General features: G+C 71.9%; 76 protein-coding genes, 3 tRNA genes, 1 other RNA gene and 1 pseudogene (1 of these 81 cut by a window edge). 49 read left to right on the top strand and 32 right to left on the bottom strand.

Features of this window, described 5'->3' with window-relative positions; all coding sequences use genetic code 11:
• The first annotated feature begins 40 nt into the window (after window positions 1-40).
• Window positions 41-295: a hypothetical protein gene (locus ACTFTM_RS31135; protein WP_449563842.1), complete on the top strand. Its 255-nt coding sequence runs from the start codon at window positions 41-43 to the stop codon at window positions 293-295.
• On the opposite strand, the gene ACTFTM_RS31130 is transcribed toward ACTFTM_RS31135, so the two are convergent.
• The gene (locus ACTFTM_RS31130) at window positions 268-2,097 is read right to left on the bottom strand and encodes a VanW family protein (protein WP_449563841.1); all 1,830 of its coding nucleotides are present in this window, start codon (window positions 2,095-2,097) and stop codon (window positions 268-270) included. The genes ACTFTM_RS31135 and ACTFTM_RS31130 overlap by 28 nt on opposite strands.
• A gap of 181 nt (window positions 2,098-2,278) precedes the next feature.
• Here ACTFTM_RS31130 and nudC point away from each other — a divergent pair, with 181 nt between their 5' ends.
• Window positions 2,279-3,196 carry an NAD(+) diphosphatase gene (gene nudC / locus ACTFTM_RS31125; RefSeq protein WP_449563840.1) on the top strand — a complete coding sequence of 306 codons (918 nt, stop codon included), beginning with the start codon at window positions 2,279-2,281 and terminating at the stop codon, window positions 3,194-3,196.
• Here the strand turns inward: nudC and ACTFTM_RS31120 are convergent.
• Entirely contained in the window at window positions 3,093-4,373 is a 1,281-nt protein-coding gene (locus tag ACTFTM_RS31120; protein WP_449563839.1) for a polysaccharide biosynthesis protein, read from the bottom strand. The genes nudC and ACTFTM_RS31120 overlap by 104 nt on opposite strands.
• A 229-nt stretch (window positions 4,374-4,602) precedes the next feature.
• On the opposite strand from ACTFTM_RS31120, the gene ACTFTM_RS31115 reads away from it, so the two are divergent.
• From ACTFTM_RS31115 to ACTFTM_RS31095, 5 genes and pseudogenes are all read left to right on the top strand, one after another.
• Window positions 4,603-6,327 (top strand): hypothetical protein, encoded by a 1,725-nt coding sequence (locus ACTFTM_RS31115; protein WP_449563838.1) that lies wholly within the window; start codon window positions 4,603-4,605, stop codon window positions 6,325-6,327.
• Complete coding sequence (locus ACTFTM_RS31110; RefSeq protein ID WP_449563837.1) at window positions 6,324-6,485, top strand: hypothetical protein; 162 nt, start codon at window positions 6,324-6,326, stop codon at window positions 6,483-6,485. Before ACTFTM_RS31115 ends, ACTFTM_RS31110 begins: the two co-directional genes overlap by 4 nt.
• A gap of 30 nt (window positions 6,486-6,515) precedes the next feature.
• On the top strand, window positions 6,516-7,325 hold the full coding sequence (locus ACTFTM_RS31105) for a glycosyltransferase (protein ID WP_449563836.1): 810 nt from the start codon (window positions 6,516-6,518) through the stop codon (window positions 7,323-7,325).
• On the top strand, window positions 7,322-8,773 hold the full coding sequence (locus ACTFTM_RS31100) for a glycosyltransferase family 4 protein (RefSeq protein WP_449563835.1): 1,452 nt from the start codon (window positions 7,322-7,324) through the stop codon (window positions 8,771-8,773). Before ACTFTM_RS31105 ends, ACTFTM_RS31100 begins: the two co-directional genes overlap by 4 nt.
• Window positions 8,767-11,979: pseudogene (locus ACTFTM_RS31095) on the top strand (DUF3367 domain-containing protein); the annotation flags it as partial. The gene ACTFTM_RS31100 and the pseudogene ACTFTM_RS31095, both read left to right, overlap by 7 nt.
• 807 nt (window positions 11,980-12,786) lie before the next feature.
• Here the strand turns inward: ACTFTM_RS31095 and ACTFTM_RS31090 are convergent.
• On the bottom strand, window positions 12,787-14,196 hold the full coding sequence (locus ACTFTM_RS31090; RefSeq protein WP_449566784.1) for an acyltransferase family protein: 1,410 nt from the start codon (window positions 14,194-14,196) through the stop codon (window positions 12,787-12,789).
• Between the two features lie 274 nt (window positions 14,197-14,470).
• Between ACTFTM_RS31090 and ACTFTM_RS31085 the strand changes: the two genes are divergently transcribed.
• The gene (locus ACTFTM_RS31085; RefSeq protein ID WP_449563834.1) at window positions 14,471-15,514 is read left to right on the top strand and encodes a DUF3068 domain-containing protein; all 1,044 of its coding nucleotides are present in this window, start codon (window positions 14,471-14,473) and stop codon (window positions 15,512-15,514) included.
• Between the two features lie 96 nt (window positions 15,515-15,610).
• Here the strand turns inward: ACTFTM_RS31085 and ACTFTM_RS31080 are convergent, their stop codons facing one another.
• Window positions 15,611-16,345 carry a class I SAM-dependent methyltransferase gene (locus tag ACTFTM_RS31080; protein WP_449563833.1) on the bottom strand — a complete coding sequence of 245 codons (735 nt, stop codon included), beginning with the start codon at window positions 16,343-16,345 and terminating at the stop codon, window positions 15,611-15,613.
• A 389-nt stretch (window positions 16,346-16,734) separates the two neighbouring features.
• Here ACTFTM_RS31080 and ACTFTM_RS31075 point away from each other — a divergent pair, with 389 nt between their 5' ends.
• Both ACTFTM_RS31075 and ACTFTM_RS31070 read left to right on the top strand, forming a co-directional pair.
• On the top strand, window positions 16,735-17,358 hold the full coding sequence (locus ACTFTM_RS31075; protein WP_449563832.1) for a DUF6230 family protein: 624 nt from the start codon (window positions 16,735-16,737) through the stop codon (window positions 17,356-17,358).
• A 76-nt stretch (window positions 17,359-17,434) separates the two neighbouring features.
• Window positions 17,435-18,925, top strand: coding sequence for a DUF6114 domain-containing protein (locus tag ACTFTM_RS31070; RefSeq protein ID WP_449563831.1), 1,491 nt, complete (start codon window positions 17,435-17,437; stop codon window positions 18,923-18,925).
• Window positions 18,926-19,062: 137 nt separating this feature from the next.
• Here ACTFTM_RS31070 and ACTFTM_RS31065 read toward each other — a convergent pair whose 3' ends face one another.
• On the bottom strand, window positions 19,063-20,733 hold the full coding sequence (locus ACTFTM_RS31065) for a DUF885 domain-containing protein (RefSeq protein ID WP_449563830.1): 1,671 nt from the start codon (window positions 20,731-20,733) through the stop codon (window positions 19,063-19,065).
• A gap of 107 nt (window positions 20,734-20,840) precedes the next feature.
• Here ACTFTM_RS31065 and ACTFTM_RS31060 point away from each other — a divergent pair, with 107 nt between their 5' ends.
• Window positions 20,841-21,821, top strand: coding sequence for a DMT family transporter (locus ACTFTM_RS31060; protein WP_449563829.1), 981 nt, complete (start codon window positions 20,841-20,843; stop codon window positions 21,819-21,821).
• A 17-nt stretch (window positions 21,822-21,838) separates the two neighbouring features.
• On the opposite strand, the gene ACTFTM_RS31055 is transcribed toward ACTFTM_RS31060, so the two are convergent.
• Entirely contained in the window at window positions 21,839-22,909 is a 1,071-nt protein-coding gene (locus ACTFTM_RS31055) for a PHP domain-containing protein (RefSeq protein ID WP_449563828.1), read from the bottom strand.
• 1 nt (window position 22,910) lies between these two features.
• Window positions 22,911-23,630: a M23 family metallopeptidase gene (locus ACTFTM_RS31050; protein WP_449566783.1), complete on the bottom strand. Its 720-nt coding sequence runs from the start codon at window positions 23,628-23,630 to the stop codon at window positions 22,911-22,913.
• A gap of 109 nt (window positions 23,631-23,739) precedes the next feature.
• On the opposite strand from ACTFTM_RS31050, the gene ACTFTM_RS31045 reads away from it, so the two are divergent.
• The 4 genes from ACTFTM_RS31045 to ACTFTM_RS31030 all read left to right on the top strand — a co-directional run bounded on the left by ACTFTM_RS31045 (window position 23,740) and on the right by ACTFTM_RS31030 (window position 25,637).
• Window positions 23,740-24,129: a hypothetical protein gene (locus ACTFTM_RS31045; protein ID WP_449563827.1), complete on the top strand. Its 390-nt coding sequence runs from the start codon at window positions 23,740-23,742 to the stop codon at window positions 24,127-24,129.
• A 112-nt stretch (window positions 24,130-24,241) separates the two neighbouring features.
• On the top strand, window positions 24,242-24,409 hold the full coding sequence (locus tag ACTFTM_RS31040; RefSeq protein ID WP_167626078.1) for a hypothetical protein: 168 nt from the start codon (window positions 24,242-24,244) through the stop codon (window positions 24,407-24,409).
• 117 nt (window positions 24,410-24,526) lie between these two features.
• Window positions 24,527-25,054 carry a tRNA adenosine deaminase-associated protein gene (locus ACTFTM_RS31035; protein ID WP_449563826.1) on the top strand — a complete coding sequence of 176 codons (528 nt, stop codon included), beginning with the start codon at window positions 24,527-24,529 and terminating at the stop codon, window positions 25,052-25,054.
• 64 nt (window positions 25,055-25,118) lie between these two features.
• Window positions 25,119-25,637: a nucleoside deaminase gene (locus tag ACTFTM_RS31030; RefSeq protein ID WP_449566782.1), complete on the top strand. Its 519-nt coding sequence runs from the start codon at window positions 25,119-25,121 to the stop codon at window positions 25,635-25,637.
• Between the two features lie 26 nt (window positions 25,638-25,663).
• Here the strand turns inward: ACTFTM_RS31030 and ACTFTM_RS31025 are convergent, their stop codons facing one another.
• Together ACTFTM_RS31025 and ACTFTM_RS31020 are read right to left on the bottom strand one after the other, a co-directional pair.
• Window positions 25,664-26,827, bottom strand: a complete 1,164-nt coding sequence (locus ACTFTM_RS31025; RefSeq protein ID WP_449563825.1) for a sensor histidine kinase — start codon at window positions 26,825-26,827, stop codon at window positions 25,664-25,666.
• On the bottom strand, window positions 26,824-27,480 hold the full coding sequence (locus ACTFTM_RS31020; protein WP_449563824.1) for a response regulator transcription factor: 657 nt from the start codon (window positions 27,478-27,480) through the stop codon (window positions 26,824-26,826). The genes ACTFTM_RS31025 and ACTFTM_RS31020 overlap by 4 nt, the downstream gene beginning before the upstream one ends.
• 132 nt (window positions 27,481-27,612) lie before the next feature.
• Here ACTFTM_RS31020 and ACTFTM_RS31015 point away from each other — a divergent pair, with 132 nt between their 5' ends.
• From ACTFTM_RS31015 to ACTFTM_RS31000, 4 genes are read left to right on the top strand one after another with little or no spacing between them, the layout of a single operon-like run.
• Complete coding sequence (locus tag ACTFTM_RS31015) at window positions 27,613-28,134, top strand: hypothetical protein (RefSeq protein ID WP_449563823.1); 522 nt, start codon at window positions 27,613-27,615, stop codon at window positions 28,132-28,134.
• Window positions 28,131-29,219, top strand: coding sequence for an efflux RND transporter periplasmic adaptor subunit (locus tag ACTFTM_RS31010; RefSeq protein WP_449563822.1), 1,089 nt, complete (start codon window positions 28,131-28,133; stop codon window positions 29,217-29,219). The genes ACTFTM_RS31015 and ACTFTM_RS31010 overlap by 4 nt, the downstream gene beginning before the upstream one ends.
• Window positions 29,220-29,227: 8 nt before the next feature.
• The gene (locus ACTFTM_RS31005; protein ID WP_449566781.1) at window positions 29,228-29,911 is read left to right on the top strand and encodes an ABC transporter ATP-binding protein; all 684 of its coding nucleotides are present in this window, start codon (window positions 29,228-29,230) and stop codon (window positions 29,909-29,911) included.
• A complete protein-coding gene (locus ACTFTM_RS31000) occupies window positions 29,911-31,116 on the top strand; it encodes an ABC transporter permease (protein ID WP_449563821.1) in 1,206 nt (401 codons plus the stop codon). The genes ACTFTM_RS31005 and ACTFTM_RS31000 overlap by 1 nt, the downstream gene beginning before the upstream one ends.
• 274 nt (window positions 31,117-31,390) lie before the next feature.
• On the opposite strand, the gene deoD is transcribed toward ACTFTM_RS31000, so the two are convergent.
• Window positions 31,391-32,098, bottom strand: a complete 708-nt coding sequence (gene deoD, locus ACTFTM_RS30995; RefSeq protein ID WP_334627940.1) for a purine-nucleoside phosphorylase — start codon at window positions 32,096-32,098, stop codon at window positions 31,391-31,393.
• 75 nt (window positions 32,099-32,173) lie between these two features.
• Here deoD and ACTFTM_RS30990 point away from each other — a divergent pair.
• Window positions 32,174-32,260: transfer RNA gene (locus tag ACTFTM_RS30990), tRNA-Ser, on the top strand.
• A gap of 58 nt (window positions 32,261-32,318) precedes the next feature.
• On the opposite strand, the gene ACTFTM_RS30985 is transcribed toward ACTFTM_RS30990, so the two are convergent.
• Complete coding sequence (locus tag ACTFTM_RS30985) at window positions 32,319-33,068, bottom strand: SDR family oxidoreductase (protein WP_449563820.1); 750 nt, start codon at window positions 33,066-33,068, stop codon at window positions 32,319-32,321.
• Window positions 33,069-33,201: 133 nt separating this feature from the next.
• Here ACTFTM_RS30985 and ACTFTM_RS30980 point away from each other — a divergent pair, with 133 nt between their 5' ends.
• Window positions 33,202-33,825 (top strand): TetR/AcrR family transcriptional regulator, encoded by a 624-nt coding sequence (locus ACTFTM_RS30980; RefSeq protein WP_449563819.1) that lies wholly within the window; start codon window positions 33,202-33,204, stop codon window positions 33,823-33,825.
• Between the two features lie 24 nt (window positions 33,826-33,849).
• Here ACTFTM_RS30980 and ACTFTM_RS30975 read toward each other — a convergent pair whose 3' ends face one another.
• The 4 genes from ACTFTM_RS30975 to ACTFTM_RS30960 all read right to left on the bottom strand — a co-directional run bounded on the left by ACTFTM_RS30975 (window position 33,850) and on the right by ACTFTM_RS30960 (window position 36,189).
• On the bottom strand, window positions 33,850-34,344 hold the full coding sequence (locus ACTFTM_RS30975) for a hypothetical protein (RefSeq protein ID WP_449566780.1): 495 nt from the start codon (window positions 34,342-34,344) through the stop codon (window positions 33,850-33,852).
• 92 nt (window positions 34,345-34,436) lie between these two features.
• Window positions 34,437-34,991, bottom strand: a complete 555-nt coding sequence (locus ACTFTM_RS30970) for a hypothetical protein (RefSeq protein ID WP_449566779.1) — start codon at window positions 34,989-34,991, stop codon at window positions 34,437-34,439.
• A gap of 248 nt (window positions 34,992-35,239) precedes the next feature.
• A complete protein-coding gene (locus tag ACTFTM_RS30965) occupies window positions 35,240-35,431 on the bottom strand; it encodes a DUF397 domain-containing protein (protein WP_449563818.1) in 192 nt (63 codons plus the stop codon).
• Window positions 35,422-36,189, bottom strand: coding sequence for a helix-turn-helix domain-containing protein (locus ACTFTM_RS30960; protein ID WP_449563817.1), 768 nt, complete (start codon window positions 36,187-36,189; stop codon window positions 35,422-35,424). Before ACTFTM_RS30960 ends, ACTFTM_RS30965 begins: the two co-directional genes overlap by 10 nt.
• Before the next feature lie 198 nt (window positions 36,190-36,387).
• Here ACTFTM_RS30960 and ACTFTM_RS30955 point away from each other — a divergent pair, with 198 nt between their 5' ends.
• Window positions 36,388-36,630: a flavin reductase gene (locus ACTFTM_RS30955; RefSeq protein WP_449563816.1), complete on the top strand. Its 243-nt coding sequence runs from the start codon at window positions 36,388-36,390 to the stop codon at window positions 36,628-36,630.
• Window positions 36,631-36,814: 184 nt separating this feature from the next.
• On the opposite strand, the gene ACTFTM_RS30950 is transcribed toward ACTFTM_RS30955, so the two are convergent.
• Both ACTFTM_RS30950 and ACTFTM_RS30945 read right to left on the bottom strand, forming a co-directional pair.
• Window positions 36,815-37,651: a class I SAM-dependent methyltransferase gene (locus tag ACTFTM_RS30950; RefSeq protein ID WP_449563815.1), complete on the bottom strand. Its 837-nt coding sequence runs from the start codon at window positions 37,649-37,651 to the stop codon at window positions 36,815-36,817.
• Window positions 37,652-37,727: 76 nt separating this feature from the next.
• Window positions 37,728-37,812, bottom strand: a tRNA-Ser gene (locus tag ACTFTM_RS30945).
• Between the two features lie 82 nt (window positions 37,813-37,894).
• Here ACTFTM_RS30945 and ffs point away from each other — a divergent pair.
• Together ffs and ACTFTM_RS30935 are read left to right on the top strand one after the other, a co-directional pair.
• Window positions 37,895-37,984: signal recognition particle sRNA small type (gene ffs, locus ACTFTM_RS30940), an RNA gene on the top strand.
• 180 nt (window positions 37,985-38,164) lie between these two features.
• Window positions 38,165-41,107, top strand: coding sequence for a DNA polymerase III subunit gamma and tau (locus ACTFTM_RS30935; protein ID WP_449563814.1), 2,943 nt, complete (start codon window positions 38,165-38,167; stop codon window positions 41,105-41,107).
• Here the strand turns inward: ACTFTM_RS30935 and ACTFTM_RS30930 are convergent.
• A complete protein-coding gene (locus tag ACTFTM_RS30930) occupies window positions 41,004-41,744 on the bottom strand; it encodes a DUF998 domain-containing protein (protein ID WP_449563813.1) in 741 nt (246 codons plus the stop codon). The two genes, ACTFTM_RS30935 and ACTFTM_RS30930, sit on opposite strands and share 104 nt — an antisense overlap.
• Window positions 41,745-41,866: 122 nt before the next feature.
• Between ACTFTM_RS30930 and ACTFTM_RS30925 the strand changes: the two genes are divergently transcribed.
• From ACTFTM_RS30925 to ACTFTM_RS30885, 9 genes are all read left to right on the top strand, one after another.
• Window positions 41,867-43,072: a hypothetical protein gene (locus tag ACTFTM_RS30925; protein WP_449563812.1), complete on the top strand. Its 1,206-nt coding sequence runs from the start codon at window positions 41,867-41,869 to the stop codon at window positions 43,070-43,072.
• Between the two features lie 156 nt (window positions 43,073-43,228).
• A complete protein-coding gene (locus ACTFTM_RS30920; protein WP_238433593.1) occupies window positions 43,229-43,537 on the top strand; it encodes a YbaB/EbfC family nucleoid-associated protein in 309 nt (102 codons plus the stop codon).
• 8 nt (window positions 43,538-43,545) lie between these two features.
• A complete protein-coding gene (gene recR, locus ACTFTM_RS30915) occupies window positions 43,546-44,139 on the top strand; it encodes a recombination mediator RecR (RefSeq protein WP_355052561.1) in 594 nt (197 codons plus the stop codon).
• 86 nt (window positions 44,140-44,225) lie between these two features.
• A complete protein-coding gene (locus ACTFTM_RS30910; protein ID WP_449563811.1) occupies window positions 44,226-44,669 on the top strand; it encodes a hypothetical protein in 444 nt (147 codons plus the stop codon).
• Between the two features lie 254 nt (window positions 44,670-44,923).
• Window positions 44,924-46,597, top strand: a complete 1,674-nt coding sequence (locus tag ACTFTM_RS30905) for an ABC transporter substrate-binding protein (RefSeq protein WP_449563810.1) — start codon at window positions 44,924-44,926, stop codon at window positions 46,595-46,597.
• A gap of 97 nt (window positions 46,598-46,694) precedes the next feature.
• Window positions 46,695-47,702 (top strand): ABC transporter permease, encoded by a 1,008-nt coding sequence (locus tag ACTFTM_RS30900; protein WP_449563809.1) that lies wholly within the window; start codon window positions 46,695-46,697, stop codon window positions 47,700-47,702.
• Window positions 47,699-48,712 carry an ABC transporter permease gene (locus tag ACTFTM_RS30895; RefSeq protein WP_449563808.1) on the top strand — a complete coding sequence of 338 codons (1,014 nt, stop codon included), beginning with the start codon at window positions 47,699-47,701 and terminating at the stop codon, window positions 48,710-48,712. The genes ACTFTM_RS30900 and ACTFTM_RS30895 overlap by 4 nt, the downstream gene beginning before the upstream one ends.
• 52 nt (window positions 48,713-48,764) lie before the next feature.
• Window positions 48,765-49,751: an ABC transporter ATP-binding protein gene (locus ACTFTM_RS30890; RefSeq protein WP_449563807.1), complete on the top strand. Its 987-nt coding sequence runs from the start codon at window positions 48,765-48,767 to the stop codon at window positions 49,749-49,751.
• Window positions 49,748-50,848: an ABC transporter ATP-binding protein gene (locus ACTFTM_RS30885; protein WP_449563806.1), complete on the top strand. Its 1,101-nt coding sequence runs from the start codon at window positions 49,748-49,750 to the stop codon at window positions 50,846-50,848. The genes ACTFTM_RS30890 and ACTFTM_RS30885 overlap by 4 nt, the downstream gene beginning before the upstream one ends.
• A 51-nt stretch (window positions 50,849-50,899) precedes the next feature.
• On the opposite strand, the gene ACTFTM_RS30880 is transcribed toward ACTFTM_RS30885, so the two are convergent.
• Both ACTFTM_RS30880 and ACTFTM_RS30875 read right to left on the bottom strand, forming a co-directional pair.
• Complete coding sequence (locus ACTFTM_RS30880; protein WP_449563805.1) at window positions 50,900-51,292, bottom strand: hypothetical protein; 393 nt, start codon at window positions 51,290-51,292, stop codon at window positions 50,900-50,902.
• The gene (locus ACTFTM_RS30875; RefSeq protein ID WP_449563804.1) at window positions 51,292-51,906 is read right to left on the bottom strand and encodes an HNH endonuclease family protein; all 615 of its coding nucleotides are present in this window, start codon (window positions 51,904-51,906) and stop codon (window positions 51,292-51,294) included. Before ACTFTM_RS30875 ends, ACTFTM_RS30880 begins: the two co-directional genes overlap by 1 nt.
• Before the next feature lie 137 nt (window positions 51,907-52,043).
• Between ACTFTM_RS30875 and ACTFTM_RS30870 the strand changes: the two genes are divergently transcribed.
• Window positions 52,044-53,558: an MFS transporter gene (locus tag ACTFTM_RS30870; protein WP_449563803.1), complete on the top strand. Its 1,515-nt coding sequence runs from the start codon at window positions 52,044-52,046 to the stop codon at window positions 53,556-53,558.
• 8 nt (window positions 53,559-53,566) lie between these two features.
• On the opposite strand, the gene leuA is transcribed toward ACTFTM_RS30870, so the two are convergent.
• Together leuA and ACTFTM_RS30860 are read right to left on the bottom strand one after the other, a co-directional pair.
• Window positions 53,567-55,318 (bottom strand): 2-isopropylmalate synthase, encoded by a 1,752-nt coding sequence (gene leuA, locus ACTFTM_RS30865; RefSeq protein ID WP_449563802.1) that lies wholly within the window; start codon window positions 55,316-55,318, stop codon window positions 53,567-53,569.
• A gap of 237 nt (window positions 55,319-55,555) precedes the next feature.
• Window positions 55,556-56,827: an MFS transporter gene (locus tag ACTFTM_RS30860; RefSeq protein WP_449563801.1), complete on the bottom strand. Its 1,272-nt coding sequence runs from the start codon at window positions 56,825-56,827 to the stop codon at window positions 55,556-55,558.
• Window positions 56,828-56,904: 77 nt separating this feature from the next.
• On the opposite strand from ACTFTM_RS30860, the gene ACTFTM_RS30855 reads away from it, so the two are divergent.
• On the top strand, window positions 56,905-57,891 hold the full coding sequence (locus ACTFTM_RS30855) for a MarR family transcriptional regulator (protein ID WP_449563800.1): 987 nt from the start codon (window positions 56,905-56,907) through the stop codon (window positions 57,889-57,891).
• Window positions 57,892-57,895: 4 nt separating this feature from the next.
• Here the strand turns inward: ACTFTM_RS30855 and ACTFTM_RS30850 are convergent, their stop codons facing one another.
• Complete coding sequence (locus ACTFTM_RS30850) at window positions 57,896-58,426, bottom strand: nitroreductase family protein (protein ID WP_449563799.1); 531 nt, start codon at window positions 58,424-58,426, stop codon at window positions 57,896-57,898.
• Between the two features lie 84 nt (window positions 58,427-58,510).
• On the bottom strand, window positions 58,511-59,299 hold the full coding sequence (locus tag ACTFTM_RS30845) for a hypothetical protein (protein ID WP_449563798.1): 789 nt from the start codon (window positions 59,297-59,299) through the stop codon (window positions 58,511-58,513).
• Window positions 59,300-59,567: 268 nt separating this feature from the next.
• Between ACTFTM_RS30845 and ACTFTM_RS30840 the strand changes: the two genes are divergently transcribed.
• Both ACTFTM_RS30840 and ACTFTM_RS30835 read left to right on the top strand, forming a co-directional pair.
• Window positions 59,568-60,833 (top strand): aspartate kinase, encoded by a 1,266-nt coding sequence (locus ACTFTM_RS30840; protein ID WP_234583260.1) that lies wholly within the window; start codon window positions 59,568-59,570, stop codon window positions 60,831-60,833.
• A 5-nt stretch (window positions 60,834-60,838) separates the two neighbouring features.
• Window positions 60,839-61,900 (top strand): aspartate-semialdehyde dehydrogenase, encoded by a 1,062-nt coding sequence (locus ACTFTM_RS30835; RefSeq protein ID WP_449563797.1) that lies wholly within the window; start codon window positions 60,839-60,841, stop codon window positions 61,898-61,900.
• Between the two features lie 176 nt (window positions 61,901-62,076).
• On the opposite strand, the gene ACTFTM_RS30830 is transcribed toward ACTFTM_RS30835, so the two are convergent.
• The gene (locus tag ACTFTM_RS30830; protein ID WP_449566778.1) at window positions 62,077-63,441 is read right to left on the bottom strand and encodes a diguanylate cyclase; all 1,365 of its coding nucleotides are present in this window, start codon (window positions 63,439-63,441) and stop codon (window positions 62,077-62,079) included.
• A 209-nt stretch (window positions 63,442-63,650) separates the two neighbouring features.
• On the opposite strand from ACTFTM_RS30830, the gene ACTFTM_RS30825 reads away from it, so the two are divergent.
• The 4 genes from ACTFTM_RS30825 to ACTFTM_RS30810 all read left to right on the top strand — a co-directional run bounded on the left by ACTFTM_RS30825 (window position 63,651) and on the right by ACTFTM_RS30810 (window position 67,832).
• Window positions 63,651-64,430, top strand: a complete 780-nt coding sequence (locus ACTFTM_RS30825) for a phosphodiesterase (protein WP_449563796.1) — start codon at window positions 63,651-63,653, stop codon at window positions 64,428-64,430.
• Window positions 64,431-64,440: 10 nt separating this feature from the next.
• Window positions 64,441-65,091 carry a histone deacetylase gene (locus tag ACTFTM_RS30820; protein WP_449563795.1) on the top strand — a complete coding sequence of 217 codons (651 nt, stop codon included), beginning with the start codon at window positions 64,441-64,443 and terminating at the stop codon, window positions 65,089-65,091.
• 311 nt (window positions 65,092-65,402) lie between these two features.
• Entirely contained in the window at window positions 65,403-65,858 is a 456-nt protein-coding gene (locus ACTFTM_RS30815) for a lamin tail domain-containing protein (RefSeq protein WP_449563794.1), read from the top strand.
• 267 nt (window positions 65,859-66,125) lie between these two features.
• Complete coding sequence (locus ACTFTM_RS30810; RefSeq protein ID WP_449563793.1) at window positions 66,126-67,832, top strand: bifunctional metallophosphatase/5'-nucleotidase; 1,707 nt, start codon at window positions 66,126-66,128, stop codon at window positions 67,830-67,832.
• Between the two features lie 454 nt (window positions 67,833-68,286).
• Here the strand turns inward: ACTFTM_RS30810 and ACTFTM_RS30805 are convergent, their stop codons facing one another.
• Window positions 68,287-69,570 (bottom strand): MFS transporter, encoded by a 1,284-nt coding sequence (locus ACTFTM_RS30805; protein WP_449563792.1) that lies wholly within the window; start codon window positions 69,568-69,570, stop codon window positions 68,287-68,289.
• Between the two features lie 119 nt (window positions 69,571-69,689).
• Here ACTFTM_RS30805 and ACTFTM_RS30800 point away from each other — a divergent pair, with 119 nt between their 5' ends.
• A complete protein-coding gene (locus tag ACTFTM_RS30800; RefSeq protein WP_449563791.1) occupies window positions 69,690-70,163 on the top strand; it encodes a hypothetical protein in 474 nt (157 codons plus the stop codon).
• Window positions 70,164-70,230: 67 nt separating this feature from the next.
• On the opposite strand, the gene ACTFTM_RS30795 is transcribed toward ACTFTM_RS30800, so the two are convergent.
• Window positions 70,231-70,307: transfer RNA gene (locus ACTFTM_RS30795), tRNA-Pro, on the bottom strand.
• Window positions 70,308-70,402: 95 nt separating this feature from the next.
• Window positions 70,403-71,296: a metallophosphoesterase gene (locus ACTFTM_RS30790; protein ID WP_449563790.1), complete on the bottom strand. Its 894-nt coding sequence runs from the start codon at window positions 71,294-71,296 to the stop codon at window positions 70,403-70,405.
• A gap of 25 nt (window positions 71,297-71,321) precedes the next feature.
• Between ACTFTM_RS30790 and ACTFTM_RS30785 the strand changes: the two genes are divergently transcribed.
• On the top strand, window positions 71,322-71,777 hold the full coding sequence (locus tag ACTFTM_RS30785; RefSeq protein WP_449563789.1) for a GatB/YqeY domain-containing protein: 456 nt from the start codon (window positions 71,322-71,324) through the stop codon (window positions 71,775-71,777).
• Between the two features lie 84 nt (window positions 71,778-71,861).
• On the opposite strand, the gene ACTFTM_RS30780 is transcribed toward ACTFTM_RS30785, so the two are convergent.
• Window positions 71,862-74,300 carry a penicillin-binding protein gene (locus tag ACTFTM_RS30780; protein ID WP_449563788.1) on the bottom strand — a complete coding sequence of 813 codons (2,439 nt, stop codon included), beginning with the start codon at window positions 74,298-74,300 and terminating at the stop codon, window positions 71,862-71,864.
• A 402-nt stretch (window positions 74,301-74,702) separates the two neighbouring features.
• Here ACTFTM_RS30780 and ACTFTM_RS30775 point away from each other — a divergent pair, with 402 nt between their 5' ends.
• Window positions 74,703-75,023, top strand: coding sequence for a WhiB family transcriptional regulator (locus ACTFTM_RS30775; protein WP_449563787.1), 321 nt, complete (start codon window positions 74,703-74,705; stop codon window positions 75,021-75,023).
• 6 nt (window positions 75,024-75,029) lie between these two features.
• On the opposite strand, the gene ACTFTM_RS30770 is transcribed toward ACTFTM_RS30775, so the two are convergent.
• From ACTFTM_RS30770 to ACTFTM_RS30760, 3 genes are read right to left on the bottom strand one after another with little or no spacing between them, the layout of a single operon-like run.
• Entirely contained in the window at window positions 75,030-76,181 is a 1,152-nt protein-coding gene (locus ACTFTM_RS30770) for an ArsA family ATPase (protein ID WP_449563786.1), read from the bottom strand.
• A 54-nt stretch (window positions 76,182-76,235) separates the two neighbouring features.
• Window positions 76,236-77,213: an ArsA-related P-loop ATPase gene (locus tag ACTFTM_RS30765; RefSeq protein WP_449563785.1), complete on the bottom strand. Its 978-nt coding sequence runs from the start codon at window positions 77,211-77,213 to the stop codon at window positions 76,236-76,238.
• Between the two features lie 26 nt (window positions 77,214-77,239).
• Window positions 77,240-77,821, bottom strand: a complete 582-nt coding sequence (locus ACTFTM_RS30760) for an Rv0361 family membrane protein (protein WP_449566777.1) — start codon at window positions 77,819-77,821, stop codon at window positions 77,240-77,242.
• Window positions 77,822-78,589: 768 nt separating this feature from the next.
• Between ACTFTM_RS30760 and ACTFTM_RS30755 the strand changes: the two genes are divergently transcribed.
• From ACTFTM_RS30755 to ACTFTM_RS30735, 5 genes are all read left to right on the top strand, one after another.
• Window positions 78,590-79,075, top strand: coding sequence for a hypothetical protein (locus tag ACTFTM_RS30755; RefSeq protein ID WP_449563784.1), 486 nt, complete (start codon window positions 78,590-78,592; stop codon window positions 79,073-79,075).
• Window positions 79,076-79,119: 44 nt separating this feature from the next.
• Complete coding sequence (locus ACTFTM_RS30750; protein WP_007466198.1) at window positions 79,120-79,275, top strand: DUF4177 domain-containing protein; 156 nt, start codon at window positions 79,120-79,122, stop codon at window positions 79,273-79,275.
• 55 nt (window positions 79,276-79,330) lie between these two features.
• Complete coding sequence (locus tag ACTFTM_RS30745) at window positions 79,331-79,792, top strand: RidA family protein (protein ID WP_449563783.1); 462 nt, start codon at window positions 79,331-79,333, stop codon at window positions 79,790-79,792.
• Between the two features lie 113 nt (window positions 79,793-79,905).
• Window positions 79,906-80,742, top strand: coding sequence for an MBL fold metallo-hydrolase (locus ACTFTM_RS30740; protein ID WP_449563782.1), 837 nt, complete (start codon window positions 79,906-79,908; stop codon window positions 80,740-80,742).
• On the top strand, window positions 80,739-82,887 hold the 5' portion of the coding sequence (locus ACTFTM_RS30735) for an adenylate/guanylate cyclase domain-containing protein (RefSeq protein ID WP_449563781.1). Its footprint extends 1,448 nt past the window's final position; only the first 2,149 of its 3,597 coding nucleotides appear in the window; the start codon lies at window positions 80,739-80,741; its stop codon lies beyond the right edge, outside the window. Before ACTFTM_RS30740 ends, ACTFTM_RS30735 begins: the two co-directional genes overlap by 4 nt.

The following is an 82,887-nucleotide window of genomic DNA, read 5'->3' as shown; positions in this document are numbered from 1 at the left end:
GGGATGTGCGGGGCCGGGGCTGCGGCTTAGGCTCGGCTCTGTGGGTGAGGTGCTGATCCTCTTCGTCTTCGGCTGTTGCGTGAGCGGCGTGTTGGCCGCGCTCTGGTGGCTGGGGGTGCGTGGTCGCCGCCGCGGTGTCGGTGGCGAGGTCATGGGGCCGTTCGAGGAGATGTGGCATCCGGCGGCGACCCGCTACCGCGCTGAGATCCGCGTCCAGGAGGAGCGGATGGCGCCAAGGGTGTCGGCCGACGACACCGACGGGCGGGCTCAGGAGGGCTTGGGGCCGCAGACGTAGCGTGGCTCGGCGTCGTAGCGCCAGGTGAACTTCTCCCGCTTGACCACCACGCCGCCCTTCTTGATGACCCGGAAGGCGTCCTGGGTGAAGCCGTTGATGCCGTTGCTGGGAATGCACGTCGGGCCGGGTTCGAGGTGGATGAGCTTCGGTGTGGTGATGTTGCGACGCGGGCCGTACTCCGTCTTGACGCTGTCGTAGATCTTCGTGCTCCAGATGGAGACGGTCACCGAACTCGACGTGTACGACGTGTCGATGAGCAGGCCGTACTCGGTGTTGTTGCGGAACTTGAAGTCCAGGTTCGGCCAGAAGATGGTCGACTCGATGACGGCCGGGTACCTGTCGAACCAGTACGAGTGCGGCTTGTGTTCCACGTCCTGGAGGCCGGCGTAGTACGTGGCGTTGAAGAGGGTGGTCGTGAACTGCGACGTGCCACCCCCGACCCCGGGCACCAGCTTGCCGTCCAGGATGACCGGCGCGTCCCGGTAGCCCTGGGCGTAACCCCGCTCGCCGGTGTGCCCGTTCAGGGAGAACGTCTTGCCCGGCAGCACCACCGTGCCGTCCACCTTCTTCGCGATGGTGGCGATGTTCTGGCTGCGCGGCGACGCCATCCCGCCGGTGAAGCGGGTGGTGAAGGTCGACACCCGTTGCTTGATGCCCAGACCGGCCAGCTTCTCCCTGGTCACCTCCGGCGGCGTCTCCTTCAGCTCACCGGTCACCTCGCGTCCGTCGGGCTTCGGCAGCACCGCCAACAGGTCCCGGCCCAGTGTGCCGGTGTCGAGCTGCTGCCCGGCACGCCCGTCGACGAGCTTGGGACGGCCGCCGGCGATGGTCATCGTCGCGTCCCTCGGGGGCACCTCGATCGCGTTCAGGTCGTCGCCGAGGGCCGTCCGCAGTCGCTTGACGTCCACCGCCGGGGTGAGCTTGCCGGCCTTGTCGGCGTTGAACCGCAGGCTCTTGGCGATGGCGGCCGGTGGCACCTGCACCGAGCCGCGGTCGGTGCGCAGGGTGACCGGCGCGGAGACGGCTGGCTTGGCCAGTTCCGCGACGAGGCGGTCGACCTCCTCGGCGGTGGTCGCCGGCTGGCTCTCGACCAGTGGCACGGTGACCGGGGTACCCGCCAGCCAGCCGGTCCGGACGGCGTCCGCCGAGCGCTGCGGGTCGAAGGTGAGGCCGGACGTGGGACGTACGACCTTGGGCCTGGTGCCCTGGTAGGTGATGGCTGGCATCGTCATCGGACGGACCAGGTCGCCGAGCGCCGTCCGCAGTGCCGCGTCGAGGCGGGCCGCGTCGAGGGTGACCACCGGTTCGACGGTACGGGAACCGACGAGCCGGCTGACCGGGTGCGCGTCGGCCTCGGCCGCTGCCGCAACCGTGGCCGCCACGTCGACCGCGAGCCCCACGTCGGCCGGGTCGATCTCGGCGGTCCGCTCCCCGGCCGTGATCCGCAGGGGCGCGGCGAGGGCCGCCGCCCGCCGTTCCAGTTCGGCACGCAACTTCCGGTCGGCCGCGTCGCGGCTCCGACCGCCCAGCTCGGCGCCGAGCACGCTGGTGCCCCGGGGCACGTCCCCGGCGTACGCCCAGGCTCCGGCACCCGCCGCGGCGGCGAGCACGCTGCCGGCGACGCCCGCCCCGAGCAGCATCCGTACGCGGCGGGGACGACGACCGCCGTTGTCCGCCTCGCCCGTCGCCGTCGCCGTCGCCGGTGTGGCACCGTCCGGCTCGTCGTCCGGCCAGGTGACCGCGGTGACCTGCACGGTGGGCCGGTCGTCGGCGGGTGGACGTTTGTCGCCGTACAGCGTCACTGCAACCTCGATCGCCAGGTGCCGCGGGAGGTCCCCCCTCCCGGAGGACACCACGGTAACCAATGCCCGGCCGTCCGCGCGGGCTGCGCCCGTCCGCTACCGCTACCGCGTGTCGCCCGGCGTGTCGCGGGAACGTGGGGCCGGTGCCCGCGCCGCGTCACGGCCGTGGCACGGTGGCGGGGTGGACGCTGCGGAGCGGGTTCTGGCGTACGGCGGCGGTTGGTTGGACCGGGCGGGCCCGTTACGGACCGACCCGGCCCGACTGGACGCGTTGCTGGCCGACCCGGCGACGGTGGTGCTGCCGCTGTGGCGGGACCGCTGCCTCGTCGACGGTGACGGCCCGGTCCGGCTGACGGCCGACCGCGCGTCGCTCGTCCGGTCGGCCGCCGGGGAGACCGTCTTCCTGGGGCTCGACGGAGACGTGGCGGTGTTCGCCGTGGACCTCTCCGAACTCGGTGAGCCCGCCGCCGTCGAGATGGCGGGGGCGGCACGGGCCGTCGACGTGCGGGCGCTGGTCGGACGACTCGACCCGGCCGGCGCGGCGACCCAGGCGTACGCGCGGGGGTTGCTGCACTGGCACCGGCAGCAGCGTTACTGCGGCGCGTGCGGTGCGGTGGCCGTCGCCGGTGGTGGCGGCCACGTGCGGACCTGTTCCGGCGCGGAGTGCGGCCGGTTGCTGTTCCCCCGCATCGAACCGGCGATCATCGTGCTGGTCGAGGCGCCCGGCTCGCCCGGGCGCTGCCTGCTGGCACGGCACGCGGGCGCGGCCGAGGACTCGTACTCGACGTTGGCGGGCTTCGTGGAGGTCGGCGAGAGCCTGGAGGACGCGGTCCGCCGGGAGATGTCCGAGGAGGCCGGGATCACCGTCACCGACGTGACGTACCAGGGATCGCAGGCGTGGCCGTTCCCCGCCGGGCTGATGGTGGGCTTCCGGGCCACGGCGACATCCGACGAGGTACGCGTGGACGGTGTGGAGCTGCTGGAGGCGCGCTGGTTCACGCGGGAGGAACTGCGGGAGCGGGTCGCGGCAGGTCGCCGGCTCGGTCGGGTGGACTCGATAGACCACCACCTGCTGAACGGGTGGTTGAAGGCAGACTGAGGATCATCACCAGGGCCGTCGCCGCGGCGGTGCCCAGGGCGCACCACATGATCCCCTGGAACGTGCGTGGGGCGACGACCATCGTCAGGACGGCCAGGACGGCGGCGGCGACCCACAGGGGCGCGGACGGCCAGCGTGCGCCGGCCGCGATCTTGGCGTTGACGGCCGCGAAGACCAGCGCGTAGAGCGCTCCGGTGGCGGCGAAGAACGGGGCGTACTCGCCCAGCGCGGCGTAGTTCTCGCCGCCCACCAGCCGGAACGCGAGGCCACCGGCCAAAGTCGAGGCGGCGACGAGCACGGCGCCGCAGGCGGCGACGATGGCGAGCACGGTGGTGCGGACGCGGTTGTCCCCGACGGCCAGGCGGGGTAGGGCGAGCACCACGATCACCTGCGGCGCCCAGAGGGCACCCTTGGTGAGCACGGTGCCCACGGCGTACGCGCCGGAGTCCGCCGGGGACAGCAGCTGCCGGGCGAAGATCAGATCGGCGTACGACACGGCGAGCATCGCCAGCGCCGCCGTGCCGGCGCTGGCCACCTGCCGGATCCGCAGCGCGCCACCGACGTCGCCGTCCGCGCCCGAGGCGGTACGGTGCGCCGGTCGGGCGATCCAGATCAGCGCGGGCAGCACGAGGTACGCGGTCACCATGCCCGCCACCAGAGTGTCGACGACGTCGGCGCCGAACACCAGCGCGACGATCATACCGCCGTACCGGCCGGCGGCGACGACGCCCATGGCCCACGCGAGACGCAGGAAGCGCTGTTCGCCCTGCAACTCGCCGAGCCATCGGGCGGCCAGGACGACCGCGACGGTGGTACCCGCGACCAGCGCCACGACCGTCAGCGACAGCCGGAGGGCGGTCATCATCAGCGGTGCCGCCACGACGACCGCGCCGGCGGAGACGGCGGTGGTGACGAGGGTGACCCGGTTCGTCGGGGTGCCCGGATGCCGGGCCCGGTGCACCGCGACCGCCATCTGCAGTCCCACACCGGCGACGCCGGCGATCGCGACGAGGGCCGCCACGGTCGCCAGGACGCTCAGACCCTCGGCCGCCAGGTGTCGGGCGCCGAGCATCGGGAGCAGGTAGGCCAGCCCGTTCGTCACCATGGCGGCACCGGCGACCGCCGCGCCCGCCGCGGAGAGGCGGCCCGCGCCGGGGCCGGCCGTCGTGTCTGTCATCGCGCCTCGTGAAGGTGTGGCCGGGGCCCGGTGTGGGCGCGCCGAGCTTGCCGTCGTCGTCGCGGAGTCGCCCGTCGACGTGTGAGGCAAGCTACCGTCCGCGCTCCCCCTGTGCCTAGAGTGCTGTCCGGAGCCCCGGGAGCGACATCGGGCCCGCTTCCCGTCCAGGTCTGTGGGGGTCCGTGTGCGCCGAGGATCACCGGGCTCCCGTCCGGCACTGTCGCGGGCCGTGGTCGTACTCCGTCGGTGGTGGCCGGAGACGGCGCTCGGCGTCGCGGTGGTCCTCGCGATCCTCGGGCCGGTGCTGGGCCGGGGCTACGTCCTGCGGTACGACCTGGTGTTCGTGCCGGACCCGCCGTTCGGCGCGATGGTCTGGGGCAACGGCGGGGAGTTGCCCCGTGCGGTGCCCAGCGAACTGCTCGCGGTGGGCCTCGCGCACCTGTTGCCGGCCGACGTGGCGGAGAAGGTCCTGCTCGCCGGCTGCCTGGTGCTGGCCAGTCTGGGCGCCGCCCGGCTGGCCCCGGTCAGCCACCCGCTGGCACGGATCGCGGCGGGGCTCGCGTACGTCTGGAACCCCTGGGTGTACGGGCGACTGCACCTCGGTCAGTGGGCGGTGGTCGCCGGGTACGCGGCGCTGCCGTGGGCGTACGCCTGGGTGCTCGGGGTGCTGCGACCGCCGGGCGGCATCGGACCGGGCCGGCGTGCCGCCGTCGCCGGTGGGGCGGCGGTGGTGCTGGGCGGTCCGGCGCTGGTGCTGGCGGCGGTGCTCTCCTGCGCGCCCGCGTTGGCCCTGGCACGGCGGTGGCGGGCATTGGTGGCGGGAGCGGCGACGCTCGCCGGTCTCACCGCGCCGTGGCTGGTGGCGCTGACGAACCGGGGCGCCGCGGTGGATCTGGACGAGCGGGGCGTCGCCGCCTTCGCCGTGCGCGCGGACACGCCACTGGGCGTGCTCGGCAGCGTCGCGACTCTCGGCGGTGTCTGGAGTCGGCACGCCGTCGCGGTCGGCCGGGACCGGTGGCCGGTGGCCCTGCTCGCGTTGGCCCTCGCCGCGGCGGCGCTCTGGGGGTACGCCCGGGCCCGTCGCCGTTGGCCGGCGGCGGCCTGGTGGGGACTGCTCGTCGGCGCTGGACTGGGCGTCCTCATCGCCCTGCTGCCCGCCTGGTCGGTGGGGGCGCACGCGATGGTCGCGCTGGTCGAGCACGTCCCGCTGGCCGGCGCGGTCCGGGACGGTACCCGGCTGCTCGCCCCGCTGGCCCTGGTGCAGGCGGTCGGCCTGGGCCTGGTGGTCGAGCGGCTGATGACGGCGGACCTCCGGTCGCTGGCCCCGCTGGCGATGGTCGCCCCGGTGCTGCTGCTGCCCGGCCTGGCCTGGGGACTGGGAGGCCAACTGGACACGGTGCGGTACCCGCCCGAGTGGTCGTCGGTGCGTGCGGTGGTGAACCGGGATCCGGCCGGGGGCGCGCTGGTCTCGCTGCCCTGGGCGTCGTTCCGCGCCTATGGCTGGGCGGGGCAGGTCCCGGTGCTCGATCCGGCGTCGCGCGCCTTTCGTCGACCGGTGATCGCCGACCAGGACGTGCTGGTCGGCCGGGAGCGCATTCGTGGAGAGAGCGCGACCTCGGACCGGGTGGCCGAGGTGCTGGCGGCGCCGGGCGATCCGGTGGCGGGGCTGCGCCGGCTGGGTGTGCGGTACGCGCTCATCCAGACCGACCAACCTGGTGCGGCCCAGGTCGAGGCCCGCTTCGGGGCCGCCGACGTGGTGCGCCGGGACGGGGCACTGATCCTGCTACGTCTGCCTGGTGCTGGTTCTTCCCGCTCGTCGGGGAGCGTCGGCATTGGTCCGGTGTTGGGGTATTCGGTACTCGGGGCCACCATGTTGATCGCCCTTTCGCACCCCGCCGCGAGACGTCGACGCATGTTACTGTGCGGTCACTTTTGTCGAAGGGACCGTCCATGAAGGCATCCTTCAATCCCCTCCTGATCGCGGTCGTCGCCGCGACGGTGGGTGCCGTGCTGGGCATTCTGGCCGTCTCGGTCGGGACGTCCACCATCACGAACAGCAACACCAAGCCTGCGAACGTGCAGGAATCCATCATCGTTTACGGCGATCGCTGACGGCCCGTCATGGAGGTCCTACCTCCTGACGTGTCGTCAGATGCGGTCGTCCTCGACGTCGTCGTGCCCGCGTACAACGAGGCGCTCCGGCTGCCCGACACCCTGATCCTGCTCCGGGCGGCGCTGGCCGACCTCGGTGTGCCCTGCCGGGTCACCGTGGTCGACAACGCGAGCACCGATGGAACCGCCGAGGTGGTGACCGGAGCGCCGAGCGGCCCGGTCCCCGTCCGGCTGCTCTGGTGCGCCGAACCGGGCAAGGGCTTCGCGGTACGTACCGGTGTGCTGGCGAGCGACGCGCGCTACGTCGGCTTCTGCGACGCGGACCTGGCCACCGCGCCGGACACGCTCGGGCAGGTGCTCAATCTCCTGACCGACGGCGTCGACGCGGTGGTCGGTTCGCGGGCGCACCCCGAGTCGGTGGTGCAGGAGCGGCACAGCCTGCTCCGGCGCTGGGGCGCGGTGGCGTTCCGTGCCGCCGTCCGGCAGGTGGTGCGCGGCGTGGGCGAGACCCAGTGCGGGTTCAAGTTCTTCCGCAACGACGTCGCGCGGCGGTCCTTCGCGCCGCTGCGTTGCGGCGGGTTCGCGTTCGACGTCGAGGTCCTGGGTCGTGCGGAACGGGCCGGAGCCCGGTTGGTGGAGATCCCGGTCAACTGGGTGGATGTACCCGGCTCACGCTTCTCACCGGCCCGCCACGGATGGCAGAGCTTCGTGGACGTCGCGAAGATCAGTTGGCGGCTGCGCCGTGCCGAGGTTCTACCCGCCATCCCGTTGCCGGTCGTCGCCCGGCAGGTCGGCAGCGAGGTGGCCGGTGGCGCCGCCACCGTGGGATTGCGGCCGTGAGTGTCGGCCACTCTCCGGTCGCCGCGACGCCCACCACCGAACCGGTGGTGGCCGGGCGGCGGATCGCGGTGCTCAACTGGAAGGACCCGTGGCATCCGGACGCCGGTGGCGCCGAGGTCTACGCCTGGCAGGTCGCCAGTGACCTGGTGACCGCCGGCGCGGAGGTCACCTTCGTCACCGCCCGTCCGGACGGACAGCCCGGCGCCGAGACCCGCGACGGCATCCGCATCGTCCGGCTGGGTGGGCGGTGGAGCATCTACCCCCGGGTGCTGGGCTGGCTCGCCCGACGTCGACGTCAGTTCGACGCCGTCGTGGACTGCCAGAACGGCATACCGTTCTTCAGCCCGGCGGTCCTGCCCTCGGACGTGCCGGTCGTCTGCGTGATCCACCACGTGCACGACCGTCAGTTCCGGCTCTACTTCGGTCCGGTCGTCGGTCGCTTCGGCGCGTGGCTGGAGGGCCCGGTCGCCCGACGGGTCTACCGCCGAGGGGTGACGCTCGCCGTCTCACCGTCGACGGCCACCGCCGTACGGGACCGGCTCCGCTGGCCCGGCCCGGTGGTGGTCGTACCCAACGGCGCGGACGCGTCGGCGTCACCCGTCGTTGACCCGGCCGCCCGCGACGCGCGACCCCGTGTCGTCTGCGTCGGCCGGGTGACCCGGCACAAGCGGGTCGACCTCGTGCTGGACGCCGTCGACCAGCTCCGGTCACGACGACCCGACCTGCGGCTGGACGTCGTCGGTGGCGGGCCGGACGTGGCCACGATCCGCCGGCAGGTCGTCGAGCGTGGGCTGACCGACGTCGTCACGGTGCACGGTCACCTGCCCTCCGCCGAGCGGGACGCGCTACTGGCCAGGGCGTGGTCGCACGTATCCGCTTCGTGGGGCGAGGGCTGGGGCCTCGTGGTGGTGGAGGCCGCCGCGGCCGGACTGCCCACGGTCGCCTTCGACGTCGACGGGCTGCGCGACGCCGTGCGCGCGGACCGGACCGGGTGGCTGGTCGAGGAGGGCGACGACCCCGCGGGCCGGCTGGCCGACGGCCTCGAACGGGCTTTGGACACCCTCGCCGTACCGGCCGGGGCCGAAGCGATGGCGGCGGAGTGTCGCCGGTGGAGCGACAGCTTCCGCTGGGCCGACACCGGCCGGCGGGTCCGGGCCGTCATCGGGGACCTGCTCGCGCCGCGCCGGGTGCCGTGGGCGGCGCGGAACGCCTCCCTGCTCATCCGGACGGACCAGCCGGAGAGCGTCCTCACCCACGTGTCGCCTCTCCTTCCGTACACCCGGCATGTCGTCGCCGACGAGCGTGGCCTGTGGATCGTCGTGCCCGCCGCCGATCCGGCGGCGGTCCGCCGGGTGCTCGTCGAGGCGGGCATCGCGCCCGAGCAGATCAGCGAGCGGGACGCCAGCGATGACGAACTGCTCACCGGAGTTCCGGTACGGCAGTGCTGACCGCCTGGTCGACCGCTCGCCGCGCCCCCGGCATACCGTCCGCGACGGTGTCCCTGGCGGTGTGGCGCCTGCGTGAGCTGCTGGTCTGCCTCGCGCTGATCGGCTTCTGCGTCACCCAGGAGCCCGGGCTCATCGTGCCGGACACGAAGCTGGACATGGCCCTGGATCCGGGTGGCTTCCTGACCCGGGCGACCCACCTCTGGACGGCGGACTGGCAGTTCGGCACGCTCCAGAACCAGGCCGTCGGCTACTTCTTCCCGATGGGCCCCTTCTTCCTCCTCGGCGATGCGGTGGGTCTACCGGCCTGGTTCGTCCAACGGCTCTGGATGGCGGCGCTGCTCTGCGTGGCCCTCACCGGAGTGGTGCGGCTGGCACGCGCCCTGAACCTGGGTGGGCCGGCGTCGCGTCTGGTGGCCGGCGCGGTGTTCGCCCTCTCGCCCCGCGCGCTGACCCTGGTCGGCACGGTCTCGCTGGAGCTGCTGCCGTACTGCGTCGCGCCGTGGGTGCTGCTGCCGCTGGTCAAGGGGGCGGCGGGCGGCTCGCTGCGGCGGGCCGCGGCGCTCAGTGGGCTGGCCGTGGTCTGCATGGGTGGGGCGAACGGCGCCGCCGCAGCCTGCGCCGTGCTGCCGGCGTTCCTCTACGTGGTGACCCGGGCGCCCGGCTGGCGACGGGTCCGGTTGCTGACCGCGTGGACGGTGGCGATGGTCGCGGCCACCTTCTGGTGGCTCGTCCCGCTGCTGCTCATGCAGCGCTACGGGTTCCCCTTCCTGCCGTACACCGAGACCGCGGCGGTCACCACGAGCGTGACGTCGCTCCCGGCAGCGGTGCGGGGCGCCACCCACTGGGTGGGTTACCTGGCCGTGGACGGGGTGCCCTGGTGGCGCTCCGGGTGGGTGCTCGTCACGACGTCGTGGATGGTCGTGCTCACCGGTCTGATCGCCTGCGTCGGTCTCGCCGGCCTGGCCCGCAGAGACCTGCCCGAGCGACGGTTCCTGCTGGTCAGCGCACTGGTCGGCCTGTTGACCCTGACCGCCGGCAACCTGTCGGACGGCGGCGCGGCCTTCGCCGCCACCGTGCGGGAGGTGCTCGACGGCCCGCTCGCGGCGCTGCGCAACCTGCACAAGTTCGACGTCGTGCTCCGTCTGCCACTGGCCCTGGCCACCGCGCACATGCTGGACACCGTCGGCCGGATCGAGGTCGTCCGCAGGTTCATCCGACCCACCAACATGGCACCCCGACGGGTGGCGCTGGGCATCACCGCCATCGCGCTCCTCGCCGTCGCCAGCGGCGCGGGCACCGCGGGCCTCCCGGCCGGCGGCGGTTTCTGGGCGCTGCCCCAACACTGGCGGCAGGCGACCTCCTGGCTCGACCGGCACGCGGGCCCGGGCACCACGCTGCTCGTGCCCGGCAGCAACTTCGCCGAGTACAACTGGGGGCGCCCGCTGGACGAACCCGTCCAACCCCTGCTGGACTCGCCGTGGGCGGTGCGGTCACTGGTGCCGGCCGGATCGGCGGGCAACGCCCGACTGCTCTCCGCGATCGACGAGCGGCTCGCCGCCGGAACCGCCTCCCCCGGACTGGCGGACGTGCTCGGTCGGCTCGGCGTGCGGTACCTGCTCGTCCGCAACGACCTTCGCCAGCCCGTCGGCGGCTTCGCCTGGCCGGTCCTCGTGCACCGCGCGCTGAACAGCGCCCCGGGGCTGTTCCGGGTCGCCGCGTTCGGCCCCGACAGCGGGGTACGACCGGACTTCGACGGGGCGTGGGACTACGGGCTGCACGAGTCGTACCCGGCGGTGGAGATCTACCAGGTGGACCGGCCGACCAGCAGGGCCACGCTGGCCGACGCGGCCCAGCCGCTCAACCTGGTCGGCGCTCCGGAGACGCTGCTGGACCTCAGCGACGCCGGCGTGCTCGGCGACCGACCGGTGATCCTCGACGGCGACGCCCCGCCGGGCGCCGCCGTTGGCACCGTCCTCGCCGACAGCCTGCGTAACCGCACGGTCGACTTCGGACTCGTGCGGGGCAACACCTCGCGGACGCTGACCGCCGACGAACAACCCGAACCGTCCCACGACATCCTCGACCCGGCGTGGCGGCGGTCGTTCACGTCGTCGGGGTACGCCGGAATCGCCGACGTACGGGCCTCCACCAGCGCGGCGGACGTCACCGGCCCGGCCGGCCTGCGTGACCCCTCCGCCGCGCCCTTCGCCGCCGTGGACGGGGACAGCGGGACAGCCTGGCTGTCCGACGGCGCCCGCAAACCCGTCGGCCAGTGGGTGGAGGTCCGCTTCACCGAGAAGATCCAGGCCGGGTCGGTGGAGCTACAGGTGGTCGACGACGAGGTCGTCGGCGACCCGGTGACCCGGGTTCGGATCAGCACCGCGGGTGGCTCGTACGTGCACTCGGTGGCCGACGCCGGGCGGAAGCCGCTGCGGCTGGCGCTGCCCTCGGGGCGTACCACCTGGGCGCGGGTGACCATCGACGGCGTCGCGGGCCTCGACGTGCCGGGACGCCGCGCGGGCATCCGGGAGCTGCGCGTGCCCGGGGTGAGCCCGCAGCGCTACCTGCGGCTGCCGACGTCGCCCGACACCACCCGGGCCCCGGAGGTCGTCGCGCTCGCCTGCAAGGCCGGGGACCGGTCGGCCTGCGCCGCGGTCGGCAACCGTTACCTGTGCGCCCCCGACCTGATCCGCCAGGGCGAGGAGACCGGCCTGGCGCCCCGCCGCTTCGACCTGCCGGCCGCCTCCACCCCGCACCTCACCGGTCTGGCCCGCGCCACGCCGGCCACCGCGCTCGCCGTGTACGACGAGCTGGTGGGCGGGGAAACCTACAGCACGTCCAGTTCGTGGTTCGCCGACCCGGTCGCCTCGTCCCGGTCGCTGTCCGACGGGGACGACGGCACGGCCTGGTGGGCCGACCCGAACGACCCGCAGCCCACCGTGCGGTTGCGCTGGACCGGGATCCGGAAGGTGAGCTGGGTACGGCTGCGGTTCGCGTCGACCCTCGTCGCCGCGCCACCCAGAACGGTGCGGATCACCGGCGACAACGGCATCCGCGAGGTGGCGGTCGGCCCGGACGGTGTCGCCCGCTTCCCCGCCCTGCGTGGGCGCAGCATCGTCGTGGCCGTGACCTCGACGGTGTCCCGGGTCAACCGCACGACGGCGCTCTTCGAGCCACAGCCGCTGCCCGTGGGCCTCAGCGGGGTGGACGTGGACGGCGTGCCCGAGGCCAACCAGCCGCGTGACCTCGGCCGTACGGTGACGTTGCCCTGCGGCGCCGGCCCGACGATCGTGATCAACGGGGCGACCGTGCCGACGACGGCCACGGGCAGCCTGCGGGACCTGCGGGACCTGCGGCCGCTGCGCTACCGGGCCTGCGACCCCGCTCCGAAAACGCGGGCTGCGACGGGCGACGACCGCGTGGGGCTGCGCGCCGGCCCGAACGAGGTCGCCGCGCCGCCGGACCGGTTCCTCGTCGACAGCCTGATCCTCACCGGCGAACCGCCGCGGCGGCCCACCGTGGCCGAGCCGCCCCGCCGGGCCCTGACGGTGCTCGGCTGGGACGACCAGCGCCGGTCGGTCGAGGTCGGCGCGGGTGGCGGCAGTTACCTGGTCGTACCGGAGAACGCCAACCCGGGCTGGCGGGCCACCCTCGACGGTGTCCGGCTCGTACCGACCCGGCTCGACGGGTGGAAACAGGCGTGGCTCGTGCCGGCCGGGGCCGCCGGCCGGGTCGAGCTGGTCTTCACACCCGGTGAGCAGTACGCCCTCGTCCTGCGCGTGGGCGGGGGACTGCTGCTGTTGTTGGTCGTCGCGGCGCTGCTCCCCGCCCGTCACCACCGGCCGTCGTACCCCGTGGTGCCGACGACGATGCCGACCGCGCCGGTGCTCGCACTGGGGGTGCCGGCACTGCTCGGAGGTGTGGTCGGGCTCGGCTGCGCCGTCGTGGTCGTCGTCCTGCACCGACGTCGGATGCCCACCCCCGGCTGGATCTGGGTGCCGGCGGCGGTGGGTCTATCGGCCTACGGGACCCAGCGGTGGTGGCTGCCCCGGGTCGGGCCGGGGTGGCTGGCGGACCTGCTTGTCGCGCTCCCGACCGGCCTGCTCCTCGTCGCGATCGCCGCCCTCGTGCTGCGGTCCCGTCGGGTGCGCGGACGGTACGAGTCGCGCCGCGAGGGCCGGCTGCGCGGCTGGACCCGACGCCGCGCCCTGCAACGCGGGCACCGGCGCCTCGACGGGGGTGTCGGCCTCGACGATCCCGGGCCGGTGTCGGTCGTGCCGCCGGGCGAGGAATCGGCGCAGTCGCTGCGTCGGCCGCTCGATGACGTGGTAGCTGGCCGTCGCGACGGGGATGGTGACGGCGAGGGTGAGCACGAGGAGCAGCCAGAACGAGCTGTTCATCCGGGTGAACCCGAGCAGGCGGAAGCAGGCCTCGAGCGCGAGGAGATGCCAGAGGAAGATGCCGTAGGAGATCCGACCGAGGTACCTGATCACCGGCTGGCCGAGGAGCGCCCGGGGCACCCCGCCCGAGCCCGGGCCGACGAGCGGGGCGATCACGCACCAGGCGACGAGCAGGAACACCAGGTGCTCGACCAGCGCCTCGACCCGCGTGGCCGGATCGACCCCGCGTGGGCCGGCGATGGGCGTACTGGCGATCCACAGCAGCGCGCCGGCGATGAGCCACGAGGTGCCCGGCGCGAACGTGAAGATGCGCAGTCCGCGCGGAGTGCCGGACCACAGGTCCTCGTCGCCGCGCCCGACACCGCTACCGGCCAGGCCGCCGAGGAACGCCGACGGGTTCCCGTTCGACGGCCAGGAGGCGAGCACGGCCAGCACGATGCCGACACCGAACCAGTCGAGGAAGGCGGGTAGCCAGAGCACCGCGAGCCCCGGTAGTGGCGAGTCGGGGCCGTGCGCGTACACGTTCCAGGTGAGGCCGGCGAGGACGAGGACGACGCCGAGAGTCAGGTGACGTCGCGCTCGTTGAAGTGGCGTCCGACCGCCCATTCGGCGAGCGATCACCGCAATCACCGGCAGCGCCAGGTAGAAACTCGCCTCCGTGGCCAGGCTCCAGGTCTGTTCCATCCCGACCGGGAGTCGTAATGGCTGATATATCTGTGCCAGCAGAAGGGGGATTGCCCAGTCCCATACCGACCTGAGGTAATCGATGTTGAGCCACGCCAGTGCGACGACCGCCATTGGCCAGTAACCGGGCAGAATGCGCAACGCGCGATGCCAGAGGTATCTCCCAACTGACGGTTGCGGCTGCCCGTGAATGGCGGCGAGCGCGAATGGTCGGTAGAGGAGGAAGCCCGAGAGGGCGAAGAAGATCGCGACTCCGACATCCAGCCTGGCCAGCACACCTGCCGGCCGGGCGAACGAGTTGGTCAATCCGCTGAGAAAGGAGACGTGGTGGACGACCACGGCGAGCACGGCGACCGCACGGAGTCCTTCCAATGCGGGCAGCCAGCCATCCGAACGGACGATATTGGGCGCGGACTCGCCCACTCGTCCGTTGATCGCGTCGGGTTCGACGGGTTGGCTCACAGTTCCTCGACATCCTATTTGGCGGGGTGACCCCACGGCTGCGCGCCGCCGGAGTCGGTACGTCCTCGAAGGACGCGACGGACCATATCCGAAAACGGTCTCGTCATGTACTGTCAGCCGACCAGTCGAGCTTTACAAGGGGAGGAGTTTCATGCGACCTACGTCGGGTGCCATCTTGGTGGCGGCGGGCGCGTTCCTGATCGTCGGGGCGGTGGCGACGCCGCTGACCGTCGCGCCCGCGCTCGTCAAGGTGCCCCTGGACCAGAGTTCGGTGACGGTGTCGACGGCTCAGAACGCGACCGTCTTCGACTTCAAGACACTGTCCGAGCGGAGCGGGGTCAGCCTCACGGCCCACCGCGCCGTACGGGGCGATGTCGGAGCCGGGAACACTGACCGGGCGGTCTTCAACGTCGGCGTCCGTGTCATCGACGACGCCAAGAACGAGATCACCGTCAACACGGACCGTGTCGCCCTCGACCGGCGGACCGCGGAGGCGGTGGCCTGCTGCGCCGAGAACATCAACGGCACGGCCTTCAAGCACGAGGGCCTGACCTACACCTTCCCGTTCGGCACGGAGAAGAAGACCTACAAGTACTTCGACAACACCGCGCGCAAGGCGTACCCGGTCAGGTACGTGGGCACCGAGAAGCTCCAGGGCCTGACCGTCTACAGGTTCGAGATGACGGCCGAGCCGGTCGAGATCAAGCAGATCGACGTGCCGGGACGACTCGTCGACTCGACGGAGCCCACGGTGAGCGCCGGCCTCTTCTACACCAACACCCGCACGCTGTGGGTGGAGCCCGACAGCGGCGTCATCGTGAAGGGCCAGGAGAAGCAGGCGCAGACCCTGCGCGACGCGAGCGGCGCCGACAAGGTCAAGATGATCGACGCGACCCTCGCCTTCGACGAGGCCACCCAGAAGCAGCAGGCCGACGCTGCCAAGGATGCGCGCAAGCAGATCAACCTGCTGACCACGGTGGTGCCGATCGCCCTCGGTGTCCTCGGCCTCGCCCTGGTCCTGCTCGGTGTGTTCCTCATCGTCCGCGCGACCCGTCGCCGGCCCGACGCGACGCCCCCGGTGGCAGCCGACGACCGTCCGACGACCGACCTGCCGTCGCAGGCTTCGTCGGAGCCGGTCGAGGAGACCACGGTGCCGGCCGGCGGGCGGCACGCCGCGGAGCGCAGCGAGCCGTAACGACCCACACCACCACCGCACGCCGATCTTCGGGCCGGCCGACCCTCGGGTCGGCCGGCCCGTCCATGTTCCAGGTGGTGGGTCCGTCGCGGCTTTCTAGGAGCGCCGCACCGCGTACCGGGTGCACACCCAGTCTTCGGTGTACGGCAGGTCGGGCCGCTGCCCGACGATCTGTCCACCGTGCGTGGACACCAGCCGCGTCATGTCGGCGTCCGGTACGGCGGTCATGCTCATCGGCGCCGGATAGTTGAGCAGGCGACGCTGGGCCCAGCTGATCAGGCGGAACGGCGCGACCTGCCAGATGAGCCCCTTGGCCGTGCGGGCCGGTTCGGTGGGCAGCCCCACGACGGCGATTCCCCCGGGTCGCAGGACGCGGAGGAACTCGGCGAGGTAGCCGTCGATGGCGGGGCGCGGCAGGTGCTGCAACACCAGCGCGCTGTAGACCAGGTCGAAGTGGCCGTCGGGGAACTGGCCCAGGTCCGGCGTGTCGTTGAGGACGAACCGGATGTTCCCGGTGCTCCGATCCAGCCGCCGGGCGGTCTCCAGCATGGACGGCGCGATGTCGACGCCGACGACCTCGTCGGCGTACGGGGAGAGCCCCTGGGAGAGCCGGCCGGCGCCGCAGCCGAAGTCCAGTACGCGCTCCCACCGGGTCGGCAGTCCGAGCTGCCCGAGCCACCCGGTCGTCTCCTCGACGTCGGCGCGACCGGTGGCCAGGAACTCCTCGACATCCCACCGGCCGCCGCGCTTGCCGGGCTGAACGAGTACGGCCCAGAGCGGATCCTCGGCGCCCAGCTTGGTCCAGTCGCGTCGTACGTCGTTCAGATTCACGCCGAAACCCTAGGGCATGTGGCGACCTGCCGACGGGGATGTTCGGGTCGGGACGACCGCCCGAACGGTTCGCTCTGACCTGGGCACTTTACATCCGTTACCTGATTGTAATGCGTCGATGCCTTGGTCACCCTGAGTTGCCGGTGCGACGTCTTATGTGGCATCTGCTGGGATTAAAGGGCTTTCGCAACGCCGGAAGCGCCAACGCATCGTGACATCGGTCTACCTCTGCGTCGCCTGCGTGTTACCGCCGGGTAATCAGGGGGTTGTGAGCCGTGCCGCGCCGGGTGCACGATCAGGCTCGATCGTTACCCGCCGGTAATAGATGACGGGCACTGCGTGGGTGGCCGCGAACAGCCCCCGCGCACATCCACCCCCAGGAGGAACCCGTGCAGGATCGGTTAGACAATCAGGGTCGGGTCCGGTGGCGGCGGTTCGCCGCCCTGATGGTGCCCGCCACGGCCGCTGCTGGCGCCATCCTCTTCGGCATGTCGACCGGAGCGATCGCGTCCGACATCACCGTCTCCGGGCAGACGTTCAAGATCGGCGCAGACCGCCTGGAGGGCGAGGGCTTCACCCAGTACGGCGGCGTCGTCAAGGAGAAGGGCAAGGACGGCAAGAGCGGCGCGGTGCACCCCGTCGCCCTCTCCGAGATCCGCAGCGCGGACCTCTACAACCTCTGCCAGTCCGTGCGGGCCGATCTGCCCGGCATGCCGGTGGTGCTCACCATCAACGCCGGCGAGGGCAAGCAGCCCGCCCACGCCGACGACCTGCTGATCGCCATGGACTCGCTCGACGGCAACGCGACCTTCACCACCATCAAGATCGGTCGCGACGCCACCGACCTGAACCCGACGGCGCAGCGGGGTTCGTTCGGCCAGAACGCCGACCACGTCACCATCACCGACCTCAAGCAGGTGTCCCGGTACACGACCGCGGCGACCTTCAACCTGGTCGGGCTGCGACTCAAGGTGAACGTGGGCGACGACGCCAAGGGCAAGGAGTGCTTCTGAGCTGAGCGCGGCCCGCGGTGACCGACCAGGCCGCGGGCCCACTCCGACCCCGTCCCCGCTCCGCCAGGAGGAGTACGTGACAACCGCCAACCCGTCCCATGTCCGGCCGAGCAGTGCGGCCCAGGCGTGGCGGAGGTTCCGTGGCTGGCGACGGAGCCGGCCGTTCTGGGGCGGCCTGCTCACCGTCCTGGCCGGCGTGGAGATGTTCGCCTCGACTCGGATGACCCTCAACGGCCTGAGTTTCCACAGCGGCGCCACCGGCCTGCTCTCTCTGCTGATTCCGGTCATCCTGGTGACCTGCGGCCTGCTGCTCTGGTTCACCCCGGGACAGCGGCTGTTCTACTCGATCGTCGCGGCGGTCACCGCGGTGTACGCGCTGATCGGTCTCAACCTGGGCGGCTTCTTCGTCGGCCTGCTGCTCGGCATCGTCGGCAGCGCGCTGGCCTTCGCCTGGACGCCGAACCGCCCGGCACCCGACGCGACCGAGTCGGCCGGGACCGAGTCGGCCGGGACCGAGTCGGCCGGGACCGAGTCGGCCGGGACCGAGTCGGCCGGGACCGAGCCGGCCGGGACCGAGTCGGCCGGGACCGAGTCGGCCGGGACCGAGCCGGTCGGGACCGAGTCGGCCGGGACCGAGCCGGCCGGCGGCGAGCACCCGCTGAGCGAGACCGACCCGGACGGGCCTGGTCGCAGCGTCGACCCGCGTACCTTCGGTGTGGTCCTGGTGGTGCTCGGCCTCGCCAGCGGCGGCCTGGCCGTCCAGCCCCGGCCCGTGCAGGCCGCACCGATCCGTGCCGCCGCCGTCTGCCCCACCCCGCCCCGACCGGCGACACCCGCCCCCGGCGCGTCGACACCCGCGCCGACTGCGAGCCCGCAGCAGGGCGGCAACATCATCACCGACATCCTGGACGGGATCGGTGACCTGCTGACCGGGGGCCACCGCCGCACCACCGCGACACCCACGACGAGTCCCACGCCCTCGGCGAAGCCGACGGCTCGCCCGGGGAAGCCCGCAGCCTGCCCCGACCCCGGCCGGCCCGACCGTCCGGGCGCGACGAAGCCGGGTACGACCACGCCGGGCGCGGCGGAGCCCGGCACGGTGGAGCCGGGCAAGCCGTTGCCGCGTATCGCCCCCGACCCGAACCTGCCCCGGGTGGCGCAGACTCCGTCCAAGCTCACCGGCTCGTCGGTACGCATGACCGGGCTGCGCTTCGACGGGGTCACCGAGCTGCAGACCGAGAAGGGCACCCTCAAGGTGCTGAAGTTCAGCATGCGCGAGGCGGTGACCGACGACTTCCTGCTGCGGGCCGACGGCCCGCAGGGGCGTAACCAGCGGTACGCGACCGACCGGCTGACCGTCAGCGGGAACGTGGCCTTCTACGCCACCCGGTTCGTCGGCAAGCTGCTCGGCATCAAGGTCACCCTGACGCCGGATCTTCCGCTGCCGAACGGCCTTCCGGTCACCTCACCCGTCCCGATCACGTTCACCGACCCGGTCATCGACCTGGCGTACGTCACCAGCAACACCCTCACGGCGCGGCCGGCACTGGTGTTGACCCTGGGCTGAGGGACGGACGGCCCGACCCGGTCACACATCACGGGTGGGCTGCGCCAGCAGGAAGCCCCTGACTCGACAGGACGGCTCCGCCGCCGGGAGTTCGTTGTATCCCCGGCGGACGGAGCCGTCAAGGCTCGCCAGCTGTCCTAGAGTCGGGCCAGCGCCTTGCGCAGCGGGTCGAGGCCCAGCGCGCCCAGGTCCAACGCCTGCCGGTGGAACTCCCGCAGGTCGAAGTCGGCGCCCTTGCGAGCCATTGCGTCCTCGCGGGCCTGCAACCAGATCCGCTCACCCACCTTGTACGACGGCGCCTGCCCCGGCCAGCCCAGGTAGCGGTTCAGCTCGAAGCGCAGGTTCTCGTCCGGCACCCGGCAGTGCGCCCGCATGAACTCCCAGCCCAGCTCGGGCGTCCACCGCTCGCCCGGGTGGAAGCCGAACGGGTTGTCCTTCGGGATCTCCAGCTCCAGGTGCATACCGATGTCGACGATCACCCGTGCGGCGCGCATCGCCTGGCCGTCGAGCATGCCCAGCTTGTCGCCCGGGTCCTGGAGGTAACCCAGCTCGTCCATCAGCCGCTCGGCGTAGAGCGCCCAGCCCTCGCCGTGCCCCGAGACCCAGCAGAGCAGCCGCTGCCAGCGGTTGAGCAGGTCGGCCCGGACGGCCGTCTGGGCAACCTGAAGGTGGTGCCCCGGCACGCCCTCGTGGTAGACCGTCGTCACCTCACGCCAGGTGGAGAAGTCGGTGATGCCCTGCGGCACCGCCCACCACATCCGACCCGGGCGCGAGAAGTCCTCGCTCGGCCCGGTGTAGTAGATGGCCCCGTCGCTGGTCGGCGCGAGGCAGCATTCGATCCGGCGGACCTGCTCCGGGATGTCGAAGTGGGTGCCGTGCAACTCGGCGATGGCCTTGTCGGCGAGCGCCTGCATCCAGTCGCGGAACGCCTCCTTGCCCTGGATGGTGCGCGCCGGGTCGGCGTCGAGCTGCGCCACCGCCTCGTCGATCGTGGCACCCGAGCCGGCGATGCGCCCGGCCACGACCCGCATCTCCGCCTCCAGGCGGGCCAGCTCCGCGAAACCCCAGGCGTACGTCTCGTCGAGGTCGATCTTCGCGCCGAGGAAGTACTGCGAGGCGAGTTCGTAGCGCTCCCGGCCGGCGGCCTGCTTGTCGCGCCCGTGCGGGGCCATCTCGGTCCGCAGGAACTGGCCGAACTCGGCGGTCGCCGCGGTGGCCGCCGAAGCGCCCCTGCGCAGCTCGGCGCCGAGGGTGCCGTCCGCGCCCAGCCGCTCGACCAGGCCGTGGAAGAAGTTGTCCCCGGACGGGTCGGTCCAGATGTCGCACTGCTTGGCCACCTCGACGAGCTGCACCTTCGAGCTGACCTGCCCGTTGGCGAGCGCCTCACGCAGTGTGGCCTTGTAGCCCTCGAGCGCGCCGGCGAGCCCGTTGAGCCGGGTGGCGATGTTGGCCTGCTCGTCGGCCGTCGCGGTCGGCATCAGATCGAACACCATGCGGACCTCGTGCAGCCCGCTGGTGATCACGCTGACCTCGCTCGTCGTCTCACCGGCCTCGTAACGGGCCAGGTCCAGACCGAGCCGTTCCTGCATGGCCTCCTTGGCGGTGCGCTCCGCCTCGGTGTCCGGCTCGGCCGCCTCCAGCTCGGTGAGCGTCGCGCGGGTCAGGTCGGCGCGCGCCCGGTATCCGTCGGGCGAGAGGTCGTCGAGCTTGTTGTCGTGGCCGGCGATGCCGACGTAGGTCGCGCCGGTCGGGCTCAACGGCGCCCACTTGTCCACGTAGCGATTGGCGATTTCATCAATTCGTCCCACGCTGCGACACTACGTGACCACCCGGTCAGGATGTCGATGTCAATTGTCGTGTCCGAGCAGCGGAAAGTCGGACGACATTGTCGGACCCCTCCGGCAGAGTGTCAGGGGTGAACACCGATATCGCTCCTGACAGGGTCCCGCTGCGCGCCTGGTTGCCGGGCTTCTTCGCCCTCGCCGCCATCTGGGGTTCCAGCTTCCTGTTCATCAAGGTCGGCGTGGCCGAGCTGCACCCCGTGCAGCTGACCCTCTACCGCGTCGTCGCCGGCGCGCTGACCCTGCTGGTCGTCCTCGCGGTGCTGCGCGACCGGCTGCCCAGCGAGCCCCGCGTGTGGGCGCACCTGGCCGTCGTCGCCGCGTTCGGCGTGGCCGTGCCGTTCACCCTCTTCGGTTACGGCGAGCAACGGGTCGAATCGATGCTCGCCGGCATCTGGAACGCGACGACGCCGTTGATCGTGCTGCCGCTCGCGGTGCTGGTGTTCCGGACCGAGCGGCTGACCGTACGCCGAGCGATCGGCCTCGGGCTGGGCTTCGTCGGCGTGCTCGTCGTGCTCGGAGTCTGGGAGGGTATCGGCGGAGCGCACTTCGTCGGGCAGCTGATGTGCTTCGGCGCGGCCGCCTGCTACGGCGTCGCCATCCCGTACCAGAAGCGGTTCATCGCGGGCAGCACGCACTCCGGGCTGTCCCTGTCCACGGCGCAGCTGCTGCTCGCCGCCGCGCAGCTCGCCATCGTCACCCCGTTCGTCGCGGGCGCGCCGCCGCTGCCGACCGAGCTGTCGGCGAAGGTCGTGGCCAGCGTCCTGGCGCTCGGCGCGCTCGGCACCGGGCTCGCCTTCGTCATCAACATGCGCAACATCCGGGTGGCCGGCGCGAGCACCGCCTCCACCGTCACGTACCTCGTTCCGATCTTCGCGGTGCTGATCGGTGCCGTGGTGCTCGACGAGCGGCTCAACTGGCACCAGCCGGTCGGGGCGCTCATCGTGCTGTTGGGCGTTGCGGTCGCGCAGGGCGTGCTGGGCCGCCGGACGCCCCGGCCGGTCGTCGGCGTGGGTGCGCCCGCAGCGCCCGCCGCCGAGCCCGTCCGCCGCTGACCGGCGTCCGCCACCGGTCAGGTCCGGTCGCGTGTCCACTCCACGAGCTGCTCGGCCGACCAGGTGTTGACCACCCGGTCGGCCGGGACGCCGCAGCGTGCGGCCCGCTCGCAGCCGAACCGCTGCCAGTCGAGCTGGCCGGGCGCGTGCGCGTCCGTGTCGATCGCGAAGCGGCAGCCTGCTTCCAGGGCGCGGCGGATCAGCCGCTTCGGCGGGTCCTGCCGCTCCGGCCGGGAGTTGATCTCGACTGCGGTGTCGTGTTCCGCGCAGGCGGCGAAGACGGCGTCCGCGTCGAAGTCGCTCTCCGCGCGGGTCCGGGCCCGGTGCCCCTTGTCACCCGGACCGGTCACCCCCGCCGGTCGGGACGACACCATCCGACCGGTGACGTGACCGAGGATGTCCAGGTGCGGGTTGGCGACCGCCTTCAGCATGCGCCGGGTCATCTTCGACCGCTCGTCCTTCAGGCCGCTGTGCACCGAGCCGACCACCACGTCGAGTCGGGCCAGCAACTCCTCGTCCTGGTCGAGCGAGCCGTCGGCGAGGATGTCCACCTCGATGCCGGTGAGGATCCGGAAGCCCTCCGGCAGCGCCGCGTTGACCTGCGCCACGTAGTCGAGCTGACGGCGCAGCCGCGCCGCGGTCAGCCCCCTTGCCACGGTCAGACGCGGCGAATGGTCGGTCAACACCATGTACTCGTGACCCAACTCGACCGCGGCCAACGCCATCTCCTCGATGGGCGAGCCGCCGTCGGACCAGTCCGAGTGGGTGTGGCAGTCGCCCCTCAGTGCGGCGCGCAGCGCCGTGGCCTCGGCATCCAGGTCGCTGCCCTCGGTCGCCAGCAGCCGGCGCAGATAGACCGGCTCCTCACCGCTGAGGGACTCCGCCACGCAGCGGGCCGTCACGTCGCCGACGCCGGTCAGCTCGGTGAGTGTGCCGTTGCCGGCCCGCTCGGCCACCTCGGTCGCCGGCAGACCGGCCAGCGCCGTGGCCGCCGAACGGAACGCCCGCACGCGGTAGGTGGCCTCGTTCGCCCGTTCCAACAGGAACGCGATGCGGCGCAGGTCGGCGATGGGATCCCGGGCAGCCATGTCAGGGAGCCTTCGGGCAGCCGTGTCGGCGTTGCCACGCGGTCACCTCGGCGGCCGGTTCCCGGTTGCCGCCGCGCCGCCACGAGTCCAGGTAGCGCGCCGGCCAGAGCACACCGCGCCGGATCCACCACCCGTCCTTGCCGGCGCACGGCGGCGAGATTCCGAAGTGCACGTGACACACGTTGTTCGCGTTGCCGGTCCGGCCGACCTTGCCGAGCTGCTGCCCGGCCCGGACCCGGACCCCCGCCTCGACGCCGGACGAGACGACGCTCAGGTGCGAGCCGTAGTAGCGGACCCCGTCGTCGCCGAGCAGCGACACCGACAGGCCGCCGTTGTCCGGCCCCTGCGGCCCGCTCTTGGAGTACCTGTCGACGCGACTCACCTCCAGCACCTTGCCGTCCGTCACCGCCACGAACGGCTCACCGCAGTTGGCGAACACGTCCGTCGCCGGGTACGCCCCGTGCGTCGTGTGGTAGTCCACGTTGTCGGCGCGTACCGGAAAGACGTGCCGCAGCCCGGTGCGGGGCGCGCTCGGCGACGGCTTGGCCGACGACGGCGTCGGGCTGGCCGGGCGGGTCGGCGTCGGCGCGGCAGTCGGGGCCGCCGGCTGCTCGCCGGTCGCCCAGACCGCCGACGGCGACGGCGCGGCGACGCCGTCCGGCGGCACCCCGGGCCGGGTCGTCGCGCAGCCGGCGGCCAGGATCGGGGCGAGCAGCAACATGATCGGGTACGCCGGACGCACGCGGCGACCGATCGTCGGCGAGGGCATTCGGCCATCCTGACAGACCGGTACCGTGGGGACGAGCGACGCGCGTGAGGGAGGGCAGCCGGTGAGCATCGCCCGAGGAGATCCCGTCCCGGATCCGGCTGCCGCGCGGCCGGCGTCGCGTACCCCCTCGGGGCTCTTTCCGGCCGGGCCACCGACCAGACCGACCTACCGCGAACCGCACCCGGTGACCGGTGGTGGTGTCGCCTCCGGTGGCGGCGCGGCCGCTGCCTGGCTGCTGCTGTTCGGGCTCCTCGGCACCGACGTGGTGAGCTACGCGTGGTGGACGGTGGTGGCCGGCCTGCTGGCCTGGCTGACCGCCCTGGTGCTGGTCCGCTACGGCGACCGCGGAGTGGCCACCGGAGTGGCGATCGTGACCGCCGGCGGCTGGAGCATCGCCGCCGCCGTGGTGGCGGTGCGCTGGGCCACGAGCGGTGACTGGCCGTTGTGGTGAGGCAGCCCCGACCGGCCCGGATCAGGGCGCGGACGACTGCGCCGCGTGCCCGGTTGGCTGCGTAGCGAACGCCGTCTTGACGTGGCCGCCGAGACTCGGCACGCTCGGCACTATGGCCTGGACCACCCCGCGGCAGGACCCGGATCGCAACCGCCGCCGCCTCCAGTTGCTCGCCGAGTTGGCGGGCGCACGGGCGGTACGCCAGCGCAGCCGGCCGCAGCGACAGCGCACCGAGCGTCTACGCCAACTCATCGCCACCCGCCGTCGGGTAGCTGGCTGATCCGACTTTGTCAGGTTTGGCCGGCGTCTCGGGGCGTTGACCGGTCGCCTGCCGACCCGACCGGCTAACGTGCACCCTTGACGAGTCGGCGCTGTGCCGAGGGCTTTTGGGGGAACCGTGTCGTACTTCGCTGCGGCCGTGGTGCGTGATGACAGTGGCTGGACCGCCGCCGAGGTCAACCTACGGGGTGTCAACGACCTCGACGAGGTCGCCGACCGGCTGCGCGACGTCGACCAGGAAGCGGACACCTCGCTGCTCTTCGTCGAGGCCGACGACGCGTACCTGGTGATCCTGCGTCTCGATGAGGGCGAGGACCTGCGGGTCTTCGGATCGGACTCGGCGTACGCCGAGGAGTCCCGGCTTGGTCAACTGCTGGTCGGTGACCTGAAGACGTCGGTGACCGGGCTCGACGGCGACGACGAGCCGCGCCCTGCCGCCGGCGGGGACGAGGAGAGCGAGCAGCCCGCCGTCGACCCGGAGGCCGATCCGGTGGGCGACGCCGACCTGCTCGCCAACCTGGGCATCTCGGCGCAGAAGCTGCTGACTCTCTGCGGCCACGAGGGGATGCTGCCGGCGGACGTCACCGCCGAGATCTGCGAGGTGCTCGGCTGCGCCGACGAGGTCGAGGAGCTGCGTGAGGTCTGAGCCCGCCGACGCCACCGATCCCGCGTTGGGGACGGTCCGGCCGGGCCAGCCGACGCCCGGATCGGTGCGGCGGGCCGGGCCGGGGGCCCACGAGGGCCTGGCCGACCCCGGTGGGACCGGGCGACGGCAGCGACACGAGCTGTGGATGCGCCGAGCCCTGGAGGTCGCCGTCACCGATCCGGCGATCCCCGGCGGCGGTGTCGACGACATCCCCGTGGGCGCGGTGCTCTACGGCCCGGACGGCGCCGAGTTGGCGATCGGGCGCAACGAGCGGGAACTGACCGGCGACCCCACCGCCCACGCCGAGGTGCTGGCCCTGCGTCGTGGGGCCGAACGGACCGGCGAGTGGCGGCTGGACGGCTGCACACTGGTGGTCACGCTGGAACCGTGCACCATGTGCGCGGGCGCGCTGGTGCTGGCCCGGGTCTCCACCGTCGTCTTCGGCGCGTGGGAACCGAAGACCGGCGCGGCCGGCTCGCTCTGGGACGTGCTGCGCGACCGCCGGCTCAACCACCGTCCCGAGGTGTACGGCGGTGTGCTCGAAGTCGAGACCGCCGCCGTCCTGCGCGCCTTCTTCCGCTGACGTCCCCGCGCGGGAAAGACGGGTGGTCAGTGCGCGGGCAGGGTGACCGTGACGACCAGGCCACCGCCCGGGCGGGGATGCGCCTCGGCGGTGCCGCCGTGGGCCCGGGCCACCGCGCGGACGATCGACAACCCCAACCCGAAGCCGCGCGTACCGGCCACCCGTTCGCGCGACAGTCGGCGGAACGGCTGGAACATCGTCTCGACGTCATAGCCGGCGATCACCGGTCCGGTGTTGGTCACCGTCAAGGTGGGCCGCCCGTCCAGCAGGCCGGTGCGCACCTCCACCCAACCGCCGGCGGGCAGGTTGTGCCGTAGCGCGTTCTCCACCAGGTTGAACGTCAGCCGTTCCAGCAGCACCGGGTCGCCGTGGGTCGGCGCCGGCGCGAGCGACCGGTGCACGGGCAGGTCGGGTGCCTGCTTGCCGGCCTGGTCGATCACGTGCGCGCAGACCTCCGCCAGGTCGACCGCCGTACGCTCGGTCAGCTCGTTCTCCGAGTCGGCGAGGGTCAGCAGTCCGTCGATGAGCCGTTCGTGCCGCTCGTTGACCGCCAGCAGCGACTCGCCCAACCTCCGGGTCTCCTCCGGCGCGTCCGGCCGCGTCACCGCCAACTCCACCAGAGCGCGGTTCAGCGCCAACGGCGTACGCAGTTCGTGCGAGGCGTTCGCCACGAACCGGCGCTGCCCGTCGAAGGAGCGGTCCAACCGTTCCAGCATCTCGTCGAACGTGTCGGCGAGTTCGCGTACCTCGTCGCGGGGGCCGGCGAGCGCGATCCGCTCGTGCAGACCGCGACCGGCGGTGTCCGCTCCGGCGATGCGCCGCGCGGTGTCGGTGACCTGCTGCAACGGCTGCAACGCCCGCCCCGCGAGCAGCCAGCCGAACGCGATCGCCACCGCCGACACCACGATCAACGCGATGCCGCCCTGGGTGAGCAGCGACTCCAACGCGTTGCGCTTCGCCTCGGTCTGCGCCTCCTCGACCAGGGCGCGCAGCGTCTCGATGTTCTGCCCGTTGCCCGGCTTGGGTGACGTCGCGGTGACCTTCGGCAGGTCGCTCACCTTCACCCCGAACGGCTGGGGCATCCGCTGGTCCACCAGCACGTACGTGACGGCGAGCAGAACCACGCCGGCCAGCAGGAAGAGCCCCCCGTAGATGAGGGTGAGCCGGCCCCGGATCGTCAGCCGTTTCATCGGATGCGGTACCCCGCTCCCGGCACTGTCTCGATCACCGGTGGGTCGCCGAGCTTACGGCGCAGCTTCACCATGGTGACCCGGACCGCGTTGGTGAACGGGTCGATGTGCTCGTCCCAGGCGCGTTCCAGCAGGTCCTCGGCGGACACCACGGCCCCGTCGGCGCGCAGCAACTCGGCCAGCACCGCGAACTCCTTGCGAGACAGCGCCACGTGCCGGTCGTCGCGGCGTACCTCGTGACGGGCCGGGTCGAGCTGGATCCCGGCGCGGCGCAACGTCGGCGGTGCGGCCGGGCGGGCGCGACGGGTCAACGCGTGCACCCGCGCCGACAACTCCACCAGGGCGAACGGCTTGGTGAGGTAGTCGTCCGCGCCGATCGCCAGGCCCGCCACGCGTTCCCGTACCGCCGCGGCGGCGGTCAGCATCAACACCCGGGTCTCCCCGCCCGCGTCCACGATCGCCCGGCACACGTCGTCGCCGTGCACCACCGGCAGGTCCCGGTCCAGGACCACCACGGCGTACTCGTTGACGCCGAGCCGCTCCAGCGCGGCATCCCCGTCGTACGCCACGTCGACCGCGAACGACTCGCGGCGCAGCCACTCGGCGATGGCGTCCGCCAGCACGTTCTCGTCCTCGACCACCAGCACTCTCACCCGTCCATGGTCCACGCCGGCGGGTAACGGCGGCGTAACCGTGCACGGTTACGCCCCGGATACGTCCTCTGCCGTGAACTGGGCGTCAACGTCCGGCGATCCGCGCCGGAGGAGGAAACGGAGGCGGACGCCATGCGACGACAGATGTTCGCGATCCCCGTCCTGCTCGCCCTGGCCCTGGCCGGGTGTGGCCCGGCGGACGACGGCGGCGGGGTCGCGACCGCCGGTGGCGCGAAGGGCGGCACGACGGCCAGCGCCACATCAGCCGGCGACTCGGACCGTCAGCTCGCGTTCGCCCGCTGTATGCGCGAGAACGGGGTGGACATGCCCGACCCGGAGGCGGGCGGGCGGCCGGCATTCCGGTTCGGCGAGGGCACCGACCCGCAGAAGGTGCAGACCGCCCTGGAGAAGTGCCGCGACAACCTGCCCAACGGCGGGCAGGGCCCCCAGCTCAACCCGGAGCAGGCCGAGCAGATGCGCGCCATGGCGAAGTGCATGCGGGAGAACGGCGTGCCGAACTTCCCGGACCCGGACGCCGACGGGCGGATCCAGATCACCAAGGGCGACAGCGGGCTCGACATCGGTGACCCGGCGCTGCGTGCCGCCATGGAGAAGTGCCGGCAGTACGCGCCGCAGTTCGGCGGTGGCCGGTGACCGGCGCCACCCGACGCGCACGGCTGCGGGCTGCCCTCGTCGGCGGGGTCGTGCTGCTGGTCGCGGCCGTGGGCGTGATCGCCGCGGTCGGCTTCGACGGCGGGACCGGCGGAGACGCCGCCCGGGCCGGCTCCCCGGCGGCCACCGCCGCCATCACCCGGCGGACCCTCGCCGACTCCCAGACCGCCGACGGCGAGTTGGGGTACGGCTCGACGCGTACCGCCACGGCGAGGCTGAGCGGCACGGTCACCGGACTGCCGGCGACGGGGTCGACGGTACGGCGGGGCAAGGCGCTCTACCTGGTCGACAACGCGGAGGTGGTGCTCCTCTACGGCGGACTGCCCGCCTACCGGACGCTCGCCCCCGGGGTGGAGGGCGCCGACGTCGCGCAGCTCGAGCGGAACCTCGCGGCGCTCGGCTACGACGGCTTCACCGTCGACGACGAGTACACCGGGGCGACGGCCGACGCGGTCCGCGAGTGGCAGGACGACCTCGGCCTGGCGGAGACGGGTCGGGTCGAGCCCGGACGCGTCGTCTACGCCGACGGTGAGGTGCGGGTGGAGAGCCACCAGGTCGACGTCGGCGCGGTCACCCAGCCCGGCCAGGCGGTGCTCACCTACACCGGCACCAGCCGGGTGGTCACCGTCGAGTTGGACGTGGACGACCAGCGGCTGGCCGAGCGCGGCGCGAAGGTCGCCGTGAAGCTGCCGGACGGCCGGGCGGTGAACGGCACGATCAGCACGGTCGAGACGGTGATCCAGACCGGTTCCGCCGGCGCGAACGGCCAGTCGGCGGAGGCGGAGACGAAGATCGAGGTGACCGTCGCGGTGGCCGACCCGAAAGCCCTCGCCGGCTTCGACCAGGCCAGCGTCGACGTCACCTTCACCGCCTCGGAACGCGCGGACGTGCTCACGGTGCCGGTGGCGGCGCTGCTGGCCCTCGCCGAGGGCGGCTACGGCGTCGAGGTCGTCGACGGCGGCGGCAGCCGGATCGTGGCGGTGACCACGGGCCTGTTCGCCGACGGGCGGGTGGAGATCACCGGCGAGGGGATCGCCGAGGGAACGACGGTGGTGGTTCCGGCGTGACCGGCGACGTGATCGTGCTGGACCGGGTCAGCAAGCGGTACCCCGGCGGGGTCGTCGCGTTGGACGACGTGTCGTTGCGGATCGGCTACGGCGAGCTGGTGGCCATCGTCGGCCCGTCCGGGTCGGGCAAGTCGACGATGCTGCACCTCATCGGCACCATCGACCGGCCTTCGTCGGGCAGCGTCCTCATCGACGGGTACGACGCGGCGAAGCTCACCGACCGGGAGCTGTCCGCGCTGCGGGCCACCCGCATCGGCTTCGTCTTCCAGCAGTTCCACCTGGCCCCCGGCGTCCCGGTGGTCGACAACGTGGCCGACGGGTTGCTGTACTCCGGCGTACCCCTGCGGAGGCGGCGCGACCGCGCGGAGGCCGCGCTGGTCCGGGTCGGCCTGGGCCACCGGCTCGGGCACCGGCCGCACGAACTCTCCGGCGGGGAGCGGCAGCGGGTGGCCGTGGCGCGGGCGGTGGTGGGCGAGCCCGCCGTGCTGCTCGCCGACGAGCCGACCGGCAACCTCGACTCGACCTCCGGCGCGGGCGTGCTGGAACTGCTGCACGAGCTGCATCGGGCCGGAACCACCGTCGTGGTGATCACCCACGACCGGGAGATCGCCGACAGCCTGCCTCGGCAGGTACGGATGCGGGACGGCGCGGTACGGCACGACTCGCTCCTCGCCACGGGTGGAGTCGGCTGATGGCGGTGCTCACTCCGGCCCGGATGGGCCCGGGGGACGTCCTGCGCGTCGGTGGGGTGGGCCTGCGGACCCGACCACTGCGGGCGTTCCTCTCGGCGCTGGGCATCGCGATCGGCATCGCCGCGATGATCGCGGTCGTCGGCATCTCGTCGTCGTCCCGGGCCGAGCTGGACCGGGCGCTCGACGCGCTCGGCACCAACCTGCTCACCGTGGAACCGGGCAACACCCTGTTCGGCGCGGACGCCCAGCTCCCCGAGGAGTCGGTGGCCATGATCGGCCGGATCGGTCCGGTGACCGAGGTGTCCGCGACCGGGCAGGTCTCCGACGCCAAGGTCTACCGCTCGGACCGGATTCCGGCGGCCGAGACGGGCGGGATCGCCGCCCGGGCGGCCCGGCTGGACCTGCTCGGCACCGTCGGCGCCCAGGTGGCCAGCGGAACGTGGCTCAACGAGGCCACCGCCCGCTACGCGGCGGTGGTCCTCGGCGCGACCGCCGCCGACCGGCTGGGGGTCGACAGGGCGAATCCGCAGGTGCAGGTGCAGGTGTGGTTGGGCGGGCGGTGGTTCACCGTGGTCGGCGTCCTCGCTCCCGCGCCGCTCGCCCCGGAGCTGGACACCTCGGCACTGGTCGGCTGGTCGGCGGCGACCGACTACCTGGGCTTCGACGGGCACCCGACCACCGTCTACACCCGGGCCGAGGAGTCACAGGTCGAGGCCGTCCGGTCGGTGCTCGGCGCGACGGCCAACCCGGAGGCGCCCAACGAGGTGGAGGTGTCCCGACCTTCCGACGCGCTGGCCGCCGCCGAGGCGACCGACGCCGCGTTCACCGGGCTGCTCCTCGGCCTGGGTGCGGTCGCCCTGCTCGTCGGTGGTGTCGGCGTCGCCAACACGATGGTCATCTCGGTGCTGGAACGGCGGGCCGAGATCGGCCTGCGCCGGTCGCTGGGGGCCACCCGAGGTCAGGTGCGCACCCAGTTCCTCGCCGAATCGCTGCTGCTCTCCGCTCTCGGCGGGATCGGCGGGGTGCTGTTGGGCATCCTGGTCACCGCCGGATACGCGTTGTCCCAGGGCTGGCCGACCGTGGTGCCCGCGTGGGCGATGCTCGGCGGAGTGGGCGCGACCCTGGTCATCGGCGGCTTCGCCGGCCTCTACCCGGCGGTCCGCGCCGCCCGGCTCTCCCCGACGGAGGCGCTGACCGCCGTCTGACCGGGATGGCACGGTTCGGGCCGGCGCGGGTCGGCGTGGTGCGGCCCGGCGTGGTGCGGCCGGCGTGGCGCGGTGCGGTGTGGCGCGGTGCGGTGTGGCGCGGTGTGGCGCGCACGGCGTGGGGTGGCCCGGCGTGCGCGGCGTGGCCCTGTGCGGCGTGGCGTGGACCGGCGCGGCGTGGCCTGGCCTGGCGTGAGCGAAAGAGCGTGATGACTGTGAGGCATCAAGATGCCTGTGAGTCATCACGCTCTTCGCGGTGCGCCGCCCCGGAAGGTCAGGCGATGATCGTGTCGAGCGCGATCTCCACCATCTGGCTGAAGGTCTGCTCCCGCTCCTCCGACGTGGTCTTCTCGCCGGTCTTGATGTGGTCGCTGACGGTCAGCACGGTCAGCGCCCGAGCCTTGAACCGGGCCGCGATCGTGTAGAGCGCCGCCGACTCCATCTCCACCGCGAGCACGCCGTAGTCGGCGAGCGTGTCGTAGAGGTCGGGCCGGTCGGTGTAGAAGGCGTCCGCCGCCAGGATCGGTCCGACGTGCATCGCGATGCCGCGTCGCTCGGCCACCTCGACCGAGGTACGCAGCAGGCCGAAGTCGGCCACCGGGGCGTAGTCGATCAGACCGTCGAAGCGCATCCGGTTCATGTTCGAGTCGGTGGACGACCCGATCGCCGCGACCACGTCACGCAGTTGCAGGTCGGTGCTGAGAGCGCCGCAGGAGCCGACGCGGATGAGCGTCTTCACGCCGTACTCGTTGATCAGCTCGTGGGCGTAGATGGAGGCGGACGGCATGCCCATGCCGGAGCCCTGGACGGAAACGTCGACGCCGTTCCAGCGGCCGGTGAAGCCCAGCATTCCCCGGACCGTCGAGTAGCAGGTGGCGCCCTCGAGGTAGGTCTCCGCGATCCACTTGGCCCGCAGGGGGTCACCCGGCATCAGGACCCGCTCGGCGATCTCGCCCGGCTTAGCGCCGATGTGCGTACTCATGGCAAAGATCCTGCCAGGCCGGCTCGGGCGATACCGGTTCGGCGTCCGAACCGGTGGTCCTGTACCCTCGTCGGCGGTGGCGTGTCCGAGTGGCCTAAGGAGCACGCCTCGAAAGCGTGTGAGGGTTTACGCCCTCCGCGGGTTCAAATCCCGCCGCCACCGCTCGTGAAATGCGAAAACGCCCGGTCGATCCGCGAGGATCGCACCGGGCGTTTCCGCGTCAGAGCTGCGTTTCGCCGCCGTCGACGAACAGCTCGCTGCCGGTCATGAAGCTGCTCTGGTCGGACGCGAGGAAGAGCACCGCGTTCGCGATCTCGTCCGGGTGGGCCAGCCGGCCCATCGGTACGGTCGAGGCGATGCTCTTGAGCAGGGCGGGTGACTCCGCGGCGCTCGGGGCCAGGCCGGCGAGCCCGGGGGTCTCGGTGGAGCCGGGCACCAGGGTGTTGACCCGGATCTTGCGGTCCATCAGCTCGGCGGCCCAGCTGCGGCCGAACGAGCGGATGGCGGCCTTGGAGGCGGCGTAGACGGAAAACGCCGGGATGCCGCTGACGGCCGACGTCGAGCCGGTCAGCACGACCGAGGCACCCTCGTTGAGCAGGGGCAGCGCCTTCTGCACGGTGAAGATGGTGCCGTAGACGTTGGTGTCGAAGGTGTTGGCGACGTGCTCGGCGTCGATCGCGTCGAGCGTTCGAAATTCGCCGCCGCCGGCGTTGGCGAACAGGACGTCCAGCCCTGCGCCCCGCTCCTCGATCGCCCGCATCACCCGGTCGAGGTCGTCGAGCTTTCCGGAATCGCTGACGATGCCTGTCGCGTGAACGCCGATGCTGGCCACCGCCTCGTCCAGCGGGCCCTTGCGGCGACCCGTGACGAAGACGTACGCGCCTTCGGCGGCGAAGCGACGGGCGGTGGCCAGGCCGATGCCGGTGGTGCCGCCGGTGACGAGAGCGGTCTTGCCGTCGAGCTGTCCCACGATGATCTCCTCCATTATTGTGTACCGAGCGGTACGGATACGACCGTAACAACCCCTGACCTGGGCCGCAAATTTCTGTACCGATCGGTTTTCGTCGCGGGTAGGATGGAGGCCGGAGGTGGGGATCGTGCCGGTGCGAGGGCGTCCACGCGGTTTCGACGTCGACGAGGCGCTGGAACGCGCGCTCGAGGTGTTCTGGCGACAGGGATACGAGGGCGCCTCGATGAGCGACCTCACCGCCGCCATGGGCATCAACAAGCCCAGCCTCTATGCCGCCTTCGGCAGCAAGGAGGAGCTGTTCCACAAGGCCGTGGCCCGCTATGCCGAACAGGACATGGGGTACGCGCGGCACGCAATCGCCCAGACCACCGCGTACGAGGTGGTCGCCACCCTGTTGCGGGAGAACGTGCTCGCCGTCACCCGGCCCGACCGTCCGGCCGGTTGTCTGTCGATCCAGGGCGGTACCGCCTGCTCCAGCGCGAACGCCCCGGTCGCCGAGTTCCTCGCCGCCAGCCGCCTGGCCGGTGAGCGGGCACTCGCCGACCGGTTCGCCCGTGCCGTCTCCGAGGGAGACCTGCCGGCCGGCGCCGACCCGGCCGCGCTCGCCCGCTTCGTCATGAGTGTCACCGAGGGGCAGGCGATCCACGCCGCCGCCGGAGTTCCTCGCGAGGAGCTGCGGCAGACGGCCGAGATCGCGCTTGGCGGGTTCGCCGCCGTCTCGGGTGCGCGCCCGCCGGCCCACGTCGACTCCGCCTGACGACCACTGTCGACGCGGGCAGGGTCAGCAGGGGCCGGCGCCCTCGTCGAAGAGGCGGCGCGCCCAGTCGGCGTACCCGGCGATGGTTTTTCGGACCGCGCGCCCGTCGTGCAGGAACAGGTACGCGCGGTCGCCGCTGCGGGCGAGCAGCCCGTCGAGCCGGTGTGTCCCCTGTGGAGCGGGCAGCCGCGTGACCGACGGGTAGCGGTCCCAGACCTCCTCGACGGGTGAGCCGGCCGTTATGCCCTCCGGTGTCCGCATGGGGTCGCCGACCCACAGCAGCACCAGTTTGTCCTCGACGAAGACGGGGCTGACGGTGTCGTGACCGGCGAGGACCGGCCCGCAGACGTCCTGGTCGGTACGTAGGATGCCCCGGCGGGTCAGCTCGGCCTCGGTGTCACCGAACTCGACGTTGCGTAGGCCGTTCAGGTCGATGGTCTCGACGTTGCCGGCGGGCCTGTTCGCCGGCATCGGACCGGCAGGCGGCGTACCGCTCCCCGCGATCGAGGCAGCAGCCAGCAGCATGGCAATAAAAGCAAATTGTCGCAATTTCATGGAATCCCCCAGTCCCCAACGGACCGGGGCCGTTCAGGTTGCTGCCCGTCGGCGGATTACTGGTTTTCCCACTGTTCGATCAGTTCGTCCCAGTAGTCGGCGCTGAGCCGACGCCGCCCGTGCGCCAACCAGCCGGCCGTGTTGCGTTCGAGATGCAACCCCAGCTCGGCGAACGGATCGATCCACGCCCCACGCTCCACGCCGAGCCGGCTGAGCGCCGCGTTGATCGGCCACTCCTCGCGCGGCGCTTCCAGGACGTCGTCGAAGCGCGGACCCCAGGACAGCGCCCCACCGAGCCACACCGCCGCCGACTGGTGTCCGATGCCACCGCCGAACTCCGCCTCCAGGTACGCCACCGGGCCCGACCGTGACCACCCGGCCAGCAGCTCGGCCAGCGGCGGCGACAACACGAGGTCGAACGGCCGCTCGGCGCTGCGGTCGTCCGCCGCGTAGTCCGGTAGCGAGCCGGTCAGCTCGGTCACCAACTGCGGGGTGACCGGCAACAGCGCGAAGTCCTGACGCAGCTCACCGAGGACGGCGTGGTCCAGCTCGGCGGTGTGCTCGCGGAGCAGGTCCGCGTCCGCGACCACCGCGCTGAGCTGGTACGCCATCGATCCCCCGCCGTCCACAGCCTGTGGATAGAACATGTGTACGACGGTTCCGCCGCCGCTCGTGCCTCGCACGGTACGCGGCGCCCCGAGACCCAGCGCCCCGGGCGCTGCGGGCCTGCCTTCCGCCGGCCCTGCGGTCCCGTGGCCCGGCGTTCCGGCGGTCTGGCCGCAGATCTTGGACACTTTCCGTTCTGAGCTGACGGAAACTGTCCAAGATCTCGTCGTGCCGCCGTCGGGCGGTCGGCTGCTCAGGCTCGGTTGGCGAGCTGGGCGACGAACGCGCGCCAGGCCGCCGGCGCGAAGGCGAGCGCCGGACCGGTCGGGTCCTTGGAGTCCCGTACGCCGACCACGCCGGGCAGGTTGTCGGCGACCTCGACACATGCGCCACCATTGCCGCTGCTGCGGGTGCTCTTGCGCCACCGCGCGCCGTTCAACTCCATGATTCCGCCACTTCCGTCATCAGCTCGACCGACTGTGAGTGCGACAGCGCCTCGCCGCGCACGTTCTCCCATGCCGCCATCATGGCCGCGATGTCCTCGGGGTCGCTAGCCACTTGTCCCTGAAGCTGGTTGTCCAGGTAGCCGGCGACCCGGTGGTCGTGGCTGTGCGCGATCACGAACGGCCCGTTCAGTCCGGCGTACGCGCCGACCGTGCCCGGTACGACATGCACCCGGATGTGCGGCTCGGCGCAGGCCGCGACGAGGGCCAGCATCTGCTCGCGCATGGTCGCCCGGCCACCCACCGGCCGGCGCAGGATGGCCTCGTCGACGACCGCCGTGAACTGCGGCGGGTCGTCCCGCTTGAGCACGCCCTGTCGGTTGAGTCGGACGCTGAGGTGCCGCTCGATCTCGCTCCCGGGGATCAGGCCCGCGCCGCCGAGGACCGCGCGGGCATACGCCTCGGTCTGCAGCAGCCCGGGCAGAACCGTCGACTCGTACCAGCGCAGCGACACCGCCTCGCGCTCGATTTCCTGCCAGGGACGAAACCAAATGGGGTCACGACGTCTCGCAGTGTCCGGCCAGATGTCCGACACGTCCTTGTGGAGGGCTTCCGCTGCCGCCACGCGGTGCCGAGGATGCGGGATGCGCCCCTCGGTCAGCCAGCGCGCGACGGTCTTCGGGTCGACGCCGACGGTCTCGGCGAGGGATTCGGTGGTGTGCCCGGTGTCGTTGAGCGCCACCCGCAACGCGTCGTTCACGGCCCCTCCATCGGATGTCTCGAATATCTGAAAACCATATAGCTACGCCCTGTAGGTGCCCGGTGACGTGCCGCACTGTGGTCCACAGAAGACGGCGTGGCCGGTGGAGGCGCAGCAGCCCGGCGGTCGGCGTCAGTCCGGGGTCGCCCCGACGCGGAGGCGGGGTGACCCCCTTCCACCAAGGAAGGAGGCCCACTCGTGCCCCGTCGTCGCCACCGGAACCACCTGCCCACCCGACCCACCTGGCGATGTCAGGCCTGCGGCATCGCCTGGCCCTGCTCGGCGGCGAAGCTCCGGCTGCTCGGCGAGTACCGGGGCGATCGGGTGGCGCTGACCGTCTATCTGGCGACGCTCCTGACCGAGGCCAGCGAGCACCTCCGAGACGTGGACCCGGCCCGGCTCACCGACCGCTTCCTCTCCTGGGCCCGAGCCCGAGGGTGAGAGCCCGGCACGGTACGCACCGCTGCGGACCCCTACGGCCTGCCGTCCCCTACCGCGCTACGGCCCTGCGGTCCGTCGACCCGCCGGTGGGCCTAGATCTTGGACAGTTACCGTCCAGAGCTAACGGAAACTGTCCAAGATCTCGTGGTCTCAGCCCGCGGGCCGGCGAACCACGCTTCGCGCGTCAGGGGCGCCAGATGACGAGGCCCACGTCCCGCCGCCGTTCGGCGAACAGGCCGTCCCGGGCCGCCGATGTCAGCAGCTCGCGCAGGTCCGCCTCGAACGCGGGCAGCCGATCGCCGAACAGGTGCGGCGCCGAACTGGACAGCGAGAACACCGCCGACGTCACCTCGTCCACCGACCGTTCCACGATCATGCCCTGCTCGACGGTCAGTCGGGTGGGACCGGAGAAGCCCGCGGCCAGCATGATTTCCCCCTCGCCGCTGGGGGTGCCGGCGGGCAGCGAGCCCTGACCGGCCCGGCGGACCGGCCCCAGGTAGCGCGCGACCAACTCGTCGATCCGCGGCCAGGGCGGGCGGGGATACGGCAGCGGTTCGTCATCGGCCACGCCCTGGTGGGTGGTGGCGCTGACGTGGACCCAAGCGCCGTCGGGCGTGAGCATGTCGCGGACCCGGCGGGCCACCAGCGGTCGATCCATCCAGTGGTACGACTGGGCGAAGGTGACCACCCGGAACGTACCCAGGTCGGCCGGCAGTTCCTCGGCCCGCAGGTGCCGCCACTCGACGTTGGTGACCCCGGCCGCGCTGGCCCGACGCCGTGCCTCGACGAGCATGTCCCGGTCGGCGTCCACCCCGACCGCCGCCTCGAACAGGGGCGCGAGCAGCAGCGTCAACGAACCGGGACCACAGCCCACGTCCAGGAGCCGGCCGGTGCCGTCCAGGCCGAGTGCGGTGCCGACAGCCTCGGCGATGTCGGGTGGGTACGGCCACCGGCCGATGCTGTAGTGACGGGCGCTGCCCGCGTACAACGTCTCGTCCCACTGCCACGTCGAGTCAGCCACGGCATCGATGAGACCACAACGACAACGCCCGGCCGACCTGTTATCGGTCTGCCGGGCGTCGATCATGCTCCGCGAGCGGAGGATACGAGATTCGAACTCGTGAGGGTGTAAACCCAACACGCTTTCCAAGCGTGCGCCCTAGGCCTCTAGGCGAATCCTCCGCGAGCCAGGATACAGGCCGCCGCGAAGGGTGACACCCCACCACCCCCTGAAGATCGACGAGCCGTCGGGTAGGGTTGGCGTCACCTCCCGTGCGGCGGTATCTCGTGAACCTCCCCAGGGCCGGAAGGCAGCAAGGATAAGCGAGCTCTGCCGGGTGCACGGGAGGCCTTTTCGTTCCCGGGGCCTTGATCCACTCGACGTGCATGATGTCGGGCTGTCAGAGGCGCGCGGACACCCCGGTTTCCAAGAAGCCGAGTCGATCAGGCGCGACGGTCCAGGCGACCCGGCGGGGTGGGTGGTCACCCGCGCCCGACCGGCGCAGAATGGCTCGGTCGAGAGGAGGCGGGACGAGTGACGCTGGCGCTGTACCGCAAGTACCGGCCACGTACCTTCGCCGAGGTCATCGGGCAGGAGCACGTCACCGAGCCGTTGTCGCAGGCGCTGCGGAGCGGCCGGCTCAACCACGCCTACCTCTTCTCCGGCCCGCGCGGCTGCGGCAAGACCACCAGCGCCCGGATCATGGCCCGCTCGATCAACTGTGAGCAGGGCCCCACTCCGGAGCCGTGCGGCAAGTGTGAGTCGTGCCGCTCCCTCGCCACCGACGGCGCGGGCTCGATCGACGTGATCGAGATCGACGCGGCCAGCCACGGTGGTGTCGACGACGCCCGGGAGCTGCGGGAGCGCGCCTTCTTCGCGCCGGCGAACAGCCGCTTCAAGATCTACGTGATCGACGAGGCGCACATGGTCTCGACCCAGGGCTTCAACGCCCTGCTCAAGCTGGTCGAGGAACCCCCGGAGTACGTCAAGTTCATCTTCGCCACCACCGAGCCGGAGAAGGTCCTCGGCACGATCCGCTCGCGGACCCACCACTATCCGTTCCGGCTGATCCCGCCGAAGGTCCTCCGCCCGTACCTGGAGCAGCTCGCCCAGGCCGAGGGCGTCTCCGTCGAGCCGGCGGTCTTTCCGCTGGTGGTCCGCGCCGGCGGGGGCAGCGCCCGGGACAGCCTCTCCGTACTCGACCAGCTCATCGCCGGCGCCGGTCCGGAGGGTGTCAGCTACGCGCGGGCCGCCGCGCTGCTCGGCGTCACCGACGCGGCGCTGATCGACGAGATGTGCGACGCGCTGGCCGCCGGGGACGGCGCCGCCACGTACGCGATCGTCGACCGCGTGGCCGAGGCCGGCCACGACCCGCGCCGGTTCGCCTCCGACCTGCTGGAACGGCTGCGCGACCTCATCGTGATCCAGCAGGTGCCGGACGCCGCCGCGAAGGGCCTCATCGACGGCCCCGCCGACCAGATCGAGCGGATGGCCGCCCAGGCCGCGCAGCTCGGCCCGAGCACGCTCTCCCGCTGCGCCGACATCGTCCACGACGGCCTGGTGGAGATGCGCGGCACCACCGCGCCCCGGCTGCTGCTGGAGCTGATCTGCGCCCGCATGCTGCTGCCCGGCGTGGACGACTCCACCGGCGGCCTGCTCCAGCGCCTCGAACGGATGGAACGCCGGCTCACCCTCGCCGGCACCGACGCGCCGCCGGCCGCCGCCGGCTTCGCGTCCGCCACGACCCCAGGGGTACGCCCGCAGTCGGCTCCCCCCGTACCGGCTGCCGCAGGCCCCGCACCCGCCGCCGCCCCGACCTCCGCGCCGCCGTGGGACGTCGACCCGACGGCGTCGCCGACTCCGCGAACCGCGGGTGCCTCGGGTTCCACCGCCGACACAACCGCCCCGGCCGCCGCCGGAATTGCTGGCTCGGCGGGTGCCGGTGGCGCTGCTGGCTCGGCCGATGTCACATCGGGCATCCGGGGCGCGCATGCGCCCTCGGGAGCGGACTCACCGATTTCCGTGTCGCCCGGCGCGTCGGCCGCCGCCCCGACGTCCGAAGCCGCGCCCGTCTCGCCCGCCGCGCCGGGCACCGGCTCGCCGACCCCCCGTCGGGCGGTGCCGCCGTCGGCCGTGCTGCCCGACCCGGCGACGCCCGCGCCGCCCCGCCCGGGCACGCCGGCCCCCGCGCTGGACGCGGTCGCGGTGCGCCGGGTCTGGCCCGACGTGGTCGGCAAGGTCAACCGGACCAACAAGCGCATCGCCGCCCTGATGCGCGACGCGGTGGTCCGCGAACTCGACGGCGACATGCTGGTGTTGACCGTGAAGTCCTCCGTGCTGGCCAAGATGATGGCCGACCACGCGGCGGTGCTCACCGACGCGCTCTACGAGGAGCTGGGCGGGCGCTGGCAGATCCGCTGCGAGGTGGCCGGCGAGCGGGGCGGCACGTCGCCGTCCGGCCCGCCACGCTCGCAGCCGGCCGCCCCGGCCCGCACCGCACCGCCCGCCGCGACCGCACCGCAGTCCGCGACCGCCGCCGGCCCGCAGTCCGCGACCGCCGCCGGCCCGTCGGCCCCGACCGCCGCCGGCCCGGGAGGTGTCGCGCCGGGCGTGATCGCTGGCTCGCCGGCCAGCGCGGCCGCCGCTCCGGCAGGTGTCGCGCCGGGCGCGGTGACCGGGGCTGGCCTGGCCGGTGCGCCCTCGGGCGCGCGTAACGCGCAGCCCGCAGCCGGCTCGACGAGCCCGGCTGGTTCAATCGCCGCCGGTCAGAGCGCAGGTGGCCACGGCGGCGGGCAGACCGCCCAGGCCGAGGACGACTGGCCGGAGGCGGCCCGACCCGGTGGCGGTGCTACCGAGGCGACGGATGACGACGACTGGCCGGAGGCCGCCCGCCCCGGCGGTGTCCCGGCCGGACCGGACCCGAGTTCCGCATCCGCCCGCGACGGCGGCGGAACGGGCAGCGCAGGCGGTTCAGTCGCGAACGGCACCTCCACGAACGGGGCCACTCCCAACGGCACCCCCGCGAACGGCGGTGGACCGAGGGGCGGGAGCGGTCCGGCGGGTCCCGGCGCGGCGAACGGTGGTGACCCGGGCGGGCGAGGTAACCCGACCCCGGGCGCCCGGCAGCCGGCGTCAGCCGGTGGCGCACCGGTGAGCAGCGCCATCGCCGCGGCTCGCGCGGCGGCTGCGGGGCGCGGTGCTCGTACCCCATCGGCGAGCCGGCCCACCGCGGACGCGGAATGGGCGGGCGAACCTCCCTACGACCCGGACTACGACGGACCGTTGCGGGGCGGACGGCCCGGCGGCGCGACGCCGGCGGCGGCGAAGCCCACCTACGAGGGGTTCGATCCGGGCGACGAGCCGTTGGACGAGGTCATCGACGAGAAGACGGCCCGGGAGTCGAGCGAGGAGCAGGCGGTACGGCTGCTGCGGGAGACCTTCGGCGCGGAGAAGATCGACGAGGTGGACGCGCGGTAGCGGGCGCTTCGCCCAGCAGGACGCCCAGGCAGCAGGCCCACAGGGGGAAGGGCAGCACGGCGACGCGTTCCAGGCCGCCCATCCCGATGCCGACGTCCCGTTGGGCGGCGAACAGCACGGTCCCGACCAGCGCGGTGAGCCCGGCGGCGAGGGAGATCCGTCGCCACCGGCCGAGCACCGTGGAGTCGGGCGCGAAGCCGGCGAGCAGGAGACCGACGTTGCCCACGCCCATGATCAGAAACGCGCCCAGCACGTGCCGGTTCTCATCGATGTCGGCGGGATAGAGGGCCACCAGGGCGTACCCGCCGGTCGCCAACAGCAGCAGGATCTGCGCCGAACGCACCACGCCGCCCCGACCGAGAAGCCGCCAGGTCAGCAGCAGCCCGGTGGCGAGCAGGACGGCGGTGGCCAGCATCGCGGCGTTCATCAGCGGATGCCAGGGCGAGCAGACGAAACGGGGTCGGGTGGTGTCCCAGATCCCGCAGTGGACGTTGCCGAGGTCGCTGATGTTGTGGGTGGCCCAGCTGTAGGTCGGCTCGCGCCACCGCAGGCCGGTGACCAGGCTGGCCACGAGGAGGACCGGTGCGGCCATCGCCCAACACAGCGCGACGGCGCGTCCACTGCGGGTGAGGTTCATACCCACGAGCAGACCAGTGCGGGGGTGCCCGGCGCACTACCGCCAGACCGCCGGTTCGGGGTAGTGGTAGCCGTACCGGCACGGGGTGGACGGTGTTCCCCTGCGCTGTCAGGATGTGCGCCGTGAAGATCACCGCGACTGCGGAGGAAGCCGGCGACAACGGCCGGTTCGGCCGTGACCAGGTAAAGACTGCCGCACTGGCGGTCGCCGGCCTGGCCATGCTGATCGCGGCGCGGTCGCTGCCCTGGGTGTCGGTGAGTCGCGGCGAGTACGCCGTGGACCGGATGTTCGGCCGCGCTCCCTCGAGCGAGGTGCGGACGTTCATGCTGACCGATCTGCCGGGCTACTGGCAGCCGCTGGTGGTCGGGTGGGCGGCGTTGCTGGTGGTGCTGGTGCTGGCCTGGGTCCGTCCGGTGTGGCGGTTCGGGCTGCGCTTGGCCGCGATCCTGCTCGGTGTGGTGCTGGGCGTCGGCACCCTCCTGCCGGCCACGGCAGCCATCGACGTCAGCGGGTTCCCGTTGAAGGACGGTCCCAGCGCGGATCTCCTCGGCGGTGTGTGGCCGGCCGTGTTCGGGGTGGTGCTCCTCGTACGCGCCGTCCTGGTCCTGCCGGAGCCGACGACTCCCACCGCACCGGAGGCCCCTCCCGTCGTACCCGCCGATGGTCCTGCCGGAACGGACCCGCCGGCCGCGGCGGACTCGACCCCGTTCGTCTGGCAGGGCTCCCGGCGCAACGTCCGGGCGGCGGCCCCCTGGTGGCGGCGACCCGGCCCGGTCGCCGGCGTGGTAGCAGGTCTCGCCTCGGCAGCCGTCCTCGTCACGGTGGTCTGGTATGCGACCCACCCGGCGCACGTCGACCAGGACGGCGGACTCGGCGCGCTGGTGGTGGGGGCTCCGGCCGGCTCGGCGCCTGTCACCCCGGTCGCGGTCGACGATCGGGTCGACCTGGGTCGAATTCTTCCGCTCACCGACGAGCGGACCTTCCTGCTCACCCAGCAGGCCGGCGGCGACATGGTCCACGTGGCCGGATCGGCCTGGAAGCGCTCGGACGACGCCACGGTGTCGATCACTCTGATCCAGTTCGGCTCGGCGGAGTCGGCCGACCAGTTCCAGCGGACCTACGCCGATCTCCAGCGGGCGACGCCGGGCGGGCTGAGCCCACTCGCCGACGTGCCCGGGGCGGCGGTCTTCGTCGCCGCCGGGCGGGCCGGCGCGTGGGGCCTCGCGGGCCGGGACGACGTCGTCGTGGTCGTCAGCGCCGTCGGCGGCTCGTCGGACACCGCGCCCGTCGTCGAGTCACTGGTGCGCGAGCAGTACGACCGGCTCTGAGCGGCGCCGTCCCGGTCCCCGGCGAGAAGTCCGGCGGGCCCGGCGTGGGCGGACGCACCGGACACGGCGGCGTCGGTCCCAGCGGCTAGGCTGGTCGGCGGCCGAGCAGACGAGTGCGAGAAGGAGCCATCCGTGCGCCCAGGTGGACAGCCGAACATGCAGCAGATGCTGAAGCAGGCGCAGAAGATGCAGCAGCAGATCGCCGCCGCTCAGGCCGAGCTGGCCGAGGCCGAGCTGACCGGCACGGCCGGCGGTGGGCTGGTCACCGCGACCGTGTCCGGCGCGGGTGAGCTGAAGGCCATCAAGATCGACCCGAAGGCCGTCGACCCGGACGACGTGGAGACGCTGGAAGACCTGGTGGTGGCGGCCGTGCACAACGCCGCCGAGGCGGCGCGTGAGTTGACCGAGCGCAAGATGGGCCCGGTCGCCGGCGGCATGGGCGGCCTCGGCCTGCCCGGTTTCTGAGCCGGCAGATGTACGAAGGCGCCATCCAGGATCTGATCGACGAGCTGGGGCGACTGCCGGGCGTGGGCCCGAAGAGCGCCCAGCGGATCGCGTTCCATGTCCTCTCGGCCGATCCGGCCGACGTCAACCGGCTGGCCGGCGCGCTGCGCAAGGTCAAGGAGCTGGTGCGCTTCTGCACGACCTGTTACAACGTGGCCGAGTCCGAGCAGTGCCGCATCTGCCGCGACCCGCGCCGCACCGACGAGGTGCTGTGCGTGGTGGAGGAGCCGAAGGACGTCGTGGCCATCGAGCGGACCGGTGAGTTCCGGGGCCGCTACCACGTGCTGGGCGGAGCGATCAATCCTCTCGAAGGGATCGGCCCGGACAATCTGCGCATCCGCGAGCTGTTGACCCGGTTGAGCGGCGGAGCGGTGCGGGAGCTGATCCTCGCCACCGACCCCAACACCGAGGGCGAGGCGACCGCCACCTACCTGGCGCTGATGGTGAAGCCGATGGGGATCGCGGTGACCCGGCTGGCCAGCGGCCTGCCGGTCGGCGGCGACCTCGAGTACGCCGACGAGATCACCCTGGGTCGTGCCTTCGAGGGCCGCCGGGCGGTCTGACCCCCACAGATCGTCACCGGTGGGCTACAACTGAGTGGGTCCGCGCGACGAGCGCGGGCCCACTGGCGTACCTGGGGAGGTGGCGTGTGGCGACGCGGCGTTCGGACGGGCGGTCCTGGACCCCGGCGGTCCTGGTGGCCGTTCTGGCGCTGACCTTCGGTGGCGTCCTCGTGGCGATCGAGGTGGCAAGTCGGCGAGCGGCCGCGGACACCAGCGCCCAGGAGGCCGAGGCCGAAGTGACGGTGACGCGGAACGCCCGGGCGTACGGTGCGGCGGTGGTCGCCACCGGTGATCGGGCGCCGACCGACGAACGGTTGGCGGCGGTCGCGGAGGGCGCCCAGGTGGAGGTGCGGGAGGTCCGTCGGGCACCTGACCTGGTGGTGACGGTGTACGGGTCCGCCCCTTACGGCGTGGTGTTCGGGGCGAGTCACGTGAACGCCTGCCACCGCGTGACGTTCCACGACCTGGGCACGGCCCGGGCAGGTTCGGATGTCGAGCGGCTGGAGGCCTGCCCACCGCCCGCGCCCTGATCGACTGCACCGGATGCTGTTCGTGGCCTGCGACATCCGGTGGCCGGGAGTGGTCTCGTCGCGCCCCAGAGCAACACGGTTTATGTGTCGCTCGATGTGTTCGTCGTGCCGTCGACTGTCAGACGCCTGCGCAAGGTGTCGGCTTGGTAGCGATTGCCGGGCGGGCGTTTCGCTTCCGGTGTTACATGTCATAGCCTCCCGCACACGGACCGAGCCACAGCTCGGCGTGGTCATGCGCATGACAGAGGTGAGAGATGCAGGCGAGAAGGCTTAAAACGGCCATGGCCATCGCGGCCGTTGCCGCTCTGGCGGTCGGCGCGGCCGGCTGCGCGGAGAGCGAGCGCGACGGCGACAGTGGCGAGGCCAAGACTGGCGGCACCTTCATCTTCGCGGGTGCCGGTGACCCGAAGAACTTCGATCCGATCTTCAACGACGACGGTGAGTCGTTCCGGCCGGTCCGGCAGATGTTCGACACCCTGGTGAGCCACAAGCCGGGCACCGCCGAGCTGACCGGCGGCCTGGCCGAGAGCTGGGAGCACGACCCGACCGGCAAGGTCTGGACCTTCAAGCTGCGGCAGGGCGTGAAGTTCCACGACGGCACCCCCTTCAACGCGGCGGCGGTCTGCTACAACTTCGACCGCTGGTACAACATGCAGGGCGCCGCGGCCCAGGCGAACATGATCTATTACATGGACGTCTTCGGCGGCTTCGCGAAGAACGAGGCTGAGGGCGCCAGCGAGTCGATCTACGACAAGTGCGAGGCCAAGGACGACGGCACCGCCGTCCTCTCGCTCAAGAAGTACAAGGGTGCCTTCCCGGGCGCCTTCGCGCTGACCTCGCTCTCGATCGCGAGCCCCGAGGCGCTGAAGAAGTACGACGCCAACACGGTGAAGCAGAACGGCGACTCGTTCGAGTACAGCCCGTTCGCCAACGAGCACCCGGTCGGCACCGGCCCGTTCACCTTCGGTGGCTGGGACAAGACCAAGGGCGAGATCACCCTCAACCGGAACCCGGACTACTTCGGTGACAAGGCCAAGGTCGACAAGATGATCATCAAGATCATCAAGGACGAGAACACCCGCAAGCAGGAGCTGCGCGCCGGTACCGTCCAGGGCATCGACTTCCCGGCCCCGGCCGACACCAAGGCGCTCAGCGACGAGGGCTTCCAGGTCGTGGCCCGCCCGGCGTTCAACGTCCTCTACCTGGGCCTCAACCAGAAGAACCCGAAGCTCAAGGACCTGCGGGTGCGGCAGGCGATCGCCTACGCGCTCAACCGCCAGCAGCTCGCGCAGACCAAGGGCCCGACCGGCGCCAAGGTCGCCGACGAGTTCATGCCGGACACCGTGCTCGGCTACGCCCCGGACGTGCAGAAGTACGAGTACAACCCGGACAAGGCCAAGCAGCTCCTCAAGGAGGCCGGCGCCGAGGGCCTGACGCTGAACTTCTACTACCCGCCGGACGTCTCCCGGCCGTACATGCCGAACCCGCAGGAGATCTTCACCATCCTCGCCAACGACCTCCAGGCCGTCGGCATCAAGGTCAACGGTGTGCCTCGCCCGTGGAACGGCGGCTTCAAGGACGACGTGCAGACGTTCGGCAAGCAGGACCTGCACATCCTCGGCTGGACGGGTGACTACAACGACCCGGGCAACTTCGTCGGCACGTTCTTCGGCCGGGGCAAGGCCGAGTTCGGCGACCAGGGCATGACCGAGATGTTCGACGCCATCGCCAAGGCCGACGGCACCGTCGACGACGCCGGCAAGAAGGCCGCCTGGGAGCAGGTCAACCGCGACATCGCCGCCAAGTGGCTGCCTGCCGTGCCGATCTGGCACGCGCCGCCGGCGATCGTCGTCACCAAGGACGTCGAGGGCCTGAAGGCCAGCCCGCTGACTGACGAGCGGTTCAACACCGTCAGCGTCAAGAAGTGACGTCAATCGGCTGACGCCGTAGGCGGAATCGGCCCGGGTTGGGGATTTCCCCCGCCCGGGCCGATTCCGCGACTATCGAGAGTCTGGTGTGTGAGAGATGTTGCGAGTCATAGTCCGCCGCCTGCTACAGCTGGTGGTGACGCTGATAGCCCTGTCAGCGCTGATCTTCGTCTGGTTGCGGAACCTGCCCGGTGGCCCGGTCGACGCGCTGCTCGGTGAACGGGCGACCCCCGAGACCCGTGCTCTGCTGACCAAGGCGCTCGGTTACGACCAGCCGATCCTCGTGCAGTACGGCAAGTTCATGCAGCGGATCCTCACCGGTGACCTCGGCAACTCGATCCGTACCGGTGACCCGGTCACCGAGGTCATCGGCCGGGCCTTCCCGGCCACCGTGGAGCTCGCCCTCACGGCGATGCTCATCGCGGTCGGGCTGGGCGTTCCACTGGGTTATCTCGCCGCCCGCTGGCGCGGCCGGCTCCTCGATCACCTGACGGTGGTGGGCACGCTGCTCGGCGTCTCGATTCCGATCTTCTTCCTGGGCTACCTGCTCAAGGACGTCTTCACCCAGAACATCCACTGGTTCCCGCCGTCCGGCCGGGTCAGCATCGGGTTGGACAACACCAACATCACCGGCTTCTTCGTCCTGGACAGCCTGCTCACCCGCGAATTCGACGCCACCGCCGACGCGCTCTGGCACCTGATCCTTCCGGCGTTCACGCTCGCCACGATCCCGCTGGCGGTCATCGTCCGGATGACCCGCGCCAGCGTGCTGGACGTGCTCAACGAGGACTACGTACGCACGGCCGAGGCCAAGGGCCTGCGGCAGCGCACTGTCCGGGGCCGGCACATCCTGCGCAACGCGCTCCTGCCGGTGGTCACGACCATCGGCCTCCAGACCGGCGCGCTCCTGTCCGGCGCGGTCCTCACCGAGAAGGTCTACAACTGGGGTGGCCTCGGCACGCTGATCACCGACTCGATCACCGGCAGCCGGGACTACCCGATCCTCCAGGCGCTGATCCTGCTGTCCGCACTGGTCTTCGTGGTGGTCAATCTGCTGGTGGACCTCTCCTACGCCTTCATCGACCCGAGGGTGCGTGTGCGATGACCGAACCAACCACGCAGGCCGGCACCCCGGCTCCCCGTAGCGGCAAGGAGCAGGCGTCCGGCGCGGGCCGTAACCGCCTCAGTGACCGCAAGAAGGCCCGCCTGGACGAACTGGCCCAGGCAAGCGCCGCCCCCGGCGGCGTGAGTCTCCTCCGCGACGCGTTCCGTCGGCTGCGCCGCAACCCGGCGGCCATCGTGGGCGCCACCATCATCGCGCTCTTCGTGTTGGTGGCGATCTTCGCGCCGTTGATCGCCCCGCACGACCCGGTGCAGCGCTTCGACGAGCTGAAAGACCAGCTCACGCCGAACAACATCCCCGGTCACATGGACGGCTTCCCCCTCGGTTCGGACGAACTGGGCCGGGACCTGATGTCCCGCCTGGTCTACGGCAGCCGGCAGACCCTCTTCGTCGGCGTCCTCGCCACCCTCATCGGGCTCGCCATCGGCGTGCTGTTGGGCGCGATCGCCGGTGCCGTCGGCGGTTGGGTGGACAACATCCTCATGCGGATCACCGACGTGATGCTGGCCCTGCCCGCTCTGCTGCTGGCGATCACCCTGGTCGCGCTGGCCAGCAAGTCGAGCCAATGGACGGTCATCATGGCGGTGGCCATCGTCAACGTGCCGATCTTCGCCCGGCTGCTGCGGGGCTCGATGCTCGCACAGCGGGAGAGCGACCACGTGCTGGCCGCGCGAGCGCTGGGCGTCAAGCAGCGCAGCATCGTGCTGCGGCACATGCTGCCCAACGCCATGACCGCGGTGATCGTGCAGGCGACGCTGACGCTCTCCGTCGCAATCATCGAGGCCGCCTCGCTGTCGTTCCTCGGCCTCGGCGACCCCGATCGGGACCGGGCCGAGTGGGGCGCGATGCTCGGCGACGCCGGCGTGCGCTACTTCGAGGTACGCCCCGAACTGGCCTACTACCCGGCGTTGGCGATCATCGTGGTGGCGCTCGGCTTCACCCTGTTCGGTGAGGCGATGCGCGAGGCCATCGACCCGAAGAACCGGCGGTGACCGCCGTGCGCGCATCGCGAGCGATGAACCACAGCAGTGAGGAAGTGACTCGATGAGTCTGCTCGACGTACGTGACCTGAGCGTCGTGTTCCAGCGGCGTGGCGAGCGCCCCTTCAACGCCGTCGACAAGGTCAGCTTCACGGTGGAGCCGGGGCAGACCGTCGGCCTGGTCGGCGAGTCCGGCTGCGGCAAGAGCGTGACCAGCCTCGCCATCATGGGTCTGCTGCCCAAGCGCGGCAACAGGGTCAGTGGAGAGGTGCTGTTCGACGGCGCCGACCTGCTGAAGCTGCGACCGGGCGACATGCGTGATCGGCGCGGCCGGGACATCGGCATGATCTTCCAGGACCCGCTGTCGTCGCTGAATCCGGTCATCCCGATCGGTGTGCAGGTCGCCGAGGTGCTGGAACGCCATCAGGGCCGGGACCGCAAGCAGGCGCTGCGGGAGGCACGGGACCTGCTCGACGCGGTCGGCATCCCCGACCCGCAGCGGCGGCTCAGCGAGTACCCGCACCAGATCTCCGGCGGGATGCGCCAGCGCGCCCTGATCGCCATCGCGTTGGCCTGCAAACCCCGGCTGCTGATCGCCGACGAGCCCACCACCGCGCTCGACGTGACCATCCAGGCGCAGATCCTCACGCTGCTCAAGCAGTTGGTGGACGAGAGCGGCACTGCCTTGATCATGATCACGCACGACCTGGGTGTGGTGGCCGGGCTCTGCGACACGGTCAACGTGCTCTACGGCGGCAAGGTGATCGAGCGGGCGCGGCGGCACGAGCTGTTCGCCCACGCCCGGCACCCGTACACCCACGGGCTGCTCAACTCGGTGCCGCGGCTGGACTCCCCGCGCGGTGAGCGGCTGCACGCGATCCGCGGGTCGGTGGCCGACAACATCCCGTGGACCGAGGGGTGCGCGTTCGCCCCGCGCTGCGACAACGTCGTGGACGCCTGCCTGGAGGGGCCTCCGCCGCTCGAACCCACCGCCACCGGCGGCGACCTGCGCTGCAACAACCCCGTCTCCGAGGAGGTGGCGGCCCGATGACCGAAGAGACCACCCCGCTGATCGAGCTGCGCGACGTCAAGGTCCACTTTCCGATCAAGAGCGGCCTGCTCTTCGACCGGACCGTCGGCTACGTCTACGCGGTGGACGGCGTGTCACTGAGCATCCGCAAGGGCGAGACGTACGGCCTGGTCGGCGAGTCGGGCTGCGGCAAGTCGACGCTGGGCCGCGGCCTGCTGCGGCTCGTCGAGCCCACCGACGGCGAGATCGTGTTCGACGGCACCGACGTGCGCGCGCTCAAGGGCGAGGCGATGCGGCAGGCACGCCGCCGCATGCAGATGATCTTCCAGGATCCGCTCTCCAGCCTCGACCCCCGACAGTCGGTGGAGTCGCTGCTGGTGGAGGGTCTGAAGGCCCACGGGTTGGCCGGCGACAAGGCCGAGACCAGTCGGCGACTGCGCGAGACGCTGGAGGCGGTCGGTCTGCCCGCGTCCGCCCTCAGCAAGTACCCGCACGAGTTCTCCGGCGGTCAGCGTCAGCGCATCGGCATCGCCCGGGCGCTGGTGCTCAACCCGGACCTGATCGTCGCCGACGAGCCGGTCTCCGCGCTCGACGTGTCGATCCAGGCCCAGGTGCTCAACCTGCTCGAGGATCTCCAGAACGAGCGTGGCCTGACGTACCTGATCATCGCGCACGACCTGGCGGTGGTCCGGCACATCGCCGACACGGTGGGCGTGATGTACCTCGGCGGTCTGGTCGAGGAGGCGTCCAGCGACGACCTGTACCGCGAGCCGATGCACCCGTACACCCGGGCGCTGATGTCCGCGGTGCCGGTGCCCGACCCGGTCGTCGAGGACCGCCGCGAGCGCATCCTGCTCGCCGGTGACCTGCCGTCGCCCAGCAACCCGCCGTCGGGCTGCCGGTTCCACACCCGGTGCCCCTGGGCCCAGCCGACCCGCTGTGCGAGCGAGCGGCCGGAGCTGCGGGACGTCGTCGGCGGCCACCGGGTGGCCTGCCACTTCGCCGAGGACATCGCCGCCGGTCGGATCCGGCCGCACGAGGTCGAGGTGGAACTGGTCCGCCCGACCGACGGCACCGGCCCGGTCGACCCGCCGGGCGAGCTGATCCCCACCCCGTGACGCTGCCAGGGGCCGTCCGCCACGGGCGGCCCCTGACCGCCGTACGAGCTGTCAGCCCTCCGGGCGGTTCAGCAGTCCGACGGCGACGCTGTGCACCGCGTCCAGCCCCGCCGGGTCGGCCAGCGCGGCCGATCCACCGGTCACCGCGTACCACTCGTCCGCGTCCTTGTACTGCACCCGCAGGGTGACCTTGCCGTCCGCGTACTCGGTGCGCAGGGTCAGCTCGCCGGTGACCACGCCGACCTCGTCGGTCATCACCCCACCGGGGCCGGGCACGATGTCGGCGGTACGGCTCTGCGGGGCACTGGCACCGGTCGAGTCGGCGACCATGCCGGCGCCCGGCACGGCGGCCGGCGTGTCGCCGGTGCCGTCGGCGGTCATCCCGGCGGCGGACGGGGCAGGGTCCGCCGCCGTCTTGGCGTCTGTGGCCGGTTCCTCGCTCATCAACAGCCCTCCAGCATGTCGGTCAGGGCCGCCTTCTCGGCAGCGGTCACCGTCAGCTTCCAGTAGTGCTTCACCGTCACCCAGTCCTTGGCGTACTGGCACCAGTACGACCGGTTCGCCGGCTTCCACTGGGACGGATCCTGGTCACCCTTTGCCCGATTGGAGGACGCGGAAACCGCGATGAGCTGCGGACGTGTCGTGTCGTTGGCGAAGTCACCCCGCTTGGCGTTGTCCCACTCGTCGGCACCGGAGCGCCACGCGTTGGCCAGCGGCACCGTGTGGTCGATGTCCACGTCGGAGGGATCGGTGGCGCTGCGGCCGTCGTACACGCTCTCCCAGCGACCACCGACCACGTTGCAGCCGGAGAGCTTCACGTCCTTACCGTCGCGTTGCAGGATCGTGTCCCGCACGTCGCAGTTCTTGCCGGTGTCCCGCCAGTGCGGGAAGCGCTCCCGGCTGTAGCCCTTCATCGAGCCAGCGGTGGCGACTGTCAACTGGCCCAACTGCTCGACGGCGTTACCGCCGCCGCCACCCGGCGCGGGCGTGGTATCCGCCTCCTCGGGCGGGACGCAACCGGCCATGACGAGCGCCAGCGCCGCGACGAGCGCGGCCATCGACGCACGCGATCCTGATCTGGTACGCACAGACGACACCTCTCCAGCTTGCGGGCTCCCGGCGCTTGCGCACAGTACCCGGGCACGGTTTCGGCGTTTCGCGGCGTCTCCCACAATGTGCAAGGAAGATTGGTGGGATGACCGCCTCACCGCCGCCCGCCCTGCGGATGGGCACCGCCGCCGGCCGGGGAACCCTGCTCGCCGCGGTGCTCGCCTCCGGCATGGTCTTCCTGGACACCACGGTCGTCAACGTGGCGCTGCCGAAACTCGGTCAGGACCTCGGGGCCAACGTCGCCGATCTGCAGTGGACCATCAACGGGTACCTGCTGACGCTGGCGGCGTTCGTCCTGCTCGGCGGGTCGCTCGGGGACCGCTTCGGCCGGCGGCGCGTGTTCCTCATCGGGGTGCTCTGGTTCACCGTCGCGTCGGTGCTGTGCGGGTTGGCCCAGGGCACCGGCACCCTGATCGCGGCCCGCATCGTGCAGGGCGCGGGTGGAGCGCTGCTCACGCCCGGTTCGCTCTCGGTGCTCCAGGCCAGCTTCCACCCCGACGACCGGGGCCGGGCGATCGGCGCGTGGGCCGGACTGTCCGGAGTGTCCACCGCGTTGGGGCCGTTCATCGGCGGCTGGCTGATCGACGCGCTCTCGTGGCGGTGGATCTTCTTCCTCAACCTGCCGATCGCCGTACTTGTCGTGCTGGCCGCGCTGCGCTGGGTGCCGGAGAGCCGCGACGAGAACGCCTCCCGCACCCACGGTCCGGGCCGTACGCGCCGCCGTTTCGACGTGGCCGGGGCGGTGCTCGGCGCACTGGCGCTCGCCGGCGTCACGTACGCCCTGATCGACGCGCCCGCGCGGGGCTTCGCCTCGGCGCCGGTGCTGGTCGCCGCACTGGTCGGCGTGGTGGCCACGGTGACCTTCGTGCTGCTGGAGCGGCGGCGCGGGGACACCGCGATGCTGCCCACCGGGCTGTTCAGCAGCCGGCTCTTCTCCGTCCTGAACCTCTTCACCGTGGTGGTCTACGCGGCGCTGGGCGGGTTCACCTTCTTCTTCGCCGTCTACCTGCAGAACGTCGTCGAGTGGTCGGCCTTCCGGACCGGGATCGCGCTGCTACCGATGACTGTGCTGCTGCTCGTCGGCTCGGCCCGGGCCGGAGCGATGTCAGCCCGGATCGGTCCCCGGCTGCCGCTGACCGTCGGGCCGGTGATCGCCGCCGTCGGCCTGCTGCTGCTGCGCGGCGTCGGCCCCGGCGCGTCCTACTGGACCGACGTGCTGCCCGGGGTGCTGCTCTTCGGCCTCGGACTGACCCTCGTGGTGGCGCCGCTGACCGCGTCGGTGCTCGCGGCGGTGCAGGACCGGTTCTCCGGGGTCGCCAGTGGCTTCAACAATGCCGCGTCCCGGGCCGGGGGCCTGCTCGCCGTGGCCGCGCTGCCGCTCCTGGTGGGACTGTCCGGCGGCGGCTACGAACAGAAGGCCGAGCTGACCGACGCGTTCCGGGGCGCCCTGGCCTGGTGCGCGGGGCTGCTGCTGGTCGGCGCGGTAGTGGCCCTCGTGCTGGTGCACCGGCCACCCCGCGCGGCGCCGCCGTCGCAGCCCTGCCACTCGATGCCCGCGGCCACGCCCCCGAAGAAGGAGAACCGTCCTTCGGGGGCGTGACCTCTGCGTCAGCTGCGGGCGCGGTTGACGGCGCTGGTGACCGCCTTGATCGAGGCCGTCACGATGTTGGCGTCGGTGCCGACACCCCAGACCGTCCGACCGTCCACCTCGCACTCCACGTACGCGGCGGCCTGTGCGTCACCGCCGGAGGACAGCGCGTGCTCGTGGTAGTCGAGCACCCGGACGCCCACGCCGACCGCCTGGAGCGCGTTGACGTACGCGTCGATGGGACCGTTGCCGACCGCGGTGAGCGAGCGCTGCTCGCCGCCGACGCCGACGTGGGCCTCGATCTCGACCTTGCCGTCGGTGGTGCCGATCGTGTAGCCGGCGAACCGGACCGCCGGGTCCGGCTGGTGGTCCAGCAGGTAGTGCGTCGCGAAGATCTCCCACATGGCGGCCGGGTCGACCTCGCCGCCGTCGTGGTCGGTGACCTGCTGCACGACGCCGGAGAACTCGATCTGGAGCCGGCGCGGCAGGTCGAGCTGGTGCTCGCTCTTCATGATGTACGCGACGCCGCCCTTGCCGGACTGCGAGTTGACCCGGATGACCGCCTCGTAGGTGCGGCCCAGGTCCTTCGGGTCGATCGGCAGGTACGGCACCGCCCAGGTGTGCTCGTCGACAGGTACGCCGGCGGCCTTCGCGTCGGCGGCCAGAGCGTCGAAGCCCTTCTTGATGGCGTCCTGGTGGGAGCCGGAGAAGGCGGTGTAGACCAGGTCGCCCGCGTACGGGTGGCGCTCGTGCACCGGCAGCTGGTTGCAGTACTCGACGGCCCGGCGGATCTCGTCGATGTTCGAGAAATCGATCATCGGGTCGATGCCCTGGGAGAACAGGTTGAGCCCCAGCGTCACCAGGTCGACGTTGCCGGTGCGCTCACCGTTGCCGAACAGGCAGCCCTCGATGCGGTCCGCGCCCGCCAGCAGTCCCAGCTCGGCGGCGGCCACGCCGGTGCCCCGGTCGTTGTGCGGGTGCAGGCTCAGCACCACGCTGTCGCGGCGCGGCAGGCGCCGGTGCATCCACTCGATCGAGTCGGCGTACACGTTCGGAGTGGCCATCTCGACGGTGGCCGGCAGGTTGATGATCAGCGGCCGGTCGGGCGTCGGGTCGATCACCTCGATGACCTGGCTGCACACGTCCAGCGCGTACTCCAGTTCGGTGCCCGTGTAGGACTCCGGCGAGTACTCGTAGAAGATCTCGGTGTCCGGGGTGTGGATCTCCGCGTACTTCTGGCAGAGCCGCGCGGCGGAGGTGGCGATGTCGGCGATGCCGTCCTTGTCCAGGCCGAAGACCACCCGACGCTGGAGCGTCGAGGTCGAGTTGTAGAAGTGCACGATCGCGCGCTTCGCGCCGCGCAGCGACTCGAACGTCCGGTCGATCAGGTGCTCCCGGCACTGCGTGAGCACCTGGATGGTGACGTCGTCCGGGATCATGTCCTGCTCGATGATCTGCCGGACGAAGTCGAAGTCGGTCTGGCTGGCCGACGGGAAGCCGACCTCGATCTCCTTGTAGCCCATCTGCACCAGCAGCTGGAACATCCGGCGCTTGCGTTCGGGCGACATCGGGTCGATCAGCGCCTGGTTGCCGTCGCGCAGGTCGACCGCGCACCAGCGCGGCGCGGCGTCGACGGTACGGGTGGGCCAGGTACGGTCCGGCAGTTCCACCCGGAACTGCTCCCCGTAGGGCTGGTAGCGGTGGTACGGCATCCGGCTGGGGCGTTGCCGGGCGATCGGATCGGATTCGGCGTCGGTGACAGGTTGAGCCATCTCGGAGTGCTCCCTGGAACATGTGGCGTCAGCAGATCGGAAGGTGTCGGCGGATTACCGGGCGACGATGCGCGGCGGTGCCGAGGGGAAGCTCAGATGTGCTGGACGGCGCGATGCGACTCCGCGACGAGGTGCCGGCCGGTCAGGCCTCGTCGCGGCGGCTAAGGAGGAGAAGCGCTCGCCACATGACCAGGTCACCCTACGTGATGGGACGAAGGGTGCAAAGGCTGGTCCGGACTATGGGATCGATGTCATGGTCGCCTCCGGGGACTGGGAACCCAGCCTCGGCGTCCGTTCGGTCCAGGCCACGGCGGGCACGATCGCCGCTGCGACCAGCACGAAGATCGCTGCCGTCGGTAACCAACCCCAGCCGCCGGTGCTGACGGCGAGCGCGGTCAAGCCGGCCGGGGCGATCAGGTACTGCACCTGTCTGCCGAGTTCGAACGCCCCCACGTACGCGCCGCGCTGGGCGGCCGGCGGCAGGGTGGCGACGAGCCCCCAGGTGCCCGCCGAGTCGATCAACTCGGCGAGGATCAGCAGTAACGCGCCGACCACCAGCACCACGACGGTGAGCGCGCCCCGGGTGGCCCCGGAGATCGGCAGGACCAGGCAGGACAGGGCGATCAGCAGGCCACCCCGGCGGGAGGCCCGCGCCGCGCCCGAGGCCGTGTCGGTGTCCCGGCTGACGCGTACCTGGAGCAGCACGATCAGGACCGTGTTGAGCAGCACCAGGGCGGCGATCAGCGTCTTCGGGGCGTCGGTGTGGGTGAGGATCCACAGCGGCAGCACCGTCAGGTAGAGCGGCTGGTGCGCGGTGAGCAACCCGGAGAGCAGGGACACCACCATGAACGGCCGGTCCCGCAGCACGGCGAGCCGGCTCATCGGCTCCTCGGGTCGGGCGACCTGCGGCAGCCGGGGCAGTCGCCGGACGAACAGGGCCGTGACCAGGAAGACCGCCGAGATGAACCAGACCATCGTCCGGTACGCCTCGATCGTGTCCACGGCGAGCACGACTCCGCTGATGACCGCGCCCAGACCGAAGCCGACGTTCAACGACGACCGCTGGTACGCCATCGCCGTGACCCGTTCGGCGGGCGGGAGCGCGTTGATCGAGTAGACCTGACGGGCCACGCCCGTCGACGCGTCCACCGCCGCCAGCGCCACCACCACGGCGAGGAAACTCGCGAAGCCGCCCACGAACGGGTACGACGCGAAGAGCGCCGCGTCCAGCACCAGCCCGACGACCCAGACCCGCTGCGGCCCGTACCGGTCGGTCAGCCCGCCCAGCGGCACCGTGCCCAGCAGCGACACCCCCGCCGCGATGGACAGGCCCAGGCCGACCTGGGCGGCGCTGAGCCCCAGCGCCCGGGTGAAGAAGACGGCGCTGCCGGCGTGGAACAGTCCGCTGCCGACGGCGTAGACCATGGCCTGCACGGCCAGCGCGCGGGTCAACCCGGCCGGCGGTACGACATTCGCCACGGCGGTACGGATGGTGTCTCTGGTCCCCATGGCGGGAAGTGAACCGTTCCCCCACGAGATCGGGCGAGCCTTTTAGGCTGGGCCGAATCCTGCTCCCGGGGGTGTGTGTGTCCGAGTTGCGGTTCAGCCTGGCCGACGTGGCGGGCGTGCGGCTCGCCGTGTCGCCGGCCAACGAGACGGTCATGAGCATGTGGGCGCTGGCCAGCCCCGTCTACCACGCGGTGCACCTGCCCTGGATCGACCGCGCCCGGGTGACGATGCGTCGGCCCGAGGTGGCCGCCCGGGTCCGACCGCTGGTGGAGCTGGCCCGGCCGCGTTGCTGGCTGCCCGACTTCCTCACCCCGGCGGCCAGACCGAACGTGGAGATGGCCGAGCAGCTTGCCCAGATCGCCGCGACACCGCCGTCCGTGGTCGTCCAGGACTTGCTGGCGACCACCCCGCGCCGGCCGCTGAGCCCGTTCGGGCAGGCGCTGCTAGCCGACCCCCGTGGGCTGCTGCCGCAGCTCGTCGACGCGGTGCGGGTCTGGTACGACGAGGCGATCGCCCCGGACTGGCCGAGGATGCGGGCGCTGCTCGACGCCGACGTGGCCTACCGCGCCGCCCAGCTTGCCGAGAACGGCGCCGGTCGGTTCTTCGAGCAGCTTCACCCAAGCCTGTGCTGGCTCGGCGACCGGGTGGTCAGCGACGACCCGTTCGAGCGGGACTTCGACCTGCGGGACCGTGGGTTGGCGCTGAACCCGACGGTATTCTCCGAGCGGCGCGTGCTGTGGAACCTGCTGGAGGACTCGCTACCGGCGGCCGCGTACCCGGTGCGGGCGGTCGGGACGCTCTGGGAGACGGCCGCGTCGCCACCCGGCGACCCGTTGGCCCGGGTGGTCGGCTCCGGCCGGGCCGCGCTGCTGTACCTGCTCGACACGGCGTCCACCACCACCGATCTGGCCCGACGCACCGGGATGTCCGCCGGGAACGTCTCCGCGCACCTGACCGCGCTGCACGCCGCCGGCCTGGTCGACCGCGCTCGACAGGGCCGCCACGTCCTCTACCGCAACACCGAGGCGGCGGCGGTGCTGCTGCGGGCCAGCCGGGGCGGCTGAGTTCTCAGGCGAGCAACAATTCGGCGACCGGGCGGCGGTGCCGCAGGCCGGTCTCGCTGGCGCGCAACTCGGCCGGCAGGGCGAACGGGTCGCCGAGTCGCCCGACCGCGGCGACCACCAGCGGTCGGATGCCGCCGGGCAGGTCGAGTTCGGTGGCGAGGCCGGCCCGGTCGAACCGGGTTAGTTGACGCACGTGCAGCCCGAGGGCGGTGGCCTGGAGGGTCAGGTGGGCGATCGCCTGACCGAGGTCGCACGCGGCCCGCTCGGCATCACCGCCGGTGTGCGCGCCCACGACCAGGGTCGCGGCGTGCCGGGCCCAGCACTGGTCGCCGTCCGGGAGGTTGATCAGGATGCGCTTGAAGTTCTCGTCGTCCCGGTGCCCGAGGGCGAACCGCCAGGGCTGCCCGTTGTCCGTCGACGGCGCCCACCGCGCGGCCTCCAGCAGCGAATCCGCCTCCTGTGGCGTCAGGCCGGCGGTCGGATCGAAGGCCCTGGGGCTCCAGCGGAAGGCGAGGAGTGGAGTCAGGTCAGCCATGTCGGCAATCGTCCCGTATGGGCGGTTAGCGGCTGAAAGCGGGCTGCGGAGATGTGGGCAAGAGCACCCGTAACGGTACGAAGATCAGGACGTTCCCGCGCTCGGGCTGAGCGACGGGTCGGGAGTCGGCGGAGCGGCCGTGTCCAGCGGTTCCGCGTCCACCACCGGCCCGGCCAACTGCACCGCGGCGGGCGCCGCGCCCGGTGGGGCGGCCAGCCGTAGCGTCCCGGCGTCGGTCCGGGCACCGGTCGGCGTGCCGTCCGGGTCGTAGCAGTAGATGCCGACGTCCACCGGCGCGTTGAGCGAGGCCGAGGTGGACTCGACCGAGTAGCAGGTGCCCGTGAGGCCCTTGGGTGTGGTCGCGACAGCCACCGCGAGCGGCGCGCGCCGGTCCGTCAGTACGTCCAACCAGTCGGTCAGCGGATGCTGGATCCGGGGGTCCAGCCGGCGCGGGATGGCGTCGTCGCGGTCGCCGAGGCGTACGCAGCGCGCCGGCTCCGGGTGACCCGTCGAGGGCAGGGCGCACTGGAACAGCCCGTCGGAGGTGGCGGCCAGCGAGACGTCGGCGGTGCCGCCGAGCGCCCCACCCGGCACGTCGACCCGCCAACTGCCGTCGTTCGCGCTGGTGAACACGATGGTGCGGTCGGGCTGGCCACTCCGGCTGAACACGTACTGCGCCACCAGGTGGCGATCCTGCGCGGCGGCGGCCAGGGCGGCCAACTCGTCACGGGTGCCATCCACCTCGAGCGGCCCGGGATCGGCTGGCGGCGGCGGGGGCGGGGGCGGGGCGCTGTCGCAGGCGGTCAGGGCCATCGGCAGGGCGAGCACGATCGGTCCGAGCACACGACCGGCAGAGCGGGGAAGGACGGGCACCGGCCCATTCTGGTAGGTGCGGGGCACCTGCGGGCAACGGCGCACATCCGTCGCCTCCCGGCGTGTCGGGGCGGCTTGTCCGCGTACCCCTGGCCCCTCGCGGACCTGGCCAACCGCGTCGGCCGGACGGCCGCGCGGGCCGGATGGTGGGATCACTTGTCCCACCGCCGTGACCCGCCGGATACCCTCAAGGGGTTTGACACGCGCCGCCGGCCCCGGTTCCGGCGGCGTCGGCACGCTCAGGGTCGCTGGGAGGGAGTGCACCGTCGTGGCACTCGTGGTGCAGAAGTACGGCGGGTCCTCCGTCGCCAACGCCGAGCGCATCAAGCGGGTGGCGGAGCGCATCGTCGCCGCCCGCAAGGCCGGCGACGACGTGGTGGTGGTGGTCTCCGCGATGGGCGACACCACCGACGAACTGCTCGACCTGGCCAACCAGGTCAGCCCGCTGCCGCCGGGCCGCGAGCTGGACATGCTGCTCACCGCCGGGGAGCGGATCTCCATGGCCCTGCTGGCCATGGCCATCCACAACCTGGGGTACGAGGCCCGCTCGTTCACCGGCTCGCAGGCCGGCGTGATCACCACCTCGGTGCACGGCCGTGCTCGGATCATCGACGTCACCCCCGGGCGGCTCAAGGGCGCGCTCGACGAGGGATCGGTGGTCATCGTCGCCGGTTTCCAGGGCGTCTCGCAGGACACCAAGGACGTCACCACGCTCGGGCGTGGCGGGTCGGACACCACCGCCGTGGCGCTCGCCGCCGCCCTGCACGCGGACGTCTGCGAGATCTACACCGACGTGGACGGCATCTTCACCGCCGATCCGCGGATCGTGCCCAACGCCCGGCACATCAGAGACATCACCTACGAGGAGATGCTGGAGCTGGCCGCGTGCGGCGCGAAGGTGCTGCACCTGCGTAGCGTGGAATACGCCCGCCGGGCGGGGTTGCCGATCCACGTCCGTTCGTCATACTCGACCAACACCGGCACGATGGTCACCGGATCGATGGAGGACCTTTCCGTGGAGCAGGCACTGATCACCGGGGTCGCGCACGACCGCAGCGAGGCCAAGATCACGATTGTCGGCGTGCCCGACGAGCCGGGTGCCGCCGCGCGGATCTTCGACACCGTCGCCGGTGCCGAGATCAACATCGACATGATCGTGCAGAACGTCTCCACCGAGGGGACCGGCCGCACGGACATCTCGTTCACCCTGCCCAAGGCCGACGGCCCGACCGCGATGGCCGCGCTCAGCAAGATCCAGGAGCCGGTCAAGTTCAAGGGCCTGCTCTACGACGACCACGTCGGCAAGGTGTCGCTGATCGGCGCCGGCATGCGCTCGCACCCCGGGGTGGCCGCCGGATTCTTCGCCGCGCTTGGCGCCGCCGGGGTCAACATCGAGATGATCTCCACCTCCGAGATCCGGGTCTCCGTGGTCTGCCGCGACACCGACCTCGACGCCGCCGTGCGCGCCATCCACGACCAGTTCGAGCTGGGTGGCGACACCGAAGCCGTGGTCTACGCCGGGACGGGAAGGTAGCGCCGATGACGGCGCTGCCCACCCTCGCCGTGGTCGGAGCGACAGGTGCCGTCGGCACCGTCATGTGCGAGCTGCTCACCGGGCGTCGCAACGTCTGGGGCGAGATCCGGCTCCTGGCCTCCGAGCGGTCGGTCGGCAAGCGGGTGCGCTGCCGGGGCGAGGAGATGGTCGTCCAGGCGCTGACCCCGGAGGCGTTCGACGGTGTCGACGTGGCGATGTTCGACGTGCCCGACGAGGTCTCCGCCGAGTGGGCGCCCATCGCCGTCGAGCGGGGCGCCATCGCGGTCGACAACTCCGGCGCCTTCCGGATGGACCGTGACGTCCCGCTCGTCGTTCCGGAGATCAACCCCGAGCAGGTCCGCAACCGGCCCCGGGGCATCATCGCCAACGCCAACTGCACCACCCTCGCGATGATCATCGCGGTCGCGCCGCTCCACCGCGAGTACGGCCTTCGGGAGCTGGTGCTCGCCTCCTACCAGGCGGTCTCCGGCGCGGGCCAGGCCGGCGTGGACATCCTGCACGACCAGCTCGCCAAGGTCGCCGGCGACCGGGCGCTCGGCTCGCGCACCGGCGACGTCCGCCAGGCGGTCGGCGACGACCTCGGCCCGTTCCCGGCGCCGCTGGCGCTCAACGTGGTGCCGTGGGCGGGCTCGGCGGCCGACGTCGGCTGGTCCTCGGAGGAGATGAAGATCCGCAACGAGTCGCGGAAGATCCTCGGCCTGCCCGACCTCAAGGTCAGCGCCACCTGCGTCCGGGTGCCGGTGGTCACCGCCCACTCGGTGGCCGTACACGCCGTCTTCGCCACCGAGGTCGACGCCGAGGGCGCCCGCGAGGCGCTGCGCAACGCGCCCGGCGTGATCGTGGTCGACGACCCCGCGGCCGGCGAGTTCCCGATGCCGATCGACGCGGTCGGCACCGACCCGAGCTGGGTCGGCCGGATCCGCCGCGCCCTCGACGACCCCCGCGCCCTCGACTTCTTCGTCACCGGCGACAACCTCCGCAAGGGCGCAGCCCTCAACACCGCCCAGATAGCCGAACTCCTGGCCAAAGAACTCCGCACCCCGTAACCCGTCCCGCCCTCCGCGTCGCGCTCTCGCCCGCGCTGTCCTCGCGCCCCGGTTTCTGGGTCGATCATGGAGTTGTAGTGGCCGCTTTGGTGGGGGAAGGGATGAATGTCCCCACCACAACTCCATGATCGACGCGTTTCAGCGGGCGCGGGCGGGGGCGGGGGCGGGGGCGTGGGTTAGGCGGCGGCTAGGTGGACTCCGTCTCGGCCTTGGCGTTTCACCGCGTAGAGGGCCTGGTCGGCTCTTCGTAGGGTGCGGTCGGGGGTTTCGCCGGGGCGGGGTAGCGCGACGCCCACGCTGATCGTGCGGCCGGTACGGCGGGCCGCCTCGGCCAACCGTTCGGCGATCCGGACGGCCTCCTCCGGGCGACTCACCTCGATCACGGCGACGAACTCGTCACCGCCGATCCGGTACAGCTCGTCGCCGTGCCGCAGCGCGCCCTCAAGTGCCCGGGCCAACCCGACCAGCACCTGGTCGCCGGCCTGGTGCCCGTACGTGTCGTTGACCGTCTTGAAGCCGTCCACGTCGATCGCCAGCAGAGCCGTACGCCCCGGGGTGGCCGCCGCGATCCGCTGTCCGAACGGGCCGGTGTGCCGCAGCCCGGTGAGCGGGTCCGAGCTGGCCTGTTCGCGCAGTCGGGCGAGCGTACGCAGCCGCTCCAGGCTGGTCCACGCCTGCCCGGCGAGCAACTCCATCAGGCTGACCGTGGTGGGGTCCGGGTGCAGCGCACGCTCGTCGGCGACCAGCAGCACCCCGGCAGCGTCCGCCGGCCCGACCGGCACGGCGACAAGCGTGCGTACCCCCGCCCGGGTCAGCGGTCGGTAGTCCTCGGTCGGGGGATGCCCGGCCTCGCCCAGCGTGTAGCCGGCGCCGTACCGGTGCGCCCGTTCGACCATCCGGTCCAGGGCGGCGGGGCCCGCGCCGGCCAGCTCGGCACGGATACGGGTCTCCAGGTCACCGGGCGTCGTCGGGGACGGGCCGAGCTGACCGCCGATCAACAGCACCGCGGTGGAGAGGGTGGACACCTCCCGGGCGGCGTCGGTCGCCGCGCTGATCACGGCGGCCTCGGTGGGGGCGGCGGACAGTGCCGCGGCGTGCCGGAGCAGTTTCTCGCTGCGGCTCTCGGACGGCGGGCCGCCCAGCGCGGCGATCCGCGCGCCGAGCCGGGCCGCCAGACGCTGTGCGGTCTCCCGCCACGGCCGCAGGTCGACCGGATCACTCCACTGCAGGTCCAGAACGCCGATCACCCGGCCGCCCGGGTCGCGTACCGGAACGCACAGCTCGGTCGTGACGTCGGGGCGTACGGGTAGGTAGTCCGGGTCGACGGTGACGTCCGGGACCACCGCGGCGGTGCCGGTGGCGTACACCCGGCCGACGATTCCGGTGCGCGCCGGTACCGTCGCGAAGACCTGCCACGCGCCGGTCGCCGCCACGCAGCGCAGCCGGTCGTGGGCCTCGAGCAGCACCGAGATGGTGGCCGGGGTGTGGTGGGACAGTGCGCTGACCGTCCACCGACAGGCTTCCGGCGCGCTCGACGCCATCGACAGGCGGACGCTGACGTCACGGATGACTCGCTGATGATCCACTCGCACGTCGTTCCAGGTAGGGGAGGGGTTGGATCAAGCGTACTCACGTTCGCGGAGTGGGCTTCCAGCTTCGTACACATGTGCTATCCACAGGCTGTGGATGGAGCCTGTGGGAAGAGGCGGCGGACGATAGCGTGGGGTCCCGGCGTCCCGGAGGAGTGCCCATGCTCATCGCGCACATCAGCGACCCGCACCTGACCACCGGTCTGCTCGCCGCCGAGCCCGCCGCCGGGCTGCACCGCGCGCTCGGCCGTGTGCTCGCCCTGCGCCCGCGACCGGACTGCGTGGTGATCACCGGCGACCTGGCCGACCACGGCCGACCCGACGAGTACGCGGCGCTGCGCGAGCTGATCGGGCGGTTCCCACTGCCGATCTACCTGACCACCGGCAACCACGACGACCGCGAGTCGCTGCTCGACACGTTCGGCGGCACGCCCTGGCTCGGGGGCGGGTTCTCCGCCTACTACCACGTCGACCACGAGGCGGCGACGATCGTGGTGCTCGACTCGCTCGTCCCCGGCAGCGACGCCGGCCAGCTCGGCGAGGAGCAGCTCGGCTGGCTCGACCGGGTCCTCGCCGGCCGGCCGGAGGTCCCCGCCATCCTCTGCCTGCACCACCCGCCGGTCGCGGTCGGCATCCCCACGGCGGACGCCATCCGCCTCGCCGACGGGCCCGCGCTGGCCGAGGTGGTCGGCCGGCACCGGCACGTCGTGCGGGTCGCCGCCGGGCACCTGCACCGCACGGTCACCACGGGGTACGCCGGCACCCTGCTCACCGTGGCACCCAGCACCTGGAAGCAGAGCACCCTCACCATGGCCACGGACGAGGTGATCGGCTGGGTCGCCGAGCCGACCGCCTTCCTGCTGCACCGGATCGAGCCGGACGGCTGCGTGACCCACACGGTGCAGGTCAGCCACACGGCCGGGCAGACCTGCGGCTTCTGAGGTCGTCACCGTGCTCGTCTGGTACGTCGCGTACGGGTCGAACATGCACGCCGCCCGACTGGCCTGGTACATCGGCGGTGGCTGCCCACCCGGCGGGCGGCGGACGTACCCGGGTTGCCGCGACACCCGCCCACCGAGCCGGTCGGCTCCCGTGTGGATGCCCGGTGGGATCTACTTCGCCGGTGAGTCCGGCGCGTGGACCGGCGGCATGGCGTTCTACGACCCGGAGCTGCCGGGCGAGGCCGCCGCGCGGGCGTACCTGGTGACCATCGAGCAGTTCACCGACATCGCCGCCCAGGAGATGTACCGCCCGACGGCCGACACCGCCGACCTGCTCCCGGCGAGCGTCGCGGCCATCGACGCGGCCGTCACCGACGGGCGGGCGACGCTCGGCCCCGGCCGCTACGAGACCCTGGTCTGCCCCGGTCGGCGTGCCGGCATCCCGATGCTCACCTTCACCGCCCCCGAACCGGCGTCCGCCGTGCCGCACCGGCCACCGGCACCCGCCTACCTGCGCATGATCGCCCAAGGGCTGCACGAGTCACACGCCTGGCCGGCCGAGCGGATCGCCGACTACCTGGCGCAGCGCCCCGGAGTCGCGGACGGCTGGCCGCCCGACACCGTGCGCGCGCTGGTCCACGACGCGCTCACCACCGCCTGACCGGCCGATCCCGGCTTCCGCCCGGGTCGACAGCGATGATCCGCCGGCCGGATCGACCGGCGGGATCATCGGACCGGATGGGCGGGCCGGTGGGAGTCCCGTCACGTCCGAAGGACGACCGGTCCGAACTGCCGGGCGGCGCCGCCGCGGACCGACCGGCACTCCACCCTCCACCGCCCGGATCGACTTGGCGTCGCAGCCTCCTCGCTGGTCATGCCCGCGCCCTCCCGGCGCTAGCGTCAGCGCTCACCGTCACATGTGGAACGACCGCGTCGGTGCTCATCGGCCGGCGCACGGAGTGGGGAGACAGCATGACGAGGAAGACGATCGGTCTCGCGCTCGCGCTCGCCGGGACGCTCGCTGCCACGCTCGCCACCGCCGGACCGGCGCAGGCCGCGACCCCGGCGGTGCAGATCACGAAGGTCTACTACAACTCGCCCGGCAGCGACAACCGCTCGAACTCCAGCCTGAACGCGGAGTACGTCCGCCTCACCAACCGGCGGTCGAGCACCATCAACATGAAGTCCTGGACGCTGCGGGACAAGGCACGCCATGTCTACACCTTCAGCGGCGACGTCCGCCTGGCCGCCGGAGCCAGTGTCTACATCCACACCGGAAAGGGCCGGAACACCTCCACCCACCGCTACTGGGGATCCGGCGCGTACATCTGGAACAACACCGGCGACAGCGCCTACCTGCGCGACTCGGCCGGGAAGCAGATCGACTCCTGCTCCTGGGGCAGCAAGGGCAGCTACACCTCCTGCTGAGCAGGGGGACGCCGCCGGTCGACCGGCCGGCGGCGTCCGCCGTGGACGGCGATCGAGGGATCTGATCGGTGGCCGGCGGTGGACCAATCGGTGTACTCGCAGCTCTGCCGTACTGCTCGGCTCGACGGGTGAGCGTGCGGATGAGAGGCTGGCCGGGCGGGCGACGGCCCAACCGCCGCCAAGCGTGATCGATCCTTCCGACGGCGCGACAGGCGGCCGCACGACCCACCGGCCGGGCACCGTACGCCGATTCTCACGAGGAGTTCCATGTCCAATTCCGGGATGCGTCGGGCCGCTGTCGGCCTGACCGCGCTCGCGGTGGCAGCGCTCGGCGCGGTCGCCACCACTCCCGAGCAGGCCGACGCGCGACCGAAGCCGGTCGACGTCACCCTGCTGGCCCTCAACGACTTCCACGGCAACCTCGAACCGCCGAGCGGCTCCAGCGGCACCATCGCCGGGCAGACCGCGGGCGGTGTCGAATACCTCGCGACCCACCTGGCCGAGCTGCGCGCCGCCGCCAAGAAGAAGAACACCATCACCGTCGCCGCCGGCGACCTGATCGGCGCGTCCCCGCTGCTCTCCGCCGCGTTCCACGATGAGCCGACCATCGAGGCGCTGAGCATGGCCGGTCTGGACTACGCCAGCGTCGGCAACCACGAGTTCGACGAGGGCGCCGCCGAACTGCTGCGCATCCAGAACGGCGGCTGCCACCCGGTGGACGGCTGTGCCGACGGCACCCCGTACCGGGGCGCCGGCTTCAAGTACCTCTCCGCCAACGCCTTCAAGACCGCCACCGGCAAGCCGCTCATGGCGCCGTACGCGATCCACAAGGTGCAGGGCGTCAAGGTCGGCTTCATCGGGATGACCCTGGAAGGCACCCCGCAGATCGTCAGCCAGCAGGGCGTCGCCGGCCTCACCTTCACCGACGAGGCCGAGACCGCCAACCGGTACGCCCGCGAGCTGCGCCGCAAGGGCGTACAGACCATCGTCGTGCTCCTGCACGAGGGTGGCGCCCAGGCGGCGACCGGCGGCATCAACGACTGCGTCGGCATGACCGGGCCCATCGTGGACATCGCCAACCGGATGGACCCGTCGATCGACGTGGTGGTCAGCGGCCACACCCACCAGGCGTACAACTGCAACATCAACGGCAAGCTGGTCACCAGCGCCAGCTCCTTCGGTCGCCTCGTCACCGACATCGACCTCAAGATCGACCGACGCAGCGGTGACGTCATCTCCGCTGCCGCGAACAACGTCGTGGTCACCCGGGACGTCGCCAAGGACCCGAAGCAGACCGCCCTGATCGACCGCTACAAGACCGTGCTCGGCCCGGTCGCCGACCGCCAGGTCGGCGAGACCACCACGGCCATCACCAAGACCCAGGAAACCCTCTTCGGTACGACGCTGGGCGAATCCCCGTTGGGCAACCTGATCGCCGACGCGCAGCTCGCCGCCACCGACGACGAACAGAACGCGGTCGCCGCCTTCATGAACCCGGGTGGGGTCCGGGCCGACCTCAACGCCGGGCCGGTCACCTACGAGGAGGCGTTCACGGTGCAGCCGTTCGCCAACAACCTGGTGACCCTCGACCTGACCGGGGCGCAGCTCTACTGCGTCCTGGAGCAGCAGTTCGTCACCGGACGGACGCTGTATCCGTCGTCCACCGTCGGCTACGTGGTCGACCCGGCCGGCGCCACCGGCACCGCGGCCGACCCGTGTGCCGGCACCCGCGTGGTCCGGGGCAGCCTCACCATCGGCGGCACCGCCGTCGACACGGCCGCCACCTACCGCGTCACGGTGAACAACTTCCTGGCCGGCGGCGGCGACGGCTTCAGCGCCCTCACCGCGGGCACCAACCAGGTCACCGGCCAGATCGACCTGGACGCGTTCGTGGCGTACCTGACCGCGCAGTCGCCGGTCTCCGCTCCCGCGCTCGACCGCATCCGCACCACCGCCGAGGTCCCCGCCGCCTGACGGCCGACCCCGCGACGTCGGGCCCCGGAGCAGCTGCTCCGGGGCCCGACCCGTTTCCCGTCCCTGTTGCTGGCGGTCACATGATCACGCTCGAACCTGGAAGTAGTGGCCTCCGAGCCTGCGGATGCCACTCGATCCAGGATCGAGCACGATCTTGCGGAGTCGGCGGTTCCGCGAGCAAGATCCGCGCAACATCGGCGATGTTGCTGCCTCCCGCGCGCCGGAGACAGCAACATCGGGGAACTTGCGCGGATCTTGGGCGCCGGGCGCCGGGCGCCGGGTCCGGGGCCGGGCGCCGGGGCCGGGCGCCGGGGCCGGGGCCGCGTGTCGCGTGTCGCGTGTCGGGGGCCGGGTGCCGGGCGGCGCGTGTCGGGTGCGGGCGCCGCGTGCGGGCGTCGCGTGTCGGGTGTCGGTCGCCAGGCCGCGCAAGGCGTGTCGGGCCCGGCGGCGGGTATCAGGCGGGAGTGGGGGTCGGGTCGAGGGAGGTGGGGACCGGCGTCATCCGGCCGTCCTGCTCAGCGCTGAGCAGTCGGCGCAGCGAGAGCGCCACCAGGGAGGCGACCAGGCAGCCCCCGACCACCATCGCCACCCAGACCTTGCCGTCGGCGGCACCGATCAGCGGGCCGGCGGTCACCGGGCCGATCACGCCGCTGATCCCGAAGATCATCGAACTCATCGCGTTGTAGCGGCCGCGCAGCTCGTCGGTGGCCAGGGCGTTGGTCAACGCGGGCATGACCGGCGACAGCAGCGTCTCGCCGAAACCGAAGATCGCCGAGCAGGCCACCACACACAGTGCGGCCACCAGGGCGCTGCCGGTGCTGACCACGCCGGCGACGCCGAGGACCAGCCATGCGGTGGCGAACACCGCCCCGACCACGGCGAGCGCGCCGGTGCGGCTGCGCCCCTCGATCCGGCGGATTACCAGCAACTGGGCGAGCACGATCATCACCGTGTTGGCCGCGAGCGCCCAGGCGACCACCCGGGGACTCACCTCGGCGACTCGGACGGCGTATGCGGCGAAGCCGACCTCGACCTGGGCGTATCCGCAGGTGGTGAGGACCAGGCCGAAGATCACGAGCCGGCGGAACGGACGGTCCCGCAGCACGGTCAGGTAGCCGCCGTTCGACGGCCCGGTGCCGGCTGAGCGGTGGCCGAGTCGGTGGCCGACTCCCGGCAGGGTCAGCAGGATCAGGGCCGGCATCAGGTAGCTGACCGCATCCAGCAGGTAGATCGTCTGGAAGCTGGCGGGTCGCGCCGTGTCGACGATCGCCCCGGAGGTCATACCGCCGATGCCGATGCCGAGGTTGAGCAGCGCGAAGTTCAGCCCGAAGACCCTCTGCCGCTCGCCGTCGTCGGTGAGCGACGCGAGGATCGTGTTCTGCCCGGACCAGATCGCCGAACTACCGATGGCGATCACCGTCATCACCAGCAGGGCCGAACCGGTCGAGTGAACGAGCGCCAACGAACCGGTCCCGATCGCCTCGATCACCAGGCACGGCACCACCACCCAGCGCGCGCCGAACCGGTCGATCAGCGTCCCACCCAGCGGCGACAGCGCCAGGGTGACGACGCCGTACCAGCCGATCACCAGACCGGCGCGGGTGTCGGTGAGTCCCCGGACGTCGGTCAGGTAGATGAACAGGAACGGCAGGGTCAGCCCTCGCCCGATCGCCGACAGCAGGGTGCCGGCGAGCATCCGGCGGGCTTCTGGACGGCGAGGTAGGGCGCGGCGCAGCATGTCCGGCATTCTGTGCGCTGGGTGTGACGTCAGGCGAACCGTTTTGGACGAACCTCGGGCTCGCGGTGATCAACGCCACGACGACAGTCGGTGTCGGCCCGGTCTGGGATGCTGGCCCGATGACCGGCACCTGGCGACACCTGCCCGCTTCCGCCCGCGCCATCGCGGTGACCGCCACGGCAGCAGTCGCCGCCGCCCAGGCCCGTGACGGTGCGGCGTACGACGAGGCGGTCGCCGATCTGGCGGCCGACGAGCGGTCCGGTCTGGTGCTCGGGACGGTGGTCCGGCTCCTGCTGGAGGAGAGCCACCCGGACGGGTTGGACGGTGACGACATCCGCCAGGTGCTGGCGCGATGCGTGCAGGACGCGATGCGCTGGCGGTCGGATGTCGACCCGCACGTGGTGCTCGTCCTGCTGGCCGGCGCGCTGGGCGTGTACGACCCCGAGGGTGACGACGCGCCCCCGGACGCGTCCGCCCTGGCCCGGCACGCCCCGCTGCTCGTGGCTGACCTGCTGGCGGCGACGGGCGCGCCGTTGGACGGCTACCTGGCCGCCGCGTTCACCGAGATCGAGCGCACCGAGCGGCACGACTGACGGCGGTCGGGCAGGACCGCTATGCGAAGAGGGCACATCCGATCGATCGGATGTGCCCTCTTACCTCTGGTCGGGGTGGCCGGATTCGAACCGACGACCTCTTCGTCCCGAACGAAGCGCGCTACCAAGCTGCGCCACACCCCGAGGCGTGCCGACAAATAGTAGCCCACCCGCTCCGATGGTCAAACTCGGTACCCCCGCCGTCCGACGCGCCGGTGCGTCGGGACGACGACGCAAGGTCAGCGGGGGATGAGGGTCAGGATGCTCGCCTCCGGGGGGCAGGCGAAGCGGACCGGGGCCGTCGGGTGGGTGCCAAGACCGGCGGAGACGTGCAGCCAGGAGTCCGAGCCCGGCCACCGGTGCAGACCGCGCGCCATTGAGCGGGGCAGGCCGCAGTTGGTGACCAGCGCCCCGTACCCCGGGACGCAGACCTGCCCGCCGTGGGTGTGCCCGGCCAGCAGGAGGCCGAAGCCGTCGGCGGCCATCTGGTCGAGCACCCGCGGCTCGGGGGAGTGCGTCACGGCGATGGACAGGTCGGCGGTGGACGCCACCCGGCCCGACACGGACGGGTAGTCGTCCCGGTCGATGTGGGGGTCGTCGACGCCGACCAGGTCCAGTTCCCGGCCGCCGGCTTTGAGGCTCGTCCGGGCGTTGTTCAGGTCCGCCCAGCCGGCTCCGGTGAAGACCTGGCGCAGCTCCTCGTAGGGCAGTTCGACGCCCTCGGTGTACTCCCGGTCGGGCAGGAAGTAGCTGAAGGGGTTCTTCAGCACCGGACCGGTGTAGTCGTTGGAGCCGAACACGAACGCGCCCGGATAGTCCAGCAGCGGTTGCAGCGCCCGCAGCACGCCCGGCACCGCCTCGGGGTGCGCCATGTTGTCGCCGGTCACCACCACCAGGTCGGGGTCCAGGGCGGCCAGCGACGCCACCCAGCGCTGTTTGCGGGCCTGGTTGGGCATCATGTGCAGATCCGACAGGTGCAGCACGCGCAGCGGCTCCGCGTCGGCCGGCAGCATCGGCACGTCGTACCGCCGCAGGGTGAACAGGTTGCGCTCGACGAGCGACGCGTACGCGAGGGTGGTCGCTCCGACCGCTGCGGTTCCGGCGGCGAGGCGGAATAGTGTGCGCTTTCGCATGGCGTTCAGGGTAGTTTGACCGTCCATGAGCACGCTGAAGGACCGCCTCACCGCCGACATGCGTTCCGCGCTCAAGGCGCGCGACGAGCTGACCACCTCCACGCTGCGGATGGCCCTGGCCGCCGTCGGTAACGCCGAGGTGGCTGGCAAGGCCAAGCGCGAGCTGACCGACGACGAGGTGCTCGCGGTGTTGACCAAGGAGGCCAAGAAGCGCCGGGAGGCGGCGACCGCCTTCGCCGACGCGGGCCGCGGGGAGCAGGCCGCGAAGGAGACCGCCGAGGGCGAGGTACTGGACCGCTACCTGCCCAAGCAGCTCTCGGATGCCGAGTTGACCGACCTGGTCGCGGGGGCGCTCGCCGCGGGCGGCTTCACCGGCAAGGCCCAGATGGGCCCGGCCATGAAGGCGGCCCAGGCCGCGGTGGCCGGCCAGGCCGAGGGCGGCCGGGTGGCTGCCGAGGTACGGCGACAGCTCGGCCTCTGATCCGCCACGCGGCTCGGGTTCGACCCAACGAAACGGGCGGGCACCCCGGAAGGGTGCCCGCCCGTTCGCGTGTGTCGCTGCGGCTCAGCCGCCCGGACGGTTACCGGGTCGGCCGGGCGTGCCGCCGGGCTGTCCCGGCTTGTTGCTGTCCGGCGGAGTGCCACCGGCGCCGGTGCTGACCTGGATGGTGACCACACCGCCCTTGATGGTGCGACCGTCGGGGCTGGTGCCGGCGGCGGTGCCCGCCGGGCAGCTGGACGCCACCTTCGCCTCGGAGACGACCGGCTCGAAGCCCGCGCCCTTGATCCGGGACTTCGCGGTGTCCACCGGCTGGCACTTCACGTCGGGGATGCTGCGCTGGTCACCTTCGGAGATCTTCTGGCCCGGGGGTTCGAAGTTGATGCGCGGCTTGCCCTTCATGGCGTCGCGCAGCGTCTCGTACACCGGTGGATTGATGCCGTCCTTCTCGGCGTGCTTCATCTTGACGTTCGTCTGCGGCCAGTCCGGGTCGGCCATGATGCCGGCCACCGCGTACTGCTTGGTCATCGCGACGATGGCGGCCGTCTTCTCCGAGTCGGTGGTGCCCGTCTTGCCGGCCACCGGCGCGCCGACGATCCCCCGCACCACGCCGGCGGTACGGCTGCTGCCGCACTTGCTGGTCTTGGAGTTGTCGCCGACCGGGCAGCGGGCGGCGTCGACGGCGGCGCGGGCCACGTCGGTGCTGAACCGCTTCTCGCAGCGCGGGTTGGCGATATCCAGCTTCTTGCCCTCCGGGTCGCGGATCTCCTGCACCGGGATCGGCTCGCAGTACTTGCCGTCCGCCGCGAGAGTCGCGTACGCGTTGGCCAGGTCCAGCGGCGTGGTGGCGGAGACGCCCAGGGTGAAGGCGCCCCACTGGTGGGCGGCGTCCTTGGTGGCGGCGAACTTGGCGTCGTTGCTGGCCCGGAACTGGATGCCGGCCCGCTTGGCGACGTCGACCACGTTCTCCGCGCCGACCTGCTGCTGCAGCGGCACGAAGTAGGTGTTGACCGACTGGGCGAAGGCGGTCCACATGTTCTGCACGCCGCCGGCCTTCTTGCCGGAGTTGGTCGGGCAGTAGAAGTGGGTGCCGGGGCAGGCCGCGGGGCTGCTGCTGTCGATGATGTACTCCGACTTGAACTGCTGCGGAGCGTTCATCGAGTAGCTGAGCGGGATGCCCTTCTCCAGGGCCGCCACGATCGTGAAGATCTTGAACGTCGAGCCGGCCTGGTAGCCGGCGATGCCGTCGCCGCCGGTGAGCAGCGGGTTGACCGTCGCCGGATAGTTGCCCTTGATGCCCCGCTTGCTCTTCGCCGGATCGCTGGAGATCTTGTTCTTCGGGTGCTTCGGATCGTCCAGCTTGAACTGCCGGTTGACCGCCAGCGCCCGTACCCGGCCGGTGCCCGGCTCGACCACGGCGACCATGGCGGCTTCCTTGCTGTTCACGCTCTTGGCCTTGCGGACCGCCTTGTCCGCGCCCTTCTGGGCCTGGACGTCGATCGACGTGACGACGGTGTAGCCGCCGCTCTTGAGCCGCCGCTCACGGTCGTACGACGTCGAGCCGAACGTCGGCTGCTGCATCCACCAGCGGTAGAAGTAGTCGCAGAAGAAGCCCCACTCGTTGACGTTGGTGGCGACGCAGCCGTTCGGGGTGCGCTTGTCCTGCACCTTCAGCTTGACCGCCTTGGCGGCGTCGGCCTCCTGCTGGGTGATGGCCTTGGTGTCGACCATGTTCTGGATGACGTAGTTACGACGGTCCAGCGCCAGCGGGTAACCGCTCTTGGTGGTCGGGTCGTTCGTCGTCGGCGCCTTGACCATGCCGGCCAGCAGCGCCGCTTCCTCGATCTTCAGCTTGCTCGGCGGCTTGCCGAAGTAGACCTGGCTGGCGGCGTAGATGCCGTACGCGCCGTTGCCGAAGGACGCGAGGTTGAGGTAGCGGGTCAGGATCTCGTCCTTGGAGAACTCCTTGTCGACCTGGAGGGCCAGCCGCATCTCGCGGAGCTTGCGGGCGCTGGTGTCCTCGGTCGCCGCGACGACGTCGGCCGGGTGGGTGGCCGAGTAGGCGATCGCGAGCCGGACGTACTGCATCGTCAGCGTCGAGGCGCCCTGGCGGCCAGCGCCCTCGCTCTGGTTGTTGACGAACGCGCGGGCGACACCGTTGATGTCGACGCCGTTGTGCTTGTAGAAGTCGTGGTCCTCGGCCGCGATGATGGCCTTGATCATGTACGGCGAGATGTCGGCGAGCTTCACGTCGCGGCGGTTCTCGTCGTACATCGTCGCCAGCGGCGTCTTGCCGTCCGACGCCAGCAGGTAACTGATCTGTGGCGCGCGGGCCACCGTCAGTTCCGTGGGCAGGTTGCCGAACGTCTCGGCGCCGGCCTTCGCGGCCAGTCCGGACATCGCTACCGCGGGGAAGGCCGCCGCGGCGACCACCACGCCGGCCAGCAGGCCACATATGAGCAGCGATGCGGCGTTGGTCAGCACATTGTGGTCACGTTTCCGCATCCAGGTCACCTCGGCATGGTACGCGAGTAGGGAACGAGGGGCGCATGGGCGTGTTTCCCCATTTCCTGCGCGCGCTGCCCTCGTTGTGCTAAACGCATGACCCCCGGTACGAGGTTGCGTGTGATCGGCGTGAGTCTCCTCCGTTTGGTGGAGACCTCGCAGCGTTTTCGTGGACCTCGGCGGGGTAACCGGCGGTCGAGAGCCCGGGAAGCCGGGAGTGTCCGGAATGATGGATTTCGCCGACAACGTTGCGTAATCGGTCGACTACAGAGCATGATGATGGCGGCGACAGCGCCACATGTCGTCCGCGCCGCCTTGGGGAAGGCGAGCCGGGCGATCGGGGGGAATTGCCGGCTGCCGTGCAACGAGGTCGGTAGGTACTGCAAGGGGGGACGAGTACACATGGGCATGATCACTGACTGGCCGTCACTGGCGGCATGTCAGAACGGGGACCCGGACGCGTTGTTCGTACAGGGCGCCGAACAGAACGTGGCCAAGCGGATCTGCCGGAGCTGCCCAGTTCGGTACGAGTGCCTGGCCGACGCGCTGGACAACCGGATCGAGTTCGGTGTGTGGGGCGGTATGACCGAACGCGAACGCCGGGCGTTGCTGCGTCGTCACCCCCAGGTGACGAGCTGGCGCAAGATGTTCGAGGCAGCGATGAAGAAGAACAGCAAGGACAAGGCCGGCAAGGACAAGGTCCTGGTCACCGCGACGAACTGACGCCGGTCACGCCCGGCTGATCGCCGCGCCGATCGTCCGTAGCCCGTCGACGTCGTGCACGTCGGCGGGCTGTGCCGTCACCGACACCGCCGGCACCGCCGGGAACGCCTCGGTGAACCGCGCGGCGACCTGCTGCTCGCGTACCGCCTGACGCGCCAGCGCCGCGTGCGCCCGCAGCACGTCGGCGGTGCCCTCGTGCCCGCCCAGCTCGGCCAGCCGCTCCGCGGCGGCGCGACTCCGCTCGGCGTCCAGCTCCGGAACCACCGGTCGGTGCACCCGGTTGAGCACCAGGCCGGCCAGCGGCATCTTCTCCTCCCGCAGCCGGCCCGCGAAGTAGGCGGCCTCCCGGACCGCGTCGGGCTCGGGCGCCGCGACCAGCACGAAGGCCGTCTCCCGCGCCTGCAGAATGCGGTACGTCTGCTCCGCCCGCTGCCTGAAGCCACCGAACATCGAGTCGAGCGCGGCCACGAAGCCGGACAGGTCGGTGAGGAGCTGCGCGCCGAGGACCTTCTGCACCACCTTGGAGAACATCCCGAAAGACGCCGTGACCAGGCTGAACATGCTTCGCCCGCCGCTGCGTGCCGGTGCCAGCAGCAGCCGCAGCATCCGGCCGTCGAGGAAGCGGGAGAGGCGGGCCGGCGCGTCCAGGAAGTCCAGCGCCGAGCGGGACGGCGGGGTGTCCACCACGATCAGGTCCCACTCGCCGCGCGCGTGCAACTGGCCCAACTTCTCCATCGCCATGTATTCCTGTGTGCCGGCGAATGTCGAGCTCATGGCCTGGTAGAACGGGTTCGCGAAGATCTCCGCGGCCTTCGTCGGGTCGGTGTGCGCCAGCACCACGTCGTCGAAGGTGCGCTTCATGTCCAGCATCATCGCGTGCAGCTCACCGCCGCTGGCCTCGACGTCGATGCCCTTGACCTGCCGGGGCGTGTTGTCCAGCTCGGTCAGGCCCAGCGACTGGGCGAGCCGGCGGGCCGGGTCGATGGTGAGCACCACCGTACGGCGGCCGTGCTGCTCGGCGGCCCGCAGCGCCAGGGCGGCGGCCGTGGTCGTCTTACCCACCCCGCCCGCGCCGCAGCACACGACGATCCGCACGCCCGGGTCGGCGAGGATCTGGTCGACGTCCAGCTGCGGCGCCGCGTCTTCGGAAGGCACCAATCGAGCGTATCGGGCCGCGTCGGTCCATGCGCCCGTGCTGAGCTCAGGTGTGAGTCAATCGGCGCGGACGAGGGCCCGGGCCAGGGTCGCGAGGCCCACACGGTCCACCCCGTCGGGCAGCAACGGCAGCTCCACCATCGGCAGCCCCAGCTCCACCAGGTCGGCGCGGAGGGAATCCTCCAGTTCGCGCCGGATGAGCTGGTCCCGTGCCTCGTCGTGCAGTCCGGCCACGATGTCCTGATCGGCCGGCAGTCCAGCGGCGACCAGACCCCGCCGCAGGTCCGCCGCGGTGACCGCCGGGCCGGCCGGCAGCGAGGGCCGGGCGCCGTTGACGATCACCTTCCCGATGCCGAAGCCGAGGGAGGTCAGGTCCGCGATGGCGTCCACCGTCTCCTGCACCGGCATCTCCTCCAGGAGCGTGACCACGTGCACGGCGGTCATCGGGGAGCGCAGCAGCGCGGAGACACCCTCGCTCTGTGTCTTGATCGGGCCGACCTTGGCGAGCCGGGCCGTCTCGGCCGTCACGTTGAGGAAACGACCGATCCGACCGGTGGGCGGCGCGTCCAGCACCACCGCGTCGTACGCGCGCCGCTGCCCCGAGGTGCGGGTGGTGGCCTCCTTCACCTTGCCGGTGAGCAGCACGTCCCGCAGTCCCGGGGCGATGGTGGTGGCGAAGTCGATGGCCCCCAGCTTGCGCAGCGCGCGCCCCGCCGCACCCAGCTTGTAGAACATGTCCAGGTATTCGAGCAGGGCCTCCTCGGCGTCCACCGCGAGCGCGCGCACCTCACCGCCGTCCGGCGCGTCGGCGAGGTGACGCTCCTCGTACGGCAGTGGGTCGAGGCCGAAGAGTTGGGCGATGCCCTGCCGGCCCTCGACCTCCACCAGCAGGGTGCGCCGGCCACCGGCGGCCAGCGCCAGGGCCAGCGCCGCCGCCACGCTGGTCTTGCCGGTGCCGCCCTTGCCGGTCACGACGTGGAGGCGGGCCGACCATCCGCTACCGGCCGGGTCGGACGGCCGCTCAGGTGCACGCACCCGTCGAGCCTATCCAGGGCGACGGGTCACGCGACCTCGCAGACCCACCAACCCGTCTTCTGCACCACGGTGAAGCGCAGGTCCTGGTCGGCCACCTTCTCGTCGGCCGTGGTCATGGTGATCCGGGTCGAGACGGTGGCCCGGTCGCCGGTCTGGTTGTCGACCTTCGGGGTGGTCCACTTGAACCGGGGGTTCTGGTACGTGGAGGCGTATTTCTCCACCTCGGCCACCTTGGCGGCGATCTTCTTGTCGTCGCGCGAGGCGGCGCAGACGTGCTCCGCGGCCTTGTCGGCGTCCCGATCCTTGTAGACGGCGGTGAGGAACTCGTCGACGGCGACCGCCGGCTCCTTCGCGCCCTCGCCGGACTCGGCGTTCCGCAGGGTCAGGAACGTCACGACGCCACCGCCCACGCAGAGCACCATGATCACGGCCAGCGCAATGGCCGCGATCAGCAGGCCGCGCTTCTTCTTCGGCTCGGCGGCGCCGGCGTACGGCGGGTAGCCGGGCGGGGGCGGCGGGATCGCGCCTGGGGAGGCGGGCAGCGCCGACGTGTCGGCCGGACCCCCGGTCTGCGGGACGCCACCGGGCGGGGCGGGCGTGGTCGGCAACCCGGGCTGCGCGGGAAGCGCCCCCGCCCCGAACTGACCCGGAGAAACGGGCTGGCCGGGGAAGGGCTGACCGGAAACGGGCTGACCCGAGACGGGCTGGCCGGATACCGGCTGGCCGGGGAGGGCGAGCTGCCCACCGAGGGCGGATTGACCGGACCCTGCGGGCTGGTCGGGGAGCGCCGGCTGACCGGGCTGCGTCGACGGGCCCGGCTGACCGGGCTGCGCCGACGGGCCCGGCTGGGCGGGGATGACCGGCTGGCCCGGCGTGGTCGGCGCGCCGGACTCAGCGGTGGAGGTCGTCGGGTCCGACTGCCCCGGGCCGGCCGCTGCCTCGGGCTGGCCGGCGGGGTCCGGGTGGGACGGCGGAAGAGCGCGCGGGCCGGCCTGGTCGCCGCTGGGCGGTTGGGTCATCTCGTTCCCCCGGGGGTGCGGCGCCCGGCCGCCACCCCTGGCGCCGAGCGAGATCGAGCGGGCGGCCGGGCGCTGCGCGACCGTCCGACCGAGAGGGTAGCGGCCGACCGTCGGTTCGGTGTCGCCCCTACCGCGCCGTACGTCACTTCTCGACCCGGAGAAGCGGATGGTGGCATCCGACGCAGTCGGGATTCCTGCCGTGGGTCTGTCACATATGTGACTCTGGGTGACTGATCGTGCGCGTCCTGTTGGCGGGACCGCCCTCCCGGACCTATTTTCGTCCCGGTACGGGGGACCGGAACGGTTGGTTGGACCGGACCGGAAGCGTGGTCCGAGAGGTACGACCGGAGGCAGTTCATGCGCGACGCGGACAACATCCCTCGCACCCAGTTCCCGGCGAACGACCGGCAACGGCGGCTCGGGTCGGTGGGTGAGGCGACCGGCGGGCTGGTCGGCAACCTGCCCATCAACGAGCGGTCGTACCGTCGGGTTTCGGAGCCGCCGGAGGGCTACCGGGCGTCGAACCGACCGGTCGAGCGGTCGCGGGACGACGACGAGCCGGGGTTCGTCATCCACCTGCCGATCCGGGTGACCAACCTGGCGGCGGCGACCGCGTTGGCCGGGCGGGTCGCGGTGTCGCTGGGATTCCTGCCCGAGTTGGACGCGGGTGAGACGACCGTGTCGAACGCGGACGACCAGAACAACCGGCACCGCGTCTTCTGCGACCTGTTGCTGCCCGACCGTTCCCGCTGCCCCCAGGGGTACGGGCACGAGGGGCCCTGTGGCGAGGTGCCGGCCACGCCGGAGCAGCGTCCCGCGCCTCGCCCGGCCAGCGGACCGTAGGCTGTGCCTCGACGAAGTCCGCACCACGAGGGAGCCCTCCAGCGATGCAGAAGTGGGAATACTCCACGGTCCCTCTGCTGGTCCACGCGACCAAGCAGATCCTCGACAACTGGGGTGAGGACGGGTGGGAACTCGTCGCCGTCGTCCCCGGCCCGAACCCGGATCAGCTGGTGGCGTACCTGAAGCGGCCCAAGGCGTGAGCGCCGGAACTTCGGCACGGCGACGCTGCGCGATCGCGAACGACGAGGTGGCGCGATGAGCAACGGTCCGCACGCGAAGCTCGCCGAGCTGGGCTTCGAACTGCCCGACGTGGTGCCGCCGGTGGCCAGCTACGTGCCGGCCGTGCAGTCCGGGCAGCACGTGTACGTCTCCGGTCAGTTGCCCATCGCCGAGGGCAAGCTCCTGGCGACCGGCAAGGTCGGCGCCGGGATCTCCGCCGAGCAGGCCAAGGATCTCGCCCAGCGGTGCGCGCTCAACGCCCTGGCGGCGGTCGACTCGCTGGTCGGCCTGGAGAACGTGGTCAAGGTGGTCAAGGTGACCGGCTTCGTGGCCTCGGCGCCCGGGTTCATCGGCCAGCCCGCCGTGATCAACGGCGCCTCCGACCTGTTCGGCACCGTCTTCGGCGAGGCCGGCCGCCACGCGAGAAGCGCGGTAGGCGTGGCCGAACTCCCCCTGGACGCCCCGGTGGAGATCGAACTGATCGTCGAGGTCGCCTGACCCCACCGCGATCTTGCACTTCCTGTCCCGACGAATGCCGTGAACCGGCATGAAGCAGCAACAGGAAGTGCAAGATCGCGGGCAGTGGGGGGCGGGGTCGTACGATCGCAGCCATGAGCGGGCACGTGACGGGGGCCGTGGCGGCGTTGGCCGGCGAGCTGCCGGCGTGGGTTTCTTTGCTGCGGGCGCCCAACCCGGGGCCGATGACCCTCGACGGGACGAACACCTGGGTGCTGCGCGCGCCGGCGGCGGAGTACGGCGTCGTGGTCGACCCGGGGCCGGCCGACGAGGGGCACCTGAAGCGGATCGCCGAGCACGGCCCGATCGGCCTGATCCTCATCAGCCACGGGCATTCCGACCACACCGAGGGCTCCGCCCGGCTGAGCAAGCTGCTCGGCGGCGTGCACGTCCTGGCCGCCGACGCGGCGCACACGATCGGCGGCGAGCCGCTGACCGAGCCGGGCGAGCACCTCGGCGGCTTCGGGCTGGAGATCCACCTGCTGCACACCCCCGGCCACACCGCCGACTCGGTCTGCTTTCTGGTCGAGTGCGGCGACGAGCGGGTGGTGCTCACCGGTGACACCATCCTCGGGCGGGGCACGACAGTGGTCGCCCACCCGGACGGGCACCTGGGCGACTACCTGAACAGCCTCGAGCTGCTCTCGGCGTACACCGGGATCGCGGCGCTGCCGGGCCACGGCCCGGCGCTGGCCGACTGCGCCGCCGCCGCCGAGTTCTACCTCGCCCACCGGCGTGCCCGGCTCGACCAGGTCCGGTCCGCGGTCGACGCGGGTGCCCGGACGCCCGCCGACGTGGTCGCGGCGGTCTACGCGGACGTGGACCGCTCACTCTGGTGGGCGGCGGAATGGTCGGTCCGTGCCCAGCTCGAATATCTGGGCGTCGACACCGGGGAATCCGCGCCGGGGGTCAGTGGGTTGGAGCACATGTGACCTGCCCGGTGTGCGGAACCGTCGCCGTACCCGGCGCACGGTTCTGCCACAACTGCGGTGCCGCGCTACCGGCGGCCGCCACGTTGCCGGCGGCCGAGCGCCGGGTCGTCACCGTACTCTTCGGTGACCTCTCCGAGTTCACCTCCTGGTCGGAGGACCTCGACCCGGAACGCGTGGGGGCGGTCACCGACCGCGTGCTCGCCGCCCTGGCCGGTGCCGTCAAGACCTTCGGCGGGCACGTCGACAAGCTGACCGGCGACGGGATCATGGCGGTCTTCGGCGCCCCGGTGGCGCACGAGGACGACGCCGAGCGAGCCGTCCGGGCCGCCCTGTCGATGCAGCGCGCGGTGCGTCGGGTGCTCGACGACGAGCGGGGCGGCGGAGCGCCGCTCGGTCTGCGGGTCGGGCTGAACACCGGCGACGTCATCGCGGGCATCCAGGCCGCCATCGAGTACACGGTCATCGGCGACACGGTGAACACCGCCGCCCGGCTGGCCGACGCCGCTGCCGTCGGCGCGGTCTACGCCGGCGCGCGCACCGCCGCCGCCACCCGGCACGTCTCCTCCTGGCGGGCACTGCGCCCGCTGCGGCTCAAGGGCAAGCGGGAACCCGTCGAGGCGTACGAGCTGCTGGGCCTGCTGGACGCGCCGGGCACCCGCTCGGGTCTCGGTGACGAGGCGCCCTACGTGGGCCGGGAGACCGAGATCGGGCGGGTCGCCGGCCGGCTCGCCGAGGTGATCGACCAGGGTGACCCCCGGGTGCTGCTGATGACCGCCGAGGCGGGCATCGGCAAGTCCCGCTTCGCCGCCGAGGTCGAACGCCTCGCGGCCGGATACGACGTGGGCGCCGGCCGGTACGCGGCGCACACCGGCGCGCGGGTGCTGTCGGTGCGCTGCGCCGCCTTCGGCGAGCGGCGTCGGCTCGCGCCCCTGGCCGACCTGGTCCGTGCCGCCGTCGGTCTCCCCACCGACGCGGCCACCGCGCTCACCCGGCCCGCCGTGGAGGAGCGGCTGCGACGACTCGGCCAGCGTCTCGCCCGCTCCGGTGAGACCGCGCCGATCGCCAACGACCAACTGCTCGCCCTGCTCGGCTACGCCGAACTGCCCGCGCACGGCGGCACCGAGAACGGCGAGTGGGGCGCCGCGGGCGCGGCGGCCGCCGACGCCGAGGCGGTGCCGAACGCCGTGGCCGACCTGCTCAGCGGGCTCGCCTCGGAAGCGCCGCTGGTGATCGTGGTGGACGACCTGCACGACGCGACCGCCGAGACCATCAGCGCGCTCGGGTTGACCCTGTCCCGACTCACCGGTCCGGTGCTCGTCCTGCTGCTCGGCCGGCCCGAGCTGGTCCGTACCGCCGGCGCGCTCACCCGCGTCGCGGACGCCGAGGTGCACTCCCTGCCACCGCTGCGCGGCGCCGATGCCGCACGCCTGCTCACCAGCTATCTCGGCGGCGGAAAGTTGCCGCCGGCCGACGCGGACCGGCTGCTCGCCACCGCGCAGGGTAACCCGTTCTACCTGGCCGAGCTGGTCACCCTCCTGATCGAGCGGGGCGCGCTGACCACCGCCCCCGGCACGCGGAACCAGGACTCGTCCGGTTGGCGGCTGGTCCCCGGCTCGCTGGGCAGTCGGCTGCTGTCCCGCGACCTCGCCGCCGTCCTCGCCGCCCGGATCGACGCGCTGCCCCCGGACGCCCGGACCGTGCTGCGCGACGCCGCCGTCGTCGGCGACACCGTGCCGACCGGCGCGCTGGAAGCCCTCCGCGAGCAGCGGGCCGGCCGGGACGGGAGACCGTCGGCGGTGGTCGCCGTCGAGTTCGACCGGGCCGTCGAGGAGCTGCTGCAACGCCGCATGCTGCACCGCACCCGCTCCGGGTACGCCTTCGCCACCCCGCTGATGCGGGAGGCCGCGTACGCCGGGGTGAGCAAGGCGGAGTTGGCCGAGCGGCACGCCGCGCTGGCCCGCTGGGCCGCGCCGGCCGAGGGTGTCACGGCGGGCGGTTTCTCCGAGGAGTCCCGCGACGACTTCGTCGCCGCACACGTGCAGCGGGCGGCCACGCTCGCCGACGCGGTGAAACTACGACCGGACGCGTCGGCCCGCGCCGTGGTCCCGCTCGGGATCGCCGCACTCGGCCGGGCCGCCCGCCGGT

Source organism: Micromonospora sp. RB23 (assembly GCF_053585025.1).
Note: the sequence above shows the minus strand (reverse complement) of the source record. Positions and strands in the feature narration are given on the sequence as shown.

Coding starts and splice junctions, on each gene's coding strand:
- ACTFTM_RS30745 (WP_449563783.1), top strand. CDS start 79,331: ATGAGCAACGGTCCGCACGCGAAGCTCGCCGAGCTGGGCTTCGAACTG.
- ACTFTM_RS30860 (WP_449563801.1), bottom strand. CDS start 56,827: ATGGGGACCAGAGACACCATCCGTACCGCCGTGGCGAATGTCGTACCG.
- ACTFTM_RS30895 (WP_449563808.1), top strand. CDS start 47,699: ATGACCGAACCAACCACGCAGGCCGGCACCCCGGCTCCCCGTAGCGGC.
- ACTFTM_RS31110 (WP_449563837.1), top strand. CDS start 6,324: ATGAAGGCATCCTTCAATCCCCTCCTGATCGCGGTCGTCGCCGCGACG.
- ACTFTM_RS30920 (WP_238433593.1), top strand. CDS start 43,229: ATGCAGCAGATGCTGAAGCAGGCGCAGAAGATGCAGCAGCAGATCGCC.
- ACTFTM_RS30875 (WP_449563804.1), bottom strand. CDS start 51,906: ATGGCCGCGCTCGTCGCGGCGCTGGCGCTCGTCATGGCCGGTTGCGTC.
- ACTFTM_RS30930 (WP_449563813.1), bottom strand. CDS start 41,744: ATGAACCTCACCCGCAGTGGACGCGCCGTCGCGCTGTGTTGGGCGATG.
- ACTFTM_RS30870 (WP_449563803.1), top strand. CDS start 52,044: ATGACCGCCTCACCGCCGCCCGCCCTGCGGATGGGCACCGCCGCCGGC.
- ACTFTM_RS31015 (WP_449563823.1), top strand. CDS start 27,613: ATGCGACGACAGATGTTCGCGATCCCCGTCCTGCTCGCCCTGGCCCTG.
- leuA (WP_449563802.1), bottom strand. CDS start 55,318: ATGGCTCAACCTGTCACCGACGCCGAATCCGATCCGATCGCCCGGCAA.
- ACTFTM_RS31055 (WP_449563828.1), bottom strand. CDS start 22,909: ATGGCTGCCCGGGATCCCATCGCCGACCTGCGCCGCATCGCGTTCCTG.
- deoD (WP_334627940.1), bottom strand. CDS start 32,098: ATGAGTACGCACATCGGCGCTAAGCCGGGCGAGATCGCCGAGCGGGTC.
- ACTFTM_RS30775 (WP_449563787.1), top strand. CDS start 74,703: ATGGGCATGATCACTGACTGGCCGTCACTGGCGGCATGTCAGAACGGG.
- ACTFTM_RS30900 (WP_449563809.1), top strand. CDS start 46,695: ATGTTGCGAGTCATAGTCCGCCGCCTGCTACAGCTGGTGGTGACGCTG.
- ACTFTM_RS30810 (WP_449563793.1), top strand. CDS start 66,126: ATGTCCAATTCCGGGATGCGTCGGGCCGCTGTCGGCCTGACCGCGCTC.
- ACTFTM_RS30905 (WP_449563810.1), top strand. CDS start 44,924: ATGCAGGCGAGAAGGCTTAAAACGGCCATGGCCATCGCGGCCGTTGCC.
- ACTFTM_RS30850 (WP_449563799.1), bottom strand. CDS start 58,426: ATGGCTGACCTGACTCCACTCCTCGCCTTCCGCTGGAGCCCCAGGGCC.
- ACTFTM_RS31000 (WP_449563821.1), top strand. CDS start 29,911: ATGGCGGTGCTCACTCCGGCCCGGATGGGCCCGGGGGACGTCCTGCGC.
- ACTFTM_RS30785 (WP_449563789.1), top strand. CDS start 71,322: ATGAGCACGCTGAAGGACCGCCTCACCGCCGACATGCGTTCCGCGCTC.
- ACTFTM_RS31050 (WP_449566783.1), bottom strand. CDS start 23,630: ATGTTGCTGCTCGCCCCGATCCTGGCCGCCGGCTGCGCGACGACCCGG.
- ACTFTM_RS30750 (WP_007466198.1), top strand. CDS start 79,120: ATGCAGAAGTGGGAATACTCCACGGTCCCTCTGCTGGTCCACGCGACC.
- ACTFTM_RS30790 (WP_449563790.1), bottom strand. CDS start 71,296: ATGCGAAAGCGCACACTATTCCGCCTCGCCGCCGGAACCGCAGCGGTC.
- ACTFTM_RS30780 (WP_449563788.1), bottom strand. CDS start 74,300: ATGCGGAAACGTGACCACAATGTGCTGACCAACGCCGCATCGCTGCTC.
- ACTFTM_RS30970 (WP_449566779.1), bottom strand. CDS start 34,991: ATGGCGTACCAGCTCAGCGCGGTGGTCGCGGACGCGGACCTGCTCCGC.
- recR (WP_355052561.1), top strand. CDS start 43,546: ATGTACGAAGGCGCCATCCAGGATCTGATCGACGAGCTGGGGCGACTG.
- ACTFTM_RS30755 (WP_449563784.1), top strand. CDS start 78,590: ATGCGCGACGCGGACAACATCCCTCGCACCCAGTTCCCGGCGAACGAC.
- ACTFTM_RS31040 (WP_167626078.1), top strand. CDS start 24,242: ATGGCCTGGACCACCCCGCGGCAGGACCCGGATCGCAACCGCCGCCGC.
- ACTFTM_RS30830 (WP_449566778.1), bottom strand. CDS start 63,441: ATGGCGTCGAGCGCGCCGGAAGCCTGTCGGTGGACGGTCAGCGCACTG.
- ACTFTM_RS31120 (WP_449563839.1), bottom strand. CDS start 4,373: ATGACAGACACGACGGCCGGCCCCGGCGCGGGCCGCCTCTCCGCGGCG.
- ACTFTM_RS31085 (WP_449563834.1), top strand. CDS start 14,471: ATGCGACCTACGTCGGGTGCCATCTTGGTGGCGGCGGGCGCGTTCCTG.
- ACTFTM_RS31025 (WP_449563825.1), bottom strand. CDS start 26,827: ATGAAACGGCTGACGATCCGGGGCCGGCTCACCCTCATCTACGGGGGG.
- ACTFTM_RS30805 (WP_449563792.1), bottom strand. CDS start 69,570: ATGCTGCGCCGCGCCCTACCTCGCCGTCCAGAAGCCCGCCGGATGCTC.
- ACTFTM_RS30965 (WP_449563818.1), bottom strand. CDS start 35,431: ATGGAGTTGAACGGCGCGCGGTGGCGCAAGAGCACCCGCAGCAGCGGC.
- ACTFTM_RS30800 (WP_449563791.1), top strand. CDS start 69,690: ATGACCGGCACCTGGCGACACCTGCCCGCTTCCGCCCGCGCCATCGCG.
- ACTFTM_RS30835 (WP_449563797.1), top strand. CDS start 60,839: ATGACGGCGCTGCCCACCCTCGCCGTGGTCGGAGCGACAGGTGCCGTC.
- ACTFTM_RS30825 (WP_449563796.1), top strand. CDS start 63,651: ATGCTCATCGCGCACATCAGCGACCCGCACCTGACCACCGGTCTGCTC.
- ACTFTM_RS30885 (WP_449563806.1), top strand. CDS start 49,748: ATGACCGAAGAGACCACCCCGCTGATCGAGCTGCGCGACGTCAAGGTC.
- ACTFTM_RS30740 (WP_449563782.1), top strand. CDS start 79,906: ATGAGCGGGCACGTGACGGGGGCCGTGGCGGCGTTGGCCGGCGAGCTG.
- ACTFTM_RS30880 (WP_449563805.1), bottom strand. CDS start 51,292: ATGAGCGAGGAACCGGCCACAGACGCCAAGACGGCGGCGGACCCTGCC.
- ACTFTM_RS30815 (WP_449563794.1), top strand. CDS start 65,403: ATGACGAGGAAGACGATCGGTCTCGCGCTCGCGCTCGCCGGGACGCTC.
- ACTFTM_RS30890 (WP_449563807.1), top strand. CDS start 48,765: ATGAGTCTGCTCGACGTACGTGACCTGAGCGTCGTGTTCCAGCGGCGT.